Below are 93,114 nucleotides of genomic sequence, written 5' to 3'. Positions count from 1 at the left end.
ACGAACCCACAAGGTCACATTGTACGAATCAGCGATAGGAATCTGCGCGGGTTTATGGAACTTCTATTTAGTTAACTAGCTCATAGTCACCATCACAACAAGTCTAATATAATGAATTCCTTCACTATCAGAGTCCGTCACGAATGATTAAGTAAACAGAAAAGACGTTAATGCCAATCATGCCTATTTTACGGGCAATCCTGTAGGCATCGTAAGTAAGTATAAACGAAGAAAGGTAGCATAGATACATATGCGTACACTCGAAAGTATTTAGCAGGGAGCACGGCTCGCCAATCGAACTGCTGGCTTTTTCCTGAGTAGCTACAGACAGCACGCTAAAAATCATTCGTATCGCTGTGATTTTATTTTGTAATAGTCTGTAAATCAACATATTGTAATTGAAAAGGGGTGCTATCTGTTGATTGGGACGCGCCAACAAGCAGATAGCACCCTTTCTGTTGAAGAATAAAGGCTTGGATAGAATAAAGGTCAATTCTTGATTTCAATGTGGAACTATACACTAAGGGTTTTCTGGGTACTAACCTGACATTTGTAGCGCAATTGTTTCATCGTAGTACAGAAATTATTCGTTAGGGACTAATTCAATAGGCGACTTTTATCGATACACTGAATGATGTTCGCCACCGCATCATCCACTAAAAAGTAATAAATATTCTTACCACTACGCCTGATATCGAGAATACCTTTATCCCGCATATTTATTAGATGATGAGAGATGAGCGATTGTTCAGCATTCAAGTTCTTGTAAATGGATGATACATTCAGCTCCGTATTCTCGTTTAGCATTTGAATGATTTTGATGCGAAGCGGATGCGCTACTGCCTTTAATACATAGGCTGTTTTATCAAGACGCTTCTCATCAATCATTACATTGTTAGTAGTCATAGCTGATCAGATTTGAGGGTGATTTGTAAATTAAAGCTGCATTAAATAACGGGACAAATAATTGATTATCTGACTATATGTGGGAGCCAATTTATCTAAAGGGCCCTTATGTATCTGATAACTACATGAAATCTAATTGGTCACTCTAGTCTATCATTCATTCATATATGATAAATTTTTGTAGTACTATAAACTAGTACTAAGTAGCAAATAGTGCTTAGGATTTTTTTACAACTATAGAGTATATAGAAATGGTATACTAGTAACTTCATTACACGTGGCTATCAACCAGTTCAGCTTGTCGAACTTGTTGATTTTTTTTTTAGGCCTTCGCCTTAAAATTGATTGTTCCCCTTGCAACGGACAATTACCGATCCCTTCAACGGTAATTCATCGCTGGTTTCATCTGGCTTCCGGACGAGAGGGAGATAGGAGGAGACACGTATATACACTGAACCCAGTAAGAAATGAAAGGGTCTGGAACGGTGGCAGACGGCAGCTATAGCAGGGGTCAGTCAGGCAGCGGGACTACCCGAAAGTCAGGAACATACTATCTCGTAGCGTTCGGATTGAATTTTTTCGTAAATTCGATGTTTCCCAGACAGATAATTGCACACACTCATGATTGAAAGACCCCTCACAGACTGGTTGCCTCTGACGATGAAAGAAGTCGAAAAGAGAGGCTGGGATGAAATTGATATCATTCTCGTATCCGGGGACGCCTATGTAGACCATCCAGCCTTTGGAACTGCTGTGATTGGCCGTATCATGGAGAGTGAGGGGTTTCGGGTAGCCATCATTGCTCAGCCAAACTGGAAAGACGATCTGCGCGATTTCAAAAAGTTTGGGAAGCCCAAATACTTCTTTGGCGTTACCGCCGGTTGTATGGACTCGATGGTCAATCACTATACGGCCAATAAACGCCTGCGTTCCAACGACTCCTACACACCGGGTGGCGAAGCAGGGTTTCGGCCCGATTATGCAACAATTGTCTATTCCAATATTCTGAAGCAGATATATCCCGATGTGCCGGTGTTGCTGGGCGGTATCGAAGCGTCGTTGCGCCGGGTAACGCATTACGACTACTGGCAGGACAAACTACTACCGTCTGTCCTGGTCGATGCCGGTGCTGACATGCTGGTGTATGGCATGGGCGAACAACCCCTGCGTGAGATTTTGAAACTGGCGCAGAAGGGCGTTCCTTTCTCGTCGATGCGCAATATCAATCAGGTGGCGTTCATGCACGACGCCACTACCGAACTGCGCGAATATAACAACTGGAATACCGTTGAACTGGCAAGCCACGAAACCTGTCTGACCGACAAGATCAAATATGCGGCTAACTTCAAGATTGTTGAAGTTGAGTCCAATAAGTGGCAGGCCAACCGTATTACGCAGCAGGTAGGCGATCAGGTACTGGTGATCAATCCACCGTTCAAGACGATGGAAGAAGCCGAAATCGATAAATCGTTCGACCTGCCTTATACCCGGATGCCGCACCCGAAATACAAAAAGCGGGGCCCCATTCCGGCTTACGACATGATCAAGTTCTCGGTCAATATGCACCGGGGCTGTTTTGGCGGGTGTAGCTTCTGCACCATTTCGGCCCACCAGGGTAAGTTCATCGCTTCCCGGAGCGAAAAGTCGGTGTTGAAAGAAGTCGATGAGATTACGAAACACCCCGAATTCAAGGGCTACATTTCGGATTTGGGTGGACCGTCGGCCAATATGTATAAGATGAAAGGCAAAGACGAGTCGATCTGCGCCCGTTGCCAGAGTCCGAGCTGTATCCATCCGGTCATCTGTTCCAACCTCGACACCTCCCACAAGCCCATGACGGAGTTGTACCGTAAGGTCGACGCCAACCCGAAGATCAAAAAAGCATTCGTCGGCTCAGGGGTTCGGTACGATTTGCTGGTCGATGATTTTAACAAGAACAACGGCGACGGCAACCACGACGAGTACATGGAGCAGCTGGTGACGCGCCACGTGTCGGGTCGCCTGAAGGTCGCTCCCGAGCACACCGCCGATGATACGCTGCGGATCATGCGGAAGCCTTCGTTCAAGTATTTCAAGTTATTCAAAAAGAAATACGACCAGATTCAGGAAAAACACAACCTGAAGCAGCCACTCATTCCGTACTTTATCTCGTCGCATCCGGGCTGTGAGGAGCAGGATATGGCTAACCTGGCTGCCGAGACCAAGGACCTGGGCTTCCAGCTCGAACAGGTGCAGGATTTTACGCCTACACCCATGACGGTAGCCGAGGTCATCTACTACTCCGGCGTCCACCCGTATACGCTGAAACCTGTAAAGACGGCCAAAACGCGCGACGAGAAGCTGGCACAGAACCGCTATTTCTTCTGGTACAAGCCTGAGTACAAGGACTGGATTCGAAACCGGCTCGCCAAACTCAATCGCCCCGACCTGGCCGAACGGCTATTGGGTAGCGACAAGAAAGACAGCATGGGTAGCAAACCGGCCTACCCGGGCAAGTTTGTCGCGAAGAAAAGGCGCTAAAGGCCCGTTGCCCTTACCCGTTGGTCAAAGAAGATTCCATCCCTTGCGGTAGTCTCTCGACAGCAGGGCGTTGGCTTCTGCATTGTGCCGAAATTTCTCCTTTCGGGCATTCCACTCCAGGGGCTGGCCGAGCCGATAGGCGATGAGTCCCAGGTGCATCGGCAGCGTCATCTGACGAACATAAGCCAGGTTGGATTCGGGCTGTTTGCGCGATTTGACGGAGTCGATGAAGTTCTGCTGATGCCCGGGTGATCGGTCCAGGGTAATGGGCACTTCCGGAATATCCGTCATTGTAACCCCGTTGATGGTGATTTCGCGGGAGTCGTAGTCGCAAAGCAATGTTCCTTTGTCTCCTTCGAAAAAAGCGCCGATATGCCGTTTGTCAGCCCCCGGCACGTTCGGCGGGGTGCTGGTCCAGTGTAGATTCAGCCCCTCGAAGCCATAGTCGACATCAATCCATTTGGGCGCGTTGGCAATCCCCTCCGGGGCTTCGCCCCTGGCCTGGATTGTTTTGAGCCCTGTCGGGTTGATGGCCCACCAGACAATATCGGCGATGTGGCACCAGAAGTCCTGAAACACGCCACCCGAATAGTCGAGAAAGTACCGGAAGTTAACATGGCACCGCTCGGGCGTGTAGAGCGAGACGGGCGCCGGTCCCTGCCACATGTCCCAGTTGAGGGTTGCCGGGGGCGTCTGGTACGTTGCCGGGCCGAGCACAGGCGGAAAGCCGGTTTTCCAGAGCCGTACCGTGTTCACCTTACCAATGGCACCTGACTGGATAATCTCTACCACCCGGTGGTAATTGTCGGTCGCATGGATCTGGTTGCCTAACTGAAAGATGCGGTCATACCGATGGAGCGTTTTCAGCATTTGCTGGCCTTCGTGTACGCTGTAGGAAAGGGGTTTCTCGCCATACACATCCTTACCCGCCTGAAACGCCATGATGGCGATCTGGGCATGCCAGTGGTCCGGGGTGGCGCAGGTAATGGCATCGATATCGTTGCGGTCGAGTAGGTAGCGAAAGTCAGCGTAGGTTTTTGCAACCGTATTGGGCTGTAGCGTCTGCAACGTCGTCAACGCTTTGTTCAGATGTGTCTGATCTACATCACACAACCCCACAATTTCTACTTCCGGTAGTTTAGCGAACCAGTTCAGGTGGTTGGTGCCCATGCCGTTGAGGCCAATATGGGCAACGCGGACGCGGTCGCTGGGTGCCACCCTGCGTTTGAGGCTGGGGAACAGGGCAAGGCTGGCGGTTGCCACACTGCCTTGTTTCAGAAAGTCCCGACGATTGATCGTGTGTTGCATAATGGTTGGGCAGGCGTTAGGGAGTTGACAGGGAACGCCTTTAAAAGAGTACCTTGCCCTGCGTTTACTATACCCCCTGTCGGCAGGCCGACAGGGGCCGTCTTTATACCGAACGAAGGGGTAGCTGGCGAGTCCGTTTAAGAGCTGTCGGCTACATGGTACAGGAAGATTTTCGTAGACGAGACAAGTCATTGAACCTAAGCCCTGGGTATGAGCAAACAAGAACAGCGTCACCACTTATATGCGCTATTAGGCAAACTGCCGCCCCGTGACCGGCCTATGACCGTAGCCGTCGTATCCCGCCAGGAGACCGACGAACTCGTGATCGAAACCCTGCTGCTGGATATCAATGGGCGGGAGCGTGTGCCGGCTTATTTCACCCGACCTCGCCACCAAACAGGCCCTTTCCCAACTGTCTTGTTCAATCACTCCCACTTTGGTCAGTATGGTGTTGGGAAAGAAGAGTTCGTTCAGGGCCGACCGGAGATGCAAGCGCCACCGTATGCGCTGGCGCTGGGCCGGGCGGGCTATGCGGGGCTGTGTATCGATAGCTGGTGCTTCGGGCAGCGGCAGGCCAATGGAGAGGTCGACACGTTCAAGTACATGCTTTGGCACGGCCAGGTCCTGTGGGGTATGATGGTCTATGACAGCCTGCGTGCGCTGGATTACCTCCACACGCGGCCGGATGTCGATTCCCGGCGTCTGGCCACGATGGGCATGTCGATGGGCAGCACTATGGCCTGGTGGGTAGCCGCGCTGGATGAGCGCATCAGGGTGTGTGTCGATCTCTGCTGCCTGACCGATTATCAGGCGCTCATTGCGGCCCGGGGGCTGGGCTTACACGGCGTGTACTACTACGTGCCCGACTTGCTGACTCATTTTACCACGGCACAGATCAATGCGCTCATTTCGCCCCGGGCTCATTTAAGTGTAGCGGGACGGCTCGATCCATTGACCCCGGTTGTTGGACTGGCGCGTATCGATCAGCAGCTCCGGACGCAGTACGAACAGGACGGAAAGGCGGATGCCTGGCAATTACGGATGTATGAGACAGGCCATGAAGAGACAGCTGTCATGCGGGCCGACATACTGGATTTTTATAAACGTTGGCTGTGAATCCGCGATTACATATAGCCGGATGCGTGTAGTCTGGCCCGGTAACGCACTTTTATCGGTAAACTGCTGCCCCTGACAAACCGGAAGCTTATCGTGACGTTATATCTCCGGAAAGCGCTGCGCTCCCTTTCATCACAGGGACAAGGTAGTAATGGATAAATATGGTCGTTAGCGAGACAGTTAAGCAGAAATCTTTACAGAGTGTGGAATGGCTGGCCAAAGGGAGCTACATCGCCAAAGCCATTTTTTACGGAACCATAGCTGTATTCACGGTTCAGTTTGCATTTGGGGCACATGACGCGGACCCCAGCCGGAAAGAAGTTCTGGAGCAGTTAACGGGTAATCTACTGGGTAAGTTGCTGCTGGCGCTTATGGTGCTGGCGCTGGCCGGACATACCGTATGGCGGCTGTTCGAAACCTGGAATGACCCCTATAAAAAAGGGTTTGGCCTCATGGGATGGCTCTACCGGTTAAATTACCTGCTCAGCGCTATCACGTACGGTAGCCTGGGATTCTCAGCCGCCAAACTCCTGGCTGGCCAGCGTACCGGCCCCGACAACCAAAAACAAATATGGGTAGCCAGACTGCTTCAGCTGGACGGAGGTTCCTGGCTGATTGTCCTGGTAGGTTCTCTTTTCCTGCTGTGGGCGGGTTTGCAGCTGTATAAGGGTATCTCCGGCAAGGTCTACAAGAGTCTGGAGCTTGAGGGCGTTGGGCCCATAGCAAAAGGCTTTTTACGGATTTGTAGTTTCGCCGGCTTTTTAACGGTAGCAGGCACGCTGGCTGGTTCCGGCTGGTATCTGATCAAAGGAGCCTTGTCAGAAGATCCGGACTGGGTCAAGAATATGGACGATCTGATCAAAGGGCTTCAGCAACTGCCCTATGGCTGGTGGCTTCAACTCGGCGCAGGAGCCGGTTTTATGCTGATGGCCGTATTCATGGTAGCTATGTCGCGCTATTTTCCTCTGAAAGCAACTGAATAAAGGCCGGGTTTGCCTCACGGCTGCCATCGTAACTCCTTAACCGATAGCCCCAATGTGTTATAAAACGGCCCGACGAAGGTGTACCATCACCTGGGTCGGGCCTGACCATAACGATATAGCGAGTATTGAAATGGCTGCGACAAAGGTAGCGACTCGCGGGTAACGGTAATAGTGTCCTATCGAAACTTTAGTGAATTGCCTCCCTTAAGGCTTGTCCTGAGCGGGTGCATCGTTGCTTAAGATCGACCAGACAGCAGGTGCCTGTTGGCCAGGAACAGACGCGTTTGATTATGGGCTAGTTGATCGCTTCCTGGTCAAATTAAGATATGATCAAAAATTTTAATGTGGCACCAGGCTATCAAGTCAGGGGGTAATTTTACCTGAACTTTGAGTGGAGTCGGGTTATGGATGAACCCGATGGATTGAAACGTTTCAATGGAAGATAAACGACAACTTGATACAGTGAAGGCCGCTGGCCTGTTAGTAGCCTTAGGAATTATATACGGTGATATTGGCACGTCTCCCTTATACACACTCAGAGCAATCATCGATGACCGGGTTGTTGAGGCCAGTCTCATCAAAGGGGCCCTTTCCTGTGTTTTCTGGACGCTAACCCTACAGACCTCTGTTAAATACGTTTTCCTGATTCTGCGGGCCGACAACCGGGGTGAAGGAGGAATTTTCGCGTTGTATGCCCTCATCCGACGCCATGCCCGCTGGCTTACCGTACCGGCCATCATTGGCGGGAGCGCCCTGCTGGCCGACGGCATCATTACCCCCCCGATATCGGTCTCGTCGGCTATCGAAGGCTTAGCGCTTGTTTATCCCGACATACCCACGGTACCTATTGTCATCGCCATCCTGACGGGTCTGTTTCTGGTTCAGGCGTTCGGTACGAGTGCGGTTGGTACGGCTTTCGGCCCCATCATGCTTGTCTGGTTCAGTATGCTGGCCGTATTGGGGCTGGTGCAGTTGATTCAGGCCCCTTCGGTACTGGCTGCGCTGAATCCGTACTATGCCTACTGGCTGCTGACGGAGTATCCGGGTGGTTTCTGGTTATTGGGCTCCGTCTTTCTGTGTACCACCGGTGCCGAAGCCCTCTATTCAGATATGGGCCACTGCGGCCGGGCCAACATCCGGGTTAGCTGGGTATTTGTCAAGATCTGCCTGCTGCTGAACTACTTTGGTCAGGGGGCCTGGCTGCTGTCGATCGATGGCCAGACGCTGGGCGAGCGTATTCCCTTCTATGAACTGATGCCAGACTGGTTTCTAACGGTTGGTATCGGTATCGCTACGGCGGCAACGGTCATTGCCAGCCAGGCGCTCATCACGGGCTCGTTTACACTCATCAGTGAGGCTATCCGACTCAACTTCTGGCCTAAAGTCCAGCTCCGGTACCCGTCGATGCAGAAAGGTCAGTTGTTTGTACCCAGCGTTAATTTACTGCTCTGGGCGGGCTGCGTAGGGGTCGTGCTGTACTTTCAGGAGTCGAAAAACATGGAAGCTGCCTACGGCCTGGCCATTACGCTGACCATGCTGATGACGACACTCCTTATGACATACTTTCTGTACAGCCATCGATATAGCCCGTGGTGGGTGCTCTTGTTTATTGTGGTTTACCTATCGCTCGAAGGGTCATTTCTGATCGCTAACCTGATCAAATTTCCGCATGGCGGCTGGGTATCCGTGCTCATGGGACTCATCATTGCCGGCGTTATGTTTATCTGGCTGCAGGCCTTCAAGATCAAGCTGCGTCTGGCCGAGTACGTCCGGATCGATCAGTATCTGGAAGCCATCAAAGAGCTGAGCCGCGACATCAGTATGCCCAAATATGCCACGCACCTGGTATTCATGAGCAACGCAGGTCGCCAGTCTGAAATAGAATCCAAGATTATTTATTCCATTTTTCAAAAGCGGCCCAAACGTGCTGATATTTACTGGTTCGTCCACGTCGATACGACCGATGACCCCTATACGATGGAGTACAAGGTGAATACGCTGGCAGCGGACGACTGCTATAAGGTAACGTTCCGGCTGGGGTTCCGGGTAGAGCAGCGGATCAACCTGTTCTTCCGCAAAGTGATTGAAGACATGGTGCGGAACAAGGAAGTGGATATCACCAGCCGCTACGAATCGCTGAACCGTCAAAACGTGATCGGCGACTTTCGCTTTGTGGTGCTTGAAAAATTCCTTTCCTTCGAAAATGACCTGTCGATTTATGAGCGCTTTATCATGAACGTCTATTTCTCCGTCAAAAAATTCACCACCCCTGAGGCTCGCTGGTTCGGGCTGGACAGCAGCTCAGTGAAGATCGAGAAAGTACCGCTGGTGATCCGACCGGCGGAGAACGTTAAACTGAAGCGGATTACGAGTTAGCAGGAAGGGCAGCGGTTGATGGGTTCCGGCAATTAGTTGTAGTTTAGGGCTCCATTGCTAACGTTCTGTCGTTTCTATGAGACCTCTTTTGCTTTTCTGGTTACTGACGGTAACGGTTCCGATCGCTTACGGACAGAGTATTGCGTCAAAAGTATACTCCTGGAGCCAGGTGCCGGTTGTCAGGCAGACCGGATATGAAGAACGAACCCTGCTGGACGGCACCACGACCGATTTAGCCAACTTAACCGTTCAGGCGGTAACACTCCCGGCCAATCAGCCCGCTCAGTCTTCCCAACAGCTCGACGAGGAAACATTGCTGATTATCAGGACCGGCAAACTGACGCTTACGCTTGGGGAGAAGACAAAAACCCTGGGGCCGGGCAGCGTTGCGGTGATCATGCCGGGTGACGCGCACCGGCTGGAAAATAAATCGAAGGAACCGCTTACCTATTACCTGATGCGGTACACCTCCAACGACATGCCGGATTTAGACCTGTACCGGTTGGCGGGCGGCTCCTTCTGGGTCGACTGGAACGAGGTGCCCTATACGCCCCATGACAAGGGTGGTATCCGGCGAATGTTCGATTGCGCTACGGTGATGACCAAACGGGCCGAGATGCACGTGACAACGCTTAACCCGGGCTTATGGAGTCATCTGCCCCATACCCACCGGGCCGCCGAACTGCTGTTCATGATCGAGAATACCGCTCACGAACAGATCGGGGGGGTACTGCAGCGGGCAGAAGCCGGGGATCTGATTTTCCTGGAAGCCAACGTGCCCCACGCGATTCAAAACAGTAGTCAGGGTACCTGTACCTATATCGCGTTTCAGTTTGAATAATCGACACCAGCCCTGTTGACTCTAGTGGCTCATTCATTACCCCGCGCAGCAGGTAGCGGGAGGACACAACAAAAAGAAAGTTAACAATGGGGGAAACACTAGCCAAATCCCGGTGGTATCGGCTGATACCAATTGCGTTTGTCACCTATAGCCTGGCTTATCTGGACCGGGCGAACTTCGGCTTCGGGGCCGCCAGTGGTATGGCGACCGATCTGCGGATCACCCCCACGATGACCTCGTTACTGGGCTCGCTGTTCTTTCTGGGTTACTTCTTTTTTCAGGTGCCGGGGGCCATCTATGCCGAGAATCGAAGCGCCAAGAAACTCATATTCTGGTCGTTGATTCTCTGGGGTGGGCTGGCCGTGGCAACCGGTGTTGTCAGCAACGTGAACGCCTTGATCGCTATCCGCTTTATGCTTGGCGTTGTCGAGAGCGCGGTCATGCCCTCGATGCTGCTTTTCCTGAGCCGCTGGTTTACCAAAGCCGAGCGGTCGCGGGCCAACACATTTCTGATTCTCGGTAACCCGGCAACCATCCTCTGGATGTCGGTACTGTCCGGTTACTTGATCAAAGCGGTAGGCTGGCGCTGGATGTTCATCCTGGAAGGGCTGCCCGCCATTATCTGGGCTTTCTTCTGGTGGCGGCTCGTTGCCGACAAACCCAGGGATGCCAACTGGCTGACGGAGGCCGAAAAGCAGGCCGTGGAGAACCGACTCCATCAGGAACAGCAGGGAATCAAACCCGTCAAAAATTACGCCGAGGCTTTTAAGTCCCGGCTGGTCATTCTGCTGGGACTTCAATATGCCTTATGGAGTATTGGTGTGTACGGCTTCGTTATGTGGCTCCCGTCCATTCTGAATGCTGCGCCCAACATGAACATTGTAAAAACCGGCTGGCTGTCGTCGGTGCCTTACCTGCTGGCCATCGTCGCTATGTTGAGTGCCTCTCATTTCTCAGACAAGACCCTAAACCGGAAACTATTTGTCTGGCCCTTTCTGCTGGTTGGGGCGTTGGCTTTCTACGGTTCGTACCTGATTGGCACCAGTAATTTCTGGTTATCATTCACCCTGCTGGTCATTGCCGGAGGGGCCATGTATGCGCCTTATGGACCTTTCTTTGCCATCATTCCCGAGATGATGCCTAAAAATGTGGCCGGGGGCGCTATGGCGCTGATCAACAGCCTGGGCGCGCTGGGCTCGTTCGCCGGCTCCTACATCGTTGGCTACCTGAACGGCTCGACGGGCGGTTTTGGGGCCTCTTACGTGTTCATGGCCGGTTCTTTATTGCTGGCCGCGCTCATTACGATGATAGCGGTCAAAACCCCCGACCCCGTCGCTGTCTAAGCAGGCCAATCCCGGCTGTCAACCGGCTAATTGGGGAACAGAACGAACAGGAGCTGAAACAAGTCGGTATTTTTTTGCAGCGTGTAGGGGTAAACCGCGAACTGGCTGTCATGAATAGGACAAGGCACAATTAGCTGGGGTAATTACCCGCTCATAGCCTGCCCTGGTCCCATGACTAACGCTAAAAGCAAGAGTATGAAACGCATCCTACGCTACCAAATCAGTTGTATTATTGTCCTGCTACTGAGCCTGAGCGCCTGCATCCGGGAAGATGTTGGCCCCTATCAGCCAGATCAACAAACCTACGCGCTGGCGGGCTTCGACCGGCTCGACATGGGCAGTGCTTTCTCAATAACGGTACAGTCCGGCCCGGCGTTTGCCATCGTGGCCGAAGGCGACCGTCGGAATCTGGACGATCTCGACGTGTATACCCGCAACGGCACGTTGTTTGCCGAATACCGTACTAACCGCAGCCGGAAGCACCAAACCTCCTTTCTGATTACGATGCCAACCTTGCGGGGCGTAGCTTTCTCGGGAGCCAGCCAGTCGACAATTACCGGCTTCCCGGATCTCAGCAACCTGGCCATCGACCTGTCGGGTGCGTCTAAAAGCCAGTTCTCCGGTGGCGCTTCCCGTATGACCGTTCAACTTTCAGGGGCTTCCGTGCTACAGGTAAATGGAGATGGCGCGTACCTGTCGGCCGACCTGTCGGGGGCGTCGTCTCTACAGGCATTTTCATATCCGGTTGCTGAAGCGGATGTGACGGCATCGGGGGCCAGTAAAGCCAACGTCAGTGTGGGCAGTTCGCTGGTCGTTAACGCCAGTGGGGCCAGTACCATCCGGTACCGGGGCACACCAGCGGTCCGGCAGCGCGTCAGCGGAGCCAGCACCGTTAAAAGCGAGTAAGGATCGATTCAGGGCAGAGGGTATTGATCGATGCGGGTCCTTTCGTAATTTTGGGGCATACTACTGGAAATGGTGTCTTCCCGGAACCGCCCCGTTGGGGCTGATGGCGCCTGTACACTACAACCCATTCTTTGTAGCCGCAGGCCCTATGCTTACTCCACGCTCCCCATTGCTCCGTACCAATCGCCTGACACCGCTCATCCGCCGTCTGCCTGTTTTCTTTTTCCTGGTCAAGTGGGTGCTGCTGTCCAGCCTGATCGCTATCGCTGTCGGATCGGCATCGGCTTTCTTCCTCGTTGCGCTGGACTGGGCAACCAACTGGCGGGAGAGTCATCGCTGGATCATTGCGCTGCTGCCGCTGGGCGGATTGCTGATCGGTTTACTGTATCACTACGCGGGTAAGTCGGTAGAAGCGGGGAATAACCTGCTGCTCGACACCATTCACCGGCCAGCGGCCATCATTCCGTTTCGCATGGCTCCGCTGGTGTTGCTGGGCACCATTGGTACCCACTTGTTTGGCGGGTCAGCCGGGCGGGAGGGGACAGCCCTGCAAATGGGCGGGTCCATCGCCGATCAGCTGACCCGCCTGTTCCGGCTTCGGCCCCGCGACCGGCGTCTGGTGATCATTGCGGGCATTAGCGCCGGCTTTGGGTCGGTATTTGGTACGCCACTGGCCGGGGCCATCTTCGGCCTGGAGGTATTTTTGATTGGCCGGTTGTCGTACGAAGCCCTCCTGCCCTCCTGTCTGGCGGCCATCGGAGCCGATTATGTGACGCGGTGGTGGCAGGTAGGCCACACGCAGTATCACATCGAGACTGTGCCAGCCCTTACGCTAACGTATGCCTTATACGCACTGGTTGCTGGGGCGATTTTTGGCGGTTGTGCCGTTCTGTTTGGCGAGACGACTCATGCCATTGGCCGGTTCTTCAAAACACGGGTAGCTTTTGCGCCCCTGCGTCCGCTGATTGGGGGTACTTTGGTGGCTGCAGCCGTGTGGGGCTTGGGCACTACCCGGTATATTGGCCTCGGTGTGCCCGTGATCGTATCGGCTTTCGAACAGCCGCTGGCCCCGTATGATTTTGCGCTCAAACTGCTGTTTACGGCCCTTACCCTGGGGGCTGGTTATAAAGGCGGTGAGGTGACGCCCCTGTTTTTTATTGGCGCCACGCTGGGCAACGCGCTGTCTTACTGGATACCGCTACCAACAGCATTACTGGCAGGAATGGGATTTGTGGCCGTATTTGCCGGGGCAGCCAACACCCCGCTGGCCTGCATCGTGATGGCGATGGAATTGTTCGGTGTCGCCTGCGGGCCCTATGTGGCACTGGCCTGTGTAACGGCTTACCTGTGTTCGGGCCATCGGGGCATCTACGGCTCTCAACGAATCGGTCAGTCGAAAATTCCGTTCTGGAATCGCCAGCAAGGACGCCAACTCACCCGACTGCAGACGACCGCCCGGCCGGTTGAGGCCCCCGGCACACCGGCCGATGACGGAAAACCAACGGCGTAGCGGACGCACTCAAAGCGACTTTCGTACGACCAGCTGGAACGGATTCTCTACGTGTTCGACACTACCATTCAGCACCAGTTGGGCAGCCGTGCGACCCATCTGCGCGAAATCGGTCGACAGTACCGTGATACCTTCCAGCAGAAACTCCTTCAGGGGGGTTTCATTATAGGATAATATACCCACTTCCTGTCCGACGACATAGGTCGTCATCTTGATCTTCTTGATCAGTTCTACCAGGTCCTCTTCCATCAGGTTGATATACGCGTGCTGCGGTTGTATCACTTCCTGCTCAATGTCCTGGATAACCCGGGCGGTGAAGTTATATTCAAAGCAGAACTTATAAAAGCCTTTCAGAATGGCTCTCGGGTGGTAGGTATACGAGGGAAACAGGATGCCGATCGTCGTGTATTTCTGTAAAAGGGGTAAGGCATCGGTCAAAGCCTGGTAAAGATCTTTCTCGAAGTTCTGAAAGACGGCCGCATACGTTCCCGATATACCTTCCAGCATCTTATCGAGGATCACCAGTTTATGTTTGGGCAGGCTGTTGATCAGTTCGTCGGCCTTTTCGCCCCCCTCGAAGAAATGGCCGATGATTACATAGTGCGTATGGTTGCGTGCCTGCCGTTGAATCAGGTCCCGGAAAAGTCGGAAGTCGTTGTTGTAAATGAAAAAATCGATGGCCACCCCCGGCCCCAGAACTTCGACAAACGAGTCGTAAATGATTTTTTTGTGAGCGCTGAGTTTGTTGAAGAGCAGACATATTTTCAGGTTTTTGCCGGTGCGGGTATAGTTGATATAAAATCCCTTTCCTTTCACGGCTTCGATAATTTCCTTCTCTTTGAGCAGTTCATAGGCCCGCTCAACGGTGCCCTTGGCTACGTCAAATTCTGCGCATACTTCGTGAATCGATGGCAGCTTGGCGCCCGGCAAAATATCCCGGTTTTCGATGCCCTCCACGATCGAGTTATAAATCTGCTGGTATTTGGGCGTATTCGAATAGTCATTGATCTTAATAGTATACAGCATGGGTTATTGGATTGATGCAAAAATTTAAGGGAAATGGTCAAAAAATAGGACAGTATAGGAAAGATGGAACGGTAGGGTTAGCTAGTTTCACCCTGAATCAGGTAAAGACCATTAGCTAACAATACTAATTATGGAGTTCCCCGATACCTCAACCAGGCCCCTAAACCCTACGTCGTTCAGGCATGTCAGCTACCTTTGGGATGATGCCAGAGCCGATCAGTTTAACCAGCTTCCTGAGCCCGACCGCGAAGTGGCTCTGCTCATCTACCGTTCCAACCTGCTGGGTGCCGACCTGCGGCTGACCAACTACGGGGGCGGCAACACCTCCTGCAAGGCTCTGGCCAACGACCCGCTAACGGGACAGCCTACCGAGGTTATGTGGATCAAAGGGTCGGGGGGCGACATTGGCACACTAACCCGCAGTGGGCTGGCGGCCCTGTATATGAACCGGCTGCACAGTCTCAAACAGGTGTATCGGGGACTCGAATTCGAAGACGAGATGGTTGAGCTTTTTAACTACAGCATCTTCGATTTAAAGTCCAAAGCGCCGTCTATTGACACACCCCTTCACGGCTTTTTGCCCTACCGGCATATCGATCACCTGCACCCCGATGCGGCCATCGCTATTGCAGCCGCCAAAGATGGGAAACGCATTACGCAGGAACTGTTTGACGGTCAGATCGGCTGGGTCGGCTGGCAGCGGCCCGGCTTCGATCTGGGGCTAAAACTGGAGCAATGCATTACGGAGAACCCTAACCTGCGCGGGATCATGCTGGGCTCGCATGGCCTGTTTACCTGGGGCGATACGGCCTATGAAAGCTACGTGAACACGCTCGATGTGGTGGAACGCTGCGCCGGGTATCTTGACGAAAGCTACGGAAAAACGAGACCGATATTTGGTGGGATACAACGGATGGTCGAACCACCGGAAAACCGACGCATTCAGGCTGCTCAGATCATGCCCATTCTGCGGGGATTATGTTCCGGCGAACAACGCATGATTGGCCACTTCACCGACGACGAGCGGGTGCTTGAATTTATCAATTCAAAAGATATGCCCAGGCTGGCCCCAATGGGTACGTCATGCCCCGATCACTTCCTGCGCACCAAGATCAGTCCCCTGGTTCTCGATTTGCCGTCCGATATCGATGTTTTGCAGGAAAATCAGGTGAAACATCTTGTCGAGCCGCTTTTCGAGGCCTACCGGGCCATGTACCAGCAATATTACGATACCTGCAAACACCCGGACTCGCCTGCCATCCGCGACAAAAATCCGGTCGTGATTCTGTGGCCGGGGGTTGGTATGTTCACGTTTGCGAAGGACAAGCAGACGGCGCGGGTGGCGGCTGAGTTCTACATCAACGCCATCAACGTGATGAAGGGAGCCGAAGCTATATCGGAATATACCTCGCTGCCCCGCCAGGAGGCTTTCAATATCGAGTACTGGCTGCTCGAAGAAGCCAAACTGCAACGGATGCCCAAGCCCAAACCCCTGTCGGGTAAGATTGCCCTTATCACGGGTAGCGCGGGGGGGATTGGCAAGGCGATCGCGAAAAAATTTGCCCAGGAAGGGGCCTGCGTGGTGCTGAACGACATCAACCCCGAGCGGCTCGATGGGGCAAAAGAGGAGTTCGTCGGGCTGTTTGGCAAAGACGCAGTGGCCACGACTCTGCTGAACGTAACGGATTTTGGTAGTATCGAAGCCGCGCTTGATGAAGCCTCTCTGGCCTTCGGGGGCGTCGACATAATTGTCAACAACGCGGGTATAAGCATCTCGAAACCCATCGCCGAGCACTCCATCGAGGAGTGGGACCGGCTGTACGATATTCTTGTGAAGGGCCAGTTCATGGTGACCAAAGCAGCTGTCGCTGTCATGCGGCAGCAGGCGCTGGGTGGCGACATTATCAACATCGTCTCCAAAAACGCGCTGGTGGCCGGACCCAATAACGCGGGCTACGGCTCGGCCAAGGCGGCCCAGCTGCACCTGAGCCGACTCAATGCGGCCGAACTGGGTGGCGATCATATCCGGGTGAACACGGTCAACCCGGATGCGGTGATTTCGGACTCCAACATCTGGGCGGGCGGCTGGGCCGAGGGCCGCGCTAAGGCTTATGGCGTCACGGTGGCTGAGCTACCGGCTTATTATGCCAAACGTACGTTGCTGAACGAGGTCATCCTGCCCGACGATATTGCCAATGCCTGTTTCGCTTTTGTGGGTGGATTGCTCAGCAAATCGACGGGCAACGTCCTGAACGTGGATGGTGGTGTAGCGATGGCATTCGTGCGTTGAAACCGTTAAAACGGTTAATAAAACCATGTTTTGTGCCGTCGTGTCCCACCGATGAATCGGTGGGTTGGCAAAATGAACCGGTTTGCCCCAACCCACCGATTCATCGGTGAGACATGATAGCCGGTGGGACACGACGACGGTCGGTACAAAACAATTGGTACGACGACCCGTAAAACCTTGCGTATGCATGACTGGATAGACGATGGGGCCCAGTCAGTAGAATAAGAACCAATACTGATTATAAGATAATTACTGCGTTCTGACGACGCGTTGTTCTTCCAGAGCGGTTCTAATTGTTCCGGAAGGGAAACGGGTTGTTCATATACTGGCTCTAATGGAATGAGTGTACTGACCGAATCATTTTGGCTCTGGCAATTTCTGGGCCGGTTGCATCCGCTAATCGTTCATTTTCCGGTTAGTCTGCTTTGCATTGCGCTGCTGCTCGAAGCCATCGGCTGGTTGCGAAAATCCAGTGAGTGGCAGGCGGGTGTCCGGGCTATGGTCTGGATTGGGACGATCAGTTCGGTGGTGGCGGCTTCGCTGGGATTGCTTCTCGTCAATCAGGACGACTATGGCGGCAACACCGTAACCATCCACCAGTGGGCGGGGCTCGCTACCACGGTATTGGCGATGCTGACCGCACTGGCCTTACGTAGCGGCTGGACGAGTGTCTACCGGAGTCTGCTGTTCGTAACCGTCGTGGGCGTTAGTCTGGCGGGGCACTATGGGGCCATGCTCACCCACGGTGACGATTACCTGACCAGTGTGCTGCCTTCCGGTACTGAGTTGGTCAGCCCCGTGGCCAGCAATGAGAAATTTACTTTCGCCACTATGGCCGGACAGTCGCTCAGCGATAAGCAGGTTAGCGAACTGAACCTGGAAGTGCGGTCTATCCTGGCCCATAACTGCTATAGCTGCCACGGAGCCAGTAAAACCAAAGGGAAGTTACGGCTGGACAAGAAAGAGTTTATCCTGAAAGGCGGGGAGGAGGGGGTTGTTCTGGTGGCCGGGCATCCCGAAAAGAGCGAAATGATCCGGCGTATCAAACTCCCGGCCGGGCATGACGATGCGATGCCCACCAAAGGCAAGCGTCTGACGGATCATGATATAGCCCTGCTCGAATTCTGGATCAAACAGGGGGCTCCCTGGCCGAGTGGTGCCGAGAAAAGTATCTATCGGGTGGCGGCTCTGGAACCCCGCCTGCCCGCCCTGCCCAACGCGCCTGCGGGGATCACCAATCCCGTCGACCGCTTCGTGAATGTGTATTTCCGGCAGCATAACATTGCCTGGAAAAATGGTGTCGACGACCGCACCTATATGCGCCGGGTGTATCTGGATGTGACTGGGCTCTTGCCATCGCCGGAACAGCTCAACGCCTTTATGACCGACGCCCGGCCCGATAAACGGGAAGCGCTGGTGAACGAGTTACTGAGCCGAAATGCCGACTATGCCCAGCACTGGCTCACGTTCTGGAACGACGCGCTCCGCAATGATTATACCGGTACGGGCTATATTACGGGTGGTCGTTTCGATATCACGAACTGGCTGTATGCCTCGCTCAAAAGCAACAAGCCCTATAACCAGTTCGTCCGGGAGCTGGTGAGCCCTACGAACGAGTCAGCCGGGTTTATCAGGGGCATCAAATGGCGGGGTACTATCAATTCGAGCCAGCGGACCGAGATGCAGGCGGCCCAAAACGTGTCGCAGGTGCTGCTGGGGCTGAATTTAAAGTGCGCGTCCTGCCATGACAGCTTCATCAGCGACTGGAAGCTGGCCGATGCCTACGCCTTTGCCAATATATTTGCCGACACGACACTGGAAATCAATCGCTGCGACAAACCAACCGGTAAACGAGCCGATACACGGATCATTTTCGAAAAGCTGGGGACGATCGATGGGAAAGCGGCCACCGACGAGCGGCTCCGCGAACTGGCCAATTTCCTGGTACAGCCTAAAGATGGTCGGCTTTACCGCACCGTCGTGAACCGTATCTGGGCGCAGGTTATGGGGCGGGGGCTCATCGAGCCCGTCGATATGATGGATAACGACCCCTGGAGTCAGGACCTGCTGGATTGGCTGGCGTCGGATTTCGTCACCAGCGGCCATGATATCAAGAAGCTACTGTTTACAATTCTCACCTCCAAAACCTACCAGTTGCCTTCGGTTGGGTTGAAAGAGGCTGACCTTATTATGTCGCCCGATTTTGTGTTTCAAGGTATGGTACGCCGTCGGCTCACGGCCGAGCAGTTTACCGATGCCGTTAGTCTGGCGTTTAGCCCGGTCTATGCCGATTCGTCGATCGTGGAAAAGCAGTTTCCGAAACAAGTGAAAAAGGAAATGCCATTCCCCCGGGCGTCGTTGGTGAAGAATGATCCGTTCCTGACCGCACTGGGTCGCCCCAACCGCGAAACGGTCAGCACCAGCCGATCGTCGCAGGCGAACCTGCTACAGGCGCTCGAACTGACCAACGGCATACAGTTCAACGAGGCTTTGAAACGCGGAGCGCAGCACTGGAAAGCGACCTACCCAACGTCGGATGGGCTGGTGACGAACGTATACTGGAAGGCCCTGGGCCGGGCACCCAAGCCCAACGAGCTGGCTATCGCCCGGAAGATCGTTGGTAAAACGCCCACCACCGAAGGCATCCAGGACCTGGTTTGGGCGATAAGTCTACACCCGGAGTTTCAATTGATCTATTAAGGTATGCCCTCACCCCCGGCCCCTCCCGCAACGGCGGACCGCCCTTGGGGAGAGGGGTGAAAACCATCCGGTGTGCGCTCCCCTCTCCCTTGGGCGGTCCGCCGTTGCGGGAGGGGCCGGGGGTAAGGGGAAAGCAACCATCAACCTACTACCATGAAACCAAACTGGAACAGGCGGGAATTTCTGCAAAAAACAAGTGCGGCTACGATGGCGGCACTGGCGGCTGGGGCCCCGGTATCGAGCCTGTTGTCGGGTTGTAGCCGAGCCCAAAAGCCCGGACAGACAAGCGGCACCGCCGATACGGTGATTCTGCTGTGGATGGCGGGCGGTATGGCCCATACAGAAACCTTCGATCCCAAACGCTACACGCCTTATGAGAAAGGGATGGAAGGAAATCGGGTGTTGAGTACGTTCAAATCCGTTCCCACTGTTCTGGATGGCATTCATTTCTCAGATGGGCTCCAGTCCATTGGCAAGGTCATGGACAAGGGGACGCTGATCCGGTCGTATGTGGCTGCCGATATGGGACATATTCTGCACTCTCGCCATCAGTACCACTGGCATACCTGTTACGAACCCCCTCAAACGGTGGCCGCTCCGCACCTCGGATCGTGGATTGCCAAAGAACTGGGACCCAGGAACCCGGTGATTCCGGCCTTCGTCGACATTGGACAGCGGTTTACGGTAGGCGAAGCCGAAGAACTCAAGGCCTTTCATACGGCCGGTTTTCTGGGAAATGAATTCGGCCCGTTTTTTATTCCTGACCCCAGTCAGGGGCTGGACAGCGTCCGTCCGCCGGTCGGGATGGACGCCAGGCGGTTCGAGCGCCGAAATCAGCTATACAACGATCTGATCAGCAGCGGGCCGATGGGTGAATTTGGCAGCGATTACCAGAAAGAGTCGCTCAAACGGTCGATGGAGCAGGCCTATATGTTGCTTAACTCCCCCGAAGCGAAAGCCTTCGATCTGAGTAAAGAACCAAAAGCTAGCTACGACATCTACAACACGGGTAAGTTTGGTCTGGGCTGCTTGCTGGCCCGCCGACTGACCGAGCAGGGTGCCCGCTTTATCAGCGTCACGACGGAGTATGAACCGTTTAAGGGATGGGATACGCACGAAAACGGGCATACGCGGCTGGAAGATATGAAAAAACAGATCGATGGCCCGATTGCGCAGCTCATCAAAGACCTCGATAAAACGGGGCATCTGGATCGAACGATCGTTATTCTGGCCAGTGAGTTCAGCCGGGATATGATGGTAGAAGGAAGGCCCGGTGCCAAAGTGCAGGAGCAGGTTCAGCAACCGGAGATCCTTTCTGACCTGAAGTTCTACGGCATGCACCGCCACTTTACCGACGGCTGCTCTGTACTCATGTTTGGAGGTGGTATCAAAAAAGGATTTGTGTATGGCCGTACGGCTGATGAGCGTCCCTGTAAAACCATCGAAAATCCGATCCGTATCGAGGGCATTCACCAAACGATTTACCACGCCCTGGGCATTGCACCGGATACGCACTACGACGTGGAGAAGCGCCCCTTTTACTCCACACCCGACGGGCTGGGAAAACCGGTTATGGACCTGCTGGTGTGAAAAGGCCGGGCGGCTGAGGCCCGAAAACGTTCATGCTAAAGGGTGGAGGGATGCGCCTGGTCAGGATCTACAGCCAGCCAACTGCCTCAGCCGGGTGGTAGCAGAAAGCTAAGTCCAGTTTCATTTTGTTACCGGATTCGCCAGAGCCGCCGTAAGTCTATCAAACCGTAACGAAGTCAGTAAAAAGATACCTTACTGGCATTCGGGCCTGGGGAATGTCCGCTTACTGTTTGTCGATGAGGTGTTTAGCAGGTATTGGGCCTAACAGCTCTCGTTCGATAGCCCGGAAAATCCATTATAAATAGTCGAATAATAATAAAGTTGGGTAAGTATAGGAAAGTGATCGATTACAATCTGGCAATATTTGGGTATTAAGTTGTCCCTTTTGGGGACGGTTAAGCCATCTAAACCCTAATCGATTCCGAAACTATATGAAGAAGCTCTGCCAATTATTAGTTCTGGGTACTGTAGCAGGCTGTTTTCCGAGCTTTGCTCAGGATACCAGGACCGCTCCACTTCATGGGAGCTTATCTGCGAATGGCCAGCTGCTGGCTGTTCATGGTCAAAAGCTGAGGTTACCTTCTATTATTGCTCAGCCTGCCGATATTGCCATAACGGGTAAAGTGCTCGACGAACGTGGTACCGGATTGCCGGGAGTAAGCGTCGTTGTGAAAGGGACCACCCAGGGGGCTACCACCGATGGCGAAGGTAGTTTCCGGATTTCGGTACCCAGTGCCAATTCGGTTCTCGTATTCAGCTTTGTCGGGTACCTGCGTCAGGAAGTGACGGTTGGTTCGCAAACAGCCCTGAACGTAACGCTGGCCCCCGACGATCAGACGCTTAACGAAGTTGTGGTTGTCGGGTACGGCAGCCAGTTGAAAAAAGAGATAACCGGAGCGGTGCAGACGGTGAGTGCGCAGGAAATAAAAGACCTGCCTGTTTCCCAGATAGGGCAGAAGTTGCAGGGTCGTCTGGCGGGTGTGCAGATCAACCAGGCTACCGGCAAACCGGGTCAGGGTATCAGCATCCGTATCCGGGGGCAGGTATCGGTCACGGCGGGTAGTGATCCGCTTTACGTAATCGATGGCTTTCCGATAACGGGGAACATTGCTCAGCTTAACCCCGATGAGATCGAAGATATTTCGATTTTGAAAGATGCCGCTTCGACCTCCCTCTACGGGTCGCGGGCCGCTAACGGGGTTGTGCTGATCACGACCAAAAAAGGAAAGCCCGGTCAGACAAACATCAGTTTCAGCGCGTTTGCCGGTATTCAGCAGGTGCCCATGCGCGGTCGGGTGAAAATGCTGGACGCCGTTCAGTTTGCCCAGTTCAAGAAGGAATACTACGAAGACCAGTTGCAGCCCGTGCCGGTTGAGTTTCAGAACCCATCTCAGTACGAAGGGAAAAACAACGATTGGTATGATGCCGTGCTGCGGGAAGCACCTATCCAGAGCTATAATCTGAGTATTTCCAATAACACCGCCAAGTCCAATACGTCGTTGGTAGCCGGTATCTTCAATCAGGATGGGGTCGTGCTGAATAACAAGTACAAGCGGTACTCACTGCGGATGAACTCGAACTATAATCTATCGGATCGGGTAACGGTTGGCTTTAACCTGGCTCCGTCGTACGTGTACGACAATACGCCCCGTACCGATGGCGACCGTGGAACCGGTATTCTCTTCAACGCCCTGCATACCTGGCCGGTTATGCCTATTTATGATGCCACGGGTCAGCTGACCAAATTCAATACCTTTCCCGGCAGCACTGGCAATATCTTTCAGTATCCCAACTGGGTGCGGGCGGCCAGCGAGCTGACCAATGAGACCAAGAATACAAATCTGCTGGCGAATGCGTATGTGCAATACCGCCCGATTGCGGGGTTAAATCTCCGGTCGACGATGAACGTCGAATATGTGAATTCCAAATTCTTCTACTTCAACCCGTCGACTGCTACGAGCGCTATCAACGTGCCGATTCCGACTACGGCCTCTTCGATACGCCAAAATCTGGAAAACGTATCCTGGCTGAACGAAAATTTAGCAACATATACAAGGAGTTTTAACGATCATAACTTCGAGTTGCTGGCTGGTTTTACTAATCAATGGTACCGCCAGGAATTTAGTCGTATCGGTACCAACACGTACTCAGATGATAGGTTGCCTACCATTCAAGGTGCGCTTAACATAGATCGCGCTGGTAACCCATCTGCTACAAGGAATGATATCAACCAGTGGACGCTAACGTCCTACCTGTCTCGCCTGACCTATAATTACAAAGGCAAGTACCTGTTCACGGCAGCCGTTCGGACGGATGGTTCGTCTCGCTTCGGTGCCAACAACCAGTATGGTACGTTCCCCTCGGCTTCGGTGGGCTGGGTACTCACGGATGAGAACTTCCTGAAACCCATACAGGCTGTTTCGTTTGCCAAAGTTCGGGCCAGCTATGGCATAATCGGTAATAACAACATCGGTAACTACACGTCCTACGCGCTGGTCAATAACACAACCAATGCGGTTTTTGGCAGTACGGTCGCTACGGGCTCTGTTGTTACGTCGCTGGCTAACCCCAATCTGGGTTGGGAAACGACCCGGCAGTTCGACATGGGACTCGACCTGGGCCTGTTCAACGACCGGATCCAGTTCATCTACGATTTCTATACGAAACGGACGACGAATCTGCTCTACGCCGTACAGATACCGCAGGAGTCGGGCTTCACGAACTTCAACGACAACATCGGTGAGATCAAGTTCTGGGGCCATGAGTTCTCGCTGACGACTAAAAACGCAATAGGAAAGCTGAAATGGACAACCAACGCCAATATCTCCTTCAACCGCAATCAGGTTGTCGCGCTGGCACCAGGTATCGACCGGGTATATGGCGGTACAGGTTTCCACATCACGCAGGTTGGTCAGCCCTTCGGTCAATTTTACGGGTTGGTGAAAGAGGGCTACTATCAAACGGCCGAAGAACTCAGAACCTCACCCATTATTCCCGGGCGTTCGGCCATTGGTACTATTAAGTTCAAAGACATAAACGGCGATGGTATTATCACAAATGGGGGCGATGCCGACGACCGGGCCATTATTGGAAGCCCGTTCCCGAAATTTATCTACGGCATTACCAATGACCTGAAATACGGCAACTTCGATTTCTCCATCACGGGTTCCGGCTCTTACGGTAATCAACTCTGGGTACGCCACTTATACAGTACGGCAAACCTGGACGCGGTATTCAACATGGTTGAAGGGGTAAAAGATCGGTTCCGCGTTCAGAATACAGTGGTCAATGGTGTCGGTGTGGCATCGACGATCATAACCCCGGGAAATGGTCAGTTTGGGGCAACCAACAACGGCGGTAACTACACGGGTATCGAGCGCGACTGGCACAGTACGCAGTTCCTGGCGAACGCGTCGTTCTTTACCATTAAAAACATAACCCTGGGCTATAACATAGGAGCGGTCAATAAGCTCTTCAAATCGGCCCGCGTTTATGCGTCGGCGCAGCAGGTCTATATATTCACGAAATACACGGGTGGCCCGAATCCGGAGACCAGCGGAAATGGAGCCGGCGACGGCCCCGGCGACAATTTGAGCCAGGGTGTCGATTTCTCGAATTACCCCGTTCCGCGTACGTTCACCCTCGGCGTCAACCTGAACTTCTAATTCATCGTCATCTGCCGGTTATCGGTTGTCATCCGATGATCACTAGCCTGAATGGCAACGGTAACCGGCAAATGACCTACAAACTCATTCTGATCTATATGAAACGTAAATACATAGCAACCTTTCTTCTGGGCCTTGCCCTGACCGGTTGCAGCAAAGATTTTCTGACTGTAATTCCTGAAACAGCGCTGAGTTCGGCAACGTTTTTCAAGAGCGAGGCCGACTTCCAGCAGGCTGTCAACGGGGCGTATGTACCCTTCCGGCAGATGTATAACGAGCGGGCGTGGGTGCTGGAAGAAATGCACTCCGACAATACCTATTATGCCCGTAATACGCTCTATGGGGCAGTTGACCCAACCGAGAACGTGGCTGATTTTGCCGTTCCGACGGCTAATGGCGTTACGGCAAACGATAACGTGCTGGTACAGTACCGGTTAAATTATGTGATCATCGCACGGGCCAATCAGATTTTGTCGCTTATCGACGGCACCGGAATAACGTTCAGTTCGGAGGCATTGAAAAATAATCTGAAAGGACAGGCGCTGTTCCTGAGAGCTTTTGCCTACTTCGACCTGGTGCGGTTGTTTGGTAAAGTACCGCTGCATCTGATACCTATTACGGGTCGGGAAGATGCGGCCCTGCCGCTGTCGACGACCGAGGAGATCTACGCCCAGATCGAGAAAGATGCCCTGGCGGCCAGCACAGCTTTACCCAATAGAGCGACCCAGGAGTTGGGTCGGGCTACGTCGGGAGCCGCCAAAACCCTGCTGGCGAACCTGTATGTCACCCAGAAAAAATGGGCGCAGGCCGAAGTGCAACTGAAATCGGTTGTAACCAACGATGGCTATATGCTGATGCCTGATTACAACGATGCGTTTTCGTTTACCAGCACGAATAAAAATAACAGGGAGTCTATTTTTGAGATCCAGTACATGGAGGGCTCGGCCGGGTATAACGGCAACCAGATTTACCGGTTCCTGCCTTCTCCGATTACGGCCCTTGAGATAGCGCCTATTACCGGCACGTCGAACCCGCAGCCTACGTCTCAGGAGAGCAACAACATCCCGACGCCGGACCTCATTGCGGCCTATGAAGCGGGTGATAAACGGAAAGATATTTCCATTGGGTACGTGACGCTGAGCGGGAGTCTGCGGGCCGACAAAAAATATCCGTATATCAAAAAATACGCCCGGGTCCACTCACTGAATCAAAATACAGGTCAAAACTGGCCGGTGTACCGCTACGCCGAAGTGCTGCTGTTTTTGGCGGAGTCGTTGAATGAGCAGGGCAAAGCGGGTGAGGCTGCGCCTTATCTCAATCGGGTACGGGAACGCGCGGGTCTGGCTGCGACAACGGCATCGTCTCAGGCCACCATGCGGGAGGCTATCTTCAAAGAACGGCGCGTTGAACTGGCCTTTGAAAACAAACGCTGGTTCGATCTGACCCGGACGGGCCGGGTGAAGGAGATTATTGGTGCCTATGGGGCAAAGGTAAAAGCCAATCCGGCCGCGTATTATTTCCCTGCCGGAGCGGTTCCGCCACCCAATGCCTTTACCGTTTTGGATGATTATTATGGTCTGCCTGCTGTTGAGGCTGCCTTAACGCCTAATTTCTAATTTTTCGATGCGTCCAGAGCGGGAGTGAACGGCTATTGGTATTCACCCAATGGACTTGTTCACTCCCCCTGTATTAGCGGGCAGTTTGGGTGTTGACAATAGGGTCTGCCCGGTTTGTTTCTGTTTTTCCCGATACTCACTATGAGAAACCCGTATCAATTTGCTTTCCCGGATATACATCCACCAAACGACCGGGCGACCTCGACAATGCCGCCTGCATCGGAGAATGGCCTGTTTTCGGGCCTGATTCGTTGCCAATCGGCTTTTAATTCAAGCGTATTCAGTAAACCATTTATCGTAAGTAACTATGTTTTCTACAGTCAACGTGGCTAAACTTGGACTGGCGCTCTCGGCACTCGCCCTGATCGGCACTTCCTGGGTGGGTATGCAGGGAGTTGATACGGGACAGCCGAAAGCTGACGATCCCAAAGTCGATAAGCTGAAATTACTTCCCGGTTTCAAAGCAGAACATTTGTACAGTCCCTCCGATGAAAAGCAGGGTTCCTGGGTAGCTATGGCCTTCGATGATAAAGGGCGTATGATCACATCCGATCAGTACGGGTTTCTGTATCGGTTGGAGTTGCCGCCCGTTGGTTCGGGCACGCAAAAGCCTAAAGTGGAGAAGTTGAAAGTAGGTATTGTTCAGCCGGGCGATACAACCGTGGGTATGGGCTACGCGCAGGGCTTGTTATATGCGTTCAACAGCTTGTACGTGATGGTCAATAACCGGGTGAACAAAAATTTCAATAAACCAACCGGATTATACCGCCTTCAGGATACCAATGGCGACGATCAGTTTGAAACGATCACCTTGCTGAAAGAGCTGAAAGGGCAGGAAGGCGAACATGGGCCGCATAGCATGAAGCTTTCGCCCGATGGGAAGTCTATATACCTTGTGGCCGGAAACCATGTGGATGTGCCGCAAATGGATGCATACCGCCTTCCCTCGAACTGGAAAGAAGACAACCTGTTCCCGCAGATAAAAGATCCGCGTGGTCATGCCAATGATCGCATGGCCCCCGGTGGCTGGATAGCCAAAATTGACCCGGAAGGAAAGCGGTGGGAACTCATGGGAGCGGGTTTCCGAAATGCCTTTGATATTGCCTTCAATGAAGCGGGCGATATGTTTGCCTATGATTCCGATATGGAGTGGGATTTTGGCCTCCCCTGGTACCGGCCTACCCGTATTTGCCACGTAACGAGTGGTGCTGAATTTGGCTGGCGCACCGGTAATGGCAAGTGGTTGCCCGGTAGCCCGGATAATTTGCCCCCCCTGTTGAATATCGGCCAGGGATCGCCAACGAACCTGATGTACGGAGACAAGGCCCGTTTCCCGGAGCGCTATCGGCAGTCGCTGTTTGCCTTTGACTGGAGCTTTGGCATCATCTACTCGATTCGTCTGAAACCCAAAGGCTCAACCTATGAAGGGGAGCGGGAAGAGTTTATTTCAGGTTCACCACTGCCATTGACCGATGGTATGTTTGGTCCTGATGGCGCCATGTATTTCCTGGCGGGTGGCCGTCGCCTGGAGTCGGATCTGTACCGGATTACGTACACCGGTACAGAATCAGTAACGCCGGTTGCCAAAGCACCTGTGCTGACGAAAGAGCATCAGCTGAGAACGCAGCTGGAGCAGTATCACCAGGGAGCCAATCCGGCTGCGCTGGCTGCCGCCTGGCCTAACCTGAACCACCCCGACCGGTTTGTACGGTATGCTGCCCGCATTGCCGTTGAACACCAGCCCGTAGCCCAGTGGCAGGACCGTGTGTTTGCCGAAGCCGATCCGCAACGCCTGACCCAGGCCGCCATTGCGCTGGCCCGTCAGGGAACCCCGGCTCAGAAAAGTCAGCTGCTCAACGCGCTCGTGAAAATCAACTACGACAAGCTGCCTGAGTCGCAGCAGTTCGACCTGTGCCGGGCTTTTGAGCTAATTTTCCTGCGAATGGGTATGCCTGAAGGAGCCGACAAAGAGAAAGTCGTTGCGTTCCTGAACCCCCATTATCCGGCTAAAACGGCGCTGATGAACCGGGGCCTCAGCCGGGTTCTCGTCGCGATCGAAGCGCCGGGTGTCGTGAGTAAAACGCTGGCCCTGATGGATATCAAAGAGGAGGCTGGCAGCAAAGACCTGGGCCTCGAAACCTCAACCGCTTCGTCAGACCTGATTCTGCGCAACCCGCAGTATGGACTGGATATTGCAAAAATGCTCGAAAAAGTGCCACCGCTGCAGCAGACCTTCTACGCCGTGATGCTGAGCCGCGAGGATACGGGCTGGACACCGGAACTACGGGATAAGTACTTCAGCTGGTTTGCTAATGCATTCAAGTACCAGGGTGGCCGCAGTTACGTTGGTTTTATCGATAAGGCCCGCAAGCTGGCGCTGGCTCACGTGCCGAAAGAGCAGGTGGCCCGCTACGATAAGCTCTCCGGTGGCGAGTTGCTGTCCAAGTCAGGTAATGATCTGGCCACGGATTTCGCTCCCAAAGGGCCGGGCCGACGCTGGGAGATGGCAGCCGCGCTGGCCGCTGTCGACAGCGGAATGGCTGGTCGCAACTACGACACGGGTAAGAAAATCTACGCAGCCGTGTTGTGCGCCCGTTGCCACTCCATGCGGGGCGAAGGGGGCGATATTGGTCCCGACCTGACCCAGCTGGGTACGCGCTTCTCCAACAAAGACATGCTGGAAGCGATCATCATGCCCAACAAGACGGTCTCCGACCAGTATGCGTCGACCATCTTCACCCTCAAAAATGGTCAGTCAGTATTGGGCCGGTTGATCAACGAAGACAAGCTTAGCTACTCGATTTCGCAGAACCCGTTTGCGGCCGATCAGTTGCGGAAGATTCCGAAGAAAGATGTGGTTTCGAAGAAAAACTCCACCGAGTCCATCATGTTGCCAGGTCTGATAAACAGCCTGAACCCCGATGAACTGAAAGACCTGATTGCGTACCTGAAAGCGGGCGGCAATCAGGAAAACGAGGTATACAAAGCCAATGCCGGCGGATCGAAAGGCAAATAATCAGGCGTAACCCAACTAGACATGATTGGTAAAACAGTTTCAACGTTTGTTTCGGTGGGATTAACACTGGCGGTCGTAATGACCGCCAGTGTCACCACGTCCTGCGTAGCGCAGAAGAACAAAGCGAACAAAGATGGCTTCGTCCAGATATTCGACGGAAAGACCCTGACCGGGTGGGACGGTGACCCTACCTATTGGCGGGTCGAGAACGGGAGTCTGGTAGGTGAGATTACGCCCGCCACGCTGCTGAAAACAAACTCGTTCATTATCTGGAAAGGGGGCGAACCAGCTGACTTTGAGTTCAAAGGTGAGTTCTCTATTACGGAATCGGGCAACTCCGGCATCAACTACCGCAGTGACCAGCTGACCGATGTGCCCTTTGCCCTGCGTGGCTACCAGGCCGATATCGACGGGAAAAACCGCTATACCGGACAGAACTACGAAGAACGGAAACGGACCACCCTGGCCTACCGGGGGCAGAAAACGACAATCCCCGCCTATTCGGGCGACGCCACGCCGGAAGCGGTCCGGGCCAATGTGAAAAATAATGCCTGGTCGGGCCTGACGGTGACCGGTTCATTGGGTAGCTCCGACTCGTTGAAGACTTTCATCAAAAGCGAGAACTGGAATACATTCCACCTCATCGTGAAAGGCAACCACTTGCAGCACTTCATTAACGGCGTGTTGATGAGTGACGTCACCGATAACGACACGGTGAATGGGAAGGCAAAAGGGATGCTGGGTGTACAGGTACACGTGGGGCCACCCATGAAAGTGCAGTACCGCAACCTGATGCTGAAACAGTTGTAGGAGTTAAATTTTTCAACGGGGTATCCAATGGCTACCAGGGACTTTGTCCGGCTTTTGGTCGAATCGGTCCCGGTAGCCCGACAGAAGTTATAAAACCACTACCAGGGGCTCTGCCCACTGGCAGGGTTGCCGCCCGCCCTGCCAGTGGGCAGAGCCCCTGGTAGTGGCCTTTGTTTTTTTGTCTCGTACCAATGTAACTAACCAATAACCACTAACGAATCTTGACGCAACAACCCTGGATAGATAAAGTATCAAATTCAGCTCAGATTGGCGGTATCGAAACCGCTGTATTGGACAACGGGCCGGGCCGGGGCACGCGTATTGCCTGGATCAACACGGGAACGGGTCTGCGCTTTAAGGTGGTCATCGACCGCGCTATGGACATTGCCGACGCCTTTTACAACCAGCATAGCCTGGCCTGGCTGAGCCATTCCGGTATTACCCCGCCCCAGGCTTTTCCGGATCAGGGCGTCAACTGGCTCCGAACCTTCAACGGTGGATTACTGACCACCTGCGGCCTCACTCACGTAGGCGGACCCGAACAGGATGCCTATGGCGAACGGGGGCTGCATGGGCTGATCGGAAATATCCCCGCCGAGATCGAATCGATCATCCAGCCTGACCCGGCAACGGGAAATCTGGAGATGAGCATTACCGGCCGGATGCGGGAAACGACCGTGTTTGGGCCCAGCCTGGAACTGAAACGAACCATTTCGGCCACACTCGGCCAGCCCACGATCCGGATTCATGACGAGGTCGTTAACCGGGCCAACACCCCGGCTCCCCACATGCTTCTGTATCATTTTAATTTTGGCTGGCCGCTGGTCGATGAAGGCACCCAACTCATCTGGCAGGGCGGCTGGCAAGCGCGGGAAGGTGGTATGAATGGCGATATCTTCCGCGAAGGCTATGATTTTAAAACTTGTCCGGCCCCATTGGAACAGCACAGCGGTACGGGCGAAGCGGTGGCTTTCATCGACGCATCGCCCGATCAAAGCGGGCAATGTTCGGCGGGCCTGTACAACGCCCGGCTTGGCCTGGCGGTGGCACTCCGGTTTCAGAAAGAGCAGCTGCCCTGGCTAACCAACTGGCAGCACTGGGGCAGGGGCGAGTACGTGACCGGTATCGAGCCGGGAACCCACCCGCCCATTGGTCAGGCCAAAGCCCGCGAACAGCAGACGCTTATCATGCTGCAACCGGGCGAGCGCCGGACCTACGACGTAGCACTCGACGTGTTGACGACCGACGAACCCATCAACCAATTCTTGACCTTTTCAGCGTAAACTCTTTAATTCTAACTCTTCATGGAAACAACCTCAATGGTAAGTCTGGCCGAAAAAGCACTGGAACAGGGGCGTGGAATCCTGCGGCTGGCACCCACCTGGGTACCCCGGTCGTTCTGCGTACCGGGCCGCCGGATCAAACTCCACCCCGACGATTACTACGTGCTGGGCGGGGTGCGCGGGGGTATCGATGAGCGATGGCTGTCATCGACCACGCCCGCCAAAAACGGTCCGTTGACCGGCGAAAACGAAGGACTGAGCGCCGTCGTCTTCAACGAGGGCGACAGCGAGACACAGTTTTTGCTCAAGGATGCGGTCGACGAATTACGTGGCGCGCTGATTGGCGATCGTTTGTGGGACGAGTACCAGAGCTGGCCTATGTATTCGAAGTTCTTCGACAACATGGGGCCCTTGCCCCACCACCTCCACCACAACGACGAGCAGGCAGCGCTCATCGGGCAATTGGGTAAACCAGAGGCTTATTATTTCCCGCCACAACTCAACAACCACGGGGGCGACTTCCCCTATACGTTCATTGGTATAGCCCCCGGCACGACGAAGGAGCAAATCCGCGAGTGCCTGGTCAACTTCACCAAGGGCGATAACAAAATCACCAACTACTCGTCGGCCTACCGGCTGGAACCCGGCACCGGTTGGGATGTGCCGCCTGGTCTGCTCCACGCGCCGGGCAGTCTCTGCACCTACGAGCCGCAAAAAGCATCCGACGTGTTTGCCATGTACCAGTCGCTGGTCAATGAAGCGATCATTCCCGAGGAACTCCTCTGGAATGGTACGCCGAAGGATCGGATGGGCGATTTCGACCAGCTCCTCGAAGCGATCGACTGGGACCTGAATGTCGACCCGCAGATGATGGCAAACCGGTTCATGGCCCCCAAACCCGTGAAAGACCTGGCCGAAATGCAGGCCGATGGCTACGTCGAGAACTGGGTCTGCTACAAATCCGAAGCCTTCAGCGCCAAGGAGCTAACCATCCAGCCCGGTGTTACGGTCACCATCAAAGACAGTGCGGCCTACGGGCTCATTGTCATGCAGGGCCACGGTAAACTGGGCGTGTGGGACATTGAAACACCGGCCCTGATCCGGTACGGCCAACTGACGAACGACGAATTCTTCGTGAGCGAGAAAGCGGCCCTGGAAGGCGTTACCATCGTCAATCCCTCGACCACCGACCCGATCGTGATGCTGAAACACTTTGGTCCGAACAACCCTGATTTAGTACTTTAACGTATTGTTACACTGGGATTCGCAGCGATAAATCTAACCTAACTAATGGATAGGTTTCCAGCTAAGTATTTGAAGTTCAATTTGTTATGTTTTTTTGTCATCCTGCGTTTTTGTCATGGCACCGGCCACCCGGCCCGACGCAAGGAGGGATCTTCGGTAAGTTGGAGCACTTCGTCTTGTCCGAAGATCCCTCCTTTGGTCGGGCCGGGTGGCCGGTGCCATGACAAAAACGCAGGATGACAAAAACGCGGAGCGACAAAAAAGCGGGATGGCAAAAAACGCGCCTAGTTTACTTTTGAAATCATCCATAGTTCGCGTTTAATTTATCTCTCCGCGTATCTCTGTGTAACAATTCTAAAACATCTTAAACCAACCCTCATGAACGAAAATAACTATCCAAAACTTCACAATGCCATGTGGCCGGGTGTGGTGGGAAAAGGCCCTGACTCCGAACCCGTCGTAGGCTTCGACACCATGCTGGAAATGACAGCCGGGGCGGAGGTCGACGGGGTAAAATTCGATGGTGTCGATCTGGCGCTGTTCGAGCATATCGATGTCAATATATCGGATGACGAGATAAAAAAGTTGGCTGACAAGGTTGGTGGCTATAACCTGAAAATCGGCTCGCTGGTAGCCCCTATCTGGGGCGGCCCAGCTATGGGTAGTAAAGAGGAGCGGGCCAGTTTTGTTGAGATGGTTCGTAAATCCTGCCATATCGGACAGAAACTGACCGAACTCGGCATTCGGCCCAGTGGTGTGGTTCGGATCGACTCGGCCAGTAGTCCCCACGACTGGGATGCTGATCCGACAGGTAACAGCAAATTGATTGCCCAGACCTTCCAGGAAGCCTGCGACGTAGCGGCCGACTTCGGTGAGAAGCTGGCGGCTGAAGGCGAAATCTGCTGGGGCGGTATGCACAGCTGGAAAACCATGCTTGAAACGCTGGAAGCTGTCGACCGGCCAAACATGGGTTTTCAGGCCGACATGGCGCATACGTTGCTCTACACCATGGGCTACAACCGCGAACAGGACCGTATCCTGCCCGCCGACTATGACTGGAGTGACCGGAAAACGCTGGAAGATGCCCTCGTAACCTTAACCAACGCCTTACGTCCCTGGACGATCGATTTCCACGTGGCCCAGAACGACGGGACCGTTTTCGGATCGGGATCGCACGACAAGACCGGTCGCCACTGCCAGGCGCTGGACCCCAACGGGAAGCTGGACGTCGTTCACGATGCTGGTTACTGGCTTCGCGACGAAAACGGGGTGCTCACCAAAGCATTCCGGCACATTTGCTGGGATGGCTGCATGTTCCCCAACAGTGTCATGACCAGTCAGCAGACTTGGAATGATATCCTGGCTACGATGATAAAAGTCCGTCAGCAGCACGGCTGGTACGAAGCCTGATCCATACGTTCACTCCAAAAAAGAAACCCGACCATGGCAACAAAAAAAGAGGTACGGATTGGTCTGATCGGAACCGGTCTGATGGGCCGCATCCACTCCAATGGCTATAACCAGGTTCCGCATTTCTTCCCGGAACTGGAATACACACCGGTATTGAAAGCAGTTTGCTCGCGCGATGCCGAAAAGGTAAAAGCGTTTGCGGAACAGTGGGGCTACGAATCATTCGAGACCGACTGGCGCGCTATCATCGCCCGCGACGACATTGATGCTGTCGACATCTGTACGCCCAACGACACCCACGCGGTCATTGCCATTGCGGCTGCCGAAGCAGGTAAAATGATCCTGTGCGAGAAACCCCTCGCCCGCACCGTAGCGGAGGGTAAGGAAATGGTGGAGGCCATCGAGAAAGCGGGCGTTGCCAATACCGTCTGGTACAATTACCGCCGGGTACCCGCCGTTACGCTGGCCAAGCAGATCGTTGATTCGGGGAAACTCGGTAAGATATTTCACTACCGCGCCAACTTCCTCCAGGACTGGACCATCAGCGCCGATCTGCCGCAGGGCGGTACTGCGCTCTGGCGGCTGGACGCCGACGCGGCCGGGTCGGGTGTGACGGGCGATCTGCTGGCCCACTGCATTGACACGGCCATGTGGCTGAATGGCAGCATCACCGACGTATCGGCCATGACCGAGACGTTTATCAAAGAGCGTGTTCACCAGCTGACGGGGAAGGTACAGAAAGTGGGTATCGATGATGCCTGTTTGTTCCACTGCCATTTCGGTAATGGCTCGCTGGGGCTGTTCGAAGCCACCCGCTACGCCCGGGGTCATAAGGCGTTGTACACCTTCGAGATCAACGGCGAACATGCGTCTATTCGGTGGGACCTGCACGATATGAACCGCCTGGAGTACTTCGACCATGCCGACGATTCGGTGGTGCGGGGCTGGCGGTCTATCCACATCTCCGATGGCGATCAGCCGTACATGAACCGGTGGTGGATTCCGGGGACGAGCATTGGCTATGAGCACACGTTTACGCACCAGGTCGCCGACTTTATGAAGAGCCTGGAGACAGGCGAGCCCTGTTCGCCAACGTTCCAGGACGCCCTGGAGACCCAAAAAGTCTGTGAGGCCGTGCTGGAATCGGCCGCTACCCGGAGCTGGAAAGAAACCGGCGTCGAATCGTTCGCCGGTTTCAAAACAGAGCTGGTGTAGTTGATAGAAGCTATCAGAACGTTTTCGATTTGAGTATAGCGCCGTAGGGGTGATATGTCTATCAAGCATGTCGCAGCTACGGCGCTTACCTGTATCCTGGCCGGGCTGAATATGCGGGTTTATCCTGCACTACCACAGACGGAAGAAAAAAGATTATTCTCGCCCGGACGTGGCCGTCCAGGATACACCAGCCCGTCCAGCCCGGCCAGGATACAGTCAAACGCTTTATGACTTCGGATACTATTCTTCAGGTGCGTGGTCTTACCAAAACCTTTTCGGGGGTGAAGGCGCTCGATGATGTTCAGCTCACGATCCGGAAAGGAGAGGTACATGCGCTCATGGGCGAAAACGGGGCCGGTAAGTCGACTCTGATGAAAATCCTGATCGGCCTGCTAACCCCCGATTCGGGCGAGATTCTGTTCGAAGGCAACGACCTGACGACCGGTAATGTCGGCGACGTGCTGAAGCGCGGTATTTCCATGATCCATCAGGAGATGCTGATGATTCCCGAGCTGACCGTTGCCCAGAACATTTTTCTCGGACGGGAACGGAGTGGGGGGTTGCTACGCTGGCTGGACGACCGTCGGCTCACCGAAAAAGCGGGTGCGCTGCTGGAACAGATGGGCGTTGCCATACGCCCCGACATGCCGGTGAAATACCTCAGCGTGGCCCAGATGCAGATGGTCGAGATCGCCAGAGCCATTTCGAACAATGCCAGCGTCATCATCATGGACGAGCCCACCTCGGCGCTGGCCGATGCTGAAGTGGCTACCCTGTTCCGGATCATTGGGGAACTGACCCGGCAGGGCGTGGCCATCATTTACATCTCCCATAAGATGGACGAGATTTTCACCATTGCCGATACCGTAACCGTGCTGAGAGATGGCAAATACATCGCCACCAGACCAGCCGCCGAACTCGACATCGATACGCTGATTGCCCTGATGGTAGGCCGGAAACTCGACAGCCTGTTCCCGGTACCGGACGGTGTACCCGCCGGTGAGGTCATGCTGTCGGTCGACGGACTCGGCCGGCGCGGGGTGTTTGCCGATATAAGCTTCGAGGTTCGCGCGGGGGAGGTGCTGGGCATTGCCGGACTGATGGGGGCGGGGCGCACCGAAATTGCCCGTGCCATTTTCGGACTCGACCGTATCAGCCAGGGTGAGATTCGGATCAGGGGTAAGCGGGTGGTCATCCATTCACCGCAGGATGCCATTGGCCACGGCATCGGCTATGTCAGCGAAGACCGGAAAGGGTGGGGGTTCATCCCCGGTATGTCGGTCCGGGAAAACCTGACGCTGGCGAGTTTGCGGAAGTGGTCCAGCGGGCCATTCATTCGGGATAAGCAGGAACGGGACGTAGCTACCGCCATGATGGGGGAGCTGAACGTGAAAGCCACCGGGCCCGACCAGCTGGTTACCTACCTCAGCGGGGGAAACCAGCAGAAGGTTGTGATCGGGAACCGGCTGCTGGCGCAACCCGCTATTCTCATCCTCGACGAACCCACGCGGGGCATCGATATCGGGGCGAAGGCGGAGATCTACCGGTTGATACACCAGTGGCAACAGCGGGGCGTCGCCATCATCATGATCTCCTCCGAACTGCCCGAAATACTGGGCATGAGCGATCGGATTATGGTGCTGGCGCAGGGGAAACAAACGACGATGCTATCCCGGCACGAGGCATCGCAGGAAACGATCATGCGGTATGCCATGCACAGAGACCGGGATACGGGGCCGACTGGCGAGTAAAAGAGATGCGCGCAACACTTAGAGAATCACGGCGGTATCCGTCTCTCCACGGGATTAACGTTTAAAATCAGGCATGAAAAACGGCTTTACAACCTCCTTCAATCAGGTTAGCACGTCATACAAAACACGCGTTCAGGGTATTGGCAAGTACGGGTTACTGGCTGCCTTCCTCCTCATCTGTATCGCCCTGTCGGTCCTGACGCCCCGTTTTCTGACGGTCCAGAACCTGATGATCATTGTAACCCAGGTGTCCATAAACGCCTTGCTGGCCTTTGGGGTCACGTTCGTTATCATCACCGGCGGCATCGACCTGTCCATTGGCTCTATGGTGGCCGTAACGGGCGTCGTAGCGGCCTCTTTCGCCCACCCCGATACGTTTCCCGTTGCGGTTCCGTTGCTGATGGGCCTGCTGGCCGGGGTAGCTTTCGGTGCCTTCAACGGCTTTGTCGTTACCCGCAGCAACGTGCCGCCTTTCATTGTCACGCTCGGCACCATGACCATCGGCCGGGGGCTGGCCCTGATCCTGAGCAACGGCCGCCCCGTTTCCAATCTCTCCGACTCGTTCAACTTCATTGGCGGGGGCAAAGTGCTGGGCGTTCCTACGCTGATCATCCTCCTCATCGTTGCTTTCATTAGCTGCACCATCGTCCTGAGAAAAACAGTGTTGGGGCGATACATGTATGCCGTTGGGGGAAACGAGCAGGCTGCCAGAGCGTCGGGTATCCGGGTCGGGGCCGTTAAAATGGCCGTTTATACCCTCTGTGGCGGCCTGGCGGCACTGGCGGGTATACTCCTGACATCGCGCATCACGACTGGCCAGCCCAATGCCGGAGCCGGGTTTGAACTGGACGCCATTGCGGCTGCTATCATTGGCGGCACCAGCACGTCGGGTGGTAGCGGAACCATGACCGGAACCCTTATCGGTGCCCTCCTGATCGGCGTCATCAGCAACGGGCTGGACCTGCTCAACGTGACCTCCTATTATCAGCAGGTCGTAATGGGCATTATCATCATTGGGGCCGTTGTGCTCGATAGTTTACATAACAAGACCAACGCGTAACCCGCCCTAAAACCACCCTGATATGAAACGTATACGCATAGCCACCCTGAGTCATGTCCTTTTCGCTGTTCTTCTACTGGTGGGCTGTAACCAGTCGACAAGTAGCGAGAAAGGAGCGGGTGGCGGCAGTAAAAAACTGGTTGTGGGCGTCACTATGCTCAGTATGCAAAACGAGTTCATCGTCAATGTCCACGACGAGATGGCCAAAAAAGCGGAAGCCGAGGGCGTTGACCTGATCACCGTCGATGCGGAGCGGTCGCCCCTGAAACAGGTGGAACAGGTCGAGAGCTTCATTGCCCAAAAAGTTGACGCCATCATCATGAATCCGTGCGAAGTGGAAGCCAGTTCACCCGCCGTGACGAAGGCCCTGGCCGCCGGGATTCCGATTATCAACGTCAATTCAGAAACCAGCACCAAACCATCGGCCTTTGTGGGTTCCGACGATGTAGAGTCGGCGAGAATCGCGATGAAATTCATTGCCGAAAAACTGGGCGGGAAAGGGAATGTCGTGATGATGCACGGCTACATGGGTCAGGCTGCTCAGATAAAACGGGAACAGGGTGCCCGCGAAATCCTGAAGCAGTACCCTAACCTGAAACTGCTGGCCCAGCAGACCGGCGAGTGGGACCGGGCGAAGGCCATGTCGCTGATGGAAAACTGGATTCAGTCCTATGGCCCGCAGATCAACGCGGTCTTTGCCCATAACGACGAGATGGGCCTGGGTGCGGTAAAAGCGCTGGAGGATGCGGGCTTGAAAAGCAAGGTTATCGTCGTCAGCATCGACGCCATCCCCGACGCGCTGCAGGCGGTGAAAAAAGGTACGCTGGACGCCACGGTTTTTCAGAATGCCGAACAGCAGGGGTCGAAAGCTATTGAAACGGCCCTCAAAGCAGCCAAAAGACAGGCGTTCGAGAAACAGACCCTTATTCCATTTCAGCTGGTCACCACTGCGAATGTAGCAACCTTCCTCAAGCCGTAGCAAACGGTACTGTAGGTGGGGTATGGTTGATGGCAAGAGTGCGGTCAGGAATCTAACCGCACCCTAGCCATCAACCATACCCCACATTTCTTTTGTAAGCCATTTGGTGTCGGCGGCATCACACTCTCATCCAGGGCCTTACAGGACGGGGAAGTAGCAATTTCCCCTATTTTTTGTCTTTATTTTAGAAATTATACGAAACAGCTAAGGGGTTTTTACTCAAATGTTGTCTTTACTTATATAGGATTGAACTTTTTATAGGCATCATTTAGAAAGCGGTAGACTATGCAACGTCAGCTGATCGAGTCAGAACGTCAAAGGCGTCCGGTGAATGTCGAGGAAGTGGTTCTACCGGGTCCCGATAGCGAGACAACGCCTGAAATGCCCGCAACCCGCGATACGGAATTCTTTACACGGCTGGCCTTTCAGGACAGCCCCCAAAAAGGGTGTGAACTGCTCTTCCGGCGGTACCACCAGGCTTTATGCAGTCATGCGGTGCGGTATGTCTACTCCAAAGAGACGGCAGAAGATCTCGTGAGTGAGGTGTTCTGCAAGTTCTGGAAGACGAAAGCCTACGAAAATATCACCTCATCATACCGCTATTACCTGTTCCGCAGTGTTCGCAACGAAGCCTTCAACTACCTGCGTCTGGAATTTCACAAACTGGAAGATATCGAAACGGCTCTGATCCAGGAAGCATCTTTCTGCCAGCGACCCGACCAGATCATGCAGTTCGAAGAGGTCCTGCATACCGTAGAAGACCTGGTTGAACGACTGCCGCCCCAGTGTCGAAAAGTATTTCTGCTCAGCCGATTTGAAGGGAAAAAGTACCAGGATATCGCCACCGAACTAGGGCTTTCGATCAAGACCGTCGAAGTCCACATCGTCAAAGCGCTGAGTATTGTCCGAAAAGGGCTGAAAGATCACTGGCTCACCGCGGTCGGCATGATCGGGTATGTGTTCGCGGGCTGATGTCGTAGCGGCAAATCAGTAGTCAGGAAGTCACCGGGAGGATAGCGGCTGGAAACCACATCAACAGAACATGGAATCAGAAATCGACAAAGACTTTATATTCAGTCACTTCGCCCGGAAAACGTCGCCCTTGCAGCGCGAACGGATTGCCCAGTGGCTGCGCCATACAGCGAACGAAGAGACCTATTATGAGTGGCTGGAAGAGTGGGAGAACAAACACCCCCAGTACGTTGCTCAGACAGAAGTCGCTTATCAACGGTACGCTGATTTTCTGGTCAGGAACCCTGCTGACGAATCGGATATCGAATCGGTACCGCTCACGTCGAATTGGCGGAAGTGGTTCAGTAGGTCGTGGCTCATGGCAGCATCGGTCCTGTTCCTGCTCGGTATCTGTGCTTTTCTGGGACGCAACCAGCTCCTCTACCGCACTTATGAGACTGCTTATGGCGAAACCCGATCGGTGCAGCTGCCTGATGGAAGCCGGGTAAGCCTGAACGCCAACTCCCGCCTGCGGGTGCCGCGCTGGGGATTTGGAAACAGCACCCGGGAAGTGAAGCTCAGGGGAGAGGCTAACTTCGATGTCAGACACACAGCCAGCCATCAGAAATTTGTCGTTAAAACGCAGAAAGGGCTGCATGTGATTGTGCTGGGCACGGATTTTACGGTTTTTTCGCGCGAGCGGGGTGTTCGGGTTGCGTTGAACAAAGGCCGCGTCAGGCTCCAGTATCAGGAAGGAGCTACCCACCGGCAGTTGTTGATGAAGCCGGGACAACTGGCCACCCTCGACCGGCAAAATCACATCGCCCTTAACACCATCAAACGACCGGAACGGCGGCCATCCTGGAGTGAGAAACGCTTTGTTTTCGATGAGACCCCCCTGCGCGAAGTGGCTTATATGCTGGAAGAAAGCTATGGGCTACAGGTTGAGATCAACGATCCCGAACTGGCTCAACGGGTACTGGTCGGCTCGCTACGAGCCGAAAATGCCGATCAGCTTCTACAATCTATCTCCCAGCTCCTCAATGTTAACGTCATCCGGCAGGAAAACCGGGTGCAACTGATTAGTCATTAACCCTCACTAATTCAACCTTTTATCTTGTATGGAAAAGTATCTACTCAGATCCCTGAAAGCAGGGGTCTCTCTCCTGCTATTGCTTTTAGGTATACAGCCAGGCTGGTCCCAGTCAGTTATCCTGGCCAGTAACGTGCGGCAAAACCCGTCTCAGCCTGTCAATGCAAACGTTCGTCAGCTTAAAGATGTGCTAGCCGATCTCAACAGCCGGTATGGTGTCAATATCCTCTTCGAACTCCGTGCAGTAGAAGGACTGCCGGTGCCGATCGAGACGGTCAACGTGAAGGCATCGCTCGAAAAAAATCTGGATAACGTACTGAGCCCGCTGGGGCTGCGCTACAAAAAAGTAAATACGAACTCATACCTGATCGTTGGCAGTAAAAAACCCAGAAAAGTAGCGGATACCGATGAACGGCTACCAGAACCAGAACTGCCGATGCCCGATAGCCGCCAGTCTTTACTGGCCGACCGAAGCCTGAAAGAGGTTAGACCCGCTATCACTGTGGTGGCCGATCGAAGCATTACGGGTACCGTAAAAAGTGAAACCGACGAGGTACTGCCGGGGGTGAGTGTGGTGATCAAAGGCACCACGCGGGGCACCACCACCGACGCCGGGGGTGGCTACAAGATGACCATTCCCGATGAAGCGGGCGCTGCGGCTACCATACTGGTTTTTTCATTTGTAGGATACCTTAACCAGGAAGTCACCGTCGGCAATCGTACGACGGTAGATGTGCAGCTGGCTCCCGACGATAAAACGTTGAACGAAGTTGTCGTCGTGGGCTACGGGGTTCAGAAGAAATCGGATTTGACGGGAGCGGTGGGTACGGTAAAAGCCGACGTCCTGATGGAGCGGCCGGCCGCTTCGCTCAACCAGGGACTGGCCGGCCGCATCACGGGGGTCAACGTGTCAGTCAACTCGGGCCGGCCCGGAGGGCGGTCGAACATTCGCATCCGGGGAAATACATCCGTGAGCGTTGCCAACAACCCGCTGTATGTTATCGATGGGGTTATCCTGAACGCGTCCGGACTGACCAATGGCAGTACGCCCATTGATTTCATCAACCCGAATGACATTGCCAGTATCGAAGTGCTGAAAGATGCATCGGCAACGGCCATTTACGGTGCCCGGGGTGCTAACGGCGTTATTCTGGTAACGACCAAGCGGGGCAGCCAAACGGGCGGGCGTATCACGTACGATACCGACTTCAGCGTTGGGGTACTGCCCCGCAAAATTCCCCTGCTGAACTCCCGGGAATTCCTGCAGGTAGAAGACATTGCCTATCAGAATGCCCAGAAGTATGATCCTGTCGGGTGGGCCGGGGGCAAGTACAAAGATCCTCGAACCAAGCGGACCAACCCGCTGCTGTTCGATGCCAGTGGCAATCCGCTCTACGATACCGACTGGCAGGACGAAACGTTTCAGAGAGCCTTTACCCAGAACCATCAGCTGTCTTTTTCGGGCGGCAATGCCAAGGATAGCTACGGCGTATACCTCGGCTACCGGAATGAGAATGGGCTGGTTAAGGAGTCGTACCTGAAGCGTTATGCCGGCCGGTTCGTGTTCGACAGCCAGATCAAAAACTGGATCAAGGTAGGCGGAACGCTCAGCTATAACGATCAGAACGAGAATCAGGTCGATCCGCTGGGAGCCGGTGGGATCATTGCAATGCGGCAGGTGCTGGAAGCGCTGCCCATCATTCCGGTGAAGTACCCCGACGGCCGGTGGGCTGGTAATGAAGACTACCCCGGTATGGAAGGGGGCGGTAATCCGATCAATATTTTGAAGGAGCGCTTTTTCTACGTGAAGACCCAAACCATGCTGGGAAACGTGTATGCCAACATCAACCTGACCAAAGACCTCGAACTGCGCACGACCCTCGGCACCAACGTGATCAATCAGGAGACGGATGAATATGCGGGTCGTACGCTCAACTACATATCCCGCAACCAGGGCGGTACGGCCAGCGTCACCAACGAGCGGCATAACTCCTGGCAGTTCGAGAACTACCTGACCTATAACAAACGATTTGCGCAGCAGCATTCGGTTACGGGTCTGCTGGGCCTGGCCTGGCAGCATGTCGACCGGTTTATGAGCCGGGCTGCTACCCAGAATTTTCAGGATGACTATTTTCGCTACAATAACCTGGGCGCAGGGTCGGTTCCTCAGGCACCTACCTCGTCGGCCGTTGGCTACGGGTTGAACTCATACTTCGGCCGGGTAAACTACGGGCTAAAGGATAAATACCTGCTGACGCTGACCGGGCGCGTCGATGGATCGTCGAAGTTCGGGTCGGCCAACCGGTATGCGTTCTTCCCGTCGGCTGCGCTGGCGTGGCGCGTAATCGAGGAGGACTTCATGAAAAACGTGCGGCCGGTCTCGAACCTGAAAATACGCACCAGCTACGGCGTAACCGGCAACTCGGAAATAACCGCCTATCAGGCGCTGGCCGGCATGAGCAACTACTCGGTAATTTTTGGGGGCTCGCGGGCCATTGGCGTCGGAACCGGGCGGCTGGCCAATCCGGACCTGCGCTGGGAGAAAACGCATCAGGTCGATGCCGGTATCGAACTCGGTCTGTTTCAGAACCGGCTGTCGCTGGAGATGGATCTGTATCGCAAGCTGACTACGGATATGCTGCTGAGCGCCCCGGTTCCGTATAGCAGCGGGTATGAGACGGTTTCCAAGAATGTAGGCAGTATGGAAAACCGGGGCCTTGAGCTGGCTATCAACAGCGTCAACGTCAACCGGGGCGGGTTCTCCTGGAATACCACCTTCAATATATCGTTCAACAAAAACAAAGTCATCGCCCTGACCGGTGGCTCCGACATCTTCGTTGGCTACACGGTGGTGCGTGAGCAGGAGCCGGTTGGTTCTTTCTTTGGATTTGTACATCAGGGAACCTGGGGAACGGCCGAAGAAACGGAAGCCGCCAAATACCTGAAAAAGCCGGGCGACGTAAAGTATCAGGATGTCAACCAGGACGGGGTCATCAACGACAAAGACCGGGTCATCATCGGAAAAGGAATTCCCGACGGATTTGGCACTCTGCTGAACACCTTCAAATACAAAAACTTCGACCTCACCCTCGATTTGCAGTTCATGTATGGCAACGACGTGCTGTTCAGAAGCCAGCACTCGGCCGAAGATCGTCAGGGAATCGCCAACAGTTTCAAAACCGTGCTGAACGCCTGGACGCCGGAGAACCAAAATACCCCTATTGCCCAGTTCAGACCAGTTTCGGCGGGTTATAACACCAACGAAGACACCCACCGGGTGCAGGACGGGTCGTTCATCCGGGGCAGGAACCTGCTGCTGGCCTATAACTTCTCACCCAACGTGATCAACAAGCTCCAGCTGAGCCGGCTACGGGCCTATGCGTCGGTGCAGAATTTCTTCCTGTCAACAAAATACGTAGGCTACGATCCGGAAGTATCTACGTCGGGTAGCGCCTTCGATCAGGGCGTAGCACTCTACGATTATCCCAAGCCCCGGGTCTTTATGGTTGGTCTGAACATTGGTCTTTAACCCATTCAAAACTGGTACTATGAAAACGACGATACACATCACGATGAAGTGGCTGCTCGTGGCGGCACTGGTTACGGGCGGATCGGGCTGTTCCGACTTCCTGGAAGAAACCGACAAATCGAATTTCACCGTAGATAATTACTTCACGAAACCCGAACACGCGACTAGTGCCGTCAACTCCATTTACGAAAACCTGAAAACAACGACGGGGGGCGGCTTCGGTGGAGCGCCCTGGATGATGCTTGAATTCGGGACCGGACTGGCCAATACCGAGTTGGGGCAGGCCCAGAACAGTATCTTCGTCAGGAACCTGGTCAACACCTCCGACAATGAATATAGCCGGGTATACTGGGTGGCCAGCTACAAAGGGATTGGCAACGCCAACCTGGTCATCGCCAGACTGCCGGGCATCGCCATGGATGAAGTGGCCAAAAAGAAGTCGCTCGGCGAAGCCCGGTTCCTGCGTGCTCACTACTACTTTAATCTCGTCCGGATATTCGGGAAAGTCCCCCTTATTACGGAGCCGGTCGAACTGGCATCGACGACGCTCTATCCCGACCAGGCAGCCGAGGAAGACGTCTACAAACTAATTGTCGATGACCTGACAGCGGCCGAATCGGCCGGGTTGCCGTTTGCCGACCCATCCGGCCGGGTTTCTACCGGGGCCGTAAAGTCCCTACTCGCCAGTGTGTACCTGACGATGGCAGGCTACCCCCTGCAAAAAGGGGCTGAGTATTTCAAGAAAGCCGCCGACAAGGCCAGCGAGGTCATAGCCGCTAACCAGTACAGCCTGTTCCCAACCTACGACGACCTGCACAGTCCGGCGAAAAAGAACGTAGGGGAAAACATCTTCATGGTTCAGTTTGCTACCAACATTCAGCCGTCGGGCTGGCAGACGTCCATCATCCCCTATAACCAGGGCATATCGGCTTACTCGGACGAGACGGGGGCTATTTTTGCCAACAAAGAGTTTGTCGAGTCATACGAAAAAGGGGATCTGCGGGCGCAGGAGAAGCAGTTCTACTACCGGAACTATTCGCTCAGCAGCGACCGCGCAGCCCTGGTCGACCTGGGTGGGTATTATATCTACAAGCACTTCGATACGCAGGCACACCTGACTACGGCGAACAGCGATTTGAACTGGCCGTTGATCCGCTATGCCGAGGTGTTGCTTACCTATGCCGAAGCGGCCAACGAAGTGTCGGGACCAACGGCCGATGGGTATGCCGCCGTTAACGCCATTAGAAAACGGGCCAAATTGCCCGATCTGGTGGGTTTGACGAAAGAGCAGTTGAGGGAGTCGATCTGGAAAGAACGCTGGTATGAACTGAGTTTCGAGAACAAGACCTGGTTCGATATGGCGAGGCTCCGGAAAGCGTTTAACGTGTCGACCAAAGGGTTCGACAGCTTTGTTGGCCATAAATTCTCCTATGGGCCTGTCCTGAAAGAGCGGGAACTGTTGTTTCCCATACCAACGGCCGAAATCCGAAATAACAGCAGGCTAAAGCAGAATACAGGCTACTGAAGGGGCGCTCCCGGTTCGTTACACGCGGGTGTTTGGTGCTCAGCGGGTAGCGGATTGGGGGCTGTTCTCATCAATTAAGTAAATTCTGCCCGAAATTGCCTTACCCTGGAAGTACGCGTCAACTGTATCGAACTGCCCTTCATGAGAACTAAACGCCGAGTTTTTCTTCAACAGGCGGCCGCCCTGCTGGCTCCCATCTCCCTAAACTGGACCGATGCCTTTGCCCGGCTAGCCCACACAGCGACTACGGGTGTCAATAAACCCTATGTTGTCTTCGTCACCGGCGACCATGAATACAGTGGTGAGCTGACCCTGCCGCTGATTGCCGCCGAGCTGGAAAAGAACTACGGTATGCGCACGAAGGTCCTGAAAGCCGCTCCCGACTACAATGGCGAGAAAGATATTCCTGGTCTGGAAGTTCTCAAAGAGGCTGATCTGGCCGTGTTTTATCTCCGCTGGCGGCTGCTGCCGCAGGAGCAGCTCACGTTCATCGACGAATACCTCAAGTCGGGTAAACCCGTTATGGGCTTTCGCACCACTACCCACGCGTTTAACTTCCCCGACGGCGACGAGCGTAAACGGTGGAATGCGTTTGGGGAGTTCGCGTTTGGTGCCCCGCCGGGCTGGGGTGGCGACGCCAAACATACGCACTACGGCCACAAAAGCACCACCGACGTTACGGTCATTCCCGAAGCGGCCAAACACCCCATCCTGACGGGCGTGGAGCCGAGTTTTCACGCGTCGTCGTGGCTGTACCGCGTCCTGCCCGACTACCCGGCCAAAGGGGCTGTGCCGCTGCTGATGGGCAAATCGGTCAATCCCGATAAGCCCGCTATCGACAACCCGGTAGCCTGGACGTGGCAGAACCAGTGGGGCGGCAAAGCCTTCATGACCACGCTGGGCCATCCGGAAGATTTTCGGGTAGAGTCGTTTCAGCGGCTCGTGATCAATGCCATTCACTGGGAACTGGGTAAGCCGGTTCCCAAAAGCCGCGGTGCCGACCGCTGGAAAGGGCCGCTGGCGATCAACGTTCCCTATGGCCACCCCAGCAAGTCCTGACCGGATTGGTGGACCGCTCACCTATTTCAGCTACTATTCTTACCAATCGTCATGATTCAGCCGAAGAGAAACAGATTTGGAGGGTGGCTCCTCGCAGCGGGATTTCTGCTTATTGCCGGGAGTGCTTTTCAGGTAAATGAATTTCAATCGCTGCCCCTGTCCAAGGGGTCGCGCATCGTTCTGCTGGGCAACAACCTGGGATCGAGGATGATGAACTACGGCCATTTCGAAACCGAAATGCAGGTGCGCTATCCTGAGCAGTCGCTCTTCATCCGCAACATGTGCGACGGGGGCGATACGCCGGGATTCAGACCCCACGCCAGCCGCAACCTGCCGTGGGCGTTTCCCGGTGCCGAGAAATTTCAGACCGAGCTGGCCAAAAACTCCGAGAGCGAAGGTCATTTCGATACGCCCGACCAGTGGCTTGCCCGCCTGAAACCCGATGTGATCGTGGCGTTCTTCGGGTATAATGAGTCGTTCCAGGGCCGGGAAGGACTTGCCAATTACAAGGCTGAACTGGATGCCTTTATCAAATGGACGCTGAGCCAGAAATACAACGGGACTACCGCTCCGCAACTGGCCATCGTATCACCTATTGCCTTCGAGGACCTTTCGTCCCTGTATGATCTGCCGAACGGTAAAAAAGAGAACCAGAACCTGTCGCTCTACACGAAGGTGATGCAGGAGGTTGCCGAACAGAACAAGGTGCTCTTCGTCGACGCCTTTACGCCGTCTCAGCAGTGGTACGAAAGCAGTGCCGAACCGCTTACCATCGACGGCTCTCAACTGAACGAAGAAGGGTATAAAAAACTAGGGGTACTGCTGGCCGATCAGGTGTTTGGCAAGACCGCCCCCAAAGCCGGGACTAACCGGGAACTGGTGCAGGCGGCCGTGCTGGAAAAGAACTGGATGTGGCATAACGATATTAAAGTTCCCAATGGCGTTCATGTGTACGGCCGGCGGTACAATCCCTTCGGGCCGGACAACTACCCGGCCGAAATTGAAAAGATCCGTGAGTTGACTGCCATCCGGGATACGGCGGTTTGGCTGGCGGCTTCGAAAGGCGAAAAAATGGATCTGGCCGCTGCCGACAAGCGGACGAGGCCACTCCCGCCGGTAAAAACCAATTTCAACCCGGAGAAGAACGGTAGCCTGCAGTACCTGTACGGGCAGGAAGCCCTGAGCAAGCTAAAGGTGCCGCAGGGGTATAAAATCGAGCTGTTTGCGTCGGAAGAAGAGTTTCCGGATCTGGCCAAACCCATGCAGATGTCGTTCGATGGCAAAGGCCGGCTGTGGGTGGCGGTCATGCCCAGCTACCCGCATTACAAACCGGGTGATGCCAAGCCGAACGACAAAATCCTTATTCTGGAAGATACCAACAACGACGGCAAAGCCGACAAGCAAACCGTTTTTGCCGATGGTCTTCACCTGCCACTTGGTTTCGAAATTGCGAAAGAAGGCGTGTACGTCTCGCAGGGTACCAACCTGAAGCTGCTGACCGACACCAACGGCGACGACCGGGCCGACAAACGGGAGATCCTCCTGAGCGGGTACGACGATCACGACACCCACCACAATAGCCACGCCTTTTGCGTCGACCCCTCCGGTGCTATCTACTCGGGCGAAGGCGTATTTCTGCACACCAACGTAGAAACGTCCTACGGTCCCGTTCGGGCTACCAACGGCGGATTTTACCGCTATAGCCCCCAGCTTCATAAACTGGAGCGGACGGCGCAACTGTCTATTCCAAATCCGTGGGGTATTGCGTTCGATGATTGGGGGCAGCCCTTCTTTGCCGAGACATCCAGCCCGGATGTGCGCTGGATGATGCCCGGTTCGGTATTGCCGCGCTATGGCGAAGCTACCCACAAATCGGTTCAGTTAGTGGAAGAAGCGCATCGGGTGCGGCCTACCTCCGGTCTGGAGTTTGTGTCGAGCCGCCACTTCCCCGACGATATTCAGGGCGACTTCCTGATCAACAACACCATTGGGTTTCTGGGCATGAAAGAACACACCCTGGTCGATGACGGCACCGGCTACAAAAGCCGCCACCGGGCCGACCTGGTCGTGAGTGAAGACCGGAACTTCCGGCCCGTCGATATGGAGTTCGCCCCGGACGGGTCGCTGTACCTGATCGACTGGCACAACATCCTGATCGGTCACATGCAGCACAACGCCCGCGACCCCCTGCGCGATCATTCGCATGGCCGGGTATATCGGATTACCTACCCGTCGAGGCCATTGGTGACACCCGCTAAAATCGACGGAGCCAGCATCGACGAACTGCTGAACAACCTGAAACTGCCCGAATACAGGACCCGGTACCGGACCCGGCGCGAACTGCGCGGACGGGATGCGTCGCAGGTGCTGGCCAGACTGAATACCTGGGTGGCCAGTCTGGACAAGACCGATCCCCGCTACGAGCATCACCTGCTGGAAGGATTATGGGTGAGCTGGGGTATGAATAAAGTTGACCAGAAGTTGCTGAAACAGGTTCTCAACGCCAAAGACTACCACGCCCGGGCGGCTGCCGTTCAGGTGGTGCGTTATACGGGTCATCAGGTTCCCAACCAGGCCGATCTGCTGATGCAGGCGGCACGGGACGACAACAGCCGGGTTCGGCTCGCGGCCATCGTGGCGGCTTCCTGGATCGGCAAAGAAAAAGGGTTGCCTGTCCTGGCTGAAGCGGCTAAAAAGCCCCTCGACGAGTGGATGGTACATGCCCATGAAACGGCCGTTGCCCACCTGAACGGGGTACCGGTAAAAAAGGTGGCGGAAAAAGTAGTGAAGTCGACGCTGAAGGGCGAGGAGCTGGCTCTGTATACGATGGGTAAACAGATTTATGCCAAAGAAGGCTACTGCACAACCTGCCATCAGGCCGATGGGAAAGGGCTGGCCGCTTCCGGTTTTCCACCCCTGACGGGTACCAACTGGGTGTCGGGCAACGAAGAACGGCTGATAAAAATAGTGCTGAAAGGGGTTATGGGCCCTATTGAAGTGGTAGGCAAAACCTATCCCGGTCAGGTGCCGATGACCCCGTTTGGTGGGCTCCTCAAAGACGATGAGGTAGCCGCTGTGCTGACCTATGTCCGAAATTCGTTTGGCAATACGGCCCCGGCGGTTTCTCCCGATCAGGTGAAGAAAGTGAGGGCAGCTACCGAACGCAAGACCGACTTTTATTCGCCGACCCAGTTGCTCAAAGAGCATCCGATGGAAAAGTAATCATTTAAAGGAACGCTGAATTTTTTGTATGACATCACCCGTCCCGTTTCGCTTCGGTGCCGAAGCCTACACCTGGTTCATGAACAACAATGGTCAGACCCACGCCAATCGCCTGGGGCACATGATCGATATTACGGCACAGGCGGGTTTCGCCGGCATCGAACCCATCTTCAACTGGATGGGCGATCTGCCCGATCCCGAGCATCTGGGCCAGAAACTCAACGAGCAGGGCGTGGAACTGGCCGCTATTGCGCTGGCCCTGGACTGGAACGGGACCGACGAAACCGAGCAGGAGGGGTACGAAGCCGACCGCGCCATTGCGCTGCTGAAACATTTTCCGGGTGCCCTGCTTTGTACCGTGCAGAAGCCAACCGGGCGGCACGACCTGGAAGTTCGCCGACAGAATCTGGTGAACATCGTCAACCGGGTGTCGCGCCGGGCCGTAGAGCAGGGCGTGCCCTGTAGTTTTCACCCCAACTCCCCACACTCGTCCATCACCCGCACGGAAGACGATTACCGGGTAATTATCGAATCCCTCGACGCATCGGTAACGGGCTGGACGCCCGATGTGGGCCACCTCATCAATGGCGGCATGGACCCGCTGACGAAGATGAAAGAGTATGCGTCGCTCATCAACCTGGTTCATTTCAAAGACTGGAATGGCGATCCTGAATTCGCCTTGCTGGGGCGGGGAAAAGTCGATTTTGTCGGCATCACCCAATGGCTGATCGAGCAGCAGTACAGCGGCTGGATCATCTGCGAAGACGAAGGCCCCGAAGCCATGGACGACCCGGATGGGGTGACGCTCCACGATGGCCGCTGGGTATATGAAACCCTGTTGCCGGCCGTTAGCAACGTATAACTACTAACACTATGCCTTTTGTTGAAACCAACGGCATCAACCTGTACTACGAAGAGAGGGGCTCAGGCGAGCCCCTTCTGCTCATTATGGGTATTACAGCGCCCGGCGCGGTCTGGGAAAAACACGCCGACGACTGGCAGCATTCCTTTCGCTGTATCCTGGGCGACAACCGGGGGGTGGGCCGGTCCGACAAACCCGCCGGACCGTATACGACCGCCCAGATGGCTGATGATTACGCTGGCCTGATCGACCAGCTGGGGTTGGGTGCCGTGCGGGTGGTAGGTGTTTCGATGGGAAGTACCATTGCCCAGCAGTTAGCCCTGCGGCATCCCGATAAAGTGCGTTCGCTGGTGCTGATGTGTCCCTGGGCACGGTGCGACCGGATGGCCGAAGCTATTTTTCGGCATATGGTCACCATCAAAGCGCGGCTCAGACCGGAGGAGTTTGCCGCTTATATCCAGTTGCTGATCTACGCCAAGCGAAGCTGGGACGACGAGGCTGTGTTCGCTGACTTTCAGGCCGGTCGCCAGCAGGCTGCCATCGACCCGTCTCCCCAGCCCCTGCATGGACTTGAAGGGCAAGCCGATGCGTGCATCACCCACGACACCCTCGCCGACCTGGGTACGATCGATACCCCCTGCCTGGTCATTGGTGGTCGAAATGATATGTTTACGCCTGCGTGGATGAGTGAAGAGGTTGCCGGTGCCATCCCTGCCAGCGAGTTATACCTTTATGACGAAGCCGGACACGCTTTCCATTGGGAATGTATCGACGATTTCAACCCCCGCGTTCGCAACTGGCTGATCGCGCATTAATCGTTTCCTGCGCCTGAGAAGCACCTGGACTCAGCCGGAAAAACTGTTCTTTTTATCCTTCTATGTCTGTATCAACAATGACCACCAAAACCGAACCAACTCAACCGAGCAGTACACCTGTCGGCTTCAACGTACTGGCCTGGTCGGCCGTTATGTCGGAGCAGCTGAACCCGATAGCCGACCGCCTGAAAACGATCGGCTACGATGGCGTCGAATGTTTCATCGACAATCAGCCCGTTGCTGCCTATCGGCAGTTTGGTGAGCATCTGGCGCAGCTCGGTCTCCAGAGCACCTGCGTGACGGTGGTTGGCCCCGACCAGAATCCGGCCAGCGAATCGGCCAGCGTCCGGGCTCAGGCCGTCGACTTTTTGAAAGGAGCCATCGACCGGGCACAGGCCATGAACGCCAGCGTTATTTGTGGGCCTATTCACTCCGCCTTTGCCACATTCAGCCGACGGGAGCCACAACCAGCTGAATACGCCCATAGTGCCGAGGTACTTCATGCCGTGGGCGACTATGCCAGGCAGGCCGGTATCGTGCTGGCTGTAGAGGCCTTGAACCGGTTCGAGTGTTATCTCTGCAACACGATGAGCCAGCTATCGACGCTGATCCGCCAGGCCGACCACCCGAACGTGCGGGCCATGTTCGACACCCACCATGCCAACATCGAGGAGAAACGATTTCCCGAAGCGATACGGACTATAGCGCCGGTGCTGGCGCACGTCCACATCAGCGAGAACGACCGCGGAACACCCGGCGACGGACATATTCCCTGGGATGATACGTTCCGGACGCTGGCCGAGCTGAATTATACGGGCTGGATGACCATCGAAGCGTTTACGCGGAACGACATCGATTTTGCCAACTCGATCAACGTCTGGCGCGAATACAACGACCCCTGGGATATCGCCGAAAATGGACTCAGCTTCATTCAGATGATGCAGAGCAAACATGGATTCAGGGCTTGAAACTGGCCCTGGTATAGTTAGTTACTTCCCGGCTACGACTGGTGATTTATACAGGGTCGTTCGCGGCCAGCCGGGCTTTTGCCCATTCGTTTTTCGTTCGTTTTATGTCTACCGTTATTCAGGTTGGTTTAGTGGGATTTGGTTTGTCGGGACGGTACTTCCACGCGCCCTTTCTGTCGGTTAATCCACGCTTTCGTTTAAAGAAAATTGCCAGCAGCCGTCCGGAGGCTGTCCGACAGTTCGACGCATCGGTCGAGTGGGTCGCTACGGCCGATGAACTCTTCGATGATCCATCGATCGATCTGGTCTTCATCTGTTCGCCTAACGAGACCCATACAGACTACGCGCGCAAAGGGCTGGAAAAAGGCAAGCACGTGGTGGTTGAAAAACCGTTCGCCCTGTCGGAGCGGGAGGCTGCACAGGTGCTGGCGCTGGCGCAGCGGCAGGGCCTTCTCGTCACGGCCTATCAGAACCGGCGGTGGGATTCGGATTTTCTGACCGTCAAACGCCTGCTGGCCGGTGGCGCGCTGGGGAAACTGGTGGAGTACGAAAATCGATATGACCGCTTCTCGCCCGTAGACCCGGCCACGCGGAGTTGGAAAGAGCAGCCGGGTCCAGGCCGGGGAAGTCTTTACAACCTGGGGCCGCACCTGATCGACCAGGCCCTGCACCTGTTTGGTAAACCCGATACCGTACAGGCTTCCGTCCGGATCATTCGCCCCCATAGTCAGGTTACCGATTACTTCGACATCCGGCTGGGCTACACCGATAAAGTGGTCAGGCTGAAATCGAGCCTGATGGCTTATCAGAATCAGTTACGTTACTGCCTGCACGGAACCGAGGGCTCCTTTACGAAAGGAGGGCTGGATGTTCAGGAGGAGCAGTTACGAGTCGATCGGCTTCCCAACGAGTCCGGCTGGGGTACCGAACCGCCGGACCGCTGGGGTACCCTGTATCAGGCCGGGCGCGCTGAACCGGTCGAAAGCGAACGGGGCAATTACAGTCCGTTTTACGATAACCTCTACGACGCGCTGGTGAACGGAGCCGAACCCGCTGTCACGCCGACCGATATTCAGCAACTCGCCTGCATCATTGACCTGGTGTTGGCCAGTAATGAGACGCAGCGCGTCATGCCCGTCTCCTGAAAACGAACCGGCACCTCCAGCAACAGCAGGTGATGCAGATAGGCAACGAGGTGGTGACGGCCGTGCAAAAAGTTCGCGAGGTCCAGCGCATGGCACAGTCGGTCGATGGCCGGTTTAGGGAATAGTTCGAACGGCTGTAGAGGATAATCACCAGCTTTCAGAAAGGTAACATCAGCCTGCTGGATTTTGTGGAGACGTATAAGGAGAGCGTTCGTCAGTTCAACCACCTGAAAGCCGACTGTGTGGGGGCTTACGAAGAACTCATTTACGTAATTGAGACGATTTACTTGATGAACGATTGTATGAAATCAAGTCCCATTGTGTTTAACCGTCGGGCTACGGTAACGGGCAGCAGCGCAACAGAGCAGCCGGTGCCGGTTTGATTTCTAATAAATTTCTAACCACATTTTCACGTGGTATTGTTAAAATTATTATCAAATTTGTTCAACATTAAATCGCTACCGCTATGTCGTGGTTAGAGTATAGTCAGTGCGTACTGGACAAGGTTGGTTTCGACCGGCGCTTATTCCGAAAAGAGTTGCGCAAGTTTTTACGACTGCTTACGCCTACCGAGCAAATTCAGTTATTGACGTGGTGCCGATTACGGCTGAAACGGTCGTCGGTCGATGCTCAGGCTGTTGTTGGTTAGTTCTGGTTTGTTTGAGGAAAGATAGATAAACAGTCAACGTGGGTAACCCGATTGGGTGTGTTTTGCCAAATGGAATACCAATGGCTGAGTAAAGTGGCTTTGGGTCAAATTTAGGGTTGGAACAATGCAAGTGTAAGATAGCCCCTATTCCTATGGATGGGGGCTATCTCGTGTTAAGAAACGTCATCGATACATCAGTCAAAAAACAGTACTGCCATGAACCTGAAACCTTACCTGATTTACGTAGTGGATGATGACGAAGATACGCAGCTCCGGCTCTGGCGCGCCTTCAGTATGACGCAGCCCGACTGTTTGCTGTATGAATTTACGACGGGTGAAGAACTGCTCGAACACCTGACGAATACAGAAGACCGGCCCCACCTGATTCTGGTGAATTCCCTTACCTCAACGACATACCGGGGAACGATGCCGCAGCTGCTGGCCGAAGCGCGCAGGCGTTCGACGCCAGTCGTTATGCTGGGGGTGGCCAGACCGGGAACCAATGTCAACTGGAGCTACCAGCTGGGGGCTACTCACTGTATGCGGCTGCCCGGCACCCATCGGGAAGCCGTTCAGGCGGTAGCGCGGCTGCGACCGGTGTGGACCCGGCCCGGTTTATCGGATGTGTCCCGAATCGCTTATACGTAGCACCTGTCCTTCGCCGAACAGACGATATTTGCCCTGAGTATTAAGGTTTTCATCAACAGGCACAAGGTGGGACGGCAATCGTCCTGCCACCTTGTGCCTGGTTAAGCGTTGTGCCAAACGCTCTAAGTAAATAGCCATTTGTCGTGGGCAAATGGCTATTTTGTTTCCCTGCTCTTATGTTGACTGCATTACCTATTGTCTTCGTGGTTGGTTATCTGCTGATAACACTCGAAGAAGTTGTTCATTTAAACAAACCGGCCCCGGCGCTGGCTACTGCCCGCGACTCGACTGCTTTTCAGCGGAATACCATGCTGGTGGTAGGTATTGCTATGTTTGTGATCGTCGGCAGCCTACGCACTGAGCAAAACCGATACCAGCAGTCTGCTCTTTTTTGTGGGTATCCTGCTGGCCGTTGGTGCGCTGGAAGCAACACATATGTTGTCGGGGGTGGCGGGCTGGCTGAACGAAACGGTCGGCAATATGGACCTGACGGTGCTGTTGATCGGTACGGCGTCGGCCGTGGTCGATAACGTACCGCTGGTGGCAGCGGCCATGGGTATGTATGATTTGCAACTGTTTCCGGCCGATCACCGGCTATGGGAGCTGCTGGCCTTCTGTGCCGGTACGGGCGGGAGCCTGCTGGTTATCGGGTCGGCTGCAGGCGTAGCGGTCATGGGTATGGAGCGCCTGACCTTTTTTGGCTATATTCGGCAAACGGGCTGGCTTGCCCTGCTGGGGTATGGGGCGGGAGCGCTGAGCTATATAGCACTCAACGCCTGATAGTTTGCCGCTATCGTTGTCCGGCAAGGGCAAAGCCGGTGTGATTACGTCAGGCAAGCCCCCTGTTGCGCCAGTGCCCGAAAGCAGCGTCGACCGCTGACCTTTGACCGCCGATTATAGTGTTCCTCAGAAAAACGCGATACACCAATGGTACTTATTGACGTTGACAACCGGGAACGGGAAATTGATTTCCTGACCGTTCATATCCAACTCAACCGGGAGAATCCAAACTGGATCAGGCCGTTGGATAAGGATGTGCTTGAGGTCTTCGACCCGAAAAAGAACAAATCATTTCGGGACGGTGAGGTGGTTCGATGGATACTCAAAAATGAGGAAGGGCAACTGATTGGCCGAATTGCGGCCTTCATCAGCAAGCGCTATAAGAACAAAGGCGATGATGTGAAGGTGGGCGGAGTGGGTTTCTTCGACTGCATCGATGATCAGCGGGCCGCCAGTCGGCTCTTCGATGAAGCCAGAGGATGGCTGCAAACGCGCGGGGTGGAGGCTATGGATGGCCCTATTAATTTTGGTGAACGGGATAAGTGGTGGGGGCTGCTGGTATCGGGTTTCGAGCCACCGCTCTATACCATGAACTACAATCCTCCCTATTACCAGGCGTTATTTGAAACCTACGGCTTTCAGAATTTCTATAACCAGCTCTGCTTTCGGATGACGGTAGCGTCCGAGTCGTCTCAACTGCACCCCAAGTTCTATACCGCTCACGCGCATTTTACCGGCAATCCCGATTTCAAGGTCAAACACCTGCTGAAATCGGAATCGCGCAAATACGCCAGCGACTTCAGTACCGTGTACAATAAAGCCTGGTCGAAGCACGAAGGCAACAAGGAAATGGGGGTTGAGCAGGCGGTTCGGCTGTTTAAATCCATGGCACCCATCCTGGACGAGAAGCTTATCTGGTTTGCCTATCACAAAGATGAGCCGGTGGCCATGTGGCTGAATATACCCGACATCAACCAGATTGTCAGCCGTCTGGACGGCCAGTTCAATGCCTGGGCGAAAGTGAAGTTTTTTGTCCTTAAGCTATTGGGCGTCTGTACCCGTTTTGTTGGCATTGCCTATGGCATCGTACCCGAATTTCAGGGTACCGGTATCGATTACTTTATGATCGTGGAAGCGGAGAAGGTCATAAAATCAGCGACTTCCTATAAAGATGTTGAGTTGCAGTGGAACGGCGACTTCAATCCCAAAATGCTGAACATATCCCGTAACTTAGGTGCCGAGCAAAGCCGGGTGCTGGTTACCTACCGGTACCTGTTCGACCGGCAGAAGCCCTTTCACCGGCATCCGGTTCTTGCCTAAGAAAACGCCAACATACGATGTCTGCCTACGTTCCGCTTTTTCTGGCCTGGTTACTCTTTGGGGCGTTGCATAGCCTGACGGCGGCCACGGCATTCAAGCAATGGGCGGTCAAAGCTGGAGCCCGATTCTTTCGGTACTACCGGCTGGTCTATAATGCCGTTGCCCTAGTCACGTTCCTGCCTGTTCTGTTGGCCTATGGGGCGGCCCCGCGCCAGACTATCCTGGTATGGACCGGGTCTGAAATGATCGGTCTGGGGCTGATCGTTTTGGGGGTAGTACTGGGGGTGACAGCGTTACGCGGTTATGACCTGGCCGAATTTGCCGGCTGGCCACCCCGGCAAACGGCCGCGAAACCAGAAACGTTGCGTCGGCAGGGGCTGCTGCGGTATGTACGGCATCCACTTTACGTAGCGCTCCTGATCGTACTGGCTGGCCTGTTGGTACGACAGCCAACCTTGACCAATTTGCTTTTCGATGGATTTGCCTTTCTCTATATCCGGATCGGAATCTATTTTGAAGAGCAGAAACTGCTAACGGTCTTCGGGCATCAGTACCGGCAGTACCAAAAACAGGTACCTATGCTGCTCCCCTTTTCGAAGTTAGAGTAAGCCGGGCCCGGCCCCTCTGTCTACGCGCACTGGTAACCGTTGATCTGTACCGACAATTCGTTGATCCATGCCAGTGTTGGTCGGCCAATAGGGCTGGTTAAGGCAACTGCAACGCTGAAACGACTGTTAAAGAAGCTGGGACATTGTGTCTTGCTGATAACCTAACCTGCGTTGACATTCAATTATGAACCTCACCATAGACTATTTACAGAAAGCACTTTCGGGCAAGTTTGAACTGGCGCTGCTGGACGAACTGGTTCGTTATAGCCAGTTCAAGCAAGTGCCGGTCGGCGCTTACCTGATCCGGCCGGGCGAATACATCCGGTCGGTTCCGTTCATCCTGAATGGATCGGTGAAAATCATGCGGCCCGATAAGGAAGGCCGGGAGGTGCTGTTGTATTACCTGGGGGAACTCGATACCTGCGCCATGTCGCTGACCTGTTGCCTGGGGAGCAAACAGAGTGAAGTGACGGCCATTGCCGAAGAAGAGACTGAACTGATCGCCATTCCGGTTGAAAAAGTTGATGAATGGATGTGTCGGTTCCCGACCTGGAAGCAGTTCGTTTTTCAGACCTACCAAAAGCGGTTCGACAATTTGCTGGCTACCATCGACGAGGTGGTTTTTCACAAGCTGGATGAGCGGCTGCTGACGTACCTCCACAAAAAAACAGAAAGCTGCCAGTGCCGGGTGCTGACGGTCACCCACGAAGAGATCGCTCAGGAAATGGCCACCTCCCGCGAGGTTATTTCCCGCCTGCTCAAGCAATTGGAGAAAAACGGACAGATCCAGCTCATGCGCAACAAAATAGAGATTCTGTAATCCCTCCGGGCTCTTTTGGCTTTTACGTTGCCCATTCCGGTTTATATGATCGGTCGGGAATTGCTGATCTAATTGCCTGTTCTGAGTGATAAAAGTCACTGATTCCGTAGTGCCGGACCTGTACTTTTGATTCAGACATTCAACTACCAGTAAAAACGTACACGCATGTTTTTCCAACACATATACGATAAGAGTCTGGCGCAGGGAAGTTACCTCGTTGGCTGCCAGAAAACAGGGGAGGCTATCGTCATTGACCCTAAACGGGATGTCGATACCTACCTCGCTATTGCCGAAGAGAACGGGTTGCGTATCACCCACATCACCGAAACACACATTCACGCCGATTTCCTGGCCGGTTCGCGGGAACTGGCCGCTCTGACCGGTGCCCGGCTGTTTCTTTCTGACGAAGGTGGCCCCGACTGGGCCTACGCCTTTGAACACGAGGGATTGAAAAACGGAGACGTGATCAGCGTGGGTAACCTCGTTCTTGACGTAATTCATACGCCGGGTCACACCCCCGAAAGCATCAGCTTCCTGCTGACCGACAAGCCCGCATCGGCGCAGCCAGTTATGCTGTTTACCGGCGATTTTGTGTTCGTAGGCGATATCGGCCGCCCCGATTTGCTGGAGAAAGCGGCTGGTCTTATCGGCACGCAGGAGCTGGGTGCTCACCAGATGTTCCAGTCTATTCAAACGTTCAGCGGCCTGCCCGACTACCTTCAGGTTTGGCCGGGTCACGGTGCCGGATCGGCCTGCGGCAAAGCGTTAGGTGCTGTACCCAGCACAACCGTTGGTTACGAGAAGATCAGGAACTGGGCACTGCAGTATGAAGACGATGAGGAGGGTTTCGTTCATTATCTTTTGACCGATCAGCCTGAGCCGCCCCGGTATTTCGCGATGATGAAAAAGCTCAACAAAGTCGATCGTCGGCTGCTGACCCAGGTGCCATCCCAGAAAAAACTCAGTCCGGCCGAAGTAAAGGCCGCCCTGGCCAGCGGGATAAAGCTGATCGATACACGGGATAAAGCCGAGGTGGCCGGGGGCTTCATTCCGGGAAGCCTTACTATTCAGGATAACAACGCGTTTTCGACCTGGATGGGCTGGTTTATGAGTTATGAGGAACCGTTTATGCTACTCGCAACGGATCAGCAGATCGAGGAGCTTACCCGTAAACTCATGCGGATTGGTCTGGACAACATGTATGGCTACATCGAGGATGTGACCACGCCCGGCGTCGACCTGGTTCCGGCCCGCGTTATCGATCAGGAAACGTTCCGGTCCTATCTGGGCCGAACCGATGTGCAGGTCATCGACTTACGGGGTGCTTCCGAATATGCCGCCGGCCATATCGAAGGGGCAGAAAATATCTTTATCGGCACCCTCGACAAAAACCTTGACAAGATCAGCCGGGACAAGCCCGTCGTGATTCATTGTCAGGGGGGCGATCGGGCTGCTATTGGCTACTCGATACTGGTCAGAAACGGGTTCGATAACGTGGTAAACTACTCGGCGGGAATGAACGAATGGGTTGCCAAAGGAAATCCTGTTTTAACCGGAACGGCAGAGGCTGCGGTGTACTGAGCTTCTTTGCGGCCACTCGTTTAAGTGACTATACACATACCATACATCTACATTTTACGGATTAGCCGTAGCCCAAACGACTCGTGAAAGCGAGCGAACGACAATGAACAACGAACTGACAGGCATGCCCCGCATTGGCGATAAGGCCCCTGATTTTAACGCCGTAACAACAACCGGGAAACTTAACTTTTCTGATTACAACCAGGGTAGCTGGGTCGTCTTTTTCTCCCATCCCGCCGATTTTACGCCGGTCTGCACAACCGAGATGAGCGGCTTTGCGAAAGAACAGGACAGCTTCTTTGCTACCCGAAATGCAAAACTGCTGGGCCTGAGCATCGATAGCATTCACTCACACATTGCCTGGGTAGAAAACGTACGGAAGAACACGGGTGTGCTGTTCAAATTCCCCATCGTAGCCGATATCGACATGAGCGTATCCAAGCTGTGGGGTATGCTTCAGCCCGGCGAAAGCGAAACCGCGGCTGTCAGAGCCGTCTTTATTGTCGATCCTATGGGTGTCATCCGGCTGATTATGTACTACCCCATGAATGTAGGCCGTAGTATGGACGAAATAAAACGGTGCCTGACCGCGCTGCAAACATCGGCCGAGAACAGTTGCTCGATGCCGCTCAACTGGCAGCCGGGCGACAACGTGATCCTGCCTGCTCCAAAGACGCTGGAAGCCCTCGATGAGCGCGTAAACAGCGGTCTGGAGATGATGGATTTTTACCTGGCAACCAAGTCCCTTTAAAATCCTGGCCTTCCCGTAGCATGACACGACTTCCCGGTTCGTTCAATGCCTTCCCTCAGGAGCTGAAAGATGATATTCTGAGAAAAGGAGTCGTGAAAGCTGTTCCGAAAGGTGTTGAGCTTATCCGGGAGGGGCAGTTCATTCAGGTTGTTCCCCTGGTGCTGACGGGGCTGGTCAAGGTGCTGACCCGCTACGAAGACCGGGAACTTCTGCTCTATTACATTCGGCCCGAAGAAAGTTGTATCATGTCTTTCTTCAGTGTGCTGCGGGATGAAACCAGCCGGATCACTGCCCGAACAGAAGCTGACAGCGAACTCCTGTTGCTGCCATCAGACATGGTTCGGGAATGGCTCCTTAATTTCCCGGCCTTGCATCTCTTCTTTCACCAGCTCAACAACCTGCGCTACCTCGATCTGCTGGATACTATTCACGAAGTTCTGTTCGAACACCTGGACGTCCGTATCCTGAATTTTCTGCGTGAGAAAGCCCGCCTGACCGGTAATCCATTCATTCGTATCCGGCACCGCGAAATAGCCGACGCGCTGGGAACATCCCGGGAGGCTATAAGCCGGGTTACGAAAAAGCTGGAACACGAAAAGAAAATTACGCAGCATCCCGATGGTATAGAAGTTAGGCTGTAACATCGGTTACTGACATTGGCAGCAGGAACGTCGTCCTTTGTTTCAGCAGCCGACCTGCCTGCCATAAACCGGTTCTGCCCGGATCTCAGGGCGGGCTAAGCGCTGATTCCGGTATTCACCAACTAACGATTATTGCTGTATGAAAAAGAACATGGGTATGACCGATCGGGTTATCCGGACACTGCTGGCTATTGGTGCCATTACGCTGTACGCAACGGGTGTGGTAACGGGCACGCCCGGTATTGTTTTGATCGTTGCTTCAGGAATTTTCCTGCTGACGAGTCTGGTGAGTTTTTGCCCGCTCTATACCCTGGTGGGTATCAGTACCTGCAAACGAAACTAGCCCGGCGGGTGTGAGCCAGTAGGTCCATCGCATACGGCCCCACCAAAACGGCTGTAACCTGAACCGTAGTAAACCTGATGCATTCAACAGTGGCCTTGCCGCCCGGTTGGATGTGTTCACTCATTCGTATAGCCATACCCGTTTACGAAGGCTATGGCTATACGAATGAGAGTGCTTTAGTGACAGTCAGCTTAGGACTTGACAATAGCCTTATCGAGTACGTTCTGGTAGCCAGAAACGTAAGGGCCCCGACGCCATCGCCGGACTGAATAGGGATACGTCGATTGGCAGTCCAGGCTACCGGACGCTACCGGACAGGGGCACAAATTTGGCCGACAGGTCAGGTTTTTTCATGTCTTTGTCGAACGGGAACATAGGCCGTTGAATCCGTTTGTACGGCAGGCGGGCCAGATCCTGGTTGACGCCCCCGGGTGTCAGGGCCATGATCCAGTCGGCCTGCATAGCGTACAGCTCCGGTTCGAGGTATCCGATTTTCACGACCACAATAGCCGATTGGCGCGGCTTGAGACCGAGCCGGGTAAAATCGTTCTCTTTGTGGTAAGGCTTACGTTTCTGGGTAACGATAACGTGTATACTGCCTACTTTCACGACTACTTCCACTTCGGCATCTTTATCCCCTTTCACGATCGATTCTACGGTGCCGTTCAGCGGAACCGGCGGGGCAAAACGGGCGTCTACCCGTGCGCCGGCGGTTCCCTCAACGTGGCCGCCAACGCCAGCCGCGATGGCTTTCTTTACCAGATCCGGGTCGGGGATAGACGCGTAAATCAGCGATGGGCCGTCGGCACGCCTGAATTCGGGGCGGGCCAGTAACTGCGTGAGTGTCCAGGTCACATCACCCGCACCGCCGGCCGTAGGATTATCGCCGGTATCGCTGATGAAAAAAGGCTGTTTTTTGCTGGCAAGCGCGTTGGTCAGGCATTTCTCCAGCGTACCGGTAGGCGCTACGAAGTCGAACTGGGTGCGCACGTTCCAGAAATCGAGGGCCAGTTTCTCGGCGGCCTGCGTCACTTTCTGCTTGTCGTCTCCGGTGACCATAACCACGGCGTGGTTGCGAGGCTCATCGGCCCAGGCGTAGCCAATCCAGATAGCCGCATCGACAATGCCGGGTTGGGCAGCCATTGGTTCTACCTGCTGATACAGGCTCTTGCCCGGTTCGATGCGGGTACTGGTCTGTTCGCCGGGCAGCAGAATCGGGATGGGTATCCAGGCTTTGTAGGCAGGCTTTCCCTTCCCGGTCCGGATGCGCGTCAGCAGATTGACTACGGCCCGCTCTTTACTTTGCAAGGCATCTTCGTGGGGTGCCATCCGGTAGCAGGTGATCAGGTCCGACTGCTGTGCCAGCCGCCAGGATACGTTGCCGTGTAAATCCATGGAGGTGGAAATGAGGGTTTTATCGCCGATCACCTTTCTGATTCGGGTAATGAAATCACCTTCCGGATCGTCCAGCCCGACGACGCTCATGGCACCGTGGATATCGAAGAACAAGCCATCGTAGGGGCCATTTTTCCGAAGTGAATCCAGCGTTTTGGTCACCAGTGACTCGTAGGCTTCCCGGGTTACGGCTCCTCCGGGAAGTGATTTTCCTACCAGGGCAGGGAGCCAGGTTGCCTGCTGGCGCAGGGGAGAGGTAGCGCTCAGAAAGGGGTAGGGGGCAAAAACAGCCGCCCCGTACCGGGCATGGAACGCTTCCTCCTGCGTGACGGCCGGTGAAAACGTACTGGATTCGATCCCTAAACCCGCTATGCCAATACGGGGGAGATTGGTTGTCCCGGCGTTCGTTGCTTGTTGGGCCAGGCCGGGAATGATGCTGAAAAACCAGGCTGAAAGCCCCAGAAAGATATGTTTCATGCCCACAATTTAACCGATTCAGCAGAGCCGTCTTCATCTCCCGGCAAAATATAGCTGATAAATTGCTTTTGTTCGCCGGTTGTCCCATCCAGACAAACCATACCTGCCCGGATGGGTTACAGTAGTCAGTATAGTCTACTCAATTACTATGGAATACGTTCGCTTTGGAAATACGGGCCTGATGGTCTCAAAACTTTGCCTGGGTTGTATGACCTATGGCCGCCCGACAGACCGCTGGCCCTGGGCACTGGACGAGGAGAAAAGTCGTCCGTTCGTTCAGCAGGCGCTGGAAATGGGTATCAACTTTTTCGATACGGCCGATGTGTACTCGGCGGGTGCCAGCGAAGAAGTCGTTGGCCGGGCCCTGCGCGATTTTGCCAGCCGCGATGAGGTGGTGCTGGCCACGAAGGTATTCAACCCCATGGGCCCCGGCCCAAACGACGGGGGCCTATCGCGCAAGCACATCATGCAGGCCATCGACGCGAGCCTGAAACGGCTGGGGACAGACTATGTCGACCTGTACCAGATTCACCGCTGGGATTACAACACGCCTGTCGAAGAAACGATGGAAGCGCTTCACGATGTGGTTAAAGCCGGAAAGGCGCGGTACATCGGTGCATCGTCCATGCATGCCTGGCAGTTTGCCAAGGCCCAGTATACGGCCGATCTGAACGGGTGGACCCGTTTTGTATCCATGCAGCCTCAATACAATCTGGTCTATCGCGAAGAAGAACGGGAGATGCTGCCCTTTTGCCGGGATCAGAAAATAGCCGTCATTCCCTGGTCGCCCCTGGCGCGGGGCCTGCTGACGGGCAAACGCAGCCGGGAACGCAACGAAACCGAACGGGCTAAGACCGACGCTTTCGGCAAATCACTCTATAGTCGCGACGATGATTTTGACATTGCCGATCTGGTTACGAAGCTGGGCGAAGCCCGCGGCATTCCCGCTACGCAAATTGCTCTGGCCTGGCTGTTTTCTAAGCCCGTCGTTACAGCCCCCATCATTGGTGCCAGCAAACCCGGCCATCTGGAAGACGCCGTCGGGGCGCTGTCCATCACCTTGTCGGACGATGAGATCCGGCAACTGGAGGCCGCCTATCAGCCGCATCCGGTACTGGGCTTCGACTGACCTGCCAGAACCTCCCGGTAAGTAATTACGTGAAGCGCTACACTTTACCGGTTGTACAGCCCACTCGCTGAGCAGGGCTTCTTCAATCAGTAAACCGAATGGCAATGGCTGTTATTGACAGAAAAACATTTCTCAGAAACATGTCGCTGATGGCCGGAACCGCTCTGGTGGCGGGACCGGCCATGGCTACTGAACTGGCGTGGAAAAAGTCAGGTGTTAAACTGGGGTTTGTAACCTATTTGTGGGGCAAGGACTGGGCGTTACCGACGCTGATCAAGAATTGCGCCGATACCGGCATTCTGGGGGTGGAACTACGGGTAGAGCACGCCCATAACGTGATGCCGGATCTGAATGCGGCCCAGCGGCTGGAGGTTAGAAAGCGGTTTGCCGACAGCCCGGTTCAACTGGTTGGACTTGGAACAAACCAGCAGTTTGATTTTGTCGATCAAGCCAAATTGAAAGCGTCCATTGACCGAGCCAAAGAATTTATCCGCTTGAGTGCCGATGTGGGCGGGTCGGGGGTGAAGGTAAAGCCCAACGCCCTGCACAAGGAGGTGCCGACAGAGAAAACAGTCGCTCAAATTGGCGAGTCGCTGAATGAACTGGCCCGCTATGGTGCTGAACTGGGCCAGCAGATCCGGCTGGAAGTTCACGGTGAAGAAACGCAGGAACTACCCATGACGAAACGGATCATGGATGTGGCCGCCCACCCTAATGCGGCCATTTGCTGGAACTGCAACCCGCAGGACCTGAACGGCAACGGATTTCAGGCCAACTTCGACCTGGTCAAAAGCCGGTTCGGTGCCACTTGTCATGTTCGGGAACTGGACCGAACCGACTATCCGTATCAGGACCTGCTGACCAATCTGGTAACGATGAAGTACAAAGGCTGGGTACTCCTCGAATGCCACACCAATCCGGCCGATAAGGTGGCGTCGATGAACACGCAGCGTGCCGTTTTCGACCGGATGATACGCAAGGCGTAGCTACTCTGCCGCATAGAGTGCTGTATCGGGTACTCCAGTTGGGCGTTCGCCGATCTGCTGCCGCCACATGGCGTAGTATAGTCCTTTTGCCGCCACCAGTTCATCGTGGTTACCCGTTTCGACAATCTTACCTTTTTCGAGTACGAAGATGGTGTTGGCGTGCAGGATCGTGGAGAGCCGGTGTGCAATCAGAATTGTGATCTGCTCGTTCTTCGCCGATACCTCCCGGACGGTATCCGTGATCTCTTCTTCGGTGAGCGAATCGAGCGCTGAGGTTGCCTCGTCGAAAATAAGCAGCCGGGGGTGGCGCACCAACGCCCTGGCAATGGACAGCCGCTGTTTTTCGCCCCCCGACATTTTCAGCCCACCTTCACCGATCTGGGTGTCGAGACCCGCTGCCGAGCGGGCAAGGAGGTTCGTGCAGGCTGCCTGATCCAGGGCTTCGAGCATCTGGGCATCCGTAGCATCGGCTTTGACCAGTTGCAGGTTCTCCCGGATGGTACCCGCAAACAGGTGCGTATCCTGGGTGACGAAGCCAATTTGCCGACGCATGGGATTGAACCGCAGATCGTTGGTCGAGATGTCGTTGTAGGAAATGGTGCCGCCAACGGGACGATACAAGCCGACCAGCAGTTTTACCATCGTGGATTTTCCCGACCCCGACGGTCCCACGAAGGCAATAGTGTCGCCCAGCCCGGCTTCGAACGACACCCCGTCAATGGCGTTCTGACCCGCTCCCTGGTGACGGAAGATCACATCGGTGAAGCGAAGGCGCTCAATGGGCCCCACCTCTACGGGCGATTCGGGATTGCGTTCGATGGGTTTCTGCATCAGCTTGTCGAAGCTGTTCAGACCGGCTTCGGCCTCCCGGTAGGCCAGAATGATGTTGCCCAGCTCCTGTAACGGATTGAAGATGGCGACCGAAATAAACTGCATCGAGATCAGCTCGCCCGTGCTGAGCACCTTCCGGAAAATGAGCCACAATAACGTGAACAGCACCGACTGCTTGAGCACGTTGAGGGTCGTACTTTGCCAGAAAGTCAGCAGCCGTACCCGTTTGACTTTATACATCTCCAGCTCGAAAATCCGGCGGGTCTGGGTAGTCAACCGGCGTATTTCCGGAAATGTCAGGCCAAGGCTTTTGATCAGCTCGATGTTGCGGAGCGATTCGGTGATGACGCCGGAGAGCAGGGCCGTTTCGCGGTTTATCGATCGCTGGGTGGTTTTGATCTGTTTGCTGAGCAGGCCCGTCAGTCCACCCAGTACCAGAACCCCGATCAGGAAGACCGGTACCAGCGCCCAGTGCTTGGTGATGGCGTAGAAAATGAGGAAGCCGGTGCCCACCACGGATGAAAACAGGACGTTGACAAACGCGTTGATGAACTTCTCGGTGTCGGTCCTGACCTTTTGCAGAACAGACAGGGTGACGCCACTGCTCTGATCGCCAAATTCCTGATACGACAGCCGCAGCGTCTGTTTAAGGCCGTCGTTGAAAATATCGGTACCGAATTTCTGGACCACCAGCCGGGTAAAGTACTCCTGAAAGGCTTTGGTGATGTTCGACAACAGCGCCACGCCAATGGCTAGTGCCAGCAGGCGTAATACCCCTTTTACCTGCTCTGACTCTGTCTGAGCGATGGGCTTGGTGGTGTAGTTGTCGATGAGCTTCCCGAAGATAACGGGATCGACCAGGGCGAGCACCTGCGCTACGCCCGCCAGCAACAAAGCCAGTACCGCCAGCCATCGATACGGTTTCAGGTATTTCCAAAGTATGTGCACCGTGCTGAATGGGATAGTAGTATACAAGCAACTATTACACGGCCATCCTGTTCGTCAACCAGGGGCAGTTCTGCAAATGTCCTGCCCGTGAGGTATCCTCAATGGGCACAATTTGGATTGGCGCGTGGGGGTGTGCCCGACAGACCGGTTTTGCGGTCTTAGTGCCTATGGGCCGCTTCTACCATTTCCTAAGCCAGGCTGGTGCGGGTAAATCTATGGGTAGTTTAAAATGTTGCTGAACAGGAGAAAGTTGTGTAGCAGAAGTGCCGGACTTATTTATATACGGACAATAAAAAACACCCGGCCTCTTCCATAGAGACCGGGTGTTTTTGTTAAAAGTATGACCGTGTCAGGCGTTGCCTGATTGGGCTAGTCTATTGGTGTCTGATAACCACTCCCGTTGTAAATTGAGAACGACCTCGTTATACTGCTTGATGGTTGGGGGTTTGGTAATGAATCCGTTGGCCCTCAGTCGGCTCGCCACTTGCCGATCGATTGCCTGATCGGAGGTGGTCAGAATAACGATCGGCACCGATTCATAAGCGGGGTTCTGGCGAACCCGTTCGAGGGTTTCCAGGCCGCTCATAACGGGCATGTTTAAGTCCAGCAGTATCAAATTTGGTAAGCGTACCGATTCGGCCAGGGTTTCAAGCAGTTCGGCACCGTTGCTCAGGGTCTTGAGTTGAGAATCAGGACTCTGCTGGTTAAAGACCTGCTGAACCAAAAATCGGTCATCTTCATCATCATCTACGATGAACACCCAATTGGTATTGCTTCGAGCCATTCGTTATATATGTTGCTTTCTAGGTTTCAACTCAATTACACGGTTGGGAGTTCCTTTTTCGTGCCATTACCTATATACGCAGAAGACCTCTTTATGGATGTACTACTCGTCGCCGGTAAACCGGTTTGGGTGGAGGCAGTTCGACCAGTAATCGACAATGGCCTGTAGCTGAATCCGCATCTCCGGGATACTTTGCTTCTTTTCAAAAAATCCCTGTATCGTCAGTTCATACGCACCTTCGACCAGATGTTTATAGACAGGATGAGTTAGAAAGATAAACGGGATCGCCCGCTTTTTCAATTCCTCATCTGCTTCAATCTGACGGCGCAGCTCCAGCCCGTTCATCACCTGCATGCTCACCTCGGAAATGATAAGGAAAGGCCGCTGGTCGGTTGTACGCAGGTAATCCACAGCCCGCTGGCCGCTGGTAAAAAACAGAATAGGACTCAATGGGGCAATTTCCTCCAGGAGCGGTTTGAACAATAATTGATCGTCTTCATCATCGTCAATGAAGACAATGGGACCATTCACTTCCATAGATACTAGTGGTTTTTTCGGTTGTATGTTGATACAACCAGTGAATGTTTAGAGTGATTAAGCGGCCAATTCAAAGTTTATTATATGGCAGGGGGACCAACTGCGGGAAACCAGCCTGTTGAGACTGGTTTCCCGCAGTTGGTCCCCCTGGTTCAAGCCGTTTTCCGGACTATTCTCCGGCAGCGTGATCGCTGTCTGTCTGGCTGCCCGTACCAACCATATACAACTGGTTGAACAGCAGTTTAAAGGTGCCATGCGCCTGTGCCCGGAAGGTGATTTCGGGCCCGAAGGCATACAGCTTTCCGGAGCCAACGGGAGCTACAAAAGCGGCTACGCCATCCTGTAGATACGCCTGTCCCCAGGCCCAGCCACTGCGTAACGGCTTGGGGCTGTCGAACCACGCCAGCGGTTTTACCAACCCCCTGGCAATAGCGTCGGGCGCTATTTTGAATACCGGACTTGCGTCGAAATACACATCCGTCTGGTTTGCCATTCCCCAGGTGGCGTGTTGGGTAGAGTCCAGATTGACGCGGAGCACACTACCCGGAATGTAGTATTTTTCATTGGGAAGCGGTTTGTCCTGGCCGCTGGCCGTCATCTCCGTAAGCGCATTTTTTACCGGTAGGCCCAGGTGGTAGGCCAGGTTGGTGCTGCTCCCGATGGTTACCACCGTACCGCCTGCTTCGAGGAAGGCTTTCAGGGACGGAATCGATTTGGTGGCCGTGATCTTACCCAGTCGGGGCTGGTATTCGGCGGGGGTGTTCTCTGGTTTGGGCTCTCTGCTTAAGGCGCTGAACACATCCTCTTCCTTGCCACCAACGGGTGGAATGGCGCGGCTGACAAAAACGATCAGGTCATACTTCTTTCGCAAATCACCGGCATCGATGTCGCCCGGGTAAATAATCTTCATCGGGAAGTGATACTGTTCCATCATCCAGCGGATCCAGCCCGATGGCATCGACCCGCCATAGGTATCCCAGAGCGCAATGCGCATGGGCGACACCTTGGCCAGGGACGTCGTCGGCCGTTTGGCCAGCCCTGTGATCTCCAGCCCAAACTCTTTAGCCGACTTGTCCAACAGCCCTTTTGCTTTGGCAGAGGCCGGGACGAAGAACACGCCCGACTCAACGGTCGATTTGCCCCCCATGCCGTTGGGCATACGATACACGTCGATACCGGAAGCCAGCAGGTCATTGACGGCAATGAAGGAGTTATTCGATTTGGCGCTCAGCAGGTAACCGGCCGTTGGGGTTCCTGTGATATGCCCCTCGGGCGACTGAAGTTCGCCATACGGTAGTTTCCGGAATGGACCGTCGAAGCCGTCCAGGATACGGTCGAACTTCACATTCATCAGGTAAGCCAGCGTCCAGCCAGCCGCATCGTAGGGGCGAACCGGTGGGCCACCCGGATACTGAAAATCGTTGGGGTGATCCTGGGGCTCGAACATATCCAGCACGTGGGGCCGGAACGACTGATCGGTTTTAACGACGAACGAGCCCGCCGGGTATTTTTTGCCGGCCACGCTGAAGTCGGCGGTGGCCTGCTGCACCTGAATGCCGGTTCGGATCAGGGCGTTGATGAACTTGACGGCGGTAGCGAAATCAGGCTGGTTCTGGGGAATGATGAACCCCCGCGGGTCGCGCAGGACGGGCGCTTTCATGATGGTGTCATAATACTTGACCGGCATACCACCGCCCCGGGGGATCATGCCATACTGGGCCAGCGCTGCGTTGGTAGGGGGCGTCGCTTTTTTCGGGTCGTTCTTAAACGCTTCTTCAATGGCGTCGATCCGCTTGGGCGACAGGGCCCAGTAATCTTTACTGCCCCGCTCGATGGAGTTCTTACCCATGCGGTAGATATTGTATAGCAACTGATCTGACTGGCGGGCGGCATAGTCCAGCACGGCGTAGTTGAGCGATAGCGAGTAATCGATGGACTGTTTGAAGTGCCATTTCTGGGGCGTAACCGGGAACGGGGTATTGCCATTGGGAATGAGCCGTTTCGGCACCAGCGGCACATCTTCCGGCGTTGGGTCGCCAATGATTTCGGTCAGCAAACCGATCATATTGTGGAAGTGGGTCGTCGTGCGCAGACCGCCGTTATACCAGGTCGAGAAAACCGAACCGCCCAGGCGGGTAAAGCCCGGTTTGTTCTCGCCATTCAGGCGGTTGATCATGGCGGCTCCCAGGGCGTCGATACCCGTAATCATCATTGGGTCGAAGACGTAGTTGAAGGGGTCGCGGTAGGGGGGACCCGCCAGCACCGATCCCGCCGGGCCACGCTGGTGGTGGTTGTACATGATCTGAGGGATCCACTCCACAAACAGCTGGCGGCCGATGTTCTGGGTTTCCTTCATGTTGAGCATGAAGAAATCGCGGTTGTTATCGTGTCCCGCATATTTCTGGTACAGCCGGGGCAGGTTATCCAGCAATCGCTTTTCGGGGGTTGGCTCCCGCATGTACCAGTTGGTCACGATCTCCTGACCGTCGGGGTTGGCGTGGGTAAGCAGGATAACGTCCTTATCCAGGATGCGCATCGTTTCGGGGTCTTTGCGGCTCACCAACTGGTAGATCGTTTCGATCAACTGGTGGGTGCCAACGGTTTCCGTTGCGTGGAGGCCCCCGTCGATCCAGACAACGGCTTTACCTTCGTCGGCCAGGGCGTGGGCCTGCTCGTCGGTCAGGTTTTCGGCCCGGGCGAGTTTCTGGGATATCTCCTTGTAGCGATCCAGCTTTTTGATGTTCTCCGGCGACGAAACGATCAGCATGTACTGGTGGCGGCCTTCTTCGGTCAGGCCGATATCAACCAGTTTTACCCGATCCGAGGCCGCGGCTATTTTCTTGAAGTACGCTTCGGTTTGGGTGTAGGTGGCGAGTTTATAGTCGTCGCCGATATTGAAGCCGAAGTGCTCCTTCGGTGAGGGAATTGATTGCGTCCAGCCCGTGGTCAGGCTCAGCAGCAGGGCAACAAATAGTATGCTGGAGAAATAGCGCATTGTTAAGAAAGTGAGTTAGGGTTGTTGTGACGTTAGGTTGCGATGATACGATCCGGGTTCATGTAAGACAGGCAGTAAATGACCCGCAATGCTGATAAAAAAACAACTAATCGGGCTTCGGTGCAATTTGAGAGCGAAAGGTCTCACCAGAGAAGGCATTTTTATAGATGGAATGCCAAGTATACTTTAATAAATTTTATTAATTGGCGGTAGGGCGCAATAATATTCTACCGATCTCCAGATCGTATCTACAATCTTCTTATCGATTTAGCCGCGTTTTCAGCCGGTAGGTCTCGTTTTGCTGCTCCCCTAACGGCTTTGTATATATATGGGCATCAGCATTCTAAAAGCACGGCATGTACAACATCAGGCAGTACGGTTGACGATTGTACTCATCACTGATGTTCTCGATTGAAGGGGTCCGGCAGACTTAAGGGGAAAGGGCGTGTTTTTAATCCGTGTAAGATCGACGCGCCAGGTGATGCGAAGAGGCTGGCTGAACCGTAAGTCTGGATGTAAGCGCTAACGAAAGAAAAGGGGTACTAAGCAATCAAGCAAAATTAAACTGAAGTATGTTTGTCATTCCGAGGGACGAGGAATCTTCGGAGATGACTTGTAAAACCGCACTTATCCGAAGATTCCTCGTTCCTCGGAATGACAAATCACCGATTGAAAATAATGAAATTTAATTCTGCGCAATTACTTAAGCCGGACGAGGTATTGACGTCAATCGCAATACGCTCGCCGGCGGTCTGTTCAGGCAAGGTTAATTAGTACAGAAAACTTTGCTTGGCCAGGATATCTTTATTCTTGGTGACCATCGATTTGACGTCTACTTCCAGGTCAATCAATTGACCGTCGTGCAGATCGTATACCCACCCATAGATACCAATGAGCTTATTCTCCAGGATACTTTTCTGAACATAAGCGGCCTTGATCACATTCAGGCATTGTTCAGCTACGTTCAGCTCAACCAACCGGCGGTAGCGCTGGGTCTCATCGGTAAGGGCCGTTAGTTCATCATAATGCAGCCGGTATACGTCCGTCACGTTATGTAGCCAGCCGCTGAGCAGGCCCATGTCGGTAGGATTCATGGCTGCTTTGATGCCTCCGCAGCCATAATGACCACAAACGACGATGTATTTAACTTCCAGGTATTCGACCGCATACTGAATGACGGCCTGAACATTCATGTCGTTGTTGTCGACGATGTTCGCCACATTCCGGTGTACGAAAACCTCGCCGGGTCCAAGTCCCATAATTTCGTTGGCTGGCACCCGGCTGTCGGAACAGCCGATATACAGGAAATCCGGTTGCTGATCCTTGGATAAGCGAGCGAAGAAGTCAGGATCAGACGTTGTTTTTTCGGAAATCCACTGTTTGTTGTTTTCAAATACCTGTTGATAGCGATCCATAATGTTGACAGTAGGTGATAGTTATTCTTAACGGAACAGACTTGGTTCGATCTAATAACCCGGTTTAAAGTGTAGCTGTTTAATGAGTTTTTAATAAGGTCGATAAGCCTACAGGGAGCACAAGCGTTCGGCAGCTCTGAGCAGATCAGCATCCTCTTTGGCGAAGCAGAACCGAAGGATTTTATTATCGGTACGCTGGTGGTAAAATACCGATACCGGGATCGACGCAACACCAATTTCATGGGTCAGCCGCACGGCGAGGTCATAGTCGGGCTCGGTCGTAATGGCGGCATAGGAGACGGTCTGGAAAAAGCTCCCTTCGGTCGGTGTAAAGGTAAAGCGGGAGTCACGCAGGCTATCCAGAAACAGGTCGCGTTTGCGCTGGTAGAAATCAGGTAGTGCCCGGTAATGATCGGGCTGACTGAGGTAATCGGCGAGGGCGTATTGAATGGGGGTGACCGTGCTGAATGTCAGGTATTGATGGACCTTGCGAAATTCGGTGGTGAAGGCAGCCGGAGCAAGGCAGTAGCCTATTTTCCAGCCCGTAACATGGAACGTCTTGCCAAAAGATCCTACCACAAACGTTCGTTCGCGGAGGGTAGGATGGGTCATCAGGGAATGGTGTATACGCTGGTCGAAGAGAATATGCTCGTAGACTTCATCGCTTACGATCCAGATGTCGCGATCCCGCACAAGACGAGCCAGCTGCGTCAGGTCGTCGGCTGTCCAGACCCGCCCGCTGGGGTTATGGGGCGTATTCACGATCATGAGCCGCGTCCGGTCGGTAATCGCGTCGGCTACCGTCGGCCAGTCGATGCTGTAATCGGGTGCCGACAGGGCCACATAGACCGGCACCCCGCCGTTCAGGTCAATAGCCGGTACATAGCAATCGTAGGCCGGTTCGAACACAATTACTTCGTCGCCCGGACGAACGACCGCCGTTACGGCATCGAAAATGGCTTCACTGGCACCCGAAGTGATCGTGATTTCCGTGTCGGGATCATATCCGACGCCGTAGCAGGCGAGCGTTTTGCGGGCGATGGCATCGCGCAGCACCGGCACACCCGCCATGGGCGCATACTGGTTAAGGTTGCTTCGAAGATACTTTTCCACCAGCGATACCAGTACCGGATCGCAGTTGAAACCAGGAAAGCCCTGCGCCAGATTGATAGCCCCCACATCAGTCGCCAGTTTGGACATAACGGTAAAAATAGTAGTGCCTACGCTGGGGAGTTTAGAGGCTAGCTGTAGCCGGGACGACGTTGGAATCATAGCGTATCGGTAGGAGGGGTAACTACGGTTTTCAGGCAATAGCCCTTACCGGTTTAAACAACCGGTGCGTAAAGTGTAAGGATATCCCGGGCAAATTTAATGGCCTGACGCTTCGAAAGCGTTATCGTAGCCGACTCAACCGGAAAATGACCGATTGCTGTGTTGTCGAACGTATTGATGGTAAAATGGCAATCCTCCAGGCCGTCGCTGGCATACGTGAAGGCCTGAACGGTACTATACAGGGAACCATGACCGCGGGACTTATAGCGATCGGTATCAAAAGAAAACGTTGTCTTTTTCATAAATCAGTCAAAGCGCAGGTTATCAGCTACGATCAGCTAAAGAGAGCGAACGCTACAGGGCGTAATAGGGCTCTGCTGGTAGGGGTGGTGGAATGGAATGAAACCCCGTGATCGTCTTGAGGGTGATCTCGATCGAGCGGGCAATGGTGGTGACGGGTGTGTCGGTGGGTTTATTGTTGAAAGGATTCTGGAGCTGAAGCGCACTTTTTTCGATCAGAATAAACGCCGAAGCAATCACGGTAACGAGCGGCACATCGAGGAAATAAATAGCCGCTTCGAAACAGAAAGGGAGGATGGCGGCAAAAAGATAGATGAACACCCGCATGTTGAAGGTGTAGGTTTGGGGGAAGATCGTTCTTTTGATGCGCTCACACCGCCCCATCGAATCGGTCAGACTATTGAGCGTAGTGCTGAGGTGATTCATCTGAAAGTCGGTCAGTAGTTTTGCGTCGTAGAGCTGGCGGATGGCCATACCATGCTCCGTCAGCAGGGCGTTCGGTTTATTGTCAGACTGCGCGATTCGTTCCGCATCGGCCGGAGACAGAAATTGGTGCAGGCGCTCATTCACACCCTGTTCCCGTAACGAATCGCCCAGCACGTAGCACCACGCACACTGGCGCATGACGAACGACTGGATCACCGCCTGCCGATCGGGCGTTTCGTCGCCCAGGAACATCTGAAGCTGCCGGATGAAGCTGCGGCTGTCATTGACGATAGCCCCCCACACGATCCGGGCCTCCCACCAGCGATCATAAGCCTGATTGGTGCGGAAAGCGAGCAGCAGCGATATACAGGTACCGAGCAGGGTAGGAATGGCAACGGGGATCGTCAGCGTCCACAGGCTGAAATATAATTTGATCAGAACGACCAGATTGGCAAACAGGAAGACGAACAAAGCCTCCCGGCGTATTTCGCGGACATAAAACGTTAATGGGATTGATTTGTCGAGTAGCATAAATGATAAACGGTTATTGTGACGACTCACAAAAGGTCGGGGGTAGGTAGCCCTGGATACGGATCGTGCCAGGGTGATAGTCACGACAAGCCACCCTCTTTTTCAAGAAAGAACAGGCAGACGATTATCAACCGATGGCCATTGGCTAACAGGCCTGGCGTTGCGGGGGCGGGGAGTTGATGTCGGAAACCAGACCAGCTACAAATGCCGGTTGGAACGGTATCAGCGTGGTTAAAAGGGGCAAACCTGGAAATGTGGGCGTGTGCAGGGAAAACGACGGGGTAAAGACATAGTCTTTTTCCAACAGCGTTTGCTCCACTTCTTCTTCCGGTTCATCCGGTTCAGGAATCGGGTCTTCCAGATCCAGGCAATCTTCCAGAACCGGTTCAGGCAGGGTCTCGGTGTCGTTGAGCGCTAAATCCTGCCGCTGCTCCCCCTGCGCTACCCAACCGCGGTATTGGTCTGGTGAATGAACGCTGAGTGTAAGGACGTATAAACTCATGCACAGGCAAATCAGTCTGTGTATGAGCGAGGTATGTCTGTGGGGTTGAATCAATAGACGAATAGCAGTAAGGCAAACACGCATACAGGTAATTGTATGTCAGACCAATAGCAAAGCGCGCTGGCCAACCTGGTCCGATTTTATCAGGAAGTATTCCTAGAGTTTAACTCTATTTTTAACGAAGGTGTTTAGGTGGTCAGGTCTTTTAGTGACCCGGTCGGTGCTATTCATCGGCCAGCCAGTTGCACAAAATCCACGCTGGTTCAGCCACCTGAAGGCCGCCTGAAACCCCGTTGACCCGCCTGGGTCAAACAGGTTCGATATGCACCAGCACGTCGTAAACGGCGGGTTTCTCGGCGATGATGGCGGCTTTAACGGCATGCGCGATGGTATGACCTTCACTAACGCTCAGTTCGCCCGGCACCAGCACGTGGAGGTCGACGAAATACTCGAACCCGGTCTTGCGAACGCGGTATTTGTCGATGCCTTTTACGTGAGGAATCTGGCGGGCAATGGCCTCCAGTTCCGGTTGCCAGTCGCCCGCCGGCGTTTCGTCCATGATCTCGCCGAACGAGGGCCGGAAGATGTGATACGCGTTGTAGATGATGAATCCTGACGCCAGGAGGGCCGCCCAGTCGTCGGCGCTTTCGTAGCCAGGACCGCCAATCAGGGCAACGCCAATGCCTATGAAAGCGGTTAACGAGGTGATGGCGTCGCTGCGGTGGTGCCAGGCATCGGCTTTAACCGCGCTGCTTTCCACTTCGGCTCCAACTTTAGCAATACGCCGAAACAGTATTTCCTTTATCACCACCACTCCCGCCAGTACCGCCAGCGTAAACGGCTTGGGTATCTCGTGTGGGGTCTGGATATTCTGTACGCTCTGTACGGCAATCAGTACGGCCGCGCCCACCAGCGCCAGCGCCACAACCATAGCCGCCAGGGGTTCGGCTTTGCCATGCCCGTAGGGGTGGTTCCGGTCGGGTGCTTTCGAGGCTGTCCGTAGGCCGAACCAGACAAAAATAGAGGTGACAATGTCGGTCGCCGATTCGAGGGCGTCGGCGATGAGGGCATACGAATTTCCCAGCCAGCCAGCAGTTCCCTTGACCAGTACCAATCCAATATTGACGGCAATACCGACAAGAGTGGTTTTTTCGCCCCGTCTTGCTTTGTGGGGTTCCAGCGTGGATGGTTCCATAGTGTCTATCGGGTTGTAACGTCGCTATACGTAATACTACCAGACAAAAGGAACTGTTTACGGGCTTAGACCGCAGCCCAAGTCCATAAACAGTTCCTTTTGGAGGGTGCCCTGTTGGTCAGCGTCTAGACCTCTACGATCATTTTACCCGTATTCTGACCGGTAAACAGGCCCAGCATGGCTTCGGGAAGTTTGTCGAATCCGTTCAGGGTCGTCTCGGTATACTTGAGCTTACCTTCTGTAACCCAGGCCGCCAGCTGACGAACACCTTCGCCAAAACGATTCTGATAATTACTGACGATGAACCCCTGCATGAGCACGCTGCGGGTGAGCAGCATCGGCTGGATACGGGGTCCGGTTGGTATCTCGGTTGTGTTGTATAAGGCAATCTGTCCGCACAGCGGAATACGGGCATGGAAGTTCAAGTTTCTGATCACCGCATCCGATACCTCACCACCGACGTTATCGAAATAGACATCGACACCGTCCGGGCAGGCTTCGGCTATTGCTTTGGTCAGGTCTGGTGCGGTCTTGTAGTTGACGACCGCGTCGAACCCGAATTCGTTTTGGAGGAGGGTAACCTTGTCGTCCGATCCGGCAATGCCCACAACGCGACATCCCTGGATTTTGGCAATCTGCCCGACAATGATGCCTACAGCACCGGCTGAGCCCGACACCACTACGGTTTCACCCGCTTTAGGCTTGCCAATGTCCAGCAGACCGAAATAGGCGGTCAGGCCCGGCATACCCAGGATACCCAGGTAATAGCTGGCGGGTGCCAGACTGGGGTCCAGTTTCTTCAGGCTGTTGCCCGGAACGACTGCCTGCGTTGCCCAGGGGAGGGTACCCGTCACCAGATCGCCGGGGGCAAAGCCTTCGGCCTGGCTTTCGATCACGTTACCGACGGCACCACCCGCGAGAGGTTCGCCAACGACAAACGGTGGAACATACGATTTCGCATCATTCATGCGACCGCGCATGTAAGGGTCAACGGAGAAGTAAGTGGGTTCAACCAGTACCTCACCCGGCTTGAGCGGGGAGAGTTGAACGTCTTCAAATTGAAACGTTGCCGTATCCGGCATCCCCTTAGGGCGCGATGCCAGCACTATTTGTTGATTATTCATGCTACTGCGTTTGTTTGATCCAGGCTGGTCACTGCCAGCGTTACGTCGATGTTGCCACGGGTGGCGTTCGAATAGGGGCACACCTGGTGGGCTTTGGCAACGAGTTCTTCGGCCGTTGCCTGATCGACACCCGGCACGTTCACGGCCAGCGTCACGGCCAAACCGAAGCCACCCGCTTCCAGCTTGCCGATGCTTACTGCGGAGTCTACGGTGGTCGTCCCCGTTTTCACTTTTCCCATCCGGATAACCAGGTTCAGGGCGCTATCGAAACAGGCGGCATAACCAGCCGCGAAAAGTTGCTCGGGATTGGTGAAGGCACCACCACCGCCCCCTAATTCACGGGGCGTACGAACGTCGAGGTTCAGAACCTGATCGGATGAAGTGACATGGCCATCGCGTCCGCCGGTAGCGGTGGCATGAGCCGTATACAGTGCTTGTAACATGGTGTATTGATTTATTTTATGACAGAAATTTGATCCAGTAAGGTTTGTAGCTGCACACGCAGCGCAATCAACGGCTCATTGCCCAGGTTCAGACTGGCCTGCAGATCAGTTGGTACGTTGAGTGCCTGCTCCTGTAGCGCCCGCCCGCTTTCGGTAAGCTGAATGGTGACCTGGCGCTCGTCGGCCGGGTTACGGGTACGGCTGATGAGCCCTTTCTGCTCCATTCGTTTCAGCAGAGGGGTGAGCGTACCGGAATCCAGCAGGAGCCGATCGCCGATGTCGCTTACCGAAACACGATCCGTTTCCCAGAGCAGCAACAGCACCAGATACTGCGGATAGGTCAGGTCAAGTTTCTCCAGCAACGGCCGGTAGAGTGCCGTTACCTGACGCGATAAGGCGTAGAGAGGGAAACAGACTTGATTAGCGAGCAATAACTTATCCATTGTCTACAATTAAATTGTGTACAATATAATAACCCGGTCAACCTGGGAAAGGTTTAGCCGGGCGGTACTTTTTTTGTCGGCCGGTACGCCTGACCTGTCACGACAGGCCTAACCAAACTCATTTATCGACGTGACGAGTGTCAGGAAGGGCGTTTTGCGGGAGGTCTACTTTTACTGCCGAAAGTTCTTCACCGCTTCTTATGCCCGAGATACCGATCGATTTGCCCCAGGGTGGTGATCCCTTAGTCGCTCAGACCTGCCAGAGCCAACACCTGTACTGGATCACGCTCATTAGTCGAAACGAAGCCGAAGCCGGTCAACTCCTGCTGTGGCTGACCAACTTGCCGAAAAAGCAAAATCTCTCCCGACTGAGTCATGAGGCTATTCTATACTATAGCCATCTGAAGCGCATAGAAACCAATTGTCAGCGCTTGCGGCTGAATATGGTTTGCGAACGTTCGTCCTGCACCCCAACCGATCGAACATTCTGTTGTAAACCGAACACCGGTTTGTACACAAGTATGGCCATTACTGCCGAACTCCACAGACTGTCCGATGAACTGAATCAGGTCAAAGCCGGATGCCAGCAGTTTCACCACCTTTAAATTCGTTTTATTTATTCACTCGCCGTTCCGGTTCATGCCGGACCTCTGTCTCTTAATGATCATTCTCGCTTTTTTTCTCGCCCACTGGTACCTGTCGGTACTAATGCAAACGCTATTTCTTCACCGCTATGCCGCCCACCAGATGTTCACGATGAGCAAAGGCTGGGAAAAAGTATTCTACATCCTTACGTTTATTGGGCAGGGTTCTTCATTTCTGAGCCCCCGTGCTTACGGGATCATGCACCGCCTGCATCACGCCCATGCCGACACCGATCAGGACCCGCACTCGCCGGACTTCTCCAAAAATCTGTTCGATATGATGTGGAAGACGCGTACCTACTATAACGACATCCTCAACGACCGGGATTCGATACCGGCAAAGTTCAAGAAAGGCGTACCCAACTGGCCGTGGATGGAGCGGCTGGGCGACCGGTGGCCAGTGCGGCTGGCGTGGGGAACGGCCTATACACTGTTCTACATCCAGTTTGCAACCTCGCCCTGGCTGTTTCTGCTCCTGCCCATCCATTTTTTTATGGGACCGGTTCACGGTGCCATCATTAACTGGTATGCACACCGGTATGGGTATATCAACTTTGTTGTTAACGACACCGCCCGGAATCTGCTGCCCTTCGATTTCCTGATGATGGGCGAATCCTACCACAATAACCACCACAAATACGGTGGCCGACCCAACTTCGGTGGTTTCCGCTGGCACGAGTTCGACCCGGCCTATCCGTTGCTGAAACTCCTCAACGCGCTCCACATCGTAAAACTACGCGTTGGCCGCGATGAAGCGTATATGTGAAGAGAACGCTGATTTTTAGGATTGGGTATGATGATTAGGTTCGGTTACGAAGCCTAAAAAGGTTACCTTTTCTAATAACCGCTATCAAATAACCACTACCAGGGGCTACGCCCACTGGCAGGGTGCGAACTTAACCCTGCCAGTGGGCGTAGCCCCTGGTAGTGGTTATTTGATAGCGGTTATTTGGTAGTGGTTATTTGATAGTGGTTATTTGAAACGGTTATTAGAAAATTACTGCCCTACCAATCAGCTTTCTATCGCGTCAGCCGGTACATGAACAAAGCCGCGCGCTGAATCAGCAACGGATATTCTTTCGTGTTCATGGTTTCCTCGATGCTGTGCGCGCCCTTGCCCGAAGCACCCAGTCCATCGAGGCAGGGCATGTACTGCGCCACGAACGATACATCGCCCGCCCCGCGCGAACCTGGATCACCCGCCTGAACCGGCCCCAGACCCATATCCTGACTGAGTTTGTCAAGTTGTTTGCGTAGTTCGTCGTTGGCCGCCGAGGGCTCCATGCCGGGAATGCCGTCGGAGAACGAGATGGTGGCTTTGGTCAGGGGCAGGTTTTTCTCGACGATTTCGCGCATCCGGCTGCGGGCGCTTTCCTTCTGGGCTTCGGTCAGGAACCGCAGATCACCTTTGACCAGCGCGGTACCCGCCACAATGTTCGTTTTGCCGATGGTTTCAGCTTTGGCGGTTTTGTCGTCGTAATGCACTTCCGAACCGCCCACGATCAGGCCGGGATTGAACGTCAGGTATTGTTCCTGACCCAGCGTGCGACGGAATTCGTTCAGAATCCGGACGGCTTCGTAAATAGCGCCGTAGCCGAGGTCGCTGAAAATGCGGGAAGAATGGCCGGTACGGGCTTTTACGTTGAGCGTCCAGCTGCTCGACCCCCGCCGACCGGTGGTGACGCTGTGCAGGCCCTGCGCCGTTTCGAAGGCCAGCGCTACATCGCATTTTCTGGCCCGGTCCACGAAGTCGATCCGGCTGGCGGCCCCGCCACCGCTCTCTTCGTCGCCTGTGAAATAGACCGTAATGGACGTATCGTCGAGCAGTTTCTGGGCGTGCAGGGCTTTGAGGGCCGCAATCACCAGCACGTCGCCCCCTTTAATGTCGTTGACACCCTGACCAGCGGCCGTAGAGTCGTTGACGCGGGTGAACGGCTCCATCGGCAGGCTCTTCTCGAAGACCGTATCGAGGTGTCCGATCAGGAATAGTTTCTTGCCTTTTTTGCCCTGCCGCGTGGCCACCAGATGACCGGCCCGGTTGAGCGAGTCGGGGAGGGTGATCCATTCGGTTTTGAACCCCAGTTTGTCGAGTTCATCCGACATCAATTTACCCACTGTCCGCACCCCTTCTTTATTGAGTGAACCGCTGTTGATGTTGACAACTTTTTCGAGAAAGGCCTCGGTCTCGGGCATCTGTTTTTGAACGGTGGCTAGAACGGCTTTCTCGGGTTTGGTGAGCGACTGAGCCAGAACGGCGGGACTCAATAGAAGCAGGACGTATAGGTAGTTCATGATGGTGATTTAGTTAGGCGATCGGGCTAAAATACGGAAACTTGGGCAGGGGCTTTCGACTGGTTCGGTTAAGTGCAACTTATCCTTTGCTGAGGTCTACTGATCCGTAAAATGAGCGGCTTTCTGCGGTAGCACCAAATAGTATTCTGCGTTTCTTTCTATCTTCGACCGAAAAACGGGCTACTGTCCCCTGTCACCCAACCCTGTTCGTATCACTCATCTTCCTATTCATGAAACACGTTTTCCTCACCGTACTTATCGGGGTTTCTACACTCATCGGCGCACAGGCGCAGAAACCAGCCTCTGCCGAGAAGCAAGCCGCCAAAGACGAAAAAGCAACCGCCGTCGACAAAACCAGCCCCCGCACCCTGAATATGGATTCGCAGGTGGTGACCAGCGGTCAGGTCACCATCAAAGGGCAGAAAGTGCTGTATAAATCGACGGTTGGCACGATTCCCGTCTGGGACGAAGAAGGCAAACCCGTAGCAGGCGTCTTTTTTACCTATTTCGAGCGCTCCGACATAACCGACCGGTCGGCGCGCCCGCTGGTGATCTCGTTCAATGGCGGTCCGGGTACGGCCTCGGTCTGGATGATGATTGGCTACACTGGTCCGCGCATCCTGAAAATCGATGACGAAGGATACCCTGTGCAACCTTACGGGATCAAAGACAACCCGAACTCTATTCTGGATGTGGCCGATATCGTTTATGTCGATCCGGTCAACACGGGTTTCTCGCGGCCTGCCAATAAAGACGTACCCGCTGCGAAACTGTTCTTCGGCGTCAATCAGGACATCAAATACCTGGCCGACTGGCTCAACACCTTCGTAAGCCGTAACAACCGCTGGGCGTCGCCGAAGTACCTGATCGGCGAGAGCTACGGGACGACGCGGGTGTCGGGGCTGGCGCTGGAACTGCAAAACGCGCACTGGATGTACCTGAACGGGGTTATTCTGGTATCGCCTACCGACCTGGGTATCGAGCGCGACGGACCGGCCAAAGGGGCCTTGAAATTACCGTACTTTGCCGCTACGGCCTGGTACCACAAAGCCCTTCCCGCCGATCTGCAAAAGAAGGACCTGACCGACGTGCTGCCTGAAGTGGAAGCGTTCACGATCCAGGAATACCTGCCCGCGCTGGCGTTGGGCGGCTCGCTCACCGACCAGAAACGGAAGGAGATTGCGGCTAAGGTGGCCCGCTATTCGGGGCTGACGGAAACGGCGGTGATGCAGCAAAACCTGGACGTGCCTGCCAACTATTTCTGGAAGGAACTCCTGCGCAGCAAGAGCCAGACGGTAGGCCGGCTGGATTCGCGCTACCTCGGTATGGACAGCAAAGACGCGGGTGTTGCCCCCGATTATAACGCGGAGCTGACCTCCTGGCTGCACTCGTTTACACCCGCCATCAACATGTTCATGCGCGAAGAACTGAACTACAAAACCGACCTTAAATACTACATGTTCGGCCCGACCTTTCCGTGGGACAACAGCAACAACAAGACCGGCGAAAACCTGCGTCAGGCCATGGCCCAGAACCCGTACCTGCACGTGCTGGTACAGTCGGGCTACTACGACGGAGCCTGCGACTACTTCAACGCCAAATACAACATGTGGCAGATGGACGCCAGCGGCAAGCTGAAAGACCGGATCGATTGGGAAGGTTACCGGAGCGGCCACATGATGTACCTCCGCAAGGAAGACCTCGCTACCAGCAACGAGCACCTGCGGAAGTTTATCCAGAAGAGCACGCCCAAAAACAGCGAACCCGCCAAGTATTCGGGAAGCCGGTAGTGTTGAAACAGCCCGTGTAGTTCTGAACAACCACCCTCATGGCGAAGCTCAGGAAAATAGCGGTAACCGTCGTGATGGTGGTTGTTTGGTTTGTCATGTTCGCCATGCTCATACCTATGGAAAGCAGTCGGGGACAGTGGGCGACGGTAGCGATCTGCCTGCTGATCAACGGCGGGCTGGCAGTGCTGTACAGTTGTATCGGCAACCGCCCCGCTACGTTCCGGCAATGGCTAAAGCGATAAAGTAAGGTGAGCTATGGCGCTGTTCAACCACGCTAGGGGTGTCCTGTCAATAGAAAATAGTCTGCTTAGTTAATTCCAGCCCCGTTAGGGGCGGCCCCATAGTTTGTCTACGAATTGGGTCGCCCCTACGAAGCTGAGATGGGATGAACAGGACACCCCAACGGAGTTGATCGTCCGGGTAAAACGTATGATGGCCACTAGGGTATTAAGAATGTTCCCCACAAGGCACGGTAAACGAATAGCTATATGACACGGTACGAACCCGATCGGTTTATCCAGTTCCGGCGGGAACTTCACCAATTTCCCGACCTGTCCGGTCAGGAAGTTGACACGCGCCACCGGATCAAAGCCTTCGTCAGTCAGTTTGCGCCCAGCCGGATGACCGACGTTGCCGGTACCGGACTGCTGCTGCAATACGGCCAGGACGCGCCGGGGCCGGTCACGCTGATCCGGGCCGATATCGACGCCCTGCCGATACAGGAAGTCAACACCTTTGCTCACCGGTCGCAATACGAAGGGGTTTCGCACAAATGCGGTCACGACGGCCACGCGGCTATCCTGGCCCGGCTGGCGTCGCTGCTGGCCGAAAATCCGATTATGAAAGGGCGGGTATACCTGGTATTCCAGCCCGCCGAAGAAACGGGGCAGGGTGCCGCAGCGGTGCTGAACGACCCGGCTTTTGCCGAAATCCGACCTGACCGGGCTTTTGCGCTGCATAATCTGCCGGGCTACGAACAAGGCGTTATTGTCTGTAAACCCGGCCCGTTCACGCCGTCGGTGCTGAGCATGATCGTTACATTTACCGGTTACGTATCGCACTCGGCTGAACCGGAGAACGGACTGAACCCGGCTTACGCTATGGCCGATTTCATGCTGAAGGCCAGACAGGCCCAGCAGCCCGATCCGGCATCCGATGACTTTGCGCTGATCACCCCCGTGTACACCACTATGGGCGAGCGGTCGTACGGCATATCGGCCGGGTACGGCGAAGTACACCTCACGCTCCGAACCCAAAATGCCGGCCGGATGGACGCGCTGACTACCGACCTGCTGGCCATAGTATCGAAGTTGTCGGCAGAGAGCGGTCTTGTTGTTGCGGTTAGCTACACCGATGCTTTCTTTGCCAATGAAAATGACGAAAAAGCCGTTGAACAGATCAGAGCAAGTGCCCGGATGCGCGGGTATGACTTTATCGAAAAGCAGGAGCCGTTCAAATGGGGAGAGGATTTTGGCCTGTTCACCCAAACCTATAAAGGCGCTATGTTTGGCATCGGTAACGGAATCGACTCCCCGGCGCTGCACAACAACGACTATGATTTCAATGATGCCCTGATCGAACCGGCTGCCCGGCTGTTTCTGGATCTGATCGAGCTGGAGCACCAGTAACGCAAAACGCAATGCTTATTTTTTAAGATATAAAGCTCTTCAGGTTTATGTTGTATCCTAGCCGGGCTGGCGTATCCTGGACGGCCACGTCCGGGCGAGAATAAAATCTATTTTTACCCGGACGTGGCCGTCCAGGATACGCCAGCCCGGCCAGGATACAACATAAACCTGAACAAATTTTATTACTCAAATAAAACGATCAACATCATTCCTCTATTTGCTTTGAAAACACTCCGCTATCTGCTGTTGCTGATTCCGTTTAGTGCGGCTGCACAATCGACCCCATCGACCAATCCATACCCGTTCACCCCCGCCCAGGACTCGGTCTACGTGCGTGAGAACTACCAGAAGCTTGAATACATGGTGCCCATGCGCGACGGCACCAAGCTCTTTACGCAGGTCTACGCGCCAAAAGACCAGGCGACCAAACACCCGATTATCATGCAGCGAACGCCCTATAGCTGCCAGCCGTACGGCGTCGACCGCATCCGTCGGCGGGTAGGCCCCAACGCCTTCATGCTGCGCGATAACTACATTGTCGTCTACCAGGATGTGCGGGGACGCTGGGCATCGGAAGGGACGTTCGTGGAAATGACTCCGCATATCGACGCTAAAAAAGGGAAGGCCGACCACGACGAAGCATCGGATACGTATGACACGATCGACTGGCTGCTAAAGAACATTCCTGCCAACAACGGTAACGTGGGGCAGTGGGGAATCAGTTACCCCGGCTTCTACGCGTCGGCGGGCGCGGTTTCGGAGCATCCAGCCCTGAAAGCGTCCTCCCCACAGGCACCTATGGCCGACCTCTGGCGCGACGATGCTTTCCATAATGGCGCATTCATGATCGCGGGCAACTTCTCGTTTTATACCTTTTTTCAGGAACACAAGCAGCCTACGAAGCAAAACCCACCAGCCCTCTTTGAGGTCAACGACCCCGATGGCTATCATTTCTACCTGAACATGGGGCCAACGGCAAATTCGGAAAGCCAGTATTACAAAGGCCGCAACAAGTACTACCACGAAAACTTCGATCACCCCAGCTACGATGACCACTGGAAGAAGCGCAACATTTTGCCGCATCTCAACGGCATCAAACACGCTGTCATGGTCGTGGGCGGCTGGTACGACGAGCAGGACCTGTTCGGTACGTTCAACACCTACAAGGCGATCGAGAAACAGAACCCGGGTATCCAGAATGTCTTCGTTGTGGGACCGTGGGTTCATGGCGGCTGGGCGGGCCCGTCGGGACAGACGCTGGCCGATCTTGACTTCGGCTCGAAAACCGCGCCTTATTATCAGGAAACGATCGAAGCTAAATTTTTCAAACATTACCTCTTCAGCGAACCGAATCGCCAGACCGCCACGCCACTTGACCTGCCCGAAGCTACGTTGTTCGAAACGGGAACCAACCGCTGGCGCACCTTCGATACCTACCCACCCAAGGGAACCGTATCGAAGCAGTTGTTTTTGGGAAGCAACGGAACACTGGGCTTTACACCGTCGGCTACGGGGGCTGCCTTCTCTGAATTTCTGTCGGACCCCGCCCATCCGGTACCGTTTTCCAGCAAGATCAACGATGGCTTTTCGGCAGAGTACATGGTCGAAGATCAGCGGTTTGCCGCGTCCCGGCCCGACGTGCTGACCTTCCAGACCGATGCCCTCACCGAGGACCTGACGCTGGCCGGGCCCATCCTGGCGCAACTCACCGTCTCGACAACCGGCACCGATGCCGACTGGGTCGTGAAAGTCATCGACGTCTACCCGCCCGATGCTCCGCAGGACCCTAAAAAGCCCGACGTAGTGTTTGGAAACTACCAGCAGTTGATCCGAAGCGAGATCATCCGGGGGCGGTATCGCAACAACCCCGGCAAGCCCGAAGCGTTTACACCCAATACCCCCACACCTGTAGCCGTTGAGTTGCAGGACGTGCTGCATACGATCAAAAAGGGCCACCGGCTTATGGTCCAGATCCAGAGTTCGTGCTTCCCGTTCAGCGACCTCAATCCGCAAACGTTCGTGCCCATCTTCAGCGCAAAACCGGCCGATTACCGGAAAGCGAACCATCGGGTATATCACAGTAAGACGGGTGCCAGCTTCCTGAAAGTTGGCGTATTGGCACAGTGATCGATTAGGATCGTATAAACGAGTTAACCCAAAACCATTCATGCGCATTCTATTGACCATTTTAATGGGCCTGCTGCTTGCTAGCCGTATGCAGGCCCAAACTGTACCGACACCCCCAATTTCGGTGACGCCCATCAGCGACAGGGTGTTTGTTCACATAACCTACGGTATGTACGGTGGTAAACCTTACCCATCCAACGGATTGATCATCGACACCAAAGACGGGGTCGTGCTGGTGGACACGGGCTGGGACAGTGATACCAGTACCGATAACACGCGCCAGGTCCTGCAATGGGTCTCTACGAACCTGCACAAGCCGGTTCGACTGTGTATCGTCACCCACGCGCACGATGATCGGGTGGCAGGAATCAGTGAACTCCGCAAGGCGGGTGTGCGCGTTATCAGCACCCCGGCAACCGCCCGGAAGTCCGTTGAGCGGGGTTTCCAGTCGCCCGACGCTATTTTGCCCGGCGACACCACCTTCTCGATTGGTCAGGAATCCATCCGCTGCTTCTTCCCCGGAGAAGGGCATACGAGCGATAACATTGTCGTCTGGCTGCCGAAGCATCAGGTCCTGTTCGGGGGATGTCTGGTGAAGAGTGTAGCTGTTTTTGGCATGGGTAACCTCGCCGACGCCAACGTAAACGCCTGGGCAGGCTCCATCCGGAAGCTGATGAGCCAGTTTGGTACGGCCCGGGTCGTGGTGCCCGGCCATGAGGATGTGAGCGACGCTAAGGCGCTGGAACATACCCTGCAACTGGTAACCAAATACACAGCCGCCAAAAAATGAGTACGACAACCTGCTACGCTAACCGATAATGCCGAAATTTCTTTTAATGGATCACGACGGTGCGATTGACGATCTGTTATCTCAATTGCTCGTGCTGACAATGCCCGATGTCGACCTGATCGGTATTACCGTTACCCCTGCCGACTGCTATATTGAGCCCGCGCTCGAATCGACCTACAAACTGCTCCAGTTAATGGGCCGGGAGGATATTCCGATCGGACGAGGTGATTACAACGGTATCAACGCCTTCCCGAACGAGTGGCGGGCGCGCCCCGAAATCATCAACGCCCTGCCGCTGTTGATCAACCTGCCCCCCTCGCCCGATCCGTATGCCTGCCTGAGCGCCCCGGATCTGATCATTGAGAAACTTTCCGGCGCTGCCGATCAAGTTACCGTTCTGATGACCGGTCCCTGTTCCAACCTGGTGCTGGCCCTGGAGAAAGCACCCGAACTGAAGGGTAAAATTGACGAGGTTATCTGGATGGCGGGGGCGTTTCGGACGCAAGGCAACGTGCAGACGTTTCAGCACGACGGCACGGCCGAATGGAATGTGTTCTGGGACCCGATCAGTTCACAAAAGCTGCTGTCTTACGAGCTACCGTTAACGCTGATTCCGCTGGACGTAACGAACCAGGTGCCGGTAACGAAGGCGTTTCTGTCGCGGCTGGCAACGCAAATCGACTATACATTATCCAACCTGACGGGCCAGCTCTGGGCACTGACGATCGACACCATACCGAGCTACCACTACACCTATTTCATGTGGGATATTCTGGCCACGAGCTATCTGGCTATGCCCGGTCAGTTCACGACCGAAGTGGTAAAAGCAACCGTCAGCACCCGTCCGCCTAATGCCGGACAGACCTGTCTGGATGAATCGGGCTACCCGCTCACCATCGCTACCGGGGTCAATACGACCTATTTTTATGACTATCTGCTGGCGCAATTTAAGCGTTGATTCTAAAGGTGTCGGATCTGGATCCCGACACCTTTAGACAGCACAGGAATCAACGGCACCCCCACATCCACACACTACATTTACTGCTTCGCTTTCATCAGCTTTCGCTTGAAATAATCGGCGGTGGCGGCTCCCATTTTCAGGGCGTTGCTGTGCTTCATCCAGTGGTGGGTATCGTCGACGATGACCAGCGTTTCCATGGCGACGCCCTGCTTGTCGAGCCGCCGGACCAGGTCGGTGCTCTGGTTGAACCGGACGTTCCGGTCGTCGTCGCCATGAATGATCAGTACGGGCGATGTCCAGCTGCTCACCGACGAAACAGGCGAGGCTTCCCATTCAATTTTAGCGGCTTTCTCCAGGTCGGGGACCTTCTCGTAACGGTCGCCCGGTTTATTGCCTTCTCCCGCCTGGCTCCAGTCATGAACACCGTGAATGTCGACCCCGGCCGCAAACAGTTTGGAGTCGCGGGCAAGGGCCAGTGCGGTCAGGTAGCCCCCGTAGGAGCCGCCGTAGATGCCAATTCGGGCGGGATCGACCTGCGTTTGTTTCGTGAGCCACACGGCCGCAGCCCGCACGTCCTGGTACTCCGACGCACCCAGTTCGCCACCGTTGGCGGGTTTGTGAAAGGCATAGCCGTAGCCAATACCCAGGCGGTAGTTCACCGACAGCACCACGAAGCCCTGGCTGGCCAGGTACTGATTCATAGCGTAGGCGTTGGCGTAATAATCCGAGTAGTTCCAGCCCAGCAGCATCTGGCGGGGCGGGCCACCATGCACGTAAATGAGGGCCGGGCTACGCTCTGCCAATTTCTTCGATGAACCACCCGCCGGTTCGAACAACTGACCGTGAACGGTCACGCCATCGGGCGAGGTGAACGTTACCTGTCTGGGCGTAACCAGCTGGCCCTGGGGAAAGCTGGCCGGTATCAGGTTCTGACCCAGTAGTTTGGGCGTGCCTTTGGTGAATGCCATCACGGCGGGCAGGGGCGGGCGTTGTGCCGTTGCGCTGATCAGGGCGATGGTGGCCCCGTCACCTGTTACGACCGGTGTCCATTCGAGTCCGGTTCCGGGCGTGAGCACTTCCATGGTGGCTTTATCGACAGGTACCCGTACGACATGCCGTCGGTCGATGTCCAGCTTGTCGGGGCCGGTGTTGCCGCTGAATAGCAACCATTTGCGATCGTGGCTCATGGTGATATGTTCGGCCATGAACGGCGTGGGCGTCAGCAGGAGGGGAGCGCCCCCCGACGATGCGATGGAGTACAGATGTGGCCAGTTATCCTGGTAGGACAGGAATACGATGCGGTCGTTGGCGGCCCAGTTCAGGTTAAATCCGCCATGGGTGGTGGGTACCGAACCGGCCAGCGTTTTGGGTGCCTGCCAGAGTTGAGCCGCCCTACCTGATACAGCATCGGCCGTCCAGATGGACCACGGGCGGTGTTTAGGTGTTAAAATCGAATCGGGAGCGCCACCGGAACCCTGTGTACGAACAAACACCAGCCGCTTGCCATCGGGCGACCAGCGCGGGGAGCCGTCTTTGGCGAAGGTGGGGGCAATCCAGGTGATGGGGGCCGCTTCGCTGGTGAAAACCCCCACGAAAGCGTGATCCTTTCGGTCGCAGACAAAGGCCAGTTTCGACCCATCGGGCGACCAGGCCAGGGAGCCGTTGGTACCCCGGGCGGTAAACAAAATTTTAGCGGCCGATGATCCGTCGGCAGGTGCTATCCAGACCTGACCAGCTTTGACAAACGCGATCCGGGCTGGCGTGCCCCGGGCTGACGTGCCCCGGGCTGGCGTTCCCCCATCGCTCCCCGGTGAAAAGACGGGCGCATCGCCTTCAGCTATGGCCCTGGGCTCGCCACCCGCAAACGGGACGCTCCATATCTGCACTTTAGGCGGAGTTGGACTCGACAGTGTATTGACGGGTAGCTCATCGTCCCAGTTGGAGCCGTGGTCACCACCGCGAACATAAACGACCCACTTGCCATCATCTGAAATCGACAGGCTGGTCAACTCCTGGCCGTCGTCTTCGGTGTAGTTCGTTAGTTTTCGGGGCGTAAAGTCCGGTCCTTCGGCGACATAGACATTTCGTTTGCCCTGCTCATCAAAGGCCCATGCCAGCTTCGCCCCCTGCGCCGAACTGGTGAGTCCGGTTGGAAAAGGGTAGCTTTTTATTGACTCTAGTGAGAAAGATTGTGCCTGAACGGACAGGCTGGCACAAAGGCCCAATAGTATACATAGTAAACTGATTTTTTTCATAGAGGTACTTAGAGTATGTTTTGGATAGTCTAAAAATGAGAGTCCGTCTTATCTTGTAGTTACCAAGCTCCAAGATCATGAACGAATCGTTTCAAGCACTAACGGACTCTCAATGGCAA

Annotated in this window: 71 protein-coding genes, 1 pseudogene and 1 riboswitch; of the genes and pseudogenes, 53 read left to right on the top strand and 19 right to left on the bottom strand. The window is 54.6% G+C overall.

Going from position 1 to position 93,114, the window contains the following annotated elements:
* Positions 1-597: 597 nt before the first annotated feature.
* Positions 598-906 carry an ArsR/SmtB family transcription factor gene (locus tag FH603_RS19160; protein WP_186739307.1) on the bottom strand — a complete coding sequence of 103 codons (309 nt, stop codon included), beginning with the start codon at positions 904-906 and terminating at the stop codon, positions 598-600.
* 621 nt (positions 907-1,527) lie between these two features.
* On the opposite strand from FH603_RS19160, the gene FH603_RS19155 reads away from it, so the two are divergent.
* Positions 1,528-3,426: a YgiQ family radical SAM protein gene (locus FH603_RS19155; protein ID WP_186739306.1), complete on the top strand. Its 1,899-nt coding sequence runs from the start codon at positions 1,528-1,530 to the stop codon at positions 3,424-3,426.
* 24 nt (positions 3,427-3,450) lie between these two features.
* Here the strand turns inward: FH603_RS19155 and FH603_RS19150 are convergent, their stop codons facing one another.
* Positions 3,451-4,734, bottom strand: a complete 1,284-nt coding sequence (locus FH603_RS19150) for a Gfo/Idh/MocA family protein (protein WP_186739305.1) — start codon at positions 4,732-4,734, stop codon at positions 3,451-3,453.
* 210 nt (positions 4,735-4,944) lie between these two features.
* Here FH603_RS19150 and FH603_RS19145 point away from each other — a divergent pair, with 210 nt between their 5' ends.
* The 7 genes from FH603_RS19145 to FH603_RS19115 all read left to right on the top strand — a co-directional run bounded on the left by FH603_RS19145 (position 4,945) and on the right by FH603_RS19115 (position 13,809).
* Entirely contained in the window at positions 4,945-5,850 is a 906-nt protein-coding gene (locus FH603_RS19145) for an acetylxylan esterase (protein ID WP_186739304.1), read from the top strand.
* Between the two features lie 161 nt (positions 5,851-6,011).
* Complete coding sequence (locus FH603_RS19140; RefSeq protein WP_186739303.1) at positions 6,012-6,833, top strand: DUF1206 domain-containing protein; 822 nt, start codon at positions 6,012-6,014, stop codon at positions 6,831-6,833.
* 435 nt (positions 6,834-7,268) lie between these two features.
* Positions 7,269-9,209: a KUP/HAK/KT family potassium transporter gene (locus tag FH603_RS19135; protein ID WP_186739302.1), complete on the top strand. Its 1,941-nt coding sequence runs from the start codon at positions 7,269-7,271 to the stop codon at positions 9,207-9,209.
* A 76-nt stretch (positions 9,210-9,285) separates the two neighbouring features.
* On the top strand, positions 9,286-10,050 hold the full coding sequence (locus tag FH603_RS19130) for a cupin domain-containing protein (RefSeq protein WP_186739301.1): 765 nt from the start codon (positions 9,286-9,288) through the stop codon (positions 10,048-10,050).
* A gap of 86 nt (positions 10,051-10,136) precedes the next feature.
* Positions 10,137-11,393 (top strand): MFS transporter, encoded by a 1,257-nt coding sequence (locus tag FH603_RS19125; protein WP_186739300.1) that lies wholly within the window; start codon positions 10,137-10,139, stop codon positions 11,391-11,393.
* 195 nt (positions 11,394-11,588) lie between these two features.
* Positions 11,589-12,299, top strand: a complete 711-nt coding sequence (locus FH603_RS19120) for a GIN domain-containing protein (protein WP_186739299.1) — start codon at positions 11,589-11,591, stop codon at positions 12,297-12,299.
* Between the two features lie 56 nt (positions 12,300-12,355).
* A riboswitch (Fluoride riboswitch) is annotated at positions 12,356-12,419 on the top strand.
* Positions 12,420-12,447: 28 nt separating this feature from the next.
* Positions 12,448-13,809: a voltage-gated chloride channel family protein gene (locus FH603_RS19115; RefSeq protein WP_186739298.1), complete on the top strand. Its 1,362-nt coding sequence runs from the start codon at positions 12,448-12,450 to the stop codon at positions 13,807-13,809.
* A 9-nt stretch (positions 13,810-13,818) separates the two neighbouring features.
* Here FH603_RS19115 and FH603_RS19110 read toward each other — a convergent pair whose 3' ends face one another.
* Positions 13,819-14,835 (bottom strand): GntR family transcriptional regulator, encoded by a 1,017-nt coding sequence (locus tag FH603_RS19110; RefSeq protein WP_186739297.1) that lies wholly within the window; start codon positions 14,833-14,835, stop codon positions 13,819-13,821.
* A gap of 130 nt (positions 14,836-14,965) precedes the next feature.
* On the opposite strand from FH603_RS19110, the gene FH603_RS19105 reads away from it, so the two are divergent.
* The 35 genes and pseudogenes from FH603_RS19105 (at position 14,966) to FH603_RS18935 (ending at position 62,775) form a co-directional block, all read left to right on the top strand.
* Positions 14,966-17,125: a bifunctional aldolase/short-chain dehydrogenase gene (locus tag FH603_RS19105; RefSeq protein ID WP_186739296.1), complete on the top strand. Its 2,160-nt coding sequence runs from the start codon at positions 14,966-14,968 to the stop codon at positions 17,123-17,125.
* A 339-nt stretch (positions 17,126-17,464) separates the two neighbouring features.
* Positions 17,465-19,825: a DUF1549 domain-containing protein gene (locus FH603_RS19100; RefSeq protein WP_186739295.1), complete on the top strand. Its 2,361-nt coding sequence runs from the start codon at positions 17,465-17,467 to the stop codon at positions 19,823-19,825.
* Positions 19,826-19,978: 153 nt separating this feature from the next.
* Complete coding sequence (locus FH603_RS19095; RefSeq protein WP_186739294.1) at positions 19,979-21,415, top strand: DUF1501 domain-containing protein; 1,437 nt, start codon at positions 19,979-19,981, stop codon at positions 21,413-21,415.
* 431 nt (positions 21,416-21,846) lie between these two features.
* On the top strand, positions 21,847-25,080 hold the full coding sequence (locus tag FH603_RS19090) for a SusC/RagA family TonB-linked outer membrane protein (protein WP_186739293.1): 3,234 nt from the start codon (positions 21,847-21,849) through the stop codon (positions 25,078-25,080).
* 98 nt (positions 25,081-25,178) lie between these two features.
* A complete protein-coding gene (locus tag FH603_RS19085) occupies positions 25,179-26,696 on the top strand; it encodes a RagB/SusD family nutrient uptake outer membrane protein (protein ID WP_186739312.1) in 1,518 nt (505 codons plus the stop codon).
* A gap of 307 nt (positions 26,697-27,003) precedes the next feature.
* Positions 27,004-29,712 (top strand): c-type cytochrome, encoded by a 2,709-nt coding sequence (locus tag FH603_RS19080; RefSeq protein ID WP_186739292.1) that lies wholly within the window; start codon positions 27,004-27,006, stop codon positions 29,710-29,712.
* Between the two features lie 78 nt (positions 29,713-29,790).
* Positions 29,791-30,522: a 3-keto-disaccharide hydrolase gene (locus tag FH603_RS19075; RefSeq protein ID WP_235985465.1), complete on the top strand. Its 732-nt coding sequence runs from the start codon at positions 29,791-29,793 to the stop codon at positions 30,520-30,522.
* A 221-nt stretch (positions 30,523-30,743) separates the two neighbouring features.
* The gene (locus tag FH603_RS19070) at positions 30,744-31,805 is read left to right on the top strand and encodes an aldose 1-epimerase family protein (protein ID WP_186739290.1); all 1,062 of its coding nucleotides are present in this window, start codon (positions 30,744-30,746) and stop codon (positions 31,803-31,805) included.
* A gap of 21 nt (positions 31,806-31,826) precedes the next feature.
* A complete protein-coding gene (locus tag FH603_RS19065) occupies positions 31,827-33,050 on the top strand; it encodes a class I mannose-6-phosphate isomerase (RefSeq protein ID WP_186739289.1) in 1,224 nt (407 codons plus the stop codon).
* A gap of 378 nt (positions 33,051-33,428) precedes the next feature.
* Positions 33,429-34,460, top strand: coding sequence for a sugar phosphate isomerase/epimerase family protein (locus FH603_RS19060; protein WP_186739288.1), 1,032 nt, complete (start codon positions 33,429-33,431; stop codon positions 34,458-34,460).
* A 33-nt stretch (positions 34,461-34,493) separates the two neighbouring features.
* Positions 34,494-35,675 carry a Gfo/Idh/MocA family protein gene (locus FH603_RS19055; RefSeq protein WP_186739287.1) on the top strand — a complete coding sequence of 394 codons (1,182 nt, stop codon included), beginning with the start codon at positions 34,494-34,496 and terminating at the stop codon, positions 35,673-35,675.
* A gap of 227 nt (positions 35,676-35,902) precedes the next feature.
* Positions 35,903-37,426 carry a sugar ABC transporter ATP-binding protein gene (locus tag FH603_RS19050; RefSeq protein WP_186739286.1) on the top strand — a complete coding sequence of 508 codons (1,524 nt, stop codon included), beginning with the start codon at positions 35,903-35,905 and terminating at the stop codon, positions 37,424-37,426.
* 73 nt (positions 37,427-37,499) lie between these two features.
* The gene (locus FH603_RS19045) at positions 37,500-38,486 is read left to right on the top strand and encodes an ABC transporter permease (protein ID WP_186739285.1); all 987 of its coding nucleotides are present in this window, start codon (positions 37,500-37,502) and stop codon (positions 38,484-38,486) included.
* Positions 38,487-38,508: 22 nt separating this feature from the next.
* Positions 38,509-39,465 (top strand): sugar ABC transporter substrate-binding protein, encoded by a 957-nt coding sequence (locus FH603_RS19040; RefSeq protein ID WP_186739284.1) that lies wholly within the window; start codon positions 38,509-38,511, stop codon positions 39,463-39,465.
* Between the two features lie 285 nt (positions 39,466-39,750).
* Positions 39,751-40,437, top strand: a complete 687-nt coding sequence (locus FH603_RS19035) for an RNA polymerase sigma-70 factor (RefSeq protein ID WP_235985462.1) — start codon at positions 39,751-39,753, stop codon at positions 40,435-40,437.
* 70 nt (positions 40,438-40,507) lie between these two features.
* Positions 40,508-41,509 (top strand): FecR family protein, encoded by a 1,002-nt coding sequence (locus FH603_RS19030; protein WP_186739283.1) that lies wholly within the window; start codon positions 40,508-40,510, stop codon positions 41,507-41,509.
* A gap of 28 nt (positions 41,510-41,537) precedes the next feature.
* Positions 41,538-45,038, top strand: a complete 3,501-nt coding sequence (locus tag FH603_RS19025; protein ID WP_186739282.1) for a SusC/RagA family TonB-linked outer membrane protein — start codon at positions 41,538-41,540, stop codon at positions 45,036-45,038.
* 19 nt (positions 45,039-45,057) lie between these two features.
* Positions 45,058-46,563 carry a RagB/SusD family nutrient uptake outer membrane protein gene (locus FH603_RS19020; RefSeq protein ID WP_186739281.1) on the top strand — a complete coding sequence of 502 codons (1,506 nt, stop codon included), beginning with the start codon at positions 45,058-45,060 and terminating at the stop codon, positions 46,561-46,563.
* 141 nt (positions 46,564-46,704) lie between these two features.
* Entirely contained in the window at positions 46,705-47,622 is a 918-nt protein-coding gene (locus FH603_RS19015) for a ThuA domain-containing protein (protein ID WP_186739280.1), read from the top strand.
* Positions 47,623-47,673: 51 nt separating this feature from the next.
* Entirely contained in the window at positions 47,674-50,844 is a 3,171-nt protein-coding gene (locus FH603_RS19010; RefSeq protein ID WP_186739279.1) for a PVC-type heme-binding CxxCH protein, read from the top strand.
* A gap of 28 nt (positions 50,845-50,872) precedes the next feature.
* Positions 50,873-51,706 (top strand): sugar phosphate isomerase/epimerase family protein, encoded by an 834-nt coding sequence (locus FH603_RS19005; RefSeq protein ID WP_186739278.1) that lies wholly within the window; start codon positions 50,873-50,875, stop codon positions 51,704-51,706.
* A gap of 11 nt (positions 51,707-51,717) precedes the next feature.
* A complete protein-coding gene (locus FH603_RS19000) occupies positions 51,718-52,521 on the top strand; it encodes an alpha/beta fold hydrolase (RefSeq protein WP_186739277.1) in 804 nt (267 codons plus the stop codon).
* Positions 52,522-52,583: 62 nt separating this feature from the next.
* Positions 52,584-53,489, top strand: coding sequence for a sugar phosphate isomerase/epimerase family protein (locus FH603_RS18995; protein ID WP_235985463.1), 906 nt, complete (start codon positions 52,584-52,586; stop codon positions 53,487-53,489).
* Positions 53,490-53,593: 104 nt separating this feature from the next.
* Complete coding sequence (locus FH603_RS18990) at positions 53,594-54,634, top strand: Gfo/Idh/MocA family oxidoreductase (RefSeq protein ID WP_186739276.1); 1,041 nt, start codon at positions 53,594-53,596, stop codon at positions 54,632-54,634.
* A gap of 188 nt (positions 54,635-54,822) precedes the next feature.
* Entirely contained in the window at positions 54,823-55,017 is a 195-nt protein-coding gene (locus FH603_RS18985) for a hypothetical protein (protein ID WP_186739275.1), read from the top strand.
* Between the two features lie 83 nt (positions 55,018-55,100).
* Complete coding sequence (locus FH603_RS18980; protein WP_186739274.1) at positions 55,101-55,283, top strand: hypothetical protein; 183 nt, start codon at positions 55,101-55,103, stop codon at positions 55,281-55,283.
* A 216-nt stretch (positions 55,284-55,499) separates the two neighbouring features.
* Entirely contained in the window at positions 55,500-55,931 is a 432-nt protein-coding gene (locus FH603_RS18975) for a response regulator (RefSeq protein ID WP_186739273.1), read from the top strand.
* A gap of 342 nt (positions 55,932-56,273) precedes the next feature.
* A pseudogene (locus tag FH603_RS18970) lies at positions 56,274-56,711 on the top strand (SLC13 family permease); the annotation flags it as partial.
* Between the two features lie 147 nt (positions 56,712-56,858).
* Positions 56,859-58,031 (top strand): hypothetical protein, encoded by a 1,173-nt coding sequence (locus FH603_RS18965; protein WP_186739272.1) that lies wholly within the window; start codon positions 56,859-56,861, stop codon positions 58,029-58,031.
* 17 nt (positions 58,032-58,048) lie between these two features.
* Entirely contained in the window at positions 58,049-58,639 is a 591-nt protein-coding gene (locus FH603_RS18960) for a methyltransferase family protein (protein ID WP_186739271.1), read from the top strand.
* Between the two features lie 184 nt (positions 58,640-58,823).
* Positions 58,824-59,459, top strand: a complete 636-nt coding sequence (locus FH603_RS18955) for a Crp/Fnr family transcriptional regulator (RefSeq protein ID WP_186739270.1) — start codon at positions 58,824-58,826, stop codon at positions 59,457-59,459.
* 165 nt (positions 59,460-59,624) lie between these two features.
* The gene (locus FH603_RS18950) at positions 59,625-61,040 is read left to right on the top strand and encodes an MBL fold metallo-hydrolase (RefSeq protein WP_186739269.1); all 1,416 of its coding nucleotides are present in this window, start codon (positions 59,625-59,627) and stop codon (positions 61,038-61,040) included.
* Between the two features lie 103 nt (positions 61,041-61,143).
* A complete protein-coding gene (locus tag FH603_RS18945) occupies positions 61,144-61,791 on the top strand; it encodes a peroxiredoxin (RefSeq protein ID WP_186739268.1) in 648 nt (215 codons plus the stop codon).
* A 20-nt stretch (positions 61,792-61,811) separates the two neighbouring features.
* Complete coding sequence (locus tag FH603_RS18940; protein ID WP_186739267.1) at positions 61,812-62,432, top strand: Crp/Fnr family transcriptional regulator; 621 nt, start codon at positions 61,812-61,814, stop codon at positions 62,430-62,432.
* A 139-nt stretch (positions 62,433-62,571) separates the two neighbouring features.
* The gene (locus FH603_RS18935) at positions 62,572-62,775 is read left to right on the top strand and encodes a YgaP family membrane protein (RefSeq protein WP_186739266.1); all 204 of its coding nucleotides are present in this window, start codon (positions 62,572-62,574) and stop codon (positions 62,773-62,775) included.
* A 297-nt stretch (positions 62,776-63,072) separates the two neighbouring features.
* On the opposite strand, the gene FH603_RS18930 is transcribed toward FH603_RS18935, so the two are convergent.
* The gene (locus tag FH603_RS18930) at positions 63,073-64,647 is read right to left on the bottom strand and encodes a M81 family metallopeptidase (RefSeq protein WP_186739265.1); all 1,575 of its coding nucleotides are present in this window, start codon (positions 64,645-64,647) and stop codon (positions 63,073-63,075) included.
* Positions 64,648-64,795: 148 nt separating this feature from the next.
* Here FH603_RS18930 and FH603_RS18925 point away from each other — a divergent pair, with 148 nt between their 5' ends.
* Complete coding sequence (locus tag FH603_RS18925) at positions 64,796-65,776, top strand: aldo/keto reductase (RefSeq protein ID WP_186739264.1); 981 nt, start codon at positions 64,796-64,798, stop codon at positions 65,774-65,776.
* A 104-nt stretch (positions 65,777-65,880) separates the two neighbouring features.
* Positions 65,881-66,762 carry a sugar phosphate isomerase/epimerase family protein gene (locus FH603_RS18920; protein ID WP_186739308.1) on the top strand — a complete coding sequence of 294 codons (882 nt, stop codon included), beginning with the start codon at positions 65,881-65,883 and terminating at the stop codon, positions 66,760-66,762.
* Here FH603_RS18920 and FH603_RS18915 read toward each other — a convergent pair whose 3' ends face one another.
* The 13 genes from FH603_RS18915 to FH603_RS18855 all read right to left on the bottom strand — a co-directional run bounded on the left by FH603_RS18915 (position 66,763) and on the right by FH603_RS18855 (position 80,508).
* The gene (locus FH603_RS18915) at positions 66,763-68,541 is read right to left on the bottom strand and encodes an ABC transporter ATP-binding protein (protein ID WP_186739263.1); all 1,779 of its coding nucleotides are present in this window, start codon (positions 68,539-68,541) and stop codon (positions 66,763-66,765) included.
* Positions 68,542-68,890: 349 nt separating this feature from the next.
* Complete coding sequence (locus tag FH603_RS18910; protein WP_186739262.1) at positions 68,891-69,325, bottom strand: response regulator; 435 nt, start codon at positions 69,323-69,325, stop codon at positions 68,891-68,893.
* Positions 69,326-69,427: 102 nt separating this feature from the next.
* Entirely contained in the window at positions 69,428-69,862 is a 435-nt protein-coding gene (locus FH603_RS18905; protein ID WP_186739261.1) for a response regulator, read from the bottom strand.
* A 169-nt stretch (positions 69,863-70,031) separates the two neighbouring features.
* Positions 70,032-72,857, bottom strand: coding sequence for a M14 family metallopeptidase (locus FH603_RS18900; protein WP_186739260.1), 2,826 nt, complete (start codon positions 72,855-72,857; stop codon positions 70,032-70,034).
* Positions 72,858-73,627: 770 nt separating this feature from the next.
* A complete protein-coding gene (locus tag FH603_RS18895) occupies positions 73,628-74,272 on the bottom strand; it encodes a carbonic anhydrase (protein ID WP_186739259.1) in 645 nt (214 codons plus the stop codon).
* Positions 74,273-74,380: 108 nt separating this feature from the next.
* Positions 74,381-75,544, bottom strand: a complete 1,164-nt coding sequence (locus FH603_RS18890) for a methionine aminotransferase (protein WP_186739258.1) — start codon at positions 75,542-75,544, stop codon at positions 74,381-74,383.
* Positions 75,545-75,597: 53 nt separating this feature from the next.
* Positions 75,598-75,846: a hypothetical protein gene (locus FH603_RS18885; protein WP_186739257.1), complete on the bottom strand. Its 249-nt coding sequence runs from the start codon at positions 75,844-75,846 to the stop codon at positions 75,598-75,600.
* 52 nt (positions 75,847-75,898) lie between these two features.
* Positions 75,899-76,801, bottom strand: a complete 903-nt coding sequence (locus FH603_RS18880) for a bestrophin family protein (protein WP_186739256.1) — start codon at positions 76,799-76,801, stop codon at positions 75,899-75,901.
* Positions 76,802-76,946: 145 nt separating this feature from the next.
* Positions 76,947-77,303, bottom strand: coding sequence for a hypothetical protein (locus tag FH603_RS18875; RefSeq protein ID WP_186739255.1), 357 nt, complete (start codon positions 77,301-77,303; stop codon positions 76,947-76,949).
* A gap of 307 nt (positions 77,304-77,610) precedes the next feature.
* Positions 77,611-78,498: a cation diffusion facilitator family transporter gene (locus FH603_RS18870; protein WP_186739254.1), complete on the bottom strand. Its 888-nt coding sequence runs from the start codon at positions 78,496-78,498 to the stop codon at positions 77,611-77,613.
* Between the two features lie 125 nt (positions 78,499-78,623).
* Positions 78,624-79,622, bottom strand: coding sequence for an NADP-dependent oxidoreductase (locus FH603_RS18865; RefSeq protein WP_186739253.1), 999 nt, complete (start codon positions 79,620-79,622; stop codon positions 78,624-78,626).
* Positions 79,619-80,065: an organic hydroperoxide resistance protein gene (locus FH603_RS18860; protein WP_186739252.1), complete on the bottom strand. Its 447-nt coding sequence runs from the start codon at positions 80,063-80,065 to the stop codon at positions 79,619-79,621. The genes FH603_RS18865 and FH603_RS18860 overlap by 4 nt, the downstream gene beginning before the upstream one ends.
* A gap of 11 nt (positions 80,066-80,076) precedes the next feature.
* Positions 80,077-80,508 carry a MarR family winged helix-turn-helix transcriptional regulator gene (locus tag FH603_RS18855; protein WP_186739251.1) on the bottom strand — a complete coding sequence of 144 codons (432 nt, stop codon included), beginning with the start codon at positions 80,506-80,508 and terminating at the stop codon, positions 80,077-80,079.
* A gap of 200 nt (positions 80,509-80,708) precedes the next feature.
* Here FH603_RS18855 and FH603_RS18850 point away from each other — a divergent pair, with 200 nt between their 5' ends.
* Both FH603_RS18850 and FH603_RS18845 read left to right on the top strand, forming a co-directional pair.
* Positions 80,709-81,113: a hypothetical protein gene (locus FH603_RS18850; protein ID WP_186739250.1), complete on the top strand. Its 405-nt coding sequence runs from the start codon at positions 80,709-80,711 to the stop codon at positions 81,111-81,113.
* A gap of 55 nt (positions 81,114-81,168) precedes the next feature.
* Positions 81,169-81,918, top strand: coding sequence for an acyl-CoA desaturase (locus tag FH603_RS18845; protein ID WP_186739249.1), 750 nt, complete (start codon positions 81,169-81,171; stop codon positions 81,916-81,918).
* A gap of 254 nt (positions 81,919-82,172) precedes the next feature.
* Here FH603_RS18845 and FH603_RS18840 read toward each other — a convergent pair whose 3' ends face one another.
* Positions 82,173-83,444 carry a M20/M25/M40 family metallo-hydrolase gene (locus tag FH603_RS18840; RefSeq protein WP_186739248.1) on the bottom strand — a complete coding sequence of 424 codons (1,272 nt, stop codon included), beginning with the start codon at positions 83,442-83,444 and terminating at the stop codon, positions 82,173-82,175.
* A gap of 230 nt (positions 83,445-83,674) precedes the next feature.
* Here FH603_RS18840 and FH603_RS18835 point away from each other — a divergent pair, with 230 nt between their 5' ends.
* From FH603_RS18835 to FH603_RS18810, 6 genes are all read left to right on the top strand, one after another.
* Complete coding sequence (locus FH603_RS18835; protein ID WP_186739246.1) at positions 83,675-85,234, top strand: S10 family peptidase; 1,560 nt, start codon at positions 83,675-83,677, stop codon at positions 85,232-85,234.
* Positions 85,235-85,272: 38 nt separating this feature from the next.
* Positions 85,273-85,476, top strand: coding sequence for a hypothetical protein (locus FH603_RS18830; protein WP_186739244.1), 204 nt, complete (start codon positions 85,273-85,275; stop codon positions 85,474-85,476).
* Positions 85,477-85,722: 246 nt separating this feature from the next.
* Positions 85,723-86,862, top strand: a complete 1,140-nt coding sequence (locus FH603_RS18825) for an amidohydrolase (protein WP_186739242.1) — start codon at positions 85,723-85,725, stop codon at positions 86,860-86,862.
* Between the two features lie 222 nt (positions 86,863-87,084).
* Positions 87,085-88,989 (top strand): CocE/NonD family hydrolase, encoded by a 1,905-nt coding sequence (locus FH603_RS18820; protein ID WP_186739240.1) that lies wholly within the window; start codon positions 87,085-87,087, stop codon positions 88,987-88,989.
* Positions 88,990-89,029: 40 nt separating this feature from the next.
* Entirely contained in the window at positions 89,030-89,779 is a 750-nt protein-coding gene (gene bla / locus FH603_RS18815) for a subclass B1 metallo-beta-lactamase (RefSeq protein WP_186739238.1), read from the top strand.
* Positions 89,780-89,807: 28 nt separating this feature from the next.
* Complete coding sequence (locus FH603_RS18810) at positions 89,808-90,737, top strand: nucleoside hydrolase (RefSeq protein ID WP_186739236.1); 930 nt, start codon at positions 89,808-89,810, stop codon at positions 90,735-90,737.
* Between the two features lie 80 nt (positions 90,738-90,817).
* On the opposite strand, the gene FH603_RS18805 is transcribed toward FH603_RS18810, so the two are convergent.
* Complete coding sequence (locus FH603_RS18805; RefSeq protein ID WP_186739234.1) at positions 90,818-92,995, bottom strand: S9 family peptidase; 2,178 nt, start codon at positions 92,993-92,995, stop codon at positions 90,818-90,820.
* Between the last annotated feature and the right edge of the window lie 119 nt (positions 92,996-93,114).

Source organism: Spirosoma utsteinense (assembly GCF_014282275.1).
In the GTDB taxonomy this organism is placed as follows: Bacteria; Bacteroidota; Bacteroidia; order Cytophagales; family Spirosomataceae; genus Spirosoma; species Spirosoma utsteinense.
Note: the sequence above shows the minus strand (reverse complement) of the source record. Positions and strands in the feature narration are given on the sequence as shown.

Coding starts and splice junctions, on each gene's coding strand:
- FH603_RS19140 (WP_186739303.1), top strand. CDS start 6,012: ATGGTCGTTAGCGAGACAGTTAAGCAGAAATCTTTACAGAGTGTGGAA.
- FH603_RS18965 (WP_186739272.1), top strand. CDS start 56,859: ATGGTACTTATTGACGTTGACAACCGGGAACGGGAAATTGATTTCCTG.
- FH603_RS19115 (WP_186739298.1), top strand. CDS start 12,448: ATGCTTACTCCACGCTCCCCATTGCTCCGTACCAATCGCCTGACACCG.
- FH603_RS19080 (WP_186739292.1), top strand. CDS start 27,004: ATGTTTTCTACAGTCAACGTGGCTAAACTTGGACTGGCGCTCTCGGCA.
- bla (WP_186739238.1), top strand. CDS start 89,030: ATGCGCATTCTATTGACCATTTTAATGGGCCTGCTGCTTGCTAGCCGT.
- FH603_RS19150 (WP_186739305.1), bottom strand. CDS start 4,734: ATGCAACACACGATCAATCGTCGGGACTTTCTGAAACAAGGCAGTGTG.
- FH603_RS19155 (WP_186739306.1), top strand. CDS start 1,528: ATGATTGAAAGACCCCTCACAGACTGGTTGCCTCTGACGATGAAAGAA.
- FH603_RS19135 (WP_186739302.1), top strand. CDS start 7,269: ATGGAAGATAAACGACAACTTGATACAGTGAAGGCCGCTGGCCTGTTA.
- FH603_RS18830 (WP_186739244.1), top strand. CDS start 85,273: ATGGCGAAGCTCAGGAAAATAGCGGTAACCGTCGTGATGGTGGTTGTT.
- FH603_RS18840 (WP_186739248.1), bottom strand. CDS start 83,444: ATGAACTACCTATACGTCCTGCTTCTATTGAGTCCCGCCGTTCTGGCT.
- FH603_RS18880 (WP_186739256.1), bottom strand. CDS start 76,801: ATGCTACTCGACAAATCAATCCCATTAACGTTTTATGTCCGCGAAATA.
- FH603_RS18810 (WP_186739236.1), top strand. CDS start 89,808: ATGCCGAAATTTCTTTTAATGGATCACGACGGTGCGATTGACGATCTG.
- FH603_RS18995 (WP_235985463.1), top strand. CDS start 52,584: ATGTCTGTATCAACAATGACCACCAAAACCGAACCAACTCAACCGAGC.
- FH603_RS18950 (WP_186739269.1), top strand. CDS start 59,625: ATGTTTTTCCAACACATATACGATAAGAGTCTGGCGCAGGGAAGTTAC.
- FH603_RS18930 (WP_186739265.1), bottom strand. CDS start 64,647: ATGAAACATATCTTTCTGGGGCTTTCAGCCTGGTTTTTCAGCATCATT.
- FH603_RS18975 (WP_186739273.1), top strand. CDS start 55,500: ATGAACCTGAAACCTTACCTGATTTACGTAGTGGATGATGACGAAGAT.
- FH603_RS18955 (WP_186739270.1), top strand. CDS start 58,824: ATGAACCTCACCATAGACTATTTACAGAAAGCACTTTCGGGCAAGTTT.
- FH603_RS18980 (WP_186739274.1), top strand. CDS start 55,101: ATGTCGTGGTTAGAGTATAGTCAGTGCGTACTGGACAAGGTTGGTTTC.
- FH603_RS18870 (WP_186739254.1), bottom strand. CDS start 78,498: ATGGAACCATCCACGCTGGAACCCCACAAAGCAAGACGGGGCGAAAAA.
- FH603_RS19015 (WP_186739280.1), top strand. CDS start 46,705: ATGAGAACTAAACGCCGAGTTTTTCTTCAACAGGCGGCCGCCCTGCTG.
- FH603_RS18805 (WP_186739234.1), bottom strand. CDS start 92,995: ATGAAAAAAATCAGTTTACTATGTATACTATTGGGCCTTTGTGCCAGC.
- FH603_RS18920 (WP_186739308.1), top strand. CDS start 65,881: ATGGCTGTTATTGACAGAAAAACATTTCTCAGAAACATGTCGCTGATG.
- FH603_RS18895 (WP_186739259.1), bottom strand. CDS start 74,272: ATGGATCGCTATCAACAGGTATTTGAAAACAACAAACAGTGGATTTCC.
- FH603_RS18835 (WP_186739246.1), top strand. CDS start 83,675: ATGAAACACGTTTTCCTCACCGTACTTATCGGGGTTTCTACACTCATC.
- FH603_RS19160 (WP_186739307.1), bottom strand. CDS start 906: ATGACTACTAACAATGTAATGATTGATGAGAAGCGTCTTGATAAAACA.
- FH603_RS19085 (WP_186739312.1), top strand. CDS start 25,179: ATGAAACGTAAATACATAGCAACCTTTCTTCTGGGCCTTGCCCTGACC.
- FH603_RS19100 (WP_186739295.1), top strand. CDS start 17,465: ATGAGTGTACTGACCGAATCATTTTGGCTCTGGCAATTTCTGGGCCGG.
- FH603_RS18865 (WP_186739253.1), bottom strand. CDS start 79,622: ATGAATAATCAACAAATAGTGCTGGCATCGCGCCCTAAGGGGATGCCG.
- FH603_RS19130 (WP_186739301.1), top strand. CDS start 9,286: ATGAGACCTCTTTTGCTTTTCTGGTTACTGACGGTAACGGTTCCGATC.
- FH603_RS18890 (WP_186739258.1), bottom strand. CDS start 75,544: ATGATTCCAACGTCGTCCCGGCTACAGCTAGCCTCTAAACTCCCCAGC.
- FH603_RS19075 (WP_235985465.1), top strand. CDS start 29,791: ATGACCGCCAGTGTCACCACGTCCTGCGTAGCGCAGAAGAACAAAGCG.
- FH603_RS18825 (WP_186739242.1), top strand. CDS start 85,723: ATGACACGGTACGAACCCGATCGGTTTATCCAGTTCCGGCGGGAACTT.
- FH603_RS19040 (WP_186739284.1), top strand. CDS start 38,509: ATGAAACGTATACGCATAGCCACCCTGAGTCATGTCCTTTTCGCTGTT.
- FH603_RS19020 (WP_186739281.1), top strand. CDS start 45,058: ATGAAAACGACGATACACATCACGATGAAGTGGCTGCTCGTGGCGGCA.
- FH603_RS18960 (WP_186739271.1), top strand. CDS start 58,049: ATGTCTGCCTACGTTCCGCTTTTTCTGGCCTGGTTACTCTTTGGGGCG.
- FH603_RS19045 (WP_186739285.1), top strand. CDS start 37,500: ATGAAAAACGGCTTTACAACCTCCTTCAATCAGGTTAGCACGTCATAC.
- FH603_RS18855 (WP_186739251.1), bottom strand. CDS start 80,508: ATGGATAAGTTATTGCTCGCTAATCAAGTCTGTTTCCCTCTCTACGCC.
- FH603_RS19030 (WP_186739283.1), top strand. CDS start 40,508: ATGGAATCAGAAATCGACAAAGACTTTATATTCAGTCACTTCGCCCGG.
- FH603_RS19035 (WP_235985462.1), top strand. CDS start 39,751: ATGCAACGTCAGCTGATCGAGTCAGAACGTCAAAGGCGTCCGGTGAAT.
- FH603_RS18885 (WP_186739257.1), bottom strand. CDS start 75,846: ATGAAAAAGACAACGTTTTCTTTTGATACCGATCGCTATAAGTCCCGC.
- FH603_RS18935 (WP_186739266.1), top strand. CDS start 62,572: ATGAAAAAGAACATGGGTATGACCGATCGGGTTATCCGGACACTGCTG.
- FH603_RS19110 (WP_186739297.1), bottom strand. CDS start 14,835: ATGCTGTATACTATTAAGATCAATGACTATTCGAATACGCCCAAATAC.
- FH603_RS18900 (WP_186739260.1), bottom strand. CDS start 72,857: ATGCGCTATTTCTCCAGCATACTATTTGTTGCCCTGCTGCTGAGCCTG.
- FH603_RS18850 (WP_186739250.1), top strand. CDS start 80,709: ATGCCCGAGATACCGATCGATTTGCCCCAGGGTGGTGATCCCTTAGTC.
- FH603_RS19090 (WP_186739293.1), top strand. CDS start 21,847: ATGAAGAAGCTCTGCCAATTATTAGTTCTGGGTACTGTAGCAGGCTGT.
- FH603_RS18905 (WP_186739261.1), bottom strand. CDS start 69,862: ATGGAAGTGAATGGTCCCATTGTCTTCATTGACGATGATGAAGACGAT.
- FH603_RS19125 (WP_186739300.1), top strand. CDS start 10,137: ATGGGGGAAACACTAGCCAAATCCCGGTGGTATCGGCTGATACCAATT.
- FH603_RS19050 (WP_186739286.1), top strand. CDS start 35,903: ATGACTTCGGATACTATTCTTCAGGTGCGTGGTCTTACCAAAACCTTT.
- FH603_RS19055 (WP_186739287.1), top strand. CDS start 34,494: ATGGCAACAAAAAAAGAGGTACGGATTGGTCTGATCGGAACCGGTCTG.
- FH603_RS19065 (WP_186739289.1), top strand. CDS start 31,827: ATGGAAACAACCTCAATGGTAAGTCTGGCCGAAAAAGCACTGGAACAG.
- FH603_RS18910 (WP_186739262.1), bottom strand. CDS start 69,325: ATGGCTCGAAGCAATACCAATTGGGTGTTCATCGTAGATGATGATGAA.
- FH603_RS18940 (WP_186739267.1), top strand. CDS start 61,812: ATGACACGACTTCCCGGTTCGTTCAATGCCTTCCCTCAGGAGCTGAAA.
- FH603_RS19025 (WP_186739282.1), top strand. CDS start 41,538: ATGGAAAAGTATCTACTCAGATCCCTGAAAGCAGGGGTCTCTCTCCTG.
- FH603_RS19000 (WP_186739277.1), top strand. CDS start 51,718: ATGCCTTTTGTTGAAACCAACGGCATCAACCTGTACTACGAAGAGAGG.
- FH603_RS18990 (WP_186739276.1), top strand. CDS start 53,594: ATGTCTACCGTTATTCAGGTTGGTTTAGTGGGATTTGGTTTGTCGGGA.
- FH603_RS18925 (WP_186739264.1), top strand. CDS start 64,796: ATGGAATACGTTCGCTTTGGAAATACGGGCCTGATGGTCTCAAAACTT.
- FH603_RS19145 (WP_186739304.1), top strand. CDS start 4,945: ATGAGCAAACAAGAACAGCGTCACCACTTATATGCGCTATTAGGCAAA.
- FH603_RS19105 (WP_186739296.1), top strand. CDS start 14,966: ATGGAGTTCCCCGATACCTCAACCAGGCCCCTAAACCCTACGTCGTTC.
- FH603_RS18875 (WP_186739255.1), bottom strand. CDS start 77,303: ATGAGTTTATACGTCCTTACACTCAGCGTTCATTCACCAGACCAATAC.
- FH603_RS18845 (WP_186739249.1), top strand. CDS start 81,169: ATGATCATTCTCGCTTTTTTTCTCGCCCACTGGTACCTGTCGGTACTA.
- FH603_RS19010 (WP_186739279.1), top strand. CDS start 47,674: ATGATTCAGCCGAAGAGAAACAGATTTGGAGGGTGGCTCCTCGCAGCG.
- FH603_RS19005 (WP_186739278.1), top strand. CDS start 50,873: ATGACATCACCCGTCCCGTTTCGCTTCGGTGCCGAAGCCTACACCTGG.
- FH603_RS18945 (WP_186739268.1), top strand. CDS start 61,144: ATGAACAACGAACTGACAGGCATGCCCCGCATTGGCGATAAGGCCCCT.
- FH603_RS18860 (WP_186739252.1), bottom strand. CDS start 80,065: ATGTTACAAGCACTGTATACGGCTCATGCCACCGCTACCGGCGGACGC.
- FH603_RS19060 (WP_186739288.1), top strand. CDS start 33,429: ATGAACGAAAATAACTATCCAAAACTTCACAATGCCATGTGGCCGGGT.
- FH603_RS19095 (WP_186739294.1), top strand. CDS start 19,979: ATGAAACCAAACTGGAACAGGCGGGAATTTCTGCAAAAAACAAGTGCG.
- FH603_RS19120 (WP_186739299.1), top strand. CDS start 11,589: ATGAAACGCATCCTACGCTACCAAATCAGTTGTATTATTGTCCTGCTA.